This window comes from Melioribacteraceae bacterium (assembly GCA_019638015.1).
In the GTDB taxonomy this organism is placed as follows: domain Bacteria; phylum Bacteroidota; class Ignavibacteria; order Ignavibacteriales; family Melioribacteraceae; genus JAHBUP01.
In genome coordinates this window covers 2,883,573-2,998,915 of record JAHBUP010000001.1, presented here as the reverse complement: position 1 = coordinate 2,998,915, position 115,343 = coordinate 2,883,573, and the positions used below count along the sequence as shown (strand labels likewise).

The 115,343-nt window shown below is 34.9% G+C and carries 95 protein-coding genes and 1 tRNA gene (2 of these 96 cut by a window edge); 44 read left to right on the top strand and 52 right to left on the bottom strand.

Features of this window, described 5'->3' with window-relative positions:
- Positions 1 to 760: the 3' portion of a tRNA (N(6)-L-threonylcarbamoyladenosine(37)-C(2))-methylthiotransferase MtaB gene (mtaB, locus tag KF816_12885; protein ID MBX3008910.1), read on the top strand. The gene continues 563 nt to the left of window position 1, outside the view; 760 of the gene's 1,323 nt are visible here — the last part of the coding sequence; its start codon lies beyond the left edge, outside the window; the stop codon is at positions 758 to 760.
- Between the two features lie 2 nt (positions 761 to 762).
- Positions 763 to 1,509: a hypothetical protein gene (locus KF816_12880; protein MBX3008909.1), complete on the top strand. Its 747-nt coding sequence runs from the start codon at positions 763 to 765 to the stop codon at positions 1,507 to 1,509.
- A gap of 53 nt (positions 1,510 to 1,562) precedes the next feature.
- On the opposite strand, the gene KF816_12875 is transcribed toward KF816_12880, so the two are convergent.
- Together KF816_12875 and KF816_12870 are read right to left on the bottom strand one after the other, a co-directional pair.
- The gene (locus KF816_12875) at positions 1,563 to 2,774 is read right to left on the bottom strand and encodes a RagB/SusD family nutrient uptake outer membrane protein (GenBank protein MBX3008908.1); all 1,212 of its coding nucleotides are present in this window, start codon (positions 2,772 to 2,774) and stop codon (positions 1,563 to 1,565) included.
- Between the two features lie 15 nt (positions 2,775 to 2,789).
- Complete coding sequence (locus KF816_12870) at positions 2,790 to 5,723, bottom strand: TonB-dependent receptor (protein ID MBX3008907.1); 2,934 nt, start codon at positions 5,721 to 5,723, stop codon at positions 2,790 to 2,792.
- Positions 5,724 to 5,915: 192 nt separating this feature from the next.
- On the opposite strand from KF816_12870, the gene truA reads away from it, so the two are divergent.
- The 6 genes from truA to KF816_12840 all read left to right on the top strand — a co-directional run bounded on the left by truA (position 5,916) and on the right by KF816_12840 (position 10,346).
- Positions 5,916 to 6,647 (top strand): tRNA pseudouridine(38-40) synthase TruA, encoded by a 732-nt coding sequence (gene truA, locus KF816_12865; protein ID MBX3008906.1) that lies wholly within the window; start codon positions 5,916 to 5,918, stop codon positions 6,645 to 6,647.
- Between the two features lie 62 nt (positions 6,648 to 6,709).
- Complete coding sequence (locus tag KF816_12860; protein MBX3008905.1) at positions 6,710 to 7,459, top strand: SDR family oxidoreductase; 750 nt, start codon at positions 6,710 to 6,712, stop codon at positions 7,457 to 7,459.
- A gap of 97 nt (positions 7,460 to 7,556) precedes the next feature.
- Positions 7,557 to 7,943: a DUF2231 domain-containing protein gene (locus KF816_12855; protein ID MBX3008904.1), complete on the top strand. Its 387-nt coding sequence runs from the start codon at positions 7,557 to 7,559 to the stop codon at positions 7,941 to 7,943.
- On the top strand, positions 7,944 to 8,528 hold the full coding sequence (locus KF816_12850; GenBank protein ID MBX3008903.1) for a hypothetical protein: 585 nt from the start codon (positions 7,944 to 7,946) through the stop codon (positions 8,526 to 8,528). It begins immediately after the preceding gene.
- Positions 8,529 to 8,536: 8 nt separating this feature from the next.
- A complete protein-coding gene (locus tag KF816_12845) occupies positions 8,537 to 9,319 on the top strand; it encodes an enoyl-CoA hydratase/isomerase family protein (GenBank protein ID MBX3008902.1) in 783 nt (260 codons plus the stop codon).
- Between the two features lie 94 nt (positions 9,320 to 9,413).
- Entirely contained in the window at positions 9,414 to 10,346 is a 933-nt protein-coding gene (locus KF816_12840; protein ID MBX3008901.1) for a hypothetical protein, read from the top strand.
- Between the two features lie 15 nt (positions 10,347 to 10,361).
- On the opposite strand, the gene KF816_12835 is transcribed toward KF816_12840, so the two are convergent.
- From KF816_12835 to KF816_12825, 3 genes are read right to left on the bottom strand one after another with little or no spacing between them, the layout of a single operon-like run.
- Positions 10,362 to 11,723, bottom strand: a complete 1,362-nt coding sequence (locus KF816_12835) for an insulinase family protein (protein ID MBX3008900.1) — start codon at positions 11,721 to 11,723, stop codon at positions 10,362 to 10,364.
- The gene (locus KF816_12830; GenBank protein MBX3008899.1) at positions 11,713 to 12,996 is read right to left on the bottom strand and encodes an insulinase family protein; all 1,284 of its coding nucleotides are present in this window, start codon (positions 12,994 to 12,996) and stop codon (positions 11,713 to 11,715) included. The genes KF816_12835 and KF816_12830 overlap by 11 nt, the downstream gene beginning before the upstream one ends.
- Before the next feature lie 9 nt (positions 12,997 to 13,005).
- Positions 13,006 to 14,211 (bottom strand): alkaline phosphatase family protein, encoded by a 1,206-nt coding sequence (locus tag KF816_12825; protein ID MBX3008898.1) that lies wholly within the window; start codon positions 14,209 to 14,211, stop codon positions 13,006 to 13,008.
- Positions 14,212 to 14,576: 365 nt separating this feature from the next.
- Between KF816_12825 and KF816_12820 the strand changes: the two genes are divergently transcribed.
- Positions 14,577 to 17,765 carry a TonB-dependent receptor gene (locus KF816_12820; GenBank protein MBX3008897.1) on the top strand — a complete coding sequence of 1,063 codons (3,189 nt, stop codon included), beginning with the start codon at positions 14,577 to 14,579 and terminating at the stop codon, positions 17,763 to 17,765.
- A 74-nt stretch (positions 17,766 to 17,839) separates the two neighbouring features.
- Here the strand turns inward: KF816_12820 and KF816_12815 are convergent, their stop codons facing one another.
- Positions 17,840 to 18,337, bottom strand: a complete 498-nt coding sequence (locus KF816_12815; protein ID MBX3008896.1) for a YajQ family cyclic di-GMP-binding protein — start codon at positions 18,335 to 18,337, stop codon at positions 17,840 to 17,842.
- Positions 18,338 to 18,504: 167 nt separating this feature from the next.
- Between KF816_12815 and KF816_12810 the strand changes: the two genes are divergently transcribed.
- Both KF816_12810 and KF816_12805 read left to right on the top strand, forming a co-directional pair.
- Positions 18,505 to 19,779 carry a YjbH domain-containing protein gene (locus KF816_12810; GenBank protein ID MBX3008895.1) on the top strand — a complete coding sequence of 425 codons (1,275 nt, stop codon included), beginning with the start codon at positions 18,505 to 18,507 and terminating at the stop codon, positions 19,777 to 19,779.
- Between the two features lie 22 nt (positions 19,780 to 19,801).
- Positions 19,802 to 21,163, top strand: a complete 1,362-nt coding sequence (locus KF816_12805; protein MBX3008894.1) for a hypothetical protein — start codon at positions 19,802 to 19,804, stop codon at positions 21,161 to 21,163.
- Positions 21,164 to 21,184: 21 nt separating this feature from the next.
- Here the strand turns inward: KF816_12805 and KF816_12800 are convergent.
- Positions 21,185 to 21,259, bottom strand: a tRNA-Pro gene (locus tag KF816_12800).
- 91 nt (positions 21,260 to 21,350) lie between these two features.
- Between KF816_12800 and KF816_12795 the strand changes: the two genes are divergently transcribed.
- The 9 genes from KF816_12795 to KF816_12755 all read left to right on the top strand — a co-directional run bounded on the left by KF816_12795 (position 21,351) and on the right by KF816_12755 (position 35,332).
- On the top strand, positions 21,351 to 22,454 hold the full coding sequence (locus tag KF816_12795) for an OmpA family protein (GenBank protein ID MBX3008893.1): 1,104 nt from the start codon (positions 21,351 to 21,353) through the stop codon (positions 22,452 to 22,454).
- 227 nt (positions 22,455 to 22,681) lie between these two features.
- Positions 22,682 to 23,230 (top strand): bifunctional pyr operon transcriptional regulator/uracil phosphoribosyltransferase PyrR, encoded by a 549-nt coding sequence (gene pyrR, locus KF816_12790; GenBank protein MBX3008892.1) that lies wholly within the window; start codon positions 22,682 to 22,684, stop codon positions 23,228 to 23,230.
- Positions 23,231 to 23,240: 10 nt separating this feature from the next.
- Positions 23,241 to 24,161, top strand: coding sequence for an aspartate carbamoyltransferase catalytic subunit (locus KF816_12785; GenBank protein ID MBX3008891.1), 921 nt, complete (start codon positions 23,241 to 23,243; stop codon positions 24,159 to 24,161).
- A gap of 14 nt (positions 24,162 to 24,175) precedes the next feature.
- Positions 24,176 to 25,468 carry a dihydroorotase gene (locus KF816_12780; GenBank protein ID MBX3008890.1) on the top strand — a complete coding sequence of 431 codons (1,293 nt, stop codon included), beginning with the start codon at positions 24,176 to 24,178 and terminating at the stop codon, positions 25,466 to 25,468.
- Positions 25,469 to 25,658: 190 nt separating this feature from the next.
- Positions 25,659 to 26,489: a hypothetical protein gene (locus KF816_12775; GenBank protein MBX3008889.1), complete on the top strand. Its 831-nt coding sequence runs from the start codon at positions 25,659 to 25,661 to the stop codon at positions 26,487 to 26,489.
- 85 nt (positions 26,490 to 26,574) lie between these two features.
- Positions 26,575 to 27,018, top strand: a complete 444-nt coding sequence (locus tag KF816_12770; protein ID MBX3008888.1) for a DUF4783 domain-containing protein — start codon at positions 26,575 to 26,577, stop codon at positions 27,016 to 27,018.
- A gap of 1 nt (position 27,019) precedes the next feature.
- The gene (locus tag KF816_12765) at positions 27,020 to 30,790 is read left to right on the top strand and encodes a HAMP domain-containing protein (protein MBX3008887.1); all 3,771 of its coding nucleotides are present in this window, start codon (positions 27,020 to 27,022) and stop codon (positions 30,788 to 30,790) included.
- A complete protein-coding gene (locus KF816_12760) occupies positions 30,783 to 34,292 on the top strand; it encodes a UvrD-helicase domain-containing protein (GenBank protein MBX3008886.1) in 3,510 nt (1,169 codons plus the stop codon). Before KF816_12765 ends, KF816_12760 begins: the two co-directional genes overlap by 8 nt.
- Positions 34,274 to 35,332 (top strand): N-acetylmuramoyl-L-alanine amidase, encoded by a 1,059-nt coding sequence (locus KF816_12755; GenBank protein ID MBX3008885.1) that lies wholly within the window; start codon positions 34,274 to 34,276, stop codon positions 35,330 to 35,332. Before KF816_12760 ends, KF816_12755 begins: the two co-directional genes overlap by 19 nt.
- A 14-nt stretch (positions 35,333 to 35,346) precedes the next feature.
- On the opposite strand, the gene msrA is transcribed toward KF816_12755, so the two are convergent.
- A complete protein-coding gene (msrA, locus tag KF816_12750) occupies positions 35,347 to 36,000 on the bottom strand; it encodes a peptide-methionine (S)-S-oxide reductase MsrA (protein MBX3008884.1) in 654 nt (217 codons plus the stop codon).
- Positions 36,001 to 36,207: 207 nt separating this feature from the next.
- Between msrA and KF816_12745 the strand changes: the two genes are divergently transcribed.
- The 5 genes from KF816_12745 (at position 36,208) to KF816_12725 (ending at position 42,637) form a co-directional block, all read left to right on the top strand.
- Positions 36,208 to 38,766: a TonB-dependent receptor gene (locus tag KF816_12745; protein MBX3008883.1), complete on the top strand. Its 2,559-nt coding sequence runs from the start codon at positions 36,208 to 36,210 to the stop codon at positions 38,764 to 38,766.
- A 103-nt stretch (positions 38,767 to 38,869) separates the two neighbouring features.
- Positions 38,870 to 40,324 carry a hypothetical protein gene (locus KF816_12740; GenBank protein ID MBX3008882.1) on the top strand — a complete coding sequence of 485 codons (1,455 nt, stop codon included), beginning with the start codon at positions 38,870 to 38,872 and terminating at the stop codon, positions 40,322 to 40,324.
- A 21-nt stretch (positions 40,325 to 40,345) separates the two neighbouring features.
- Positions 40,346 to 40,537 carry a DUF2892 domain-containing protein gene (locus tag KF816_12735; protein ID MBX3008881.1) on the top strand — a complete coding sequence of 64 codons (192 nt, stop codon included), beginning with the start codon at positions 40,346 to 40,348 and terminating at the stop codon, positions 40,535 to 40,537.
- Positions 40,538 to 40,667: 130 nt separating this feature from the next.
- Positions 40,668 to 41,084, top strand: a complete 417-nt coding sequence (locus KF816_12730) for an ATP-binding protein (protein ID MBX3008880.1) — start codon at positions 40,668 to 40,670, stop codon at positions 41,082 to 41,084.
- Positions 41,072 to 42,637, top strand: coding sequence for a sel1 repeat family protein (locus KF816_12725; GenBank protein MBX3008879.1), 1,566 nt, complete (start codon positions 41,072 to 41,074; stop codon positions 42,635 to 42,637). Before KF816_12730 ends, KF816_12725 begins: the two co-directional genes overlap by 13 nt.
- Here KF816_12725 and KF816_12720 read toward each other — a convergent pair.
- Positions 42,628 to 43,722, bottom strand: coding sequence for a SpoIIE family protein phosphatase (locus KF816_12720; protein ID MBX3008878.1), 1,095 nt, complete (start codon positions 43,720 to 43,722; stop codon positions 42,628 to 42,630). The two genes, KF816_12725 and KF816_12720, sit on opposite strands and share 10 nt — an antisense overlap.
- A 164-nt stretch (positions 43,723 to 43,886) precedes the next feature.
- Between KF816_12720 and ccsA (KF816_12715) the strand changes: the two genes are divergently transcribed.
- From ccsA (KF816_12715) to ccsA (KF816_12700), 4 genes are read left to right on the top strand one after another with little or no spacing between them, the layout of a single operon-like run.
- Complete coding sequence (gene ccsA / locus KF816_12715; protein MBX3008877.1) at positions 43,887 to 44,588, top strand: cytochrome c biogenesis protein CcsA; 702 nt, start codon at positions 43,887 to 43,889, stop codon at positions 44,586 to 44,588.
- 3 nt (positions 44,589 to 44,591) lie between these two features.
- Positions 44,592 to 44,741, top strand: a complete 150-nt coding sequence (locus KF816_12710) for a CcmD family protein (protein ID MBX3008876.1) — start codon at positions 44,592 to 44,594, stop codon at positions 44,739 to 44,741.
- Positions 44,742 to 44,744: 3 nt separating this feature from the next.
- On the top strand, positions 44,745 to 45,134 hold the full coding sequence (locus KF816_12705) for a cytochrome c maturation protein CcmE (protein ID MBX3008875.1): 390 nt from the start codon (positions 44,745 to 44,747) through the stop codon (positions 45,132 to 45,134).
- Between the two features lie 17 nt (positions 45,135 to 45,151).
- Positions 45,152 to 47,554, top strand: a complete 2,403-nt coding sequence (gene ccsA / locus KF816_12700; GenBank protein ID MBX3008874.1) for a cytochrome c biogenesis protein CcsA — start codon at positions 45,152 to 45,154, stop codon at positions 47,552 to 47,554.
- 23 nt (positions 47,555 to 47,577) lie between these two features.
- Here the strand turns inward: ccsA (KF816_12700) and cimA are convergent, their stop codons facing one another.
- The 9 genes from cimA to ilvD are packed head-to-tail and all read right to left on the bottom strand — an operon-like array spanning position 47,578 to position 58,711.
- The gene (cimA, locus tag KF816_12695; protein ID MBX3008873.1) at positions 47,578 to 49,164 is read right to left on the bottom strand and encodes a citramalate synthase; all 1,587 of its coding nucleotides are present in this window, start codon (positions 49,162 to 49,164) and stop codon (positions 47,578 to 47,580) included.
- Positions 49,165 to 49,191: 27 nt separating this feature from the next.
- Positions 49,192 to 49,749 carry a 3-isopropylmalate dehydratase gene (locus KF816_12690; GenBank protein MBX3008872.1) on the bottom strand — a complete coding sequence of 186 codons (558 nt, stop codon included), beginning with the start codon at positions 49,747 to 49,749 and terminating at the stop codon, positions 49,192 to 49,194.
- Positions 49,750 to 49,770: 21 nt separating this feature from the next.
- The gene (locus KF816_12685) at positions 49,771 to 51,066 is read right to left on the bottom strand and encodes a 3-isopropylmalate dehydratase large subunit (GenBank protein MBX3008871.1); all 1,296 of its coding nucleotides are present in this window, start codon (positions 51,064 to 51,066) and stop codon (positions 49,771 to 49,773) included.
- A gap of 15 nt (positions 51,067 to 51,081) precedes the next feature.
- Positions 51,082 to 52,650: a 2-isopropylmalate synthase gene (locus tag KF816_12680; protein ID MBX3008870.1), complete on the bottom strand. Its 1,569-nt coding sequence runs from the start codon at positions 52,648 to 52,650 to the stop codon at positions 51,082 to 51,084.
- A 31-nt stretch (positions 52,651 to 52,681) separates the two neighbouring features.
- Positions 52,682 to 53,779, bottom strand: a complete 1,098-nt coding sequence (gene leuB, locus KF816_12675; GenBank protein ID MBX3008869.1) for a 3-isopropylmalate dehydrogenase — start codon at positions 53,777 to 53,779, stop codon at positions 52,682 to 52,684.
- The gene (gene ilvC / locus KF816_12670) at positions 53,779 to 54,786 is read right to left on the bottom strand and encodes a ketol-acid reductoisomerase (GenBank protein MBX3008868.1); all 1,008 of its coding nucleotides are present in this window, start codon (positions 54,784 to 54,786) and stop codon (positions 53,779 to 53,781) included. Before ilvC ends, leuB begins: the two co-directional genes overlap by 1 nt.
- The gene (gene ilvN / locus KF816_12665) at positions 54,783 to 55,301 is read right to left on the bottom strand and encodes an acetolactate synthase small subunit (protein MBX3008867.1); all 519 of its coding nucleotides are present in this window, start codon (positions 55,299 to 55,301) and stop codon (positions 54,783 to 54,785) included. The genes ilvC and ilvN overlap by 4 nt, the downstream gene beginning before the upstream one ends.
- On the bottom strand, positions 55,301 to 57,019 hold the full coding sequence (gene ilvB / locus KF816_12660) for a biosynthetic-type acetolactate synthase large subunit (protein MBX3008866.1): 1,719 nt from the start codon (positions 57,017 to 57,019) through the stop codon (positions 55,301 to 55,303). Before ilvB ends, ilvN begins: the two co-directional genes overlap by 1 nt.
- Positions 57,020 to 57,034: 15 nt before the next feature.
- On the bottom strand, positions 57,035 to 58,711 hold the full coding sequence (gene ilvD / locus KF816_12655; GenBank protein ID MBX3008865.1) for a dihydroxy-acid dehydratase: 1,677 nt from the start codon (positions 58,709 to 58,711) through the stop codon (positions 57,035 to 57,037).
- A gap of 508 nt (positions 58,712 to 59,219) precedes the next feature.
- On the opposite strand from ilvD, the gene KF816_12650 reads away from it, so the two are divergent.
- The 4 genes from KF816_12650 (at position 59,220) to KF816_12635 (ending at position 62,033) form a co-directional block, all read left to right on the top strand.
- Positions 59,220 to 59,858 carry a hypothetical protein gene (locus KF816_12650; GenBank protein MBX3008864.1) on the top strand — a complete coding sequence of 213 codons (639 nt, stop codon included), beginning with the start codon at positions 59,220 to 59,222 and terminating at the stop codon, positions 59,856 to 59,858.
- A gap of 81 nt (positions 59,859 to 59,939) precedes the next feature.
- Positions 59,940 to 61,139, top strand: a complete 1,200-nt coding sequence (locus tag KF816_12645) for an ATPase (GenBank protein MBX3008863.1) — start codon at positions 59,940 to 59,942, stop codon at positions 61,137 to 61,139.
- A 65-nt stretch (positions 61,140 to 61,204) separates the two neighbouring features.
- Positions 61,205 to 61,612 (top strand): bacteriohemerythrin, encoded by a 408-nt coding sequence (locus KF816_12640; GenBank protein MBX3008862.1) that lies wholly within the window; start codon positions 61,205 to 61,207, stop codon positions 61,610 to 61,612.
- Positions 61,613 to 61,625: 13 nt separating this feature from the next.
- Positions 61,626 to 62,033 (top strand): hemerythrin family protein, encoded by a 408-nt coding sequence (locus KF816_12635; GenBank protein ID MBX3008861.1) that lies wholly within the window; start codon positions 61,626 to 61,628, stop codon positions 62,031 to 62,033.
- Between the two features lie 204 nt (positions 62,034 to 62,237).
- Here the strand turns inward: KF816_12635 and hemL are convergent, their stop codons facing one another.
- Positions 62,238 to 63,524, bottom strand: a complete 1,287-nt coding sequence (hemL, locus tag KF816_12630) for a glutamate-1-semialdehyde 2,1-aminomutase (GenBank protein MBX3008860.1) — start codon at positions 63,522 to 63,524, stop codon at positions 62,238 to 62,240.
- 135 nt (positions 63,525 to 63,659) lie between these two features.
- Between hemL and KF816_12625 the strand changes: the two genes are divergently transcribed.
- A complete protein-coding gene (locus KF816_12625) occupies positions 63,660 to 63,989 on the top strand; it encodes a DHCW motif cupin fold protein (GenBank protein MBX3008859.1) in 330 nt (109 codons plus the stop codon).
- A 14-nt stretch (positions 63,990 to 64,003) separates the two neighbouring features.
- Positions 64,004 to 64,510, top strand: a complete 507-nt coding sequence (locus KF816_12620; protein ID MBX3008858.1) for a PaaI family thioesterase — start codon at positions 64,004 to 64,006, stop codon at positions 64,508 to 64,510.
- 37 nt (positions 64,511 to 64,547) lie between these two features.
- Here the strand turns inward: KF816_12620 and hemB are convergent, their stop codons facing one another.
- Genes hemB through hemH form a run of 5 tightly spaced genes read right to left on the bottom strand, consistent with a single transcriptional unit; the run spans position 64,548 to position 71,418 of the window.
- Positions 64,548 to 65,537 (bottom strand): porphobilinogen synthase, encoded by a 990-nt coding sequence (hemB, locus tag KF816_12615; GenBank protein MBX3008857.1) that lies wholly within the window; start codon positions 65,535 to 65,537, stop codon positions 64,548 to 64,550.
- Between the two features lie 48 nt (positions 65,538 to 65,585).
- Positions 65,586 to 66,962: a protoporphyrinogen oxidase gene (gene hemG, locus KF816_12610; protein ID MBX3008856.1), complete on the bottom strand. Its 1,377-nt coding sequence runs from the start codon at positions 66,960 to 66,962 to the stop codon at positions 65,586 to 65,588.
- Between the two features lie 17 nt (positions 66,963 to 66,979).
- Positions 66,980 to 68,275: a beta-lactamase family protein gene (locus KF816_12605; GenBank protein MBX3008855.1), complete on the bottom strand. Its 1,296-nt coding sequence runs from the start codon at positions 68,273 to 68,275 to the stop codon at positions 66,980 to 66,982.
- Between the two features lie 21 nt (positions 68,276 to 68,296).
- Positions 68,297 to 70,405, bottom strand: coding sequence for a M3 family metallopeptidase (locus tag KF816_12600; GenBank protein ID MBX3008854.1), 2,109 nt, complete (start codon positions 70,403 to 70,405; stop codon positions 68,297 to 68,299).
- A gap of 59 nt (positions 70,406 to 70,464) precedes the next feature.
- Positions 70,465 to 71,418: a ferrochelatase gene (gene hemH, locus KF816_12595; protein MBX3008853.1), complete on the bottom strand. Its 954-nt coding sequence runs from the start codon at positions 71,416 to 71,418 to the stop codon at positions 70,465 to 70,467.
- Positions 71,419 to 71,489: 71 nt separating this feature from the next.
- Between hemH and KF816_12590 the strand changes: the two genes are divergently transcribed.
- Positions 71,490 to 71,828: a hypothetical protein gene (locus tag KF816_12590; protein MBX3008852.1), complete on the top strand. Its 339-nt coding sequence runs from the start codon at positions 71,490 to 71,492 to the stop codon at positions 71,826 to 71,828.
- A 40-nt stretch (positions 71,829 to 71,868) separates the two neighbouring features.
- On the opposite strand, the gene hemN is transcribed toward KF816_12590, so the two are convergent.
- The 17 genes from hemN to KF816_12505 all read right to left on the bottom strand — a co-directional run bounded on the left by hemN (position 71,869) and on the right by KF816_12505 (position 92,497).
- Positions 71,869 to 73,245, bottom strand: coding sequence for an oxygen-independent coproporphyrinogen III oxidase (gene hemN / locus KF816_12585; GenBank protein MBX3008851.1), 1,377 nt, complete (start codon positions 73,243 to 73,245; stop codon positions 71,869 to 71,871).
- A gap of 23 nt (positions 73,246 to 73,268) precedes the next feature.
- Entirely contained in the window at positions 73,269 to 74,315 is a 1,047-nt protein-coding gene (gene hemE / locus KF816_12580) for a uroporphyrinogen decarboxylase (GenBank protein ID MBX3008850.1), read from the bottom strand.
- A 13-nt stretch (positions 74,316 to 74,328) separates the two neighbouring features.
- Positions 74,329 to 75,120, bottom strand: a complete 792-nt coding sequence (locus KF816_12575; protein MBX3008849.1) for a uroporphyrinogen-III synthase — start codon at positions 75,118 to 75,120, stop codon at positions 74,329 to 74,331.
- Positions 75,117 to 76,058, bottom strand: a complete 942-nt coding sequence (gene hemC / locus KF816_12570) for a hydroxymethylbilane synthase (GenBank protein MBX3008848.1) — start codon at positions 76,056 to 76,058, stop codon at positions 75,117 to 75,119. The genes KF816_12575 and hemC overlap by 4 nt, the downstream gene beginning before the upstream one ends.
- Positions 76,059 to 77,345, bottom strand: a complete 1,287-nt coding sequence (gene hemA / locus KF816_12565; protein MBX3008847.1) for a glutamyl-tRNA reductase — start codon at positions 77,343 to 77,345, stop codon at positions 76,059 to 76,061.
- Positions 77,346 to 77,370: 25 nt separating this feature from the next.
- Entirely contained in the window at positions 77,371 to 78,195 is an 825-nt protein-coding gene (gene ccsA, locus KF816_12560) for a cytochrome c biogenesis protein CcsA (GenBank protein MBX3008846.1), read from the bottom strand.
- A gap of 88 nt (positions 78,196 to 78,283) precedes the next feature.
- On the bottom strand, positions 78,284 to 78,748 hold the full coding sequence (locus KF816_12555) for a tetratricopeptide repeat protein (protein ID MBX3008845.1): 465 nt from the start codon (positions 78,746 to 78,748) through the stop codon (positions 78,284 to 78,286).
- A gap of 56 nt (positions 78,749 to 78,804) precedes the next feature.
- Positions 78,805 to 79,809, bottom strand: coding sequence for a rhodanese-like domain-containing protein (locus KF816_12550; GenBank protein ID MBX3008844.1), 1,005 nt, complete (start codon positions 79,807 to 79,809; stop codon positions 78,805 to 78,807).
- A 43-nt stretch (positions 79,810 to 79,852) separates the two neighbouring features.
- Positions 79,853 to 81,229, bottom strand: a complete 1,377-nt coding sequence (locus KF816_12545) for a hypothetical protein (protein MBX3008843.1) — start codon at positions 81,227 to 81,229, stop codon at positions 79,853 to 79,855.
- Positions 81,230 to 81,433: 204 nt separating this feature from the next.
- Complete coding sequence (locus tag KF816_12540; GenBank protein MBX3008842.1) at positions 81,434 to 82,765, bottom strand: sigma 54-interacting transcriptional regulator; 1,332 nt, start codon at positions 82,763 to 82,765, stop codon at positions 81,434 to 81,436.
- A 76-nt stretch (positions 82,766 to 82,841) separates the two neighbouring features.
- Entirely contained in the window at positions 82,842 to 83,861 is a 1,020-nt protein-coding gene (locus tag KF816_12535) for a CxxxxCH/CxxCH domain-containing protein (protein ID MBX3008841.1), read from the bottom strand.
- A 20-nt stretch (positions 83,862 to 83,881) separates the two neighbouring features.
- Complete coding sequence (locus KF816_12530; GenBank protein MBX3008840.1) at positions 83,882 to 85,090, bottom strand: cytochrome C; 1,209 nt, start codon at positions 85,088 to 85,090, stop codon at positions 83,882 to 83,884.
- Between the two features lie 6 nt (positions 85,091 to 85,096).
- Positions 85,097 to 86,359, bottom strand: coding sequence for a hypothetical protein (locus KF816_12525; protein ID MBX3008839.1), 1,263 nt, complete (start codon positions 86,357 to 86,359; stop codon positions 85,097 to 85,099).
- Positions 86,360 to 86,380: 21 nt separating this feature from the next.
- A complete protein-coding gene (locus tag KF816_12520) occupies positions 86,381 to 86,935 on the bottom strand; it encodes a cytochrome C554 (GenBank protein ID MBX3008838.1) in 555 nt (184 codons plus the stop codon).
- A gap of 127 nt (positions 86,936 to 87,062) precedes the next feature.
- Positions 87,063 to 89,477, bottom strand: coding sequence for a cytochrome c3 family protein (locus KF816_12515; GenBank protein ID MBX3008837.1), 2,415 nt, complete (start codon positions 89,475 to 89,477; stop codon positions 87,063 to 87,065).
- Between the two features lie 310 nt (positions 89,478 to 89,787).
- Entirely contained in the window at positions 89,788 to 91,041 is a 1,254-nt protein-coding gene (locus tag KF816_12510; protein ID MBX3008836.1) for an ATP-binding protein, read from the bottom strand.
- Positions 91,042 to 91,123: 82 nt separating this feature from the next.
- Positions 91,124 to 92,497, bottom strand: coding sequence for a sigma-54-dependent Fis family transcriptional regulator (locus tag KF816_12505; GenBank protein MBX3008835.1), 1,374 nt, complete (start codon positions 92,495 to 92,497; stop codon positions 91,124 to 91,126).
- A 268-nt stretch (positions 92,498 to 92,765) separates the two neighbouring features.
- Between KF816_12505 and KF816_12500 the strand changes: the two genes are divergently transcribed.
- From KF816_12500 to KF816_12480, 5 genes are all read left to right on the top strand, one after another.
- Positions 92,766 to 94,016 (top strand): HlyD family efflux transporter periplasmic adaptor subunit, encoded by a 1,251-nt coding sequence (locus tag KF816_12500; GenBank protein ID MBX3008834.1) that lies wholly within the window; start codon positions 92,766 to 92,768, stop codon positions 94,014 to 94,016.
- A 13-nt stretch (positions 94,017 to 94,029) separates the two neighbouring features.
- Positions 94,030 to 94,284, top strand: coding sequence for a hypothetical protein (locus tag KF816_12495; GenBank protein MBX3008833.1), 255 nt, complete (start codon positions 94,030 to 94,032; stop codon positions 94,282 to 94,284).
- Positions 94,275 to 96,713, top strand: coding sequence for an ABC transporter permease (locus tag KF816_12490; protein MBX3008832.1), 2,439 nt, complete (start codon positions 94,275 to 94,277; stop codon positions 96,711 to 96,713). The genes KF816_12495 and KF816_12490 overlap by 10 nt, the downstream gene beginning before the upstream one ends.
- A 100-nt stretch (positions 96,714 to 96,813) precedes the next feature.
- Positions 96,814 to 97,503 carry an ABC transporter ATP-binding protein gene (locus KF816_12485; GenBank protein ID MBX3008831.1) on the top strand — a complete coding sequence of 230 codons (690 nt, stop codon included), beginning with the start codon at positions 96,814 to 96,816 and terminating at the stop codon, positions 97,501 to 97,503.
- Between the two features lie 325 nt (positions 97,504 to 97,828).
- Positions 97,829 to 100,858, top strand: coding sequence for a prolyl oligopeptidase family serine peptidase (locus KF816_12480; GenBank protein ID MBX3008830.1), 3,030 nt, complete (start codon positions 97,829 to 97,831; stop codon positions 100,856 to 100,858).
- A gap of 267 nt (positions 100,859 to 101,125) precedes the next feature.
- On the opposite strand, the gene KF816_12475 is transcribed toward KF816_12480, so the two are convergent.
- The 6 genes from KF816_12475 to KF816_12450 are packed head-to-tail and all read right to left on the bottom strand — an operon-like array spanning position 101,126 to position 108,225.
- Positions 101,126 to 102,277 carry a response regulator gene (locus KF816_12475; protein MBX3008829.1) on the bottom strand — a complete coding sequence of 384 codons (1,152 nt, stop codon included), beginning with the start codon at positions 102,275 to 102,277 and terminating at the stop codon, positions 101,126 to 101,128.
- Positions 102,278 to 102,295: 18 nt separating this feature from the next.
- Entirely contained in the window at positions 102,296 to 103,084 is a 789-nt protein-coding gene (locus KF816_12470; protein ID MBX3008828.1) for a response regulator, read from the bottom strand.
- 1 nt (position 103,085) lies between these two features.
- Positions 103,086 to 104,939 (bottom strand): HAMP domain-containing protein, encoded by a 1,854-nt coding sequence (locus KF816_12465; protein MBX3008827.1) that lies wholly within the window; start codon positions 104,937 to 104,939, stop codon positions 103,086 to 103,088.
- Position 104,940: 1 nt separating this feature from the next.
- Positions 104,941 to 106,080 (bottom strand): cytochrome c3 family protein, encoded by a 1,140-nt coding sequence (locus KF816_12460; GenBank protein ID MBX3008826.1) that lies wholly within the window; start codon positions 106,078 to 106,080, stop codon positions 104,941 to 104,943.
- Positions 106,077 to 107,315 (bottom strand): Ni/Fe-hydrogenase cytochrome b subunit, encoded by a 1,239-nt coding sequence (gene hybB, locus KF816_12455; GenBank protein ID MBX3008825.1) that lies wholly within the window; start codon positions 107,313 to 107,315, stop codon positions 106,077 to 106,079. The genes KF816_12460 and hybB overlap by 4 nt, the downstream gene beginning before the upstream one ends.
- Before the next feature lies 1 nt (position 107,316).
- The gene (locus KF816_12450; GenBank protein ID MBX3008824.1) at positions 107,317 to 108,225 is read right to left on the bottom strand and encodes a 4Fe-4S dicluster domain-containing protein; all 909 of its coding nucleotides are present in this window, start codon (positions 108,223 to 108,225) and stop codon (positions 107,317 to 107,319) included.
- A 180-nt stretch (positions 108,226 to 108,405) separates the two neighbouring features.
- Between KF816_12450 and KF816_12445 the strand changes: the two genes are divergently transcribed.
- A complete protein-coding gene (locus tag KF816_12445) occupies positions 108,406 to 110,451 on the top strand; it encodes a bifunctional 3-deoxy-7-phosphoheptulonate synthase/chorismate mutase (GenBank protein MBX3008823.1) in 2,046 nt (681 codons plus the stop codon).
- A 1-nt stretch (position 110,452) separates the two neighbouring features.
- Here KF816_12445 and KF816_12440 read toward each other — a convergent pair whose 3' ends face one another.
- Positions 110,453 to 111,001, bottom strand: a complete 549-nt coding sequence (locus KF816_12440) for a hypothetical protein (GenBank protein MBX3008822.1) — start codon at positions 110,999 to 111,001, stop codon at positions 110,453 to 110,455.
- Between the two features lie 50 nt (positions 111,002 to 111,051).
- On the opposite strand from KF816_12440, the gene KF816_12435 reads away from it, so the two are divergent.
- Entirely contained in the window at positions 111,052 to 111,408 is a 357-nt protein-coding gene (locus KF816_12435) for a thermonuclease family protein (GenBank protein MBX3008821.1), read from the top strand.
- 56 nt (positions 111,409 to 111,464) lie between these two features.
- Here KF816_12435 and KF816_12430 read toward each other — a convergent pair whose 3' ends face one another.
- From KF816_12430 to KF816_12420, 3 genes are read right to left on the bottom strand one after another with little or no spacing between them, the layout of a single operon-like run.
- Positions 111,465 to 111,788: a cupin domain-containing protein gene (locus KF816_12430; protein MBX3008820.1), complete on the bottom strand. Its 324-nt coding sequence runs from the start codon at positions 111,786 to 111,788 to the stop codon at positions 111,465 to 111,467.
- A gap of 3 nt (positions 111,789 to 111,791) precedes the next feature.
- Positions 111,792 to 112,952 (bottom strand): hypothetical protein, encoded by a 1,161-nt coding sequence (locus KF816_12425; protein ID MBX3008819.1) that lies wholly within the window; start codon positions 112,950 to 112,952, stop codon positions 111,792 to 111,794.
- Positions 112,949 to 114,172, bottom strand: coding sequence for a mechanosensitive ion channel (locus tag KF816_12420; protein ID MBX3008818.1), 1,224 nt, complete (start codon positions 114,170 to 114,172; stop codon positions 112,949 to 112,951). The genes KF816_12425 and KF816_12420 overlap by 4 nt, the downstream gene beginning before the upstream one ends.
- A gap of 117 nt (positions 114,173 to 114,289) precedes the next feature.
- Here KF816_12420 and KF816_12415 point away from each other — a divergent pair, with 117 nt between their 5' ends.
- Complete coding sequence (locus KF816_12415) at positions 114,290 to 115,192, top strand: EamA family transporter (protein ID MBX3008817.1); 903 nt, start codon at positions 114,290 to 114,292, stop codon at positions 115,190 to 115,192.
- On the opposite strand, the gene KF816_12410 is transcribed toward KF816_12415, so the two are convergent.
- Positions 115,189 to 115,343 carry the 3' portion of an AMP nucleosidase gene (locus tag KF816_12410; protein MBX3008816.1) on the bottom strand. The gene runs 619 nt beyond the window's last position, so only the last 155 of its 774 coding nucleotides appear in the window; its start codon lies beyond the right edge, outside the window; the stop codon is at positions 115,189 to 115,191. The two genes, KF816_12415 and KF816_12410, sit on opposite strands and share 4 nt — an antisense overlap.

Here is a 115,343-nt window from a genome sequence, read left to right as displayed (position 1 = left end):
TAAGGAAATTATTTTAACCGGCGTGAATGTTGGCGATTATGGAAAATCCGTGCAGAGCAATTTTTATTCATTATTAAATTCCATAGTTCGGATAAATGGTGAATACAGAATAAGAATTAGTTCAATTGAACCTAACTTACTGACCGATGAAATAATTGATCTGGTTGCCGGGGATTCCCGTATCTGTAACCATTTCCATATTCCGCTGCAAAGCGGAAGTGATAAAGTTCTGAAATTGATGCAGAGACGATATAGGGTTGGTGATTATGAAAATCTTATCTTTAAAGTGAATGAAAAGATTGATTATGCCGGAATTGGAGTTGATGTAATTGTTGGCTCACCGGGTGAAACTGAAACCGATTTTTTGGATACTTATAATTTCTTAAATAAACTACCTGTTTCTTATTTGCATGTTTTTACATACTCGGAAAGACCAAACACAAAAGCTTTAGAAATTGAAGGCAAAGTTGATGTAGTTGAGAGAAAAAGAAGAAATAATATGCTCAGAATTTTAAGTGAGAAGAAAAGAAATTATTTTTATCAATCGATGATAAATGCTGAACTGGATGTATTGTTCGAACATGAAAATCATGACGGATGGATGAGAGGGTTTACTTCTAATTATGTTAGGATTAAATACCCCTACAATCCGGATCTGATAAATACATTTACAAAAATTAAAATAAAGGGGATTGATGATAATATTTGTACTGCTGAATTACTAAATATGAACTCATTACAAATTAAATCGGCGGGTTAATTATGCAAAAAATACTAGTTGTGTTATTGATTTTATCATCAGTCGTTTTTTCCCAAAAAGATGATCTTAAAAATCTTTTCGAGTTAAACCAAGAAATTGCTTTAAATAATCTGAATGAGGAAACTCTATCTTTTTCACATCAATTAATTGGAACAGAATTACCGGGGAAAAAGAATGCAGGATTGGCGATTCTTTATTCTTTTTTGTTACCCGGAATGGGCGAGTTATATGCCGAGAGTTACTCGAGCGGCATGCATTACACAATTGCTGATGCGGCACTCTGGGGTACATTTACTGGTTTTAATTTATACGGCGCCTGGAAAAAGGATAATTACATGTCGTTCGCTGAATCGAGAGGCGGTGTAAATTTATACAATAAAGATGAAGAGTATTACGCGAATATCAGCATTTATCAGAGCATTGAGGATTTTAATAAAGCGCAGGAATTGCAACGAAATTATAATGGGGTTTACAATCTCAATACACATTACTGGGATTGGAAAAATTCTGATACAAGAAGAGAATATCGTGAAATGTGGTCTTCGAGCGAACAAGCATATAATAATGTTCGTTTTGTTGTTGGTGCATTGGTATTAAACCGGGTTATCAGCGCAATTAACGCGGTTAGATTAGTAAGCCGTTATAATAAAAATCTTAGTTCTCAGAATGATGTTTCTTTCTTCATCGGATATTCCAGCAAACCAAATATGCCCTCCCACTACACAGTTAATTTCATCACCAATTTTTAGCAAAAAAAAAAGCTGCCCATTGAGGGCAGCTTTTAATCTTCAAAGCATATTAATTACAAAGTTGGAAGATTTGGATTTCCATTTCTTTCACTTCTTGGAATAGGCATATATCTCCAAACATCTGCTGCTATATGCCATGTACCTGTTCTGTGCTGATCAACTAATCTGTTACCTTGAACGAATAATTCTTTATCGCGTTCAACCATAATTCCAGCAAGATCAATAGTAGCTAAAGCATCAATTGAGTATGCAGCTCTAACTTCATTAACAAGAGCAAGTGCATTACCCGCACCGGCACCTCTTAAGTTACATTCAGCTATCATAAGGTTATTCTCTTGCCATGTCATAACAGGAAAATGATTACTCTTTTCAGGGTATTTGTTCTGCCAATAATAAGTTAAGTTATCAGTACCTTTTACAGTACCAAGTTTAATTCTTGCGGCTTCTTTTGGATCCGCGACAACATAATCATTAAACCGGGAATTAACAGCAATCTGTACACGTCCGGCACCGGCAAAGCCCCAGAAATAAATATTATAAACATCATTATTAAGAGCCTGGAATGGAGCATCTCCCTTTGCCATACCTGCTGCAGCATATGTAGCTGCATTAGCATAGTCTTTCTTTGCTAAATAAACTTTAGCAATCATGGAGTTAACAACTCTCTTTAGAGCTGCATTAGTTTGAACATTCAAAGCTTCCTTCATTTTAGCGACAGCTTGATCTAACAAGGCGGCTTGAGGAATGAATGGACCAGCGTCAATTACTCCACCAGGTTCATTTTTGTTTAAGCCGAATGCAACTGCCATATAGTATCTTGCAATACCACCATAGAGATATCCTACATAAAGAGGATTAACTTTCTTTGCTGGATCTGAAAAGTTAACTTTTCCAACTCTCTCTACAAGATCATCGGCATATTTTCTTAATTGACCAACGGACTGAAATACACCAGTAACTGTAGCATTATCTCCGAGTATTAAGCCTTCATCGATTTCCTGGAATGTAGGAAAGCTTGCGGTAGCAATTTTGCCTGTATAGATCATTGCGTCTGACTGAAGATCCATTAAACAAGCTAATTGACTAGCAGTTGTTGAAAATCGTTGTTGAACTCCTTTTGCGAGGAAATCCATTTGAGCTTCTGTGTTCAATAAATCATCTTGCGCTAAATCGATAACAGGATCAACTTCATTAACATAATCTTCGCAAGAGATAACGAAGAAAAAGAGTAAAGGAAGAAGTAATAATAATTTATATTTTTTCATAGTATGGTTCTCCTCTTATAATCCTAATCTAACCCAAAGGTTGACTGTTCTCGGAGTTTGTAGAGTCAAGAAGTCATTTCCTCTGGCTATTGTACGTGAACCTGTGTAGTTTAATTCAACATCCGCACCCGAATATTTGGTGAAGCGGGCAAGATTTCTTACTGAAACACCAAGAGCAATACTCTTAGTATATTTTGTGATATCGAATTCTTGGAGCATATCAGTAAAGTCGTAACTTAAACTAACTTCGCGGATAATTAGATAATCGGCATCTTCAATGTAGTTACCTGCATATCTCCAATCTAGTTTTGCAAATTTTTCAGCAACTTCTTTGTATTCTGCGGTACCAGGAGTTAATGGAGTTACATTTGGATTCGAACTTGGAAGTCCTAATGTAGCATTTGCTGAAACAATTGGATTCAAGCCAAGAAGAGCATTCATTTCATTATACTCAGTTCCGTTTCCTCTTCTATTTGCAAATAATTGAGTGTTATTAAATATTTTGTTTCCAATTGCCCATTCTGTGAAAGCATACAAGTTAAAGTTCTTCAAGAATTTGAAATTAAGTGTGAATGAACCTGTATGATTTGGGATTGGGTTACCTAAATCAACTCTTGTAGCCGATTGAGTTGATCCAATGTATTTACCATTTGCGTCGTAACGTGCGCCTGTTGAATTAAAAGTATGGAATTGGAATTTGGGCATTCCAACTTGTATAGTATTATTAACGCTATAAATTGGCTGAGCGCCTCCCATATCTTTTACTTCATTAGTTTGGTAATTCCAAATTAAACTGAGGTTAAGAGCATAATCAACAGTTCTGAATGGAGAATATTGTAATAATGTTTCAAAACCGGATGCATCAACCGCACCAACGTTAAATGGTTGTGTTGAAGCTGTTAAACCTGTTGATGGTGGATTAACTTTTCCAACAATTGAATTTGTAGCCTTCTGAATGTAATAAGTAAATTCTAATGAGAAATCGTTAAAGAATTCGGCGTCGAAACCAAGTTCAACTTCTTTAACTCTTTCAGGTTGAATTTCAGGATTACCAATTACAGATACAACTGCACCAGCTCCATATCCGCCGGCTTCAGCGGCATATAATAGTGGAATACCATCAAGCGAACCAGGAAGTACACCGCTTTCGCCATATGCAGCTCTTAATTTTAATAATTGGAAGAAAGAAGGGGTGAAATCGTATTTATCCATTCTAACAGCAATACTTGCTTTTGGATAGGTTATTGCAGGTGCATTTTTACCGAATGAACTTGCATAATCTCTTCTGATACCTAATGTTAAGAAGTATTGATCTTGATAGCTCAATGCATGCTCGGTATAAATACCGCCATCTCTTTGATGACTGAAACCTTCACCGTAACCGGAAATTTTACCTGCGGCGCCTAAAGTTGTAATTAGGTTTGAAGTAAATTGTTCACCTAAAACGTTTGTTGATTTGTTAGTACGATCAAAGAATTGAGTACCAATAGTTGATCTAACATCGATCATGTCAAATAGTTCATAATTATAAGCGGCATTAAAATCGTATGTTAATTGAGTATTGAATCTCTCATATATACTTTTTTGACCAGCTGTAATTAAACCGCCAAAATTAACACCAAAGGGAAATAACCTTACTTGACGCCAGCTGCTGTTATCAATACCAACACCGGCATTAACTTCCAAATTTTCAATTGGTCTGTAATTCATGTTTAATGAACCAACAAATTGGCTGATATCATGTTTATCACTGAACTTGTAAATATCTTCCTCTTTTACAAATCCAAAAGGTCTTAAATCAAGAATGGTATTTCCAAGTGCGCCATAGATAATGTTATCATTATTTGGTCTGTCATATTTATTTTTTACATATCCAGTACTTAATCTAAAAGTAAGGCTTTCAGAAGGAATAGAAGTCAAATTTAAACGGAGAGAACTTCTATCACCTGCGGTACCGTTCATAATTCCATCTTCCATTCTATTTTCGAAAGAGGAGAAGTATCTCAGCGTATTATTTCCACCGGCAACGTTAACATAATGTTCGCGGATTGGACCGGTTTTGAATTGACGGTTGATTACATCCGCGGTTTCAAAATTTTTCTTTTCATATTCATATAGTGCATCGTTGAAACCGTAATTAAATCTGTAATCAACAGACATACCCGAACCGGCTTGTTGGGTAAACTTTCCGGTTTTGGTAGTAATTAAAACAACACCATTAGACCCATTAGCTCCATACATTGATGCGGCCGCTGGTCCTTTCAAGAATTCAATTTTATCAATATCGTTAGTATTTAAATTGGCTAATGTACTTATTCCTTGTCCGCCTACTGCATAACCAATAACCTCCTGGTTATCCATACGTACACCATCAACATAAATAATTGGCTGGCCATCGCCGTTTAACCCGCCGCCGCCTCTAACATAGAATCTCCAACCTCCACCCACGTTTCCGGTCGCGGCTGAAAGCTGAACACCTGCTACTTTTCCGGCAACTAATTGAGAGAGACTTCCATAAGTATTGATCTGTTGAAGATCTGATGCCGAAACGCGTCCAACGGAAACTTCAGCTACCGATTTTGAAGTTTTGGAAGCGATACCGGTTACAACAACTACATCACTCTGGAAAATGTCCTCTTCCAGTTCGAAGTTTTGAGAAATAGAATTTCCCGTTAGTATAATATTGCTGCTTGCCGATTTGTATCCTACAAATGATACAGATAGAGCAACTGTTTGCCCTTTTGCAAGCTCTTTGGGAACTTCAAAAACATATTTTCCCTCGACATCTGTTGCAGAGCCCGTGTTTAACGCTTTAATATAAACGTTAGCACCAATGAGCGGTTCGCCGATTTTATCGGTTACCTTACCCATTACACGAAATGTTCCTTGAGCATTCACCACCCCAATGCTTAATACAAGAAACAAAAAAAATAGTAGAGACTTTTGCATACAACCTCACTATGATTTGATTTGGTTAAAGGATTAGTTACTAAAGACTATCCATGTATATCAACGGACAAATTGATCTACTATGTATAAATCTGGGATTCAATGTAATTTTTAGAAGAATTAAAAACAATAATCTTTTTAATTCACCATCCGATTTTTTCTCCGTAATTTTGACACGCAAAATGAGCCGATATGAACTACAAATTACTTATTCAATATGATGGAACCGAGTACTCCGGATGGCAAATTCAAAATGGAGCGGTTTCGGTTCAGCAAAAAGTTTCAGAATCTATTGACTTGCTGGTTAAGGAGAAAATTAATTTGATTGGTTCCGGCAGGACAGATACCGGTGTTCATTCGGTTGGGCAGACAGCAAATTTTAAATCAAACCAAAACCTTGATCTCGCAAAATTTCAATACTCACTCAATTCAATTCTTCCAAAGGATATTTCAGTTTCTAATATTTCTAAAGTTGATGAATCGTTCCATTCACGATTCGATGCCAAAAGCAGAGCATATTTATATCTAATCTCCACTGGTAAATCTCCTTTTTATTATAAATATTCTTATGAGTTGAGATGGTTTCAAGATGTTGATATTTCCAAGCTGAATAATCTTAGCAAAATATTAATAGGGAAACATGATTTTTCATCCTTCGCAAAAAAAAATGATGAGATAAAAAATAAATTTTGCGAAGTTTATGAAATCCATTGGCATAAGGGAAATCAAATTTCCTGGTTTTATATTAAAGCCGACCGCTACTTACATGGTATGGTGAGAGCTATTGTAGGTACATTACTTTACGCAATAAAGCATGATCTTGGTGAAAATTATATTCAATCAATTATCGATGCTAAAGATCGGGAAGTCGCGCACGAAGCCGCTCCCGCAAAGGGCTTATTCTTATTCAAAGTCCGTTATTAATAATTGTTAAATGAATTGCAGTGAAGGCAAAATTTATGTTTAATATTAGTTAGGAGAAATAAATGATTGATTTATCTGGCAAAGTTACCTTGATCACAGGTGGCTCGAGAGGGATTGGTGAAGCCTGCGTTAAATTATTTGCGCGAGCAAATTCGAAGGTTGTTTTTACTTATAAAAGCGCGGTGGAGCGAGCTCAAAAAATTGAAAATGAATTTCCGGGTAGTGTAAAATCATTTAAAGTTGATATGGAATCAGAAAGCGAAATCAATGATGTAATAATTAAAACAGAAAAATTGTTTGGAAAGATCGATGTATTAATTCATAACGCTGGAATTTGGAATGATGGCACTTTAGAAACTATGACGCTCGATCACTGGAATGAATTAATAAATATAAATCTTACTTCAACTTTTCTATTTTGTAAAGCATGTTCGCCAATAATGAAAAAAAATATGTTTGGAAGAATGATATTAATAACATCTACGGCGGGACAACGAGGAGAAGCTTTTCATTCACACTATGCCGCTTCTAAAGGAGGCATGATTTCATTTACAAAATCATTAGCGGTTGAATTAGCTCCTTTTAATATTACAGTAAATTCCGTTGCCCCCGGCTGGGTTGAAACTGAACTTAATAATGGCGTATTTACCGATGAGAAATACAAAGAAGAAATAAGAAAGGGAATACCGGTTGGTAGAATTGCCTCTTCGGAAGATATTGCCGGACCGGTATTATTTTTGGCTTCCGATTTGGCACGCCACATCAATGGCGAAATCTTAAATGTGAATGGGGGAAGTGTCCTCTGCGGATAGTTTTTATAATATTTTTAGAAAGTATAAAATGGAATTTTTGGCTCAATATCACCGATTTGTAGTTCATTTCCCGATAGCTTTTTTGAGTGTTTATTTTTTGTTTGAAGTTGCCGGACTGATTACGAAGAAAGAGTATATTCAGAAAGCATCGACCATACTGCTTGGGTTGGGGATTTTTTTTTCCTTAATCGCTGTCTTGACAGGAAATCAAGCTTTTGAAGTGTATAAAAATAATACAGAGATTCAAAACGCTGTAAGTATAATAAATGAACATGAACAATTTGCCACAATCAGCTTATTCTATTTTACAGGATTATTTTTCATAAAAATATATTTAGTTATAAAAAAGAAGTTAAAAACAAATTTTAAGTTGCTACTTATATTTTTAGGATTTGTAGGAGCCATTTTGATATTTTTGACTGGCCATTACGGAGGAGAACTTGTTTATAAATTTGGATTGGGAACAGACTTATTTGGCAAATAGATGAAAAAAATTATTCTGATCATAATATTTCTAACTGGTAATCTGGCGGCTCAATTTAAATTCGGAGAGGTTAAAGGTCTATTTATGGGAGTTGAGGTTGGTCCCCGTTTCCCAATTTTCGAAATGTCTGATAAATTAAAAATCGGTGTTGGTGCAGATATAGTAGTTTCCTATTCTGATAATGAATATATGCCATTATTCATATATGGAATGCTGGGATATCAGCATTATCCCGGTAAGCAGGGCTTCTATAAAACTTCTGCATATGCTTCTTATTCATCAGATGTTCTGATTGTTGCGGGAGGAGTAAGGTATTACTTCAAACCATTGGTTGAAAATATTATGCTCCTTATGCCCATTTTAGATTTTGGAGTAGAATATAATTACCAGGAAATGTGGAATGAATTTAAACCTGGTTCCGGAAGAAACAATTATGTAGAGAATATTTCAAAGTTCGGTTATCATGTGGGTGGCGGATTCTCAATGTTTATGTTAGATGTTATTACCTATTATCACCGACTGCCCAGAAATGAGTATATCTCTTTTAACCTCCGGGTTAATATTCCAATTTTTGTAAAATTTTAGGAATAAATATGAACTATAAAAATTTGATTGTTGAGATCGAGGATAAAATTGCGATTGTAAAAATAAATCGGCCCGATAAATTAAACGCATTAAATTATGAAACATTAAATGAGCTGGAGAGTTGTTTTAGAGAAATAAAAGAAGATGACACAATCTATTCTTCCATAATTACCGGATCTGGCGAAAAAGCATTTGTCGCCGGAGCGGATATATCAGAATTGAGTAAGCTTAATCTTAACAGTGCAAAAAAGTTCTCTGAATTTGGTCAGTCGGTTTTTAACTTAATCGAGAAAAACGGTAAACCTGTAATTGCCGCTGTTAATGGATTTGCCCTAGGGGGCGGTTGCGAATTAGCTCTCGCATGCCACATCAGAATCGCTTCTGAGAATGCAAAATTTGGTCAACCAGAAGTAAATCTTGGAATAATTCCAGGTTATGGAGGTACACAAAGATTTGCCAAACTTTGCGGTACCGGAATTGCATCCGAGTTAATTCTTACTGGAGATATTATTAGCGCGGATGAAGCACTAAAAATTAGTTTGGTAAATAAAATTTATCCGCAAAACCAGCTTCTTCAAAAGGCAAAAGAGCTTTGCCAAAAAATAAATTCTAAAGGTACCAAAGCTGTACGTATGGCATTAAACGCAATAGTGGAGAGTTCAAACCTTGGTTTAAGTGAAGGACAAAATTTGGAATCAACTTTATTTGCTATGTGTGCCGGAAGCCAAGATTTTGTTGAAGGGACAACTGCTTTTTTAGAAAAAAGAAATCCTATTTTTTTGAATAAATGATATCATTAAAATTTTCTTACTTGTGACAAATCCAAAAACAAAACTAATTATAAATTTATTTATCATTTCAACGGTTCTTTTGATTGTGAATTTGTTGGTTGATAAATTCACAACACCTTCTGAATCTGAAAAGATTAGCAGTGAAATATCGCGCGCGAAAATCGAGAATGTATTTTACAGTGTGCTCGATGACTATGGCATTAATGCTTTTTGGATTACCGCAAAAAAGAATAAATCATCACTGGAAGATAGTATCCAAAATGTCTTTGAAGTAAAAATTCCCACCGATGTACCAATTCCCATGATAATAAAGGATATTAAAAAAGTTATCGTTAATGATATCACAGCTTTTGTATGTAATGAAAAAAAGATTTTTGGATTAACTGAAATAAAAATTTACACTAATGAGATCTTAAAACTTCATGCTGTTTTTATGCCGGATGAATCTCTGAATAGAGATAAAAATAAAATTGCGTTTATTATAAGTGACGCTTTTAAACTTGGTGCATCCGATTATCAAAAATTTTTAGCTTCCCATTATCCTCTTTCCGCTATGGTGGTACCGAATGCTGAGAATAGAATTAAAGCCGATACCCTGAAAAATTATTATAAAGAGTATTGTGTGGTTTTGGATGATGATAATGATGAAAAGCAATTTCGGCTTGAAACTGGGCATCAGCCGGAATTATTAAAGCGCTCTGTATCTTCAATTTTAAGTCAGTTTAACAAGGCTAAACTTATAACTGTTGACAATGAATCGAAATTATATAATTCTGCCATCTATAATTTTGTTGAAAAACAGTTTCAAATAGGTAATAGAGAACTTGTGAGTACAAAAAAATTAATTGATTTAAGGAATGACCAGGAATCGGAACTCATCTCAAGATTTCTCTTCTTTAGCTCAGATACCAGCGGTACTAGAGAGAAAATCATTTTAACGGGATTTGAAAATTTTATCAAACTGGAACCGGAAGTAAATAAATTTCGGAAGAAAGGGGGTAAAATAATTGCAGTTCCTAGAATGTAAATTATAGTTTTAATTTTACAACAGTTCGCCTTCTTCAGTAAGCTCGATAATACTATCTGAAATGACCCCCAATTGCGGCAATACCTTTGATCGGTCACCAACAATTACAACAACAGCCTCATCCGGTTTAATATGTTTTTGTGCCGCGCTTCTTACATCATCATTTTTAGTATCAGCTATCTGATCAGGGTGTTCAAACAGATCACTGAATTGTAGCGAGTGAAGAACTACTGTTTCAATATTGCGAGCAATTTGAGAATATGTTTCGAACCGGGAGGGGAATTGTTTTATTATTGTTGATTTAGCAAATTCAATTTCCGAATCCAGTATTGACTCCCTAATTCCTTTGATTTCCTTATATATTTCAGTGATTGCCTCACCTGTGTTATCCACGTTAACCGATGTCGAAATTTCAAACCATCCTGTATTTATATAAAACTGAAATGATGACGTGGCTCCATAAGTAATCCCTCTTTTTTCTCGCAAGTTTAAATTGATACGACTCGAAAATTGCCCACCTAAAATTGTATTCATAATTTTAGAGGCGGGGTAATCAATTGAGTTTCGTTTAAATGATGAATGCCCAATTCGTATCTCACTCTGAGTTGAATCTTTCTTGTGAATCAAATAAAATTTGTTCATTGGGGAGGGGAGAAAGATATCGTTCAAAGTAGAAGAGGAAATGACGGTTTTGTATTTACCGGCGAAGTATGTATTAACTAATGACTCTAATTTCAATTTCTCAACGTTACCCACTACAATAAGAATCATCTTATTATTTATAATTCTATTTTCATAAAAATTTATTACATCTTTTCTATCTATATTCTTTACAGAATTGTAATACCCGATCTCGGGTAATTCGTAAAAGGAATCCTTGAAAATTATTTTCTCGAAAACTGTTGAAGCGGTATATGAGGGATTATCTTTTAACTGGGTAATTTTGTCAAGCACTTTTTTCTTTTCTCGATCAAAATCTTGTTGAGAAAATCTAGGTTCAAATAAAATTTTGGAGAGTAATTCTAAGGATCTTTCGTAATATTCTGAAAGTGACAGTATCGAAAAATTCATAGTATCGGTATCTGCCGAAACTTGAAACACAGTTCCCAGCTTCTCAAATTGTTCACTCATCTGAAGCGAATCATACTCTGCCGCGCCCTCATCAATTAATAATGAAGTGAGGTTCGAAGTCCCGCCAAGGTTCTTTAAATCAAATTTGCTGCCCGAGTCAATGATCAATTCAGAATATATAATTGGAAGATTATTTTTTTGAACATGCAATATCTCCAATGAATCGCCCATCTTGAAGCGTTGTATATTTGGTCTTTCAAATGGTATTGCTATACCTGAGGTCGGTGGAAATTTTCTATTTATCATTTGCTGAGTTCTTTGGGATAATTTTTAATTCAACATATTTATTTGCTAAGAATTCTTTAGCCGCATTTTTTATCTGCTCAACAGTAACATTTTCATAACGGCTGAGATCGAAGATTAGTGAATCTGGTTCACCAAGATAAAAGTTATAGTGATTGAGTTGATCGGCAATTGTATCAATTTTTTGGAGTGAATAAATAAATGAAGAGCGAAGCGAATTTTTAGCTCTGACTAATTCATCATCACTAATCCCTTTTTCAGCAATTTCATTGATTAGAATAAAAATTTCTTCACGAATTGTATCTAATTTAGTCTGAGGTTTGGCAGTAGAGTAAATAATAAATGAACCATCTAATTTCGCGGAATAATTGAATGCCGACACATCGTGAGCAATCTGTTTATCGAAAACCAAACTTTTATGTAAGCGTGAATTTTTTGTTGATGAGAGAATGTAGGCTAGTACATCGAGTGCCGCATCAGACTTATCATAAGCTTTAACACCTTTCCATACAAAATAAATACGCGATAATTGAACATTATCTTCGTGAGTTATCTGCTTCACTTTATCAAGTAAAAAGCCGGGGGTAGTTGGCTGCTGTGGAACTTGAGCAGCGGAAAACTCACCAAAATATTTCTCTACCAAAATTTTAACTTTTTCTAATTCAAAATTTCCCGCGATAACTAATGATGAATTATTTGGAGAGTAATATGTTTGAAAAAATGAACGAACCTCATTTAATTCAAAACTTTCTATATCTTTCATCCACCCAATAGTTGGCCAATGATAGGGATGATCTTCCGGAAAAAGGTTAGAAAAAAGTAATTCCCAAGCGCGGCCATATGGCTGATTATCATATCTTTGCCGCCTTTCATTCATTACTACACCTTTTTGGTTATCCAATTTTTCTTGAGTTAAGCCACCGAGCATAAATCCCATTCTATCCGATTCGAGCCATAACGCCAGTTCAAGTGAATTAGCCGGAAGTGTTTCATAATAATTTGTTCTATCAATTGAGGTGGAGCCGTTCAAATTACCGCCTGCCTCTTGAATGTAGCGGAAGTGCCCCTCCTTCGGAACATTCTCAGAACCCTGGAACATCATATGTTCGAACAAATGAGCAAAACCAGTTTTGTTTTTTTTCTCATTAGCAGATCCAACTTTGTACCAGATATTGACAGCTGCAAGGGGCTGACTTTTATCGGGATAAAGAATAACCTCTAAACCATTGGAGAGATTATATTTTTCGTAATTAATTTTTAAAATATCTTTTGCCACAAATTTCCTTTACTTTAAAATGAATTCAATGCGTTCTGCTTTTCCATCAATGTTGGAGCGGGGATAGATATCAAAAATTTTACAGAGAAGCGGATAGATGTCTACATTCCACAATGTACCGGTTTTATAACCTGACTTAAAATTGGGACCGGTTGCCAAAAATATCCCATGCATATCAATATGATTATTATCGTACCCATGATTTCCCCCCGAATCATTTTTCCATCTTGGTACCCTATTAGAATGGAGTGTCCATCCCATATCAGCTATACAAATTATTGGAGCGATCAGTCTGTGGTTTTTATAATGAAAAAACTCTGGTAAATCTTCCTTTAAATATACTTTGAAATTTTTCTCTTCAGCTTTAAGTATATCATACACACTTTCTATTTTTCCATCTGGAGGAAAAATTTGAAGAATCGGTCCCTCATCTTCAAAACGACATTTATAGTCTGGGATCAATTTTTCAATATTTATAAAACGGTCCTTGGAAACATCGGTCATGCCATGATCTGAAACAAAAATTACATTTACACTATCTTTCATCCCAATACTAGAAAGTTTTTCAAGCAGTAATCCAGCCATATCATCCAATCTTTTTATTGCCTTATTTATTTCTTCATGATTTGGCCCGAAGTGATGTCCAAAATCGTCGGTTTCATGCATATAAAGTGTAATAAAATGGGGTCTATCTTGAGCCGGTAATTGCAGCCACTCAATAACTCCATCAATTCTTTCTTCGTAGGGGTAAGTATGCTTGTAATTTTTATGATATGAAGGTCTTCTGTAACCAAGTGTAACTTCTGAACCTGGCCAATAAAAGCTTGCGGTTTTTACCCCATGGCGCTCGGCTGTTTCCCAGAATGCTTCTCCCTGATACCAGTAAGGATTTCTTACCTCATTTGAATCGCTTAATTTGTAGAGGCGATCACGATTTGAATCATAAATAGTATTTGCGATAATACCATGATTTACCGGGTACATTCCAGTTATTATAGAAAGATGATTTGGGAAAGTTTTTGAGGGGAAAGCTGGGCGTAATGAAAGTGCGGAAACCCCATCATTTCTAACTTTTTCAAGATTTGGAGTTAGATCTCTATTTAAGTAATCCCATCTAAATCCATCAAAAGAAACTAAAATTACATAGGGATTTTTTTGAGAAAAAAGGAGGATTGGCAGCAAAATCAAAAGGACTGCAACAGTTTTTATTTTCATACCTGGCTCATTTTTGAATGACAAATATAGTAAACTCGATTAACATCCTTTTTATTAAATTTGGCTCCAAAAGGGGGGGAGGAAATTGGCATTTTTTGAGCTGTTCACAAAAATTCAATTTTAAAGTAAAAGTAATATTTAATTAATGAATAAATTCTTTTGACAAAAGATAGATTTTCATATCTTCACATGGGCAAAAAATAATCTCCAAGTCCCAAACGAAAAAATTAAATTCAATAAGGATAAGAAATTGCCTTTTCGTACAAAGTTTATGGCACACAACCTCCATAAAATACCCGCAGTAAAAATTATTTGCAGAAATCTTATTTTAATTCATAATTCAATAACTTATTTAGGAGTAAAGTATGAGCAAAGTTAAACAATTGTTCTCACTACTATTGTTCTTTGCTGTTATGTTCAGCACTCAGTTAACATATTCACAGACAACGGCGTCCCTCAATGGTAAAGTATCAGATCAAAAAGGAGATGCTCTTCCAGGTGCAAACATTATAGCGGTTCATCAGCCCTCAGGAACACAATATGGTACCACATCACGTGAGGATGGTGGTTATAACCTCGTTGGTTTACGTGTAGGCGGTCCATACAAAGTAACAGTTTCATTCGTTGGTTACGTATCGCAAGTTGAGGAAGGATTCCGCCTCGAATTGAGCCAGGATTTGAGAATTAATTTTACTTTGGTTGAACAAGCGGTTCAACTTTCTGGTGTTACTGTTACAGCTGAAAAAAGTGCGGTATTAAGCGCTGGCCGTACCGGAGCCGCAACAAGTGTATCTAGTAAACAAATTGAAGAAGTTCCTACACTTAGCCGTAACTTCCAAAGTTTTGCTAAACTTTCTCCCCTATTTTCTGGTGAAGGTTTATCAGCTGCCGGAAGAAGCAATCGTTTTAATAACGTTCAAATAGATGGTACACAATACAACGATTTATTTGGTTTGGGAAGCAGTGGTACACCTGGTGGACAAACTGGAACAAACCCAATTTCTCTTGATGCTATCCGCGAATTCCAGGTAGTAATTGCACCTTACGATGTTCGCCAAAGTGGTTTTACCGGTGGCGGTATCAACGCAATTACATGGTCAGGTACTAATAAATTATCTGCCGCTGTTTATGCTTATGGCAGAAATGAAAGTTTAGTTGGAAAATTGGAAAGCCGTCCGGATGTTGCGACATTCTCAGATTATCAATTTGGTTTTAGAGTTGGCGGACCAATTATGAAGGATAAATTGTTCTTCTTCGTTAACGGTGAACAAACAATTAACGATAGACCAGTAAGAAACATATCTTTAATTGATGGCTTTGGTGGAAAGACAGGTGCTCAATTAATTAATGAAAAAGTTATTCCTTATGCTAACGCATTAAAAGCAAAAGGAATGGATGCCGGATCTTATGAAGAATTTACAAGAGAACAACCATCTACAAAATTATTCTTAAGATTTGATTATAACTTGTCACAGGATCATCAATTAACATTACGCCATAATTTTGTTGATTCATATCAAGATAATATGAATGGTCGCGGTGGTACAAATCAAATGAGTTTTGATACTTATAACTATAGAATTAAAAACAATACCCATTCAACCGTATTGCAATTAAACAGCCGTTTTGGCAATAATATGTCGAATGAATTAATTCTTGGTTATACAAGAATTCGTGACAGAAGAGCCGGTACCGCAAACCCATCTCCTGAAGTTGAAGTTCGTGATGGTGGATTTAATATGTTTGCAGGACCAGATCGTTTCTCTTCAGCAAATGAATTAGACCAGGATGTTATTGAAATAACAAATAACTTCTCATATTATGTTGGAAACCATACATTTACAATTGGAACACACAACGAATTATATTCATTTAGAAATATGTTTGTTCGTTCATTCCATGGTTACTACCAATATAATAGTCTTGCCGATTTTACTGCAGACAAAGTTGCTTTTTATCAAAGAGTTTATGGAAAGAAAGATCCTAGCATAGCTCCTTCTGCTGAATTTAGCGTAGCTCAATTGGGATTCTATATTCAAGATGAATGGGCAGTAACACCACAGTTTAAAGTTACATACGGAATGCGTGTTGATGTTCCTACATTCCCAGAAGCTCCAGAAGCGAATCCATTACTCCCAGCAAATTTCCCAGGTTACGTAACCGATAAAGCTCCGTCAGGAAATCTGTTATGGTCACCTAGAGTTGGTTTTAACTGGGATGTTAGCGGTGATAGAACAACTCAATTAAGAGGCGGACTTGGTATTTTCACGGGTCGTGTTCCTTATGTTTGGATTTCTAACAACTATGGCAACAGCGGTACTTTACTTGCCGAAGTTAGAAACCGTACATCAGGCGTAGTTCTTCCATTTATTGCTAATCCATATAATCAATATTTCGCCGGTGACAAACGTGTTGGGACTGGTATTCTGGGTGATGCAAGAACTCAATCAGAAGTTAACATTGCCGATCCAAATTTAAAGATGCCTCAAATTATGAGATTTAACCTTGGAATGGATAATGAATTACCAATGGGATTTATTGGTACAGTTGAATTTATTTATTCAAAAACTGTAAACGACATGCTCTATAGAAAAATAAATATCAATCCTCAAGTTGGAAGAATCGCTCAATTAGGTTCCGGATTTGATGGAAGACCAGTTTATGGTGGTACTAATAGTGGCGGTGGCAACTTCTTTGACATTCTTGAAATCTATAACACAAGTGGTGGCTATCAGTATAATTTAGCTTTTCAAGTTCAAAGAAATGTTGCAAGAGGATTATCTGTTAACGCTGCATATACCTTTGGCGAAGCTAAAGACAAAAACAGTGTAACATCATCTCAAGCTGTATCTCAAATGAGATTTAATCCAATTGATATAAGCGCAAATGCTCCTGCATTAACAACTTCAAATTATGAAATCCGTCATAGAGTTTTTGCATCACTATCATACTCGTATGAATTCTTTAAGAATGCAGCTACAACAGTTTCTTTATTCTATAATGGACAAACCGGAAGACCTCATTCATTCATCGTATTAGGCGACTTGAACAATGACGGTTTTGATCAGAACGACTTGTTCTACATTCCAAGAAATGAGAGTGAAATATTATTAGGTTCAATCGTTAGCAATCAATTTGTAAAAGCTACTGCTGCCGGTACAACTTATGCTGATCTTGAAAGATTCATTCAAGGCAACGAATATTTACGTGAAAACCGTGGTAAAATTGCTGAAAGAAATGCAGCAACAAATCCATGGTCAGAATATTTTGATCTTAAGATTTCACAAGATATCCCAGATTTCTGGGGCTTGGGCGCATTCCAGGTATCACTTGATGTATATAACGTTGCTAATTTGATTAACAGCGATTGGGGCAAACAAGAATCTACATCATTTGATTATCAAGCAGTTAGATTACAAGGAAGAATTACTTACGAAGGTAGAGCAAATACTCCAGTTTACAGCTTCACAAAACCAAACAACAACTCAGCTTATTCAATTAGCGATATCTCTTCACGCTGGGCAATGCAATTTGGTATCAGATATTCTTTCTAGTTTAGATTAGTTATTAAATGAAAAAGGGATTCGGATTCGAATCCCTTTTTTGTTTTAAAGAGAAATTTGATCGGTTATTTATAATTTGTAAACTGAACCGGAAATTCGAGATCTGCATCTTTCACTAATTTTATAATTGCCTGGAGATCATCAATCTTTGAGGCGGTGCACCGAATCTGTTCATCCTGGATTTGAGCGTTAACTTTTAATTTGCTTTCTTTAATCATTTTTGTCACAATTTTAGCGTTTTCTTTTGAGATACCGCTCTGCAATTCAATAACTTGTTTTAGTCTTCCTGATGCGGCTGGTTCTGGTTCCTTCATTTTCATGGCTTTTATTGATAAACCCCGCTTAATAAATTTACTTTGGAGAATATCAATAGCCTGTTTTCTGGAATAATCATCCTTTGTATTCATTGAGATAATTTTATCTTTCTTATTTAGCTCAATCTCGGTTTTAGAATCTTTCAAATCATATCGCTGCTGAATTTCCTTTATGGCTTGATTCAAAGCATTATCCACTTCTTGAAAATCAATTTCCGATACTATATCGAATGAATGATTAGATGCCATTGTGCCCTCAACTTTTTTTACAAAATTAAACTAATTTTTGGAAAACTATTAACAATAATTTAATTAATTAAATATTTTGAAATTATATGAAGTAATTCTTATATTATTTGCAGATTTATTAACAAAAGGGCAAAAAGAGATTGTCCGAGAAATGAGAATTTCTTGACATGTGGGAAAAATCACATTTAATAAAATTATGTAATTTATTGTTTGCCAAACAGATTCTCATTTTTATATTCCTATTATTGTTTTGCTATTCTGAGGGCTACCCGCAAAATGATAATAATACTTCTTCCATTTCCAAAGTATTGATCGAGAACGGATATGAAAATATTAAAATCGTCATATCCGGTGATGAACTATTGTTAACTTTTGAAAATAGAGTTCATCGTTTCGAAATTTATTCCCTGATGAACTTGATCAAGTTAATTGAGCCGTTCTTTGATAATTTGAATAATTTAGTTTTGGTTCCCCTAAATAGAAAAATTCCTATTTCCAAAATTACGATCCCGATTAAGAATTATCATGACTTCAAGACAAATTCTAATGATAAAGAATCATTTGTTAATAGTATAGTAATTGAAGAAAATACAGATGAAATAATGAAACGGTTTATTGACGTCGAATCTGAAAACTCATCCTCATTAAAACTCGATATGATCCTTAAACCATCTACACAGTTTGAGTTTGGAATCTACTCTCAACCGGTTAGGTATCAGTTAAATATAAATTCGAACTTTAGATTAAATTTGTGGAAAGGAATGAATTTGGATTATGAAATTATTATTCCGGTTCATAACGATTTTTTTGACAGAGAAGATTCTATTAGACCCGGGATAATCACTCTCAATCAAACAATTCGATTGCCAATGTCATTTTATCTTTCATCCACTGTCGGATTTTTTTCACACAATAGGTTTGGGTTTGATTTTGAGGCTCTGAAAAGTTTTGATAATGGTAATATAAATTTAGGAATTAACTTTGGCTATACAGCACTTGGTTATTTCTCAGGTTTTAAAATGCTTTATAACGATGATTTCAAGTTTACAGGAAATGTTTATTTTAATTACCGTGTTGAAACTTTAGACTTAACATTAGGGGTTATGGCTGGGAAATTTTTATATGATGATAAAACAATTAGATTTGATATAAGCAGGGAATTTGGCGAAATTGAAATCGGATTTTTTGCTTTACGCTCATCCGAGGGAATTTCTAATGGGGGAGTAAATATTACGATTCCTTTATGGCCCGGTAATTATTGGAATCCGGGTATTTTCAGAGTGAGACCTGCAGAGAATTTTGGTCTCAGTTATTTGGTAAATACTAATACTGATAAATTAATAGGATCGCGTTATAACACAGGAAACAGATTAAATAATTTCAACAAAAAAATAAATTCAAGTTTTGTAAAAAACTACTTAAATAAAAGATTTTTTAACTAACTTATCTATAATGAGGTGATATATGAAGAACAAAAGAACTACTTACTTTGGTGTAGTCTTAACCCTTCTTCTTTCAGGGTTTTTATTCTTACAGGGCTGTGAAAGCTCCAGGGTTGGTCCCGATATTCCAAGGCCAAATCCTCCGGCTCCTCCTGCGGCTCCAAGTCCAATTTTATTAACAGGACAAGTTTTAGATAGTCAAAGCGGTGCAGGAATTGGCAAGGCACAGGTTGCACTTACTACAATAGCTGGTGTTGCTATAACTTCTACTGAATCAAATAGCGCCGGAACTTATACTTTTGATGTTTCAGAAAGAACTGAAACACAGCTTAATGTAAATGTTGTTGCACCCGGGTATGGAGTTACATCAAGAGTCGCAACCATAGATAAGGCTGGTCGTTTAGCTTTTGTTGCTCCGGCAACTTTAAGTAAACTGCAGGCTATTACAGTCGCAGTTACAGCCGCTTCCGGCGGTACAGCAACTACGCCGGTTACCCAGCAATCGGAGAATAGTACACCTGTTACATTGTCTATTCCACCTGCCGCAGTTAGCGGAACCACCAATATATCGGTCGCGCCGGTTCCGGTAATTAATACTCCACCAGCCGCTAATCCTGCCACTTCTAATGATGTTTCCACTGCTTCTTTAACTCCTGCAGGTATAACTTTTTTAAAACCAGTTGATCTGAGCTTTCCATTGCCTTATCCGCTTCCTCAAGGTACCACCATTCCAGTATTAAGACTCAATACCGGTACCAACAGATGGGAAACGACTACTTTAAATGCAACAGTTAACGCATCAACTATAGCAGCAATTGTACAAATTACTCAGACTGGTGAATATGGACTTTTAGGAAGTGTAGGTTTAACTGAACAAGCCGCCGGCTCTTATGTATCAGGTGACCTTTCAATAAAAGTTGAAGAACTTCAAAAATCAACTAGTCCAGAAGCCGAAAGAATTATTACTTTTAAAGGTGCTGGTACTCAGACTATTAGTTTACCTTTTTCTGTTACGAGAACTTTAACGCAACAAACAGGTGTAAACGTTTCTGATAACTTCCTAAGAAATTTAAAGGAAAAGATTTTAAAGACTACTTTTACTCAAACTAACGTACCTTACACATTTTCATTCCCGGGATTTCCGGCTGCTTATATAAGAAATGGTGTTCAGTTTAATCCGAATAATCCAAATGAAGCTGGTGAGTGGGAATATAGAGTATATATGATTGATAGAGTTACATCTCGTATAGTCAATATTCAACATGTTGGTATTTTTACAAGAATATTTAGGGTCGAAATGAGAACCTGGGAAAGAGATGCTGCACGAACCGGCTGGTATTGGATTGCTCATAACCAGGGTGGCGTTGCTCAAGGACCATTTTAATAGAGTTTAATGAGGGAATTGTCGGGGTGGGGAGATTCGAACTCCCGACCTCTTCGTCCCGAACGAAGCGCGCTAACCGGGCTGCGCTACACCCCGAAAACAACGGGGCTAAAATAAAGCATTTGCCGGTTATATAAAAATTGAATTAATTGTTAAATAAATTCCTCACATCAAGGAGGTAGTTAATATGAAAAGAATTATCCCGATTTTATCATTACTGCTGGTTTTTGGTTTTGCTGAATTGGCAAAAGCGCAATTAGCTAAAGATAGCTGGGCAGTAGGATTTGGTTTTAATTATCCCCGTTTTGTTAATGTTAACGTTACACCTCTTAACAATAACTATGGCGGATATCTTTCACTCCAACGTAATTTTTCAGAGCATGTTGGCGCAAGGTTAGGGTTTGCCTATTCCCATTTTACAGGTGAATATACTAATGCTGCATCTATACTAACTGAATCTCCGACAAATGCTATTACCGGCGATTTGGATTTTATCTATAACTTCGTTCCATGCGAACCTGTATCACCTTATGCATTTTTTGGTGTTGGCGGTATTTACAGAATGCTTGATGCAAATAGAGCTACAGCTGTACTAGATGATAATGCTCTCGCTCTTCAAGTTGGCGCAGGTGTTGGATTAAATTGGGTTTTAGATGAAGACTGGCAGCTTACAACAGAATTCGCTTACAGATTAACTAGCAACAGTGAGTTAGATGGCGCTCTAGGGTTAAATGAATTTAATGCGAAAGATTCTTATATGACAGTTAAATTGGGACTAATGTATTTCCTAGATAAGGGAGAACCTTCAAAATACTGTCAACTTTATTCGGGTATTTCACCTGATCAGAGAGATCTAACTGATTATGATAAAATTGAAGATATGATTAAACGACATATTCCAAAAGAAGTGGTAAAGGAAGTAGTAGTTGAAAAACCTGCTAAAGCCGCGGTTGCTGATAAGTGGGTTTTAATTGGTGTAAATTTTGAATTTAACAGCGCTAAATTTAATGCTGAATCATACCCAATTTTGCTTGATGCCGCAAAAACCTTACAAATGAATCCAAGTGTTAATGTTGAAATTCAGGGACATACAGATAATATCGGCTCCGAAAGCTATAATCAAAAGCTATCTGAAAAGAGAGCTAATGCCGTTAAGAATTACTTAATTGGTAAAGGTGTAGCTGCAAGTCGTTTAACAACCGTTGGTGCCGGTGAAGGAAGTCCAATAGCAGATAATAATAGCGCTGAAGGAAGAGCCGCAAATAGAAGAATTGAGTTTAAAGTTAGATAATCTTTATTTCGAATTATTAGATAAAAGCCGCTGAACAAGCGGCTTTTTTTATAAACTCAAATTTTTTATTTACTTTAATTGAAAACCGATGTAAGTTTGTCATCAAAGTTTACCTTTAACTTTATCCAGTGAGATAAGAAGGACGATGACGGAAATAATACAATAATTTAGAATGACCTCGAAGGCTTTTGCCAACGAGGATTTTTTTTGTTTAAAATGAGGCTTAAATGGAAATTAAAGCAAAACTAGTTGATGAGGAAGGTTTACAAAGAACCATCACAAGGTTAGCACACGAGATTTTGGAAAGAAATAAAGGCTCAAAAAATGTTGTGCTTGTTGGAATGAGAACCCGTGGTGAGTTCATCGCCAGAAGAATCAAACAAAAAATTAAAGAAATAGATGGATCTGAACCCAATCTTGGTATTCTTGATATTACTCTCTACCGAGATGATTTTAGAACCCGTTTAAAACAACCTGAAATTTCTGTTACAGATATTACTTTTGATATTAATGAGAAAGATGTAATACTTATTGATGATGTTCTTTATACGGGAAGAACCGTGCGTTCGGCACTTGATGCAGTTATGGATCTTGGACGACCAAACACTATTCAACTTTGTGTGCTTATTGATAGGGGTCATCGGGAACTTCCAATTAAAGCTGATTTTGTAGGGAAGAATACTCCAACTTCGATTAATGAAGAAATTCAAGTGCATCTCACCGAACATGATAATGAAGATGCAATTTATTTAGTTAACTCACCAATTAAAAATTAGAGAGAAAAATATGTCTTTATCCAGCAGACATTTACTAGGTTTGAATGGCGTTCCAAAAGAGGATATTCAAACTATACTAGATACAGCACGCACTTTTAGGGAAGTGTTGGAAAGACCAATTAAAAAAGTGCCAACTCTTCAGGGTCAAACGATTGTTAATCTCTTCTATGAAAATTCTACCCGTACAAGAATATCATTTGAATTAGCACAAAAAAGATTATCAGCAGACACTGTTAATTTCTCCGCCTCAACCAGCAGCGCGAAAAAGGGGGAGACCTTCAAAGATACTGTGAGAAATATTGAAGCGATGAAAGTTGATATGATTGTTGTTCGGCATCAGTCTGCCGGAGTGCCTCAATATTTAACTAAAATTTCCAAAGCCAATATTATAAATGCCGGTGATGGACTTCACGAACATCCAACGCAAGGTTTGCTTGATATGTATTCCATTCGAGAGAAATTAGGAAAGTTGGAAGGACTCAATATTTGTATTATTGGCGATGTTGCACATAGCCGGGTAGCTCTTTCAAATATTTATGGATTAAAAACAATGGGGGCAAATATTTCTGTGTGCGGGCCTGCTACAATGATCCCTCATAGCATTGAAAAACTTGGCGTAAAAGTATATTCAGATGTAAATGAGGCAATTAAAAATAGCGATGTTTTAAATGTACTCCGTATTCAGCTGGAAAGAAACGCCGGCACAAGAATTCCTTCTTTGAGGGAATATCATAATTATTTTGGTATTACTAAAGAAAGGTTGGAGAAGCTAAATAAGGAAGTCGTCATTCTTCACCCCGGTCCAATTAATAGAGGAGTTGAGTTATCCTCAGAAGTGGCTGATGGTCCTTATCAGGTAATTTTAGATCAAGTAACAAACGGCGTTGCAATTAGAATGGCAGTTCTATATTTGCTCGGTAATATGCACTAATCAATAGGTGGATAATGAAGATAATACTTAAAAACGTTACAATAATTAATCCTTTTCAAAACCTAAATAAGAAAAGCGATATTCTTATTGAGAATGGAATTATTAAAAAAATTGATGAATTAAAAAAAGAAGAATTGAAATCAGCCGATAAAGTTATTGAACTTGATGGCAAATATTGTTCACCCGGATTTTTTGATATGCATGTTCATCTTCGTGAGCCGGGGAGGGAAGATGAAGAAACTGTTCAATCGGGTTGCAATGCCGCAGCAGCGGGCGGTTTTACCGGTGTTGCAAGTATGCCTAATACATCCCCCACAGCAGATTCGGCTGAAATAATCAGATATATAAAGGAAAAGGCTAAAAATCATTTGGTTGAAGTCTTCCCAGTAGCAGCCGCTACCCTTGATCGAAAAGGGGAAGCATTATCACCAATGTATGAATTATATGAAGCTGGAGCAGTTGCATTTTCGGATGATGGTGTAGCAATTAAAACCGCATCAGTTTTAAGAAATGCTCTTGAGTACTCACTTAATTTCGGTACACCAATAATTGAACATTGCGAGGATGAATCATTAGCTGACGGTGTTATGAATGAAAGTGTTGTCTCTACAATGCTGGGACTTCCGGCAATCCCGAATGTAGCCGAGGATTTAATTGTTATGAGGGATATTATGCTGGCGGAATTTACTGGTGGAAAGGTTCATATCGCTCATATAAGTTCAAAAAACGCTGTTGATTTAGTAAGACAGGCAAAAAAGAAAGGAATAAAAGTCACCGCAGAGGTTGCCCCGCATCATTTTTGTTTAACCGATGATTCATTAAAAACTTTCGATACAAATTATAAAATGAATCCGCCTCTCAGAACTGCCGAAGATGTAGAGGCGATGATTGCCGGATTAGTTGATGGTACAATTGATTGTATCGCCAGTGATCATGCTCCACACTCAATAGAAGAAAAAGAGATGGAATTTATTTATGCACCTAATGGAATTCTTGGATTAGAAACTCAAGTTGGCATTGTGTTTTCAGAATTACTGCATAAAAAGAAATTATCGCTCGAAGTAATAATTGAGAAGATGGCGATTAACCCGAGGAAAATATTAAATATTCCTGTGCCGAAAATTGAGGTTGGTGAAAGGGCAAATCTAACATTGTTTGATCCGGACTTAGTTTGGACAGTTGAAATAAATAAGTTTAAGTCAAAATCCAAAAATTCCCCTTTTGATAGAAAATTATTGACTGGAAAAGCTATAGGGGTGGTTAATCAGTCACAGATATTTTTCGAAGACCAGTTCCAAAATATTTAATTACTCATACTAAATATTATGCATGGCTGTACATTAATATGTACAGCCAATAAATAATTTGATTCCCACCAAAACTAATTCTTGCAAAATGCTCCTTAACCGAACTTTTTTGATTTAGAATTCATCTAAATCCCTAAAAATTGTGGCACCCAATTTGAAAATTGTCACTCAAACATTAACGGAGGATAACATGAAAAAGTTAAGAATTGCATTTTTGAGTATAGCGTTCTCTGCAATTTTATTATTAAGCGGATGCGATGATATTTATGACTATTACGATGATACACCACCAACAGCACCTCGTAATATCTATACAGTAACAGGTGATAATAGAATTGACATTTTTTGGGATCATAGTAGAGAGAGTGATTTAGCAGGGTATAATATCTATTATTCGTTTTCATATAGTGGGAAATATACTTTAATAGGCAGCACTCGAACAAACAGTTATATTGACGAGGGAGCAAAAAATGGCGAGACTTATTATTATGCAGTTACAGCTTATGATTACGACGGCAATGAAAGTGAATTAAGCAATGAAGTAATTTACGATACTCCTAGACCAGAAGGGTTTAACCAGTCTATCTTTGATTATTCAAGATTTCCAAATAATTCAGGTTATGATTTTAGCAAGTATTTAATTCTTCCTTATAATGATCAAAATGCGGATTTATTTTTTGAGAATTACAATGGAACCTTTTATTTGAATGTTTGGGATGATTCTGATATTCAGGATATGGGTAAAACCAATGATATTTGGGATATTGATGCTGCTCCTGCTGGAGGATGGGTTCCGCTCAAACCGAATGAAAATATAAAATATACCGAAGCCGTTGTAGGTCATACTTATGTAATTTGGACATGGGATAACCACTATGCTAAGGTAAGAATTAAAAATATAACTAATGAAAGAGTTGTATTTGATTGGGCATATCAGCTGGTTGAAGGAAATCGTGAATTAAAAAGAAAATCGGTTGAGATCCGTGAGTCGCTGCCTTCTAAAATATCACGAATTCATTAATGATTTGAACAAATGATGTTACTAAAAAGCATACCTTTAAGGTATGCTTTTTTATTTGTTTTATGATATTTTACAAATATCGAATATGGAAAAAATGAGAACAAATAGTAAAAATATTATACGCGTAATTTTAATCGCACTTCTTTTTTCGATATTCAACGAGGTAACACCTCAAGATAAAAAGATAAATGATGCCGCAAAAATATTTCTTAGAATTGAAGAAGGCATCGGTTCAGCTACTGTGGATAAATTTTCTTCCTTCTTTTCATCAAAAAACTACTTGAGTCTTTCAAATGGTACTAACGGATATTTCAGCGCAAATCAATCCTTTTATGTAATAAAAGATTTCTTAAGCGTGTATCAACCAATCAATTTTAAACTTAACCTGGTTAATAGTGACTCCAATACACCATTTGCATCGGGTACTTTAAAATATAGTTCAAATGGAATTAGAGGGATTGCATTAGTTTATATCTCTCTAACTCAAATTGATAATCATTGGAGAATTTCACAAATAACCATTAAATGAGATGCTGGAAAAATTGACCCCAAAACTTAGGATACAATTAATCTTATTAGCAGTCTTTGTATCCATGTGGATTTTAAGTGGGTTTATACTACCAAGATTAATAAGTAGCATTCAAGGCAATTGGGAAAAACGTCTATCCAATAGGATAAACGAAATTAAGCTGTCGATTCATGAGTATTTTAGCGAACAGGAAAACGAGTTATTTAAGAGTCAACAAGAATTTTTAAGCATCCTTGCAAATAAATCAGATAAAAAACTTACGATTGATGATTATTTTGAAGCGCTCGAAGAATCTAAGGAATTTAATGCTACAATACTTGTATTTGATAAATCGCAAAAATTGATCTATTGGAATAACGATAACTTCCTCGAAAATAGCATTCATAAACTAGATTTAAGTACCCTCCCACAAACAATTGTAATTGAAAATAAACTCCGAACATTTTTATGCAGTTTAAGTCAGTTTGATTTCGCAACCGATAAATATTATTTGATTGTAGGAAAATTAGTAGATGATAAATCATTTAATAGCAGTGGTAAAGCTGTTCTAGACCTATCAAGTAACTTATCAATTCAGAATAATGTAAGCATAAATATTCAATTTAATAATTCAGATGTTCCCCGAGATGGAAGAATATTTATTGTTGATATAAATAATAGTGCCAACCAAAAAATTGGGATTGCGGTATGCGATAAACCTTCTATCAATTCTGAACTGCAATTGATTTCTGAAAATTTTTATTTGGCTCAATCTGTTTTATTCATACTTGCATTATTTATTTTGATATGGATAGGGATAGGTAGAGTTAAAAGCAAAGAGTGGTTATGGCTAATTACAGTGAGTACATCATTGATCGCGATGAGAATTGTTTTGTTTTACTTCAATATACCATCAAAATACTTTAATAATTCATTAACCGATTCTGCGAATTTTTCATCAACATTCGGTTTCGGAATAGTCCGCTCTCCTTTAGAATTATTTATTACTGTGGTAACCGGATTTATAATAATCACTTTAATAAATGAAAAAACAAAGAGTATCAATTTTTCATTTAAAAGAAGAAGTCCATTTTCGGTAATACTACTATTCGTATTAGCAACTTTTCTAATCTTACTATTTTATAGAGGAATTGGGGCTTCAATCCGAAGTGTGATCTTTGATTCGAGTTTACTCTACTTCAAGGATTTCACAATTATTCCCAGCGCACCAATATTTTTGATGAGTTTAAATATCTTGCTAATTGGGAGTGCCGGAATAATTGCAGCTTTATTAATTGTGAAAGTCAACTATAGCATTCTTCCAAATTCTATAAGCCCAAAATTAAAATTATTAATCATGCTGGTTTGGTTTCAGATTGCGGGAATCTTATTTGATTATTTTCAAAGAGAACCGCAAGGGACCCCCATAATACGTGTTGTATTTCTTCTTGTAATTGTAGCAGTATTTTATTTCAATCAACAATCGAAGCTTGAGGGAATTAGGTATTATGTTCTCACCTTGCTTTGCTCATCTTTAATCACCATAAATTTATTAACCTATTACAATTCAGAATTAGAGCGGGAATCTTTAAAGACAGCCGCCCATGAAATTAAGAGAGTCAATAAAGAATTTACATTGTTCATGATTAACCAAACATTGACTTTTCTAGGTGAGGATAATGACTTAAAAATCATGTTAATTAAAAAGGAATATAATAGTGCCGCGGCATATAAATATTGGCTCGGTTCTCTTTTGTCCAAGGAAATGCTTGTATGTTCATTCAAAATTTATAACTCACAAAAGGAAGTAATTAGTCAATTTGCTACAACTAAATTTAATAATATGTCTGTAGCCAGCAATTTTGAAGATTCATTGACAGTTGCGGAATATCAAAATTTATTTAAACCAGTAACAACATTAGCCGGTAGTATCCCTTTATGGAATGGAAGCGAAATTTGTGGTTACGTGTTTATCGAAGTATTAAATCCGGAGCAGTTATTCCCCAGTCAAGTTTATGAATTTGTAGAAAAAATCAATCCGCAATTACAGCAAAATAAGTTAGAGTACTCAAAGTACAATTTATTCGAGCTTCAGAAGGAGGAGATTGTAAGAAGTTATGCTCGTATAAGTTTAAATGAAGAAATTATCAATATCCTTTCCACAATGGAATTATCGAATCTGAATGAAGGATGGTTGAATTACTTTTATGATGGCGAAAAGTATCTGGTATATGTGCTCGAAAATGAGGATGGGGGAAGAATAATAACTATTAAAGAATATGAAAATATTTCATGGAATCTTTCAAATTTCTTTAAAGTGTTCCTCACTCATGCCATAATTATTCTTTTAGTGCTTGCTGGATACATACTAATAAATTTCGGAAAGTCTAATTTATTTGCATTTTCATTTCGCACGAAAATTACAACTGTGCTCATTATTGTTTCAATTCTCCCACTTTTTGGTATAGCTCAATATTTTAGAATTCTTAGCGATGATAATAGAATTGATTCTACTAAGGAGTATTTGTCAACCATGTCGCAAAAAATCAATGATTATTATTATGATTACTATACAGATGGAATGTTAAACGATACATTTATCTTCGAAGAAATTCATAATAAATTTGGTTACAATTATTCTGTTTATTCCGGTGATAAACTAATTTATTCTTCATATAACGATCTAATTGATGCTGGACTCCAAGAAAAGTCCCTACCTTATTTAGTCAGTAAGCAATTAAGTAGTGAAGCTATTAAGAAACACTTTGTTATTGAGAATGAAGAGCAGATAGTCTTACTTTCAAATCTCGAGGCAAATCCAATTTATATATTGAAGTTGGATAATTATAACAATAAGTATAAAGCTCAGTTCGGTGCGGGTGAGTTGGACCTTTTTATTTTCGGGATGGTCTCTTTCATGTTATTAGTATTAATAATTATTAGTACTCTGTTGGCAAAGGAAATTTCGCGTCCAATCCAAAAACTTATTAAGGCAACAAAATCAGTTGGAAGCGGCGATTATAGCATGCAGATTACGAACACTTACCGGGGGGAAATAGGTGAATTGATCTACGGATTTAATTCAATGGTTAAAAAGATAAATGAGGGTCAATCTGAAATAGCTCTACTTGAGAGGGAGGCAGCCTGGAAAGAAATGGCAAAACAAGTAGCCCACGAAATAAAGAATCCTTTAACACCTATTAAGCTTTCAATACAACAACTGATAATTGCATATCGCGATAAATCACCAAAGTTCGAACTGATATTCGATAAAGTAACCACAACCGTACTTACTCAAATCGATATTCTAACTAATATCGCATCTGAATTCTCCGCCTTTGCACGAATGCCAAAGCAAGCAATTAAGAAGGTAGATATCCTAAACTCAATTAATGAGGTAATAACACTCTTCGCTGATGAAAATGTAAATATAACTGTTAATGCTAATTTAGAAACTTTATTGATAAATGCTGATAAAGACAGTATAAGCAGATTATTTATCAATCTAGTTCGTAATTCAATACAAGCGGAATCAAAAATAATTATTATAAATGTTGATGAAAATGAAGCATCATATTTTATTCGAATAATAGATGATGGTATTGGTATCCGCAAAGAAGATATTAACAAAGTATTTGATGAAAATTATACAACAAAAAATGATGGGATGGGGATAGGATTAAGTATGGTTCAGAAGATAATCGAAAGTATTAATGGTAATATTGTTGTGGAAAAATCAAGTGAATCGGGTACAACTTTTCTTATTACACTATCAAAGAATAGTAATGTCTAACCTTACCTCATATCAATTATCGGCACTTGATACAAAAAGTCACATATCACTTACCGCTAATGCCGGATCGGGAAAAACTTTAGTATTATCCAAACGCTTTATTGAAATTATACTTAATGAAGAAATTGACATAAACAAAATTGTCGCAATTACTTTTACTGAGAGAGCCGCAGGAGAATTACAACGAAAGATAGCTATTGAGGCTGAAGAAAGATTTAATAGTGAAAAAGATCAAAAGATTAAAAATAAACTCTACTTCTTAAGACAAAACCTAGTATCATCAAACATTTCAACAATCCACTCTTTTTGTGTTTCAATACTAAAAGAGTATGCAACAGAATGTGGTTTAGATGTAGGCTTTATCCCCGTTGATGAGAAAATAGCTAATGATTTGATCCACTTATCAATTGAAGAGGTATTGAATGAATCTAATTCAGACGAAGGACTGAATACTTCAATTCGCTATTTGCTGAGACTCTTTGGTTCAAAAAACCAATTAATCTTGTCGCTAATAAAAGCGATCGAAAAAAGAAAACAAATTGAACAGTTTACGTTTGAGTTATATCAGAAGACTGATGCAGAAGTTATTGAATACTATAAAATACTTTTTGAGGAGAAGTGCGGCAAGTACTTTAATAATACCTTATCGGAGTTTATTGAAGTAGTCTCAGAAATTAATTCATTTGTACTTATAGATAATCCAACGAGTGAATATGCCATTGAAATTAATCATCTGCTGAGTAATTATGAAAAGGTAACTTTATTCCTCCAAAGAATTAAAATTGCATTATCGATTTATTCAAAGATTTTTACAACAACTAACAAGTTGAGAGAAAAACAATATCTTAAAAAGAATATTGAGAAGTATGAGCACCATACAACACTATTAGGAAAGGTGTTAAATGAATTGAAATATTTTTCCGAAATTGGCGAATTTAATGATCCACAAGAGTATGAACTGATTGCTTTCGGGAAACATTTTGATAAAGTTTTTAGACGAGCCACTAAGAAGTACCAGGATAAAAAGACGAGTAAAAGATATATCGATTATGACGATATATTGATTTATGCTCTAACTGTTTTAGGGAACGATTACGTGAAAAAAGAATTGCAGAAGAAATATCAATATTTTATGATCGATGAATACCAAGATACCGATGAGACCCAGTATAATATATTTATGCCGATAGTTGAGTATCTTAAGTCTGGAAACCTATTTATAGTTGGTGATGAAAAGCAGAGCATTTATAGATTTCGAAATGCGGAAATCGAAATATTCAGCAGAACAAAATTAGATATTGCCGCTTATTCTGGTGCTGGAAAAAGCTTAAATCTACCACATAGTTTTAGAATGTATCCAAATATTGTTTTGTTTGTTAACTATCTCTTTTCAAGAATGTTGACGGAGTATAATCCTGAACTTGGTGAGCTCGAATATTCTGAATTAATTTGTGCTTCTAATTCTCAAACTCTCGGTTCTGTCGAAATATTATTGGGAGGAGAACAATTGGAAGAAGCGGAATTGATAGCGCGTAAAATTAAACAATTGACCGCCAAACGAGAGATTGATGATTACAGTGAAGTGGGGATCCTATGTAGAAAGAGGAAAATGTTCGCTGCACTTGATGCTAGATTAGCTGCACATGGAATTTCTTATTCAATTATTGGAGGTAAAGGTTTTTATCAGCAGCAAGTTATCTACGACATTTATAATTATTTGTCAGTCTTATTAAATAATGATGATGATGCGGCAATGGTTGGTGTTCTCCGGTCGCCATTCTTTAATTTGTCCGATAGTCAATTGCTAAAGCTGAATCAGTTTAACGGTAACTCAATATTCGAAAAATTAAAACTAGCAGCTGTTCAAAATTCTGATTATGAATATGCTTACAAAATCATAAGCGCGAACATTCAATTAACAAAAAGTGTTGACATACCTCAGCTAATTAGAAAAATACTAAACGAAACGAATTATTGGGCAATTATAGCTAGTAGAAAAAACGACGAACAAGATATCGCAAACATCAATAAGATTATCCGGATTGCAAGAAATTATTCAGATAAACTTTTCAGCCATCTATTTGATTTTACCCAAGAATTAAAAAAAGAAATACTGACCAATGAGGATGAAGGTCACGCTCAGCTCTCTGAAGGGAATAACAAAGTAAGAATAATGACTATTCACCAGGCGAAAGGACTTGAATTTAAAGTTGTTTTTGTTGTAGGTATTGATGTAGAAAGCAGATCCGATTCTTTAAAATCAAAAAGTATTTCTCTTGATAAAAAGTATGGATTTTTAACAAAGGTTCCAGCTGAAAATAACTATTATAAGAACTATTCAACTCCAATAATTGGGGCACTGTACAATTATATCGATCAAAAAAAAAATATGGCTGAAATTAAAAGACTGTTTTATGTCGCCGCTACAAGAGCCATTAAACACTTATATTTAACCGCTTCATCGCCAAAGGGAGATTCAACGTCATTTATAGAGTTATTGAAATCAGCGATTGCATCAGATTTGGATGTTAATTCAATTTCTTTAGAAGCTAATGTTAAAAAATTGGATTACTCCTCGCCAAATAATGAATCAATCAGCCAAATGTGTATGGAGATTCCAATTGTAAAGAATATTGATGATCAAGAAAGTATTAATATAGAGGTGGGAGTAATTGAACAAAAGAAATTTATGCTTTCTAGAATTGATGATAAATCGAAACGTGAGATTATTTCGGCTACCAAAATTAATATGTTTGAACAATGCCAACTGAAGTATCAACTGACTTATGAACTTGGGTTCAAACCTTTGATGACTCTTTATGAGAAGTATGATGAAGTGAACGAGGATGATATTGAGGATAAAGAAAGAGTTACAATCCCGCAGTTAAAAGGTGCTATTATTCATAAGATATTAAGTGAGAATGTTATGGAGGGATCAGTAGAGCAGAGTGTTAATTATCAATTACTTCAGCATAAAGCGATAATTCCGGAAGATATGTTCGAGCAATATAAAAATGAGATTTGTCGCTCAGTTTTGAGATGGATGCAATCTGATAGTTATTTTGAAATTAATGGATTCCAAAATTATTACAATGAGTATGAAGCATACTGTTTTAAATATGGGCATTATTTATTTGGCATTATTGATAAGCTAATCATTGAAAGTAATCAAGTTATAATAATCGATTATAAAACTGATAAGATTACTGAAAATCAAGTTTTAGAAAGGGCCAAAAATTATTTGACCCAGTTAAAGTATTATTCATTTATTATTTCACAATTATATCCACATATTTCTACCTTCATATTAATGTTGATATTTTTAGAATATCCTGATAAAAAAATATCGTGGGAAATAAGTAGGGAAGAAGTATTGGGATATGATTCACATTTCGACAAAATCATAAAATCTATTGAATCAGGTCCATATCCACAAAATTTGAGTCATTGCACTAAGTGCATGTATGCTGTAAAAGGAGAATTATGTATAAAAAATATTTAGTTATTACCATTTGTATTACTATGATGCTAGCATTAGCGTCATGTTCAAGTGAAAAAATTGTTTACTATTATGTACCCCCTGATCTTCAAGATCAGGAAAAATATTTGAATACGATTGAGGACTTTAAACCTCATTTTACCGGCAAAAAATTATTTATTGATCCTGGGCATGGAGGAGAAGATAGGAGAAATACAAATAAAGCCGGCAATGTTATTGAAGCGGATGTGAATCTGCGAGTTGCTCTCTTTCTCAAAAATTTTATTGAATTATCAAACGGAGAAGTAATCTTATCGAGAGATACAGATAAAACTGTTCCTTTAGCATTTCGTTCTGAACTCGCCAATAATAGCAAAGCCGATTTGTTCATAAGTATTCATCATAATGCGCCTGCTAGGTGGGAGGATGATTATACTAATTATACATCAACGTATTACCATGCTCTTGAAGAAAATTACGAGTATGAACCAATGGAGAGGGATTTGGCTAGATTTATTCAACGAGATTTATCCTATGTAATGCGTAACCCGGGTGGATTAGGTTCATTTGATGGCACTTACTCTGATTATTTTATTTATCCGGGAGATGGTTTCTCGGTGCTTCGCAGAACATTAATTCCTTCAGTGCTTGTTGAATGTGCATTTCACACTAGTAGTCACGAAGAACAACGGCTCAATATTGAAGAATTCAATAAAATTCAAGCGTGGGGAATTTACCGTGGATTGGGTAAATATTTAAAAGCAGATAAACCTGTAGTAACATATAAAGACTACGGATACTCGGTGGATAGTTTAATTATAAATATGAATTTTAAGATTGAAACAAAGACTCCGATAAATAAAAGAAAAATCGATGTCTTTATAAATAAACAGAGCAACAATTATAATTTTGATGAATCAACCGGAATGCTTGCTGTTCCAATCTCTTTAAATAGTGACCAAACTTTTTTGGTGAGGATTATAACAGCGAACAAAAATGGTGTTCACAATCTTCCATTCGAAAAAAGTTTTTCATTCAGGAATGGTGAGATTATTTATAATTAGAATAATGGTGAATCTTATTTTTTTAACTTATCACTGAATACTTTTTCGAATTTTTCAATTTTTGGAGTAATTACAAAGCTGCAGTATGGTTGATATTCATTTCGAGCATAGTAATTTTGGTGATAATCTTCTGCCTTATAAAATTTTTTGAAGGGAGAAATCTCAGTAACAATTTTAGTCTCCCAAATTTTTTCTTCGTCGAGTTGGGAAATTATTCCCTCCGCAATTTTTTTCTGTTCTTCAGAATGATATAAGATTACTGACCTGTACTGTGTGCCAACATCTGCCCCTTGTTGATTTAAGGTTGTGGGATCATGTGTATTAAAGAAAACTTGAAGTAGATCGGTAAAAGAGATTACCGAGGGGTCAAATGTAATTTGGCAAACCTCCGCATGACCGGTTTTCCCGGTGCACACTGCTTCATAAGTCGGGTTAGGAACATTTCCACCCGAATAGCCGCTTTGTACCTTCAAAACGCCGTTTACTCTCAAAAATATTGCTTCGGTACACCAAAAGCATCCACTCCCCAGAGTCGCAATCTCGGTTACTTTATTAGAATCCATTATGATCTCATCTTCGATTATTATTTGTTTACTATTTACTTTTGAATTGCATGCTATTAGACTTAAAAGGCATAAACCAATCGCATAAGAGAATAATATTTTCATTTTTATTTTCAATTGATCAAAATTTTTGTGTCTCTCTTTTCAAAACATATTGGCTGTAATTATAGTTCTCCTTGAGAGGTTCAAAATTTTTCTCTTTTTGCTATAAATTTTAATCAGACTAGATTTGAAACTTATAACTAAATTTCACATCTAAATTAAACCTTTTAGTAAAAAAGTATGTTAAAACAAAAAAAATAAGGATATGTTGTGAAAAAGTACTTTCTCTTCGTAATTCTGCTCCTCCCCATAGTTTCCATTTTCTCCCAAAACAATCAAAGAAGAATGGATGCTTCACAATTTCAACCGAATGGTAAAATAACCGGCTTATTAATTGACTCTGAAACAAACTCACCTGTAGAATATGGCAATATTATTCTGTTCCGATCGAGAGATTCGGTAATGGTGAATGGAACGGTATCTAATAAAGATGGCTCATTCACATTCGATAAAATTCTCCCCGGTAAATATCATATTAATCTTAGTTACATCGGATATTTAACAAAAAGAATTAGTGATTTAACAATTAATCCCTCTTCATGGACTATAGATTTAAAGGAGATTAAAATTGAACCAAAATCTGTCAATATGAATGAAATAGTTGTTCAATCATCAAAAGAGACAATGCAGTTCAATCTTGATAAAAAAGTTTATAATCTTGATGCAAATATGTCAAATTCAGGTGGAACAGCTGTAGATGTGCTAGAAAATATTCCATCTGTCCAGGTTGACGCTGACGGCGGTGTAGCAGTAAGAGGGAATACTAATATTACTGTATTGGTAGATGGAAGACCCGCATCTTTAGCTGGATTTAGCGGCTCGGATGTACTAGCTCAAATTCCGGCAAGTTCAATAGAGAGTATAGAGTTGGTTACCAATCCTTCGGCTAGGTATGATCCAGAAGGAACCGCTGGAATCATAAACGTTATATTAAAACGTAAATCAAATCTCGGTTATAGTGGCAATGTAATGGGTAATCTTGGTTCACAAGGCAGAGCTAATACTTCATTAAATGGTAGCATCAGAGATGATGACTATTCAATCCTTGCCGGTTATGATGGCAGATTTTTCAACACCTATAATGGTGGTACCTCATTGAGAACATCCTATTTAGGCAATTCGGCAAATATCCTCGATCAAAATACTGATGGGAATTTCAAAATGAAAAACCATAGCGTAAATTTTGGTATAGATTATTATTTGCAGGAAAGGGAATTTATTACACTTTCTTCACAATTACGATTTGGTGATTTTGATAATTCAAGTACAATAATTAACAAAAATTACACCGGTGTTAATAACCTAACTAGCTTCTTTGATAGAATAAGCACTGCGGATAGAGATAATCATTCGGGAAATTATACACTTAGTTATAAAAAGAATTTTGAAAATAGGGCGAAAGAGATTACTGCTGATATTATGTACTCAACTAGCGAGATGGATAATAACTCGTTCATTAACCAAAATTATTTTGATGTTGGTTCGGGTATGCCATTGCAAGTACCAACCAGACAAAATGCATTATCATCAAATGCTCAAAAACTTATATTGGCTCAGGCTAATTTTATTCAGCCAATGGATTCATGGGGTAGATTAGAAACAGGATTCAGAAGTCAAATTAAGGACCTCACTTCATCAAATAAATATCTTGATTACAATGCCTCTAATAATAGTTGGGGATTAAGTTCACTTGGCGATGATGAGTATGATTATAAGGAACTAGTACACGCTTTATATGCAATTTATTCAAATGGTATTGGTGATTTAACCGGACAGATAGGTTTGCGAGCTGAGCAAGTATATGTTGAAGGAAATTCTATAACTAAAAATCAAAGTTATGAGAGTGACTATTTTGATGTTTATCCTACAGCACATTTACGATATAAATTAAACGATATCGATGAAATTCAGTTAAGTTATAGTAGGCGAATCGATAGACCACAAAACAGACAGCTAAATCCCTACATAGATAGAACTGACTCTCTGAATATTTCTGCTGGAAATCCAAATTTAAAACCACAGTATCATAACTCCGTAGAATTGGGATTAACCCAAGCATTCGGAAAGACCTATTTAATTTCAAATCTGTTTTATCGTCAAAATACAAACCTTATTTCAACTATCAGCACGCTACTTTCAAATGGAGTTACATATTCAACATTTGAAAATGTCTCTAAAGGTAAATCATACGGTCTTGAGTTTATTCTAACTCAACCTGTTGCTGACTGGTTAAGATTAAATGGAACTCTTTCATATTATAACAGCAGTGTTGAAGATAAAGGAACTCTTGGCGGTACAAGATCAACAGATAGTTGGGTATCTCGACTCAATTCCTCATTTACATTTCCAAATGATTTTTCACTGCAGTTAATTTTCTCCTATTCTTCACCAACAATTTTACTATCGACTGGCGGTGGTGGTATGTTTGGCGGTGGCGGCCGGGGCGGCGGAGGTGGTATGGGTGGAGGATTTGGAGGAATGTTCTTCGGAAGTTCCGCTCAAACTAAAATGCAGGAACAGTATGCTATGGATATGATGGCTCGAAAAGAATTTTTAGATGGAAAATTAACTTTTACTTTAAGAGTTACTGATTTATTTAAGACGAGGAAATTCAATACTGAAACAATAGGTACTGGTTTTTCAATTACTAATGATAGAAGATTTGATTCGCGTATGGCATTTTTAGGAATTTCATTTCGAATTGAATCACGCCGTACTCAAGACCAGAATCGAAGAGAAAGAATCGAAGAAGGGTTAGACGAACTTTAGAGAATTGGGGTTAATCTTTTCATTTTATAAAAAGATTAACCCTATCTTCTTACCGATAAACTCTCCATAAATTTTATTATAATTCAAATGTAAATATTAAGGCATGATGGTGAAAAGATTAATTCAAATTCTTTCTGTGGTTTTCCCATTTGTAATAATTGCCGTTCCACTACAGCCCACTCACCAAGATATTAATTTACTCAAGGATATTTCTTTAGATAGCTTGATTGAACAACAAGCAAGCGAACCCAAAACAGTCTTCGGTTTCTTACCATACTGGGAATATCTTGCCGGGACTCATAAAACAATTGATTATAGCTTACTTACACATGTAGCCATTATGGCATTTGAGGCTGATAGTCTTGGCAATATTACTCCTCCAATTAATTGGCCATGGATTGATGTTATTAATTCTTCGCGAGATAATAATTGCAAAATTATTTTAACGGTTGCTAATTTCGAAGGAACTCAGATTAATAAATTAATGAACGATTCATTTATACGTGAAAACCTATTTAATAATATTGCGAAATATTTATTTCCCTACTCTTTAGATGGGATCAATTTTGATTTTGAGAATTTACTGGATTCCGATAAAGGTGAGGTCGTTATAAATTTTCTAATATTAGCCGGTAATCATTTCAAAAATATAAATCCAAGTTTGGAAATTTCATTTTCTACTCCAATTGTTAATGATGGGAAATGGGACTTTAAAAGAATGAGTGAAAAATGTGATTATTTATTTGCAATGGGTTATGATTTTTATGGTAGTTGGAGTGAAACAACAGGCCCCACTGCACCTTTCTCTGGCCCTTTTTTTAGTGTTTCTAAAGCAGTACTAAGTGATTACAAGCCGGTGATCGATTATAACCCGAAAAAATTAATTTTAGGTGTGCCATATTATGGGAATTATTGGAAAACGGATTCTGAAAGACCATACGCACCGGTTAAAAGATTTAATCCAGATTCATTAACGAACAACTGGCAAAAAATAATTCTTCACCGCGATTTATCAAACTATAAAGGTGCCGAATATTTATGGGATGAAATTTCACAAACTCCTTGGTTGCGGTGGAAAGATTCCACGTGGAATCAGATTTGGTTTGAGGATTCAAAAAGTATCGAGTTAAAGTTTGAACTTGCCCTTACACAAAAACTCAGAGGGATTGGACTATGGGCACTTGGATATGATTCGGGAAGCAGAGAATTGTGGGAATTAATTAAATTGAAATTTTTTAATACCACCTCCATAGATAGTGAAATACAAGCAAATAATAATTTTGTTTTGTATCAAAATTACCCCAATCCATTCAATCCCGAAACAACAATAAAATATTCTGTACCTAAAATATTAGGTAAGAATACCTCTAAAGTATCTTTGAAAGTTTATGATATTTTGGGAAATGAAATCGCGCTCTTGGTAAATGAGGAAAAAATTCCTGGAATCCATGAAGTGAAATTTGCATCATATCAATATGAACTGGCATCCGGTATTTATTGTTACAGATTAGTAATCGATAGTTTTGCTCAATCTAAAATCATGACATTTATAAAATAATCAATATTAATAGGAGTATGCATGAAAGAGAATGTGGGTGGTGTAGACCGTAACCTTAGAATTATTCTTGGAATATTAATCCTTGCAATTGGCATAGCGTACGAATCTTTATGGGGTTTGATAGGGTTAATACCGATCGCCACGGCATTTATGAGAAGATGCCCGGCTTACTTACCTTTTGGGATTTCAACGTGTAAGGTAAAAGAAAAATAGAGTATAGCGTATCACATGTGCTGGTTTTTTTAGGTCATCTTTGTAGGGGAAATTCAAAATATCTTTATTTGATGCTTTTGAGTTAAGCAGTACTTTTTTATATTGATGTATAAAATTCAATAGTGAAGAAGTGACTGAGAAAAAGTTCAGCCTTTTAAGTGATTATGATCAAGTAGGTCCTTGTATTGATGAAATAATTGCTCATTTATCCAACCAGGGAGTTGAACAATTTACTTGCAACGCCATAACTATCTCTTTAACCGAAGCAATAAATAACGTAATAAAACATTCGTACAAAGGGGAACCAAATCATCTCATCGAAGTTAAAGTTTCCAAAATTGATAACTTATTAAATATTGTAATCGTTGATAGCGGCAGTCCTCGCCCAAATCTTGATGTTCGTGAACTGGATTTCGATCCTTCCGATATTGATAATCTTCCTGAAGGAGGAATGGGCTTGTTCATCATAAAACAACTTATGGATGAAATGAGTTATTATTCAATTAATGGTGAAAATTACTTTGCATTAAAAAAGTGGCTCTACTAATTATTAATAATCTATCTAAACAATTATTCATCTGCCTCATCTTACTTTCAACGTTATTTGTTGAAAATAATTTTGCACAGGATTCTACAAGAAGCGAAGCGTTTCGTGAAAACTTCTCGCGCCGTCAGCCATTAATTAAGGCAAAATATCCATCCTATTCTCTTATTGCAGGCTATTTATTAGTGAGTGAAGCTAATCGTAACGACCCATTTGCACAGCATGAACTGGGTATCAGGTACCTTCTCGGCAATGGATTTAGTGCAGATACAGTTAAGGCTATTTATTGGATTCGCAAAGCAGTCGATCAAAACCTTCCAGCAGCAAGATTTAATTATGGTATAATGCTTTATAATGGAATTGGAGTTCCATGGAATCCGTTTGAGGCTTTTCAAAATTTTAAAGCAGCCGCTGTTTCAGGTTTAGCTGAAGCTCAATTAGCTCTCGGTTTAATTTATACAGATAACTTGACCGTAAGCCGTAATTTGAATGAATCTTATAGATATTTGAAACTGGCTACGCAGGCTAATAATAAAGATGCCAAATTAGCTTTAGACCAGCTCTTGAAAAGTGGGTTTATCCCTTCGCTTCAAGCCGATTCAATCGATATACAAGTTAATAAAACGGCAGATGAATCTTCCAATTTGATGAATACTAATTGGGAATTAGATTATTTTGATTTCGAGAGTGGCGATAAATCTAATGAGTTAAATAATGAAGAGTTTATTAAAAATCTTATTGAAAAAGATAAAGCAGAATTAAAGAAGTACTTGGGAATAAATGAGGTAGGTGATTCACTACATATCAAAGATACAACCTCAGTTGGACTGATTAATTATGCCGCGGAGATTGGTAGCCCGGAAGCACTTTTAATAATTGGCCGGTGTTACGAATTAGGTTATTTATTTGAAAAAGATTTGGTTAGATCATCAATTTCTTATTTACGTTCGTACAGACTTGGTTCTTTTAAAGCTGGGGAATCATTATTTAAAATGTCTCAGAATCCTTTATTTATTTCAATACTTCAGAAGGGAGTAAAAGATAATTTCTCTGAAGCGAAATTTATTTATTCGGCATTAGCGGCTCTAGGGTTTAATAATCAGATAACGAGCGAACAGGCACTTGCACTTCTTCAGTCGGCAGCGAAAGCAAATCATATTCCTTCCTTAATTGAAATGGGACTTCTTCATTCACTCGGGACCATTGTTCCAAAAGATAAAAATAAAGCAATTGAGTACTGGACAATCGCAAAAGATTTAGGTAGCCGGGAAGCGAATATTAGAATGGCATTATTGAGCCTTACTGACTCATCTGTTCAGAAAAGTGAGAATGAAATTAATACACTTATTCAATTGGCAAATGAAGGGGCGGTATTGGCCCAGACCGCTTTAGGATATTGTTTTGAAAATGGAATTGGGGTAAATGAAAATAAAGCACAGGCAGTGAAATATTATAGAAATGCCGCACAAAGAGGTAATCAAACTGCATTTTATTCATTAAAAAAGATCTACGATGATATCAGGCCAGATAATGAATTATTCCGAATTTATGAATGATGCCCAATATCTTTAAGTATTACAAAAGTTAAATCATCAAATTGAGGTGTAGTACCTCTGTATTGATTAACAGACCAGAGTAAAATATTTTTAATCTCATCAGAAGTTCTAAAGGCGTTATTTTTTATTAAAATTTTTATTCTTTCTTCACCAAATTCTTGATGTGTTTCATTCATTGTTTCATTTACACCATCGGTAAAAAAGAAGAGTATGTCATTTAGTTCTGTTCGTATCTCAATTTCCTCGAGAGTTTTCTCAAATACGCCTCTATCATTAAACCCAATACCAATGCCTGGAGGAGCAATAGATTCAATGGTTTGTGAAGAACTCTTATAGTGATATAATGGTCCATGACCGGCCCTAATTACCTTTAAAGAGCCATCCTCATTAATTAATGCGGTATTTAGAGTAATAAAATTTTCTTTTCGCAGATTTTTCGAAAAATGATACTTAAACAGAATTATCAATTCTTTAAGATCGGAGATTGAATCGAGCAATAGATGAAAAATAGATTTTACAACTACCATATATAATGCGGCTGCCATACCTTTGCCTGATATATCGCCAACAAATAAATAAGTTTTATTATTCTTCTCAACAAGATCAAAGTAATCACCGCCTACTTCTCGTGCAGGCTCATAATATGATGCTATCTCAAATTTATTAATTGTATTTCCATGTTTAGGAATAATATCTGATTGGATTTTCCTAGCCACATCCAACTCACTTCTTGCAGAAAGTTTATCTGCCAATTCAAAAGCAAGCAACAGATTAAAAATTATAAAACTTAGTATTAGGTAAAAATTGCTCGGCTGACTATAGCCTACAAAAAAGAAGAGAAGAGCAGCAAAATAAAAAATTCTTCTTGCGGGGCTCAATTTTAAGATGAATGCGTTAAACAAACTGCGGATAAATATTAGAGAGCGATAAAACTTACTTTTTGTTTGATCTGCTTTTGGAATATCTTTTGAGAAGAATTCATATACTTCTCCAGCTTCTCTTTTTACCAACCTCTCTATTTCATTATAACTGAGATCACTGGTATAAAGATCAAATATCCTTTTTATAGGGTTCGATTCTGACACTTTTCTCTCAAAATACTAAATATTGGACGTAAAACTAATCAAAAATGTTAGTAGATGATCATAGGTTATGTTAATATTTTTGACCAGGTCAGTTTTCGGAATATTTTGTATATCAAGACATAGTTTCCTATTTTTTGTCTCAAAATAAATGAAGAAATGTTTAAATGGTTTGGAAAATAATTCTGTTTGTCCTGATGTCATTTGTAATTATTGCTGGGATCTCATTCCCAATCGTTGAGCAGCCAAAAGCATGGTTTGAGTTTCCATTTATACCGGGATTGGAAGAAAAAGCTAAAATTATCTTTTTCCATGTTCCAACTGCTTGGTTATCTGTTCTTGCTTTTTTAATGGCGATGATTTATGGGGTTAAATATTTAAGAAGCAAGGACTTAGACTACGATTCCAAATCGAATGCCGCTCTTCAACTTGGTATGGTCTTTTGTGTTTTAGCTACCGTTACCGGCTCAATCTGGGCAAAATTTACATGGGGAGCTTTTTGGCATTGGGACCCACGCGAAACGAGTATTTTTATTCTACTACTTATTTACGGTTCACTATTTGCGCTTCGATCGGCTATAGAAAATGAAGATAAAAGAGCTAGTCTTTCAGCAGTTTATTCAATAATCGCTTTTTTAACTGTACCTTTTTTCATTTTTATTATGCCAAGGATTATGACCGGATTGCACCCCGGCTCGGCAAATGATGATAATGCAGGACCGGTTGTTGACTTCAAAATGAATTTAAATATGCAGGTAATATTCTATCTTTCGCTTATTGCATTTACAATGCTTTATTTATGGATTTGGAAAATTAGATACAAAACTTTGATCATGAAAGATAATCTTGTTAAACAGAATGTGAGGTAGGTCTTGGAAAACGGATTTTTAGGTTTTCTTGAAAGTAATGCAATTTATATTGTACTATTTATAGTACTTGTCGTTTGGCTTGGGATATTTTTATTTGTTCTTAATACTGACAAGCGTCTCAAAAAAATTGAAATGGAATTAAAGGAGAAATAATAAATGAATAATAAATACATTTTTGGAGGAATAATAATTGTCGTTTTTATGGCAATTATGATTTTCCTTTTTACACAAACAAACGTTTCATACGAAAATAATTTTTCAAAAGTGATTAACAGCGAAAAAACGATTAAAGCTACGGGAAGCTGGGTGAAAGAGAAAAATTATACATTCGATAAAAACAACAACATTTTTTCTTTTTACATGAAAGATGACCAAGGAAACGAGATGCGTGTTTATTATAAAGGAATGATTCCAAATAATTTTGAATCATCGACAAGTGTAGTTGTTACAGGAAAGTACATTAATGGCAATTTTCAGGCAACTGAAATTCTAACTAAATGTCCCTCAAAATATCAAGATCAGGCAACTCAAAGCGCTAATTCATAGGCAGTCAGGAGACACAAATGATAGGAAATATTATTTTAACACTCGGTTTACTAACCGCAGTGGTTGGTGTTGTGATGTATTATTTAACTTTTAAAGGGTACAATAATACTCTTTCAATTGCTAGATTGTCATTCCATGCTACTGTTATTTTAATTATTGCAGCATCTGCTTTTTTACTTCATGCAATTTTAACTCATCAGTATCAATATAAATACGTTTATAACTATAGTGGAAGTGATCTTCAAATCGGTCTCCTTATCTCTACTTTTTGGGCTGGTCAAGAGGGAAGTTTTATGCTCTGGACACTTTTCACTGCGATCGTTGGATTAATACTTCTCGACTATACTTCAAAAAGAGGAGATTTAGAACCGAGGGTAATGGTTATTTTTTCTCTGGTTTTATCTTTCCTACTAATCATGCTTAATCCACTTTTAAAGTCACCCTTTAATTATATCTGGATGGATCAAGATTTCATTAATCTAAAAAGTATCAACCCAGCATTTTTAAGTATGCCTGCATTGCAAAGTTTTATGTTCAACGATCCTCAGTCGGGTAGTTCTTTTATTCAAATGGGAAAAGAATTATATGCGACACTTACAGCCAACAATATTGCCGTTAATGATTTTATTATTGAGGGGAAAGGTCTTAATCCGCTTCTTCAAAATTTTTGGATGCAGATACACCCACCTATATTGTTTGTTGGTTTTGCAATGTCGGCAGTTCCATTTTCATTTGCTTTTGCTGCGATCTTAAAAAATGAATATAAAGATTGGGTAAAACAATCATTGCCATGGGTTTTAGCAGGCACAATGGTTCTCGGAGCTGCTATTATGCTTGGCGGATACTGGGCCTATGGTGTATTGGGTTGGGGTGGTTATTGGGGCTGGGATCCGGTTGAAAACTCTTCTCTAGTACCCTGGATCATTGGTGTTGCATCAATTCATACCTTACTTGTTCAAAAGAAAACTCAAGATAAAGGGGGAAGCGGAAGATTTGTGAAAACTAATCTTATCCTAAGTATCCTCACTTATATACTTGTTTTATACAGCACATTTTTAACGCGAAGCGGAATTCTAGGCGATGCTTCAGTTCACTCGTTTGTTGATCCTGGAATGACGGTTTATCTATTCTTGGTTATTTTTCTTGGGCTATTTACTTTACTGGGAATTGGTGGAATTGCGTATCGATGGAAATACTTAACAGAGAATTTTTCATTCGAAGAAAATGTTTTATCTCGAGAATTAGCTTTATTTACTGGTGCCGTAGCATTGATTGCTTCTGCAATTATAGTTTTTGTTGGAACAAGTGCACCAATTTTTGGGCAAACAGTTGAAATTAAATTTTATAATGAGCTCAATCTTCCAATTGCAATCATAATTGGATTTCTAAATGGCTTCAGTATTCTCCTTAAGTGGAAGCATACCGAGGGGAAAGATTTATGGAAACAATCAAGATTTGCTATTCTTTCAGCATTAATATTGACCGCCTCATTTGTAATTATTGGTGGCTTGAATGATGTAATGCTTATTATTCTTGCTTATTCATCATCTTTCGCTCTTTTTGTAAATGGTGAAATTGCCTATAAAATTTTTAAGGGGAAGAAATCTTTTCTGGGTGCATATGTCGCTCATATCGGTATAGCAATTTTCTTTATTGGTGTTCTCGCAACTGGTGGTCATTCTGAGCATAAACAAGTTGATCTTACAAAAGGTGAAAAGGTAAATGTTTATGGGCATGAACTTTCTTTCCTTGGTTATGAACCGTTTGATAATGGAAAACGATACTATTTCAATGTTGAAGTTAAAAAAGGTAGTTCAGTAAATGTTATAAAACCAGTTATGTTTGTTGCTGAGTTTAATAATAGTCTTATGCGTGAGCCCGATATATTGGTTGGCTTAACAAAAGATTTTTATATCGCGCCCGTTAGTTACTCAGACGGTACTGAAGAAGGCGATCATAATCATTCCGTCATTATGAAAAAAGGGGAGACTTTTGATTATAACGGTACTAAAATTTTATTTAACTCATTTGTTATGCCCGAGAATATGGAATCGATGATGAGCGGAGGAGGATTTAAAATAGGTATCGATCTTAAAGTAACCAGTAATGGTAAAACTGAATCATTACAACCGGTAATGCAGAATACCGGGGAGGGTCCAACATATATCCCTGCCGAATCTAAAAGTGCGAATTTGCGCGTATCAATTATCACAATGACCGCAAATGAGGGTAAAGTTGAATTAGAGTTTTCTAACTTGGACGGTACTGAATCTAAATCTCACACAGCTCAACTGAAAGAAGTATTGACAATTGAAGCCAGTATAAAACCATTTATAAGTCTAGTTTGGATCGGGGTTATTGTAATGGCATTAGGATTTATTATTGCGGCATTCAGAAGGTCTAAAGAGTCTTACGCTTAATTATTAATGAAATAAAAAGCGGCTCACTGAGCCGCTTCTAGTTTCTTTATCTTGAATAATTTATAATTTACACTATCACACAAAGCCTGCCAGCTAGCCTGTATTATATTTTGCGAAACACCTACTGTGGACCATGTTTCTTGTCCATCACTTGATTCTATTAATACTCGAACTTTTGCGCTGGTACCATGTTTTTCATTTAACACACGAACCTTATAATCAATCAGTTCAATTTGAGAAATTTCGGGATAAAACCGGGTTAATGCTTTTCGAAGAGCATTATCCAATGCGTTTACAGGTCCATCACCGTTTGCCGCAGTATGTTCAATTTCTCCATTCACATCTATTTTCAGTACAGCTTCGGCAACTGAATTTTTTTGATTATCAAAAGTGACACTTATTTTGGAGTCTAAAGTCTTAAAGTAGGGTGAAAATTCATTCGTCTCCTCTCGTAAAATTAATTCAAATGATGCTTCGGCTCCATCGAATTGGTAGCCATCATACTCAAGCGATTTAATATGATTTACTATTTTTTTACTCAGCTCATTTTCATTGGAAAGATCAACCCCAAACTCTTTTGCTTTATAACGAATATTGCTCTGCCCTGCAAGGTCTGAAACTAGCACACGTTGTTTATTGCCGATTGTTCCCGGACTAATATGTTCATACATGCGGCTGTCTTTTAATACGGCGCTTACATGTATTCCACCTTTGTGTGCGAATGCTGATTTCCCGACAAATGGCGCTCTCGTATTGGGAATTAAATTCATTATTTCAAAAATGAAGTTAGAAAGGGGAGTTAATTGTTCCAAAGCTAAATTATGCTTTGTATTCTTTCCCATCTTTAATATCAAATTAGGAATTATACTTATCAAATTTGCATTTCCGCATCTTTCACCTACCCCATTTATTGTACCTTGAACATGAACAGCACCCGCGCTTATTGCGGCAAGCGAGTTTGCTACGCCAAGTTCACCATCATTATGTGCATGAATCCCAATTGGTTTACTTAATTGTTTTTTTACATCAATAACAATATCATAAACTTCACCCGGAAGCGATCCACCATTCGTATCACAAAGTGTGATCACATCCGCTCCGCCACTCTGCGCCGCTTTCAACATTCTTATCGCGAATCCATTATTGTCTTTGTATCCATCAAAAAAATGCTCGGCATCAAAAACAACTGTTCTTCCATGATCCTTCAAAAATTTAACTGATTTAAAAATCAGCTCCTCATTTTCATCTGCTGTTAAGCCTAATCCCTTCTCTGCATGAAAGAGCCATGTTTTACCGAATATTGAAACGTAGGGACTTTCAGCTTTCAACAGCATATTTAAATTATTATCGGAATCAATCTTATCTGGAAAACGGGCGGTTGACCCAAATGCGCAAATCGACGCATGAGTCAGTTTTATTCTTTTTGCCCTCTCAAAAAATTCCTCATCTCTTGGATTGCTGCCGGGCCAACCTCCCTCAATTATATCAATCCCGAAATCGTCAAGTTTTTGAGCAATTACTAATTTATCCTGAACAGATACATTAACACCTTCTCCTTGTGTACCATCACGTAATGTTGTATCAAAAAGTTCTATCAGATTTGATTCCATATTCTACTCAATTTTGGTTTTAAAAAACTAAATCATCTTTGTAGCGCGGGCAAACTCGAATAATCCTCCGGCATCAACTATTTCGAAAACACTGCCGAGTGGTTTCAAATTATATTTTTCACCCGAAGTTTTATTAATTAATAAATTGTTCGGTAAATCAATTTCAATCTCATCACCGGTTTTAATTTTATTATTTAATTGAATCTCGCTTTCAAAAGGAATTATAAATCCACCATCGACAGAGTTACGGTAAAAAATTCGGGCATAAGATTGAGCAACAACTACTTTAACTCCAGCAACTTGAAGCGAGAGGGGAGCGTGCTCGCGCGATGAACCGCATCCAAAATTTTTTCCCCCGATAATTATTCGAAATTTTGATGAGTGATTATCACCATCAATAAAGGGAATTCCGCCATTAGGTAAGCCTGCCTTTTCAATTGGTACGCTTGATAATGCATAATGCCCATATTTTTTTAATTCTTCCGGATCACTCGTTGAATACACAAGATGCTCGGCAGGTATAATTTGATCAGTATCGATATTATCGCCGAGAACGTATGCTAATCCATTAATAACTTTTTCCATTATTTCCTCAAAATAAAAATTTTACAAAAAATCTCGCGGGTCAGTAATAACACCCGTAACCGCTGAAGCCGCGACGGTTAGCGGAGATGCCAAATAAACACCTGATGCTTTGCTTCCCATTCTGCCGGGAAAATTTCTATTGGTGGTAGAAATTACAACATCACCATCTATACTTCTTCCAATAGTATCTGATGGTCCACCCAAACATGCGGCACAGGATGATTCAGCAATTATGCATCCTGAATTTTCAAAAATCTCTTTAAGTGAAATTCCTTTGTGGGTTTCTTCCGATAGTTGTTTTGCAACTGTAGTACTTGCCGGAACAACAAAGGTTGGTACTTTTACATTGTTGCCGAATAATATTTGCGCCGCGAATTGAAAGTCGGTTATTTTACCGCCGGTGCAGGAGCCAATATAACATTTTGTCAATTTTGTACCGGCTACATTTCGAACTATATCTCTGTTATCTGGGCTATGCGGCTTTGCAACTAAAGGTTCAATCTCTTCCACGTTATAAACATATTTAGATTGATAATTGGCGTCCGCATCACTTTCAAATTCATCAAATTTAGTAATCCCAACTTCCCTTAAATATTCTCTTGTAATCTCATCAACTTTTATAATTCCATTCATACCGCCTGCTTCAATTGCCATATTTGTTAAAGTCATTCTTTCATACATTGATAGAGAAAATATTGCATCACCGTCAAATTCCATTGCGCGGTATGTGGCCCCGTCGGTTGTAATATCGCCAAGAATCTGAAGTATCAAATCCTTTGCGGTTAAATAACTCGGCATTACCCCATTAAATATGAACTTCATTGATTCGGGTACTTTTTCCCAAATTTTGCCGGTACCCAAAATAAAAGCGGCATCAGTATTGCCAACACCGGTAGCGAACATCCCAAAAGCTCCGCTTGTGCAAGTGTGAGAATCGGTACCAAATAAAACAGTACCAGGTACATTATATCCCTCTTCTGCAAGGGCTATGTGGCAAACACCCTTATATCGCTCGGTTCCAACATCATAATAATTTGGGAGATTTTGCTCAGCGGCAAATTGACGAAGAATATCAACATTTCTATTTGCATGTGCATTTTGAGTAAAAATGTAATGATCAGGAAATATGACTAATTTTTCTTTATCGAATATTTTCGCTTTTTCCCCAAATTCTTTTTTCCAGATTGCGATTGTAGGTGGTCCACAAACATCATGTGTCATTAGCACATCAACATCGAGCCAAACATTTTCACCGGGCGTAACAAAATTTTTCTTTGCCGATTTAGCTAATATTTTTTCTGTGATTGTCATTCCCATATTATATCCTTTGCTTTATACAAGACTTATTTCTTGAACTTCATATTTTGATTTAGAAAAAATTTCATAATTATTGATTGCTTGAATATATGCTTTAGCGCTGGCTTCAATAATATCGGTTGAAATGCCTCTTCCATTAAATGATTTTTCATCCTGGCGAATTCGAATTATTGCTTCACCCAATGCCTGTCTTCCCGAAGTAACAGATCTAACTTGATAAGACTCAACATTAAGTTTTATACCTAATGCCCGTTCAATAGCGTTAAAACTCGCGTCAACTGGTCCATCTCCGGTTGAAGATTCTTGATAAACTTTACCAGGAGATTTAATTTTTACTGTTGCTGTTGGTATCATATCAGAACCGGAAATAACATGAAGATATTCCAGCTCATAAAATTCTTCTCGTTTATTAATCTCGTCACCCATTAATACACGGAGATCGTCATCAAATACCTCCTTCTTTTTATCAGCAAGAAGAACAAAAGCCTCGTAAGTTTTTTGAAGATCCACTTCTGACGGATGATAGCCAAGTTCAAGTAATCTAGCTTTTAAGCCATGCCGCCCTGAATGTCTTCCCAAAACAATTTTTGTTTTATTAACGCCGACAGATTCAGGTGTCATAATTTCATATGTCTGTTTGTTCTTTAACATCCCATCTTGATGAATCCCCGATTCATGCGAAAATGCGTTTTCGCCTACAATAGCTTTATTTGGTTGAACAACAATTCCTGTAAAGCCTGAAACCATTCGGCTTGTATTAAAAATTTCAGTTTGATTTATTTCGGTGTAATAATCGTTTATATCTTTTCTTACTTGAAGTGCCATTACAATTTCTTCGAGGGAAGCATTACCGGCTCTTTCACCAATTCCATTAATAGTGCATTCAACCTGTCGGGCGCCATTTTGAATTGCCGAAAGTGAATTAGCTACAGCAAGTCCCAAATCATTATGACAATGAACACTTATTATAGCCTTATTAATATTTTTAACGCGCCGTTTTAGCTCCGCAATTTTATTGCCATATTCATGAGGGAAAGTATATCCTGTAGTATCGGGAATATTTACAGTTGTAGCACCAGCTTCAATCGCGGCTTCAATTACATCTGCTAAGTAACCAATATCGGTTCTGCCTGCATCTTCTGCGGAAAATTCAACATCGGAAGTAAAAGTTTTAGCGTACGCAACTGCGTCATAACTCATTTGAATTACAGTTTTCCTTTTCTCTTCTAATGTCGCACCATATTTTGAATCGCCGAATTTTCCAAGAATATGAATATCTGAAGTGCTCGAAAAAGTATGGATTCGCGGTTTAGAAGAATTCCTTATTGATTCAAATGCGGTTTTAATATCAATTTCCTTTGCGCGTGAAAGTGCCGCTATTATAACATCAACTTCATCCGCAATTCTTTTAACCGCTTCAAATTGCGCCGGAGAAGAAACGGGAAAGCCGGCTTCAATTACATCCACATTTAATTTTGCAAGTTGACGCGCGATCTCAAGTTTCTCATAAACATTTAATGAAGCGCCGGGAGATTGTTCTCCGTCTCTTAATGTTGTATCGAATATTATAATTTTTTCTTTCATTACTACACCTGAAAGTTATTTTGTAAAATTGTTAAAGAGTGAAAACGCCAAGAGCCTGTTCATGATAAATATTATTGAAACACTCAATTACTTTTTCAGTCATCTCTGTTGTTGAAACTAATTTCATTCCTTCTGTATAAATATCAGAAGTTCTATAACCTTGGGCTAAAGTTCTTTCAATTGATTCATCAATAAGTTCTGATGCTTTCGAAATTTGAAGAGAATGTTTGAACATCATTGCTACAGATGCAATTGCCGCTAGAGGATTTGCTTTATTTTGTCCCGCAATATCTGGTGCGCTTCCGTGAACTGGTTCGTAGAGTGCATATTTTGAACCTAAACTTGCTGAGGGTAGCATTCCTAAACTTCCGGTTATCATTCCGGCTATATCACTTAAAATATCACCAAATAAATTTGAAGTGAGTATTACATCAAATTGTTTTGGATTACGCACAATCTGCATCGCAGCATTATCAACATACATGTGATTTAGTTCTACATCTGAATATTCTTTATGAATCTCCGTAACTATGGAACGCCAGAATTGTGAGACTTCCAAAACGTTGGCTTTATCTACAGAAGTAACTTTATTATTTCTCTCTCTTGCAATCTGAAATGCAATTTTTGTAATACGTACAACTTCTTCACGAGTATATTCCATAGTATTCCATCCCCGTTTTTCATCATAACCTCTCGGCTGTCCAAAATAAATTCCACCGGTAAGTTCGCGCATTACTACAAAATCGGTTCCATCTAAATATTCTTTTTTTAATGATGAAGAATCCATGAGTGCTTTATAAATTTTTGCGGGACGTATATTCGCGAAAAGTCCCAAAGATTTTCTAAGTTTTAAAAGTGCCGCTTCCGGTTTTAAGTGATGCGGAAGAGATTCCCACTGAATTCCACCTACTGCTCCTAAAAAAACTACGTGAGAATCATAACATGCCTGTAGAGTTTCATCTGTTAGTGGATTTCCAAATTTTTCATAAGAAGAGCCACCTATTAATCTTTCATCGTATTCCAGTTCTAAATTAAATTTTTCTGCAACAGTCTGAATTACTTTTACCGCCGCTGAAGTTACTTCAATTCCAATTCCATCTCCGGGAAGGAGGGTAATTCGATATTTCATTAATGTACCTCTTTTTTCTTTTCTTTAAGCCAGCTCATCATACCTCTCAATTTAGCGCCAACAATTTCTATAGGATGTTCTCTATTTGCCTTTCTTAATTTTTCGAAGTTAGTGCCGCCAGTATTGCATTCATTTAGCCATTCTTGGGCGAACTTTCCATTCTGTACTTCTTCAAGAATTTTTTTCATTTCTTGTTTAGCCGCATCTTTTATAACTCTTGGTCCTCTTGTCATTCCGCCATATTCAGCAGTATCACTTACAGAAAAATTCATTCTTGATAGTCCACCATCATAGTAAAGATCAACGATTAATTTTAATTCGTGCATACATTCGAAGTAAGCAAGTTCGGCGGGGTAACCTGCTTCAACAAGAGTTTCAAATCCGGCTTTAATTAATTCTGCTGAACCACCGCATAATACTGCCTGTTCGCCGAATAAATCGGTTTCAGTCTCATCTTTAAAATTAGTTTCAATTACACCGGCGTGTGTACCCCCAATCCCTTTTGACCATGCAAGAGCTATATCTTTTGTATTCCCGCTCGGGTCTTGGTGAATTGCAATTAAGCAGGGTACACCTGATCCTTCAACAAATGTACGGCGAACTAAATGTCCTGGACTTTTTGGAGCAATCATCATAACATTCACATCCGAAGGAGGTACTATTTGTTTGTAATGAATATTAAATCCATGTCCAAATGCAACGGTGTCACCTGGTTTTAAATGAGGAGCAATTTCTTTATCGTAAACAGATTTTTGAGTTTGATCTGGAAGTAATATCATTATAACATCAGCCCAGTCAGAAGCGGTGGCCACTGTTTTTACGGTTAATCCATTTTCCTCAGCTTTTTTCCAGTTCTGTGATCCTTCACGCAATCCAACACATATATTCATACCATTATCTTTTAAGTTAAGTGCATGGGCATGACCTTGACTTCCAAATCCGAGTACCGCAATTTTTTTAGATTTAAGTAATTCTAAATTAGCATCGTCGTTGTAATAGACTTTCATTTTTTATCCTCACTAATTGTTTTTAATTTTTGAATTACCTGTTCTCCTCTTTTTAAGGCAACCATTCCGGAACGAGCCATCTCTTTTATTCCATAAGGCATCAAAACATTTACAGCCGCGTCAATTTTATCGGGGGGACCGGTAATTTCGAGTGTTAATGATTTTGGAGTAATATCTACGATATTACCTCTGAAGATATCGCAGATATTTTTTATTTCTTCCATAGATCCTTTATGAATACCAACTCGAATCAATGCTAATTCTCTTGATACATAATTTGTCTCTGATAAATCAACAACTTTTATAGTATCAATCAATCTGTTTAATTGCTTTACTACCTGGTCGATTATTTTATCTTCGCCCTCGGTAACAATTGTCATTCTGGAGACTTCTTCAATTTCTGTTTCTCCGATCGAAATACTTTTGATATTAAAGCCTTTGCCACTGAACATTGTTGCTACACGGTCAAATGCTCCAAATCGGTTTTCTACTAAAACTGAAATAGTATGTTTCATTACATCATCCTCACTGGGTTTAATCGTTTAACCATCATTTCAGATATTGAACCTCCTGAAGGAACCATCGGAAATACCATATCTTCTTTTACAACTTTGAATTCCACCAATACAGGTCTATCTGTTACGGCTAAGGCTTTATCTAATAAATCATCAACTTCTTTTGGATTATTTGTTGAGTAAGATTCTATTCCAAATGCCTCACCAACTTTTACAAAATCGGGGTTGCTTTGCCCTAAATCTGTAAAGCTAAATTTCTCAGCGTGGAATAATTCCTGCCATTGCCTAACCATTCCTAAAAAGCTGTTATTGATAATGAATATTTTGATAGGTCTTTTATATGCAACAGCAGTAACAAGTTCTTGTATGTTCATTTGAAAACCACCGTCACCACTAATTGAAATTATAGGTCGATCATTAACCGCGAAGGATGCACCAATTGAGGCGGGGAGTGAAAATCCCATTGTTCCTAACCCGCCGCTGGTTAAATTTGAGCGGGGATGATTATATTGATAATGCTGGGCAGTCCACATCTGATGCTGGCCAACATCAGTTACTATCACAGCATCTCCATTTGTTTTCTGAGAAATTCTATCAATAACATATTCAGTTCTTAGTTTTCCGTCACTAGTCTCGTAAGAAAGAGGGCATTCCTCTTTCCATGCATTTAATTGTTCCCACCATTCATCAATCTCGGGAACTTTACTCATCTCTGCGGCAATTTCTGCCAAGATATGTTTAACATCCCCTACAATGGGTAAGTCAACAATTACATTTTTGTCTATACATGTCGGGTCAATATCAACATGTATTTTGTATGAGCCTTTCGAGAAAGTATCAATTTTACCTGTTACTCGGTCATCAAACCGGGCGCCAAGAGAAACTAAAACATCACAATTATCAACTGCGCGATTTGCCCAATATGTGCCATGCATTCCAAGCATTCCTAAAGATAAAGGATCAGTACCTGGATAAGCTCCCAATCCTTGCAAGGTCATTGTAACTGGTAAGTTGTTCTCACGAGCGAATATCGCCAGTTCTTGAGAACCTCCCCCCATTATTACTCCACCGCCAACATAAAGTAGAGGGCGCTTTGCGTTTGCAATAACATCGGCTGCTTTTTTAATTTGATTTATATGCCCTCTATAATTTGGTTTATAACCGCGGATTTCTACCTCCTCGGGATAAACAAATTCGCATTTAGAATTAATAACATCTTTAGGAAGATCAACAACTACTGGACCTGGTCTGCCTGTTGCGGCAATGTAAAAAGCTTTTCTAATTGTTGAAGCAAGCTCTTTTACATCTCGCACTAAAAAACTGTGTTTTGTAATAGGACGGGTTATACCAACAATATCTGCCTCCTGAAATGCATCATTCCCAATTAAGTGAGATGATACTTGTCCTGTAAAAATAACAACCGGTACAGAGTCCATATACGCATCAGCAATACCAGTAACAGTATTTGTTGCTCCCGGACCTGAAGTAACAAGTACAACTCCAACTTTGCCTGATGCTTTAGCGTATCCTTCTGCCGCATGAACAGCTCCTTGCTCATGTCGTACCAATATATGCTGAAGAAAATCAACATCATAAAGGTGTTCATAAAGTTTAAGAACCGCACCTCCAGGATAACCGAAGATGTACTCAACTTTCTCTCTTTTTAAGCATTCGAAGAAAATATCTGCACCACTTAAAAGTTTTGGTTTGGGACTCATATAGTACCTTTCTATTTATTGATATTTTAAAACTGCGCCAGTATTGGCTGAGGTTACAAATTGAGAATATCTAACCAGCCAACCTTTTTTAATCTTTGGTTCGAATTGAGGTAATTGTTCTAATCTTCTCTTAATTTCTTCATCAGATAATTGAACTTCTATTTTACAATTTGGAATATCTATGGAAATGATGTCTCCACTTCGTACAGCGGCAATAGGACCTCTAACCGCAGCTTCGGGAGAAACATGACCGATGCATGCACCTCTAGTTCCGCCCGAAAAACGACCATCCGTAATTAGAGCAACCTTATTGCCCAATCCCATTCCCATTATTGCTGAAGTAGGGGAGAGCATTTCAGGCATTCCAGGACCCCCTTTAGGACCTTCATAACGAATGATAACAACATCTCCGGCTTTCACAGCACCGTTTAATATTTCTTTTAATGCTTCATCCTGCGATTCGAATATTACTGCCGGGCCGGAGAATACAAGCATTGATGGATCGACGGCAGCTGTTTTTACAATTGAACCATCAGGTGCTAAGTTTCCAAACAATACCGCCAAGCCTCCCTTTTGAGAATAGGGATTTTCAATAGTCTTAATTACTTTCTCATCCAATATTTGTGCGTCTGAAATATTTTCTCCTAAACTTTTTCCTGTAACAGTTGGGGCGTTGAGATCTAATATGCCAGTTTTGGAAATTTCATTTAGTATTGCCGAAATTCCTCCAGCTCTATCAACATCCTCAATATGAACATCTTTTGATGCCGGACTAACTTTACATATATATGGAACCTGCTGTGCCAATTCATTAAGCCATTCGAGTTTAAACTCGATGCCTGCTTCTTGAGCAATTGCTAGAGCATGCAATATTGTATTTGTACTTCCACCCATTGCCATGTCGAGAGCAAACGCATTCATCAATGAGTTCTTTGTAATAATTTTACTTGGCGTTATATTTTGTTCTACAAGTGTTAATATTTGTCTGGCGGCTTTTTTAACTAGCTCCTTTCGCGCAGGATCGATTGCGAGTATAGTACCATTCCCCGGTAGAGATATTCCTAATGCCTCACACAAACAGTTCATTGAATTAGCAGTAAACATTCCAGAACAAGAACCGCAGCTCGGGCACCCAAAATCCTCATATTCTTTCAATTGTTTTTCATTTATCTCACCGGCTTTAAATCTTCCAACTCCCTCAAATACCGAAATCAAATCAACTTTTTCTCCACTTGGTGTAAATCCAGCTTTCATTGGTCCACCCGATACAAAAATTGTTGGTACGTTTATTCTAACAGCAGCCATTAACATACCTGGCACAATTTTATCGCAATTCGGAATACATACCATTCCATCTAATCGATGAGCTTCAACAACAGATTCTATACAATCAGCAATCAATTCACGGCTTGGCAAAGAATAACGCATACCAATGTGACCCATCGCTATACCGTCATCAATTCCAATAGTATTAAACTCAAAAGGCACACCACCTGCTTCTCTAATTGCATCCTTTACAATTTTTCCAAATTCCTGTAAATGAACATGCCCAGGTACTAAATCGATATAAGAATTACACACACCTATGAATGGTTTTTTAAAATCTTCATCACCTTTGATTTGGCCAGTAGCTTTTAACAGACTTCTATGAGGAGCTTTTTCAAATCCTTTTTTGATAGTATCGGAACGCACAAATTACCTCACTAATTTGCCTTCAGATAATATACTTGGGTTTGGTCAACCCCTTATCTTCTTTTTATCTTATGTTTTTTGATTTTGGGATTGACCTATTATTTTAGCCTAGAATAATAATTCCTAGTAGGACTAGAATAATGTTGATCCCTAGTAGAATAGAAACTGAAGGAAGGTTTACAATTGAATTCGACACAATCATTATATCTCCAGCAAAGGAATTATTTTGAGAGATAATATTTTGTGTTGAGTTTTTCATTGTTAAATAATTTTGGGGCAAAGATAGGCGATGATGTCCTGTTTGTCAAGGATTTATTTAATTTCTTTTAAAATAATTATGCATATTTATGCATAGCGTGGATAATGATATTAGAGTGTCCTAATTATAATAATGGAATTCTATTTTATAAAACATTGCATCAATTAAAGCATCAAATTAATTGTAAAAATAAAATATTTCATGGCATCATGATTGCAATAATTACGGAACTAAAAATGGAACAATAAAATGAAAAAGTATTTTTTGATGTTTTTATTTATCTCAATGAATTTTTACGCACAAGAAAAAGTGGGAAGTGTTAAAGTTGGAATGTTTACTCCCCAGGCAACAGAATCCGGATTTATTCTTGGCTATGAAAGCAGTTATGTAATTGATGAGAATTTTTTTATCGGCTGGAGCGCAGATTGGTTTAATAAAAATTATGTCGATAAAAAACTTGTCTCGGAATTCAATGAATTTTATGGACCAATTCAGTATGAGTTGAATGAGCTTCGAGCAAAAACAAATTTACATTCTGTCCCTTTAATGTTTTCAGTAAATGGAAGTTGGATAATTTCTCCGAGAGCGAAAGCATTTATTACCGGTGGTGCCGGCATTGAGGCGCTGTTCATATTTTATCGTAATTATGAAAACCCGGATAACCGGGAAATTAAAGCGGCTTTCGATTTTGGATGGAGAATTGGCACTGGAATTAATTATGAACTTGGGCGATCATCGGATGTATTTGTTGAGTTAACATATCATAATTCAGAACCCAGTTGGGAATATGAGGTTCAAAGTTCTGAAACGGGTCGAAAAAAAATATTAGAGCGCAAATTTGATATGAGAGGAATCCTATTTAGAACTGGATTTAGGTTTTACTTTTAATCATTTCAGCGATGGTATAATAATTTAATTGAGTATTAATTTATATTTGATTAACATAAAGCAGTAAATGGGATGCGCTTTATGAGTGAAAATCTTAATACGATCCTTTGCATATCTAGTTACGAAAAAGGATTTGAATTCCTTAATCAGTGTAAGAAAGAGGGCTGGAGAGTTTTATTGTTAACTTCGCTTAGCCTGCAAGAAGCACCCTGGCCTAAATCATCTATTGATGAAATATTTTATATGCCCGATATTGATAAATCATGGAATATTGAGCATATGATAAATGCAGTAAGTTATTTAGCAAGAACCGAACAAATCGATCGAATTGTTGCGCTCGATGATTTTGATGTTGAGAAGGCCGCAAGGCTGAGAGAACATCTTAGAATTCCAGGGATGGGGGATACAACTGCTCGATATTTTCGTGACAAACTTGCAATGCGTGTAAGAGCAGAGGAACTAGAAATTTTAATCCCGAAATTTGTTCATATCCTTAACTACGAGAAGATTAAAACATTTCTTAAAAGTGTTAATTATCCCACTCTTCTTAAACCAAGAATGCAAGCGGGTGCTGTTGGTATAAAAAAAATTAATGGTGCTGAACAATTATGGCAAACTCTCGAACTTTTAGGAGATGAGCAGTCAAATTATTTACTTGAAGAATTTATACCGGGGGAAGTTTATCATTCGGATAGTATAATCTTCGATCGCAATTTATTATTTACCATTAATAGTAAGTATGGTTTGCCTCCATTAGATGTGGCTCACAACGGGAGGGTTTTTACAAGTTATAATATAGAGTATGGTTCCGACGATGATATTAAACTCTGCGACATAAATAAAAAAGTGGTTGAAGGATTAGGGTTAGTTCAAGGGGTTGCACATTCTGAATATATAAAAGATTACGAAGGTAATTTTTATTTTTTGGAAACATCAGCAAGGGTGGGCGGGGCAAATTTAGCAGAAATGATCGAAGCCGCTTCATCGGTCAATCTTTGGAGGGAATGGGCCAAACTTGAACTTAATTCTGATTACAAAATTCCAATAATTGAACGAAAATATGCTGCAATAATCCAATCCTTAGCGAAAGTGGAAAACCCCGATTTATCTTATTATGTTGACTCGGAAATTTGCTGGAAATTAGAAAAAAAGAATCATGCCGGTTTAATCATAAATTCAAATAATTTTAGTCGTATTCAATACTTGTTAAAAGAATATATCCCCCGATTTTATAACGATTTTTTTGCCTCTCACCCAATTTCATCTAAACCATTAAGCTAATTAATATTAAACATTTTTCTAACTCGTTCGATAATTACTATTAAAACCACTATCACGAGGTTAGTATGGCTTTAATAAGCTGGAATGAAAATTATTCCGTTAAAATAAGAGATATTGATGATCAGCATAAAAAACTGATTGACCTTATAAACGAGTTGCATGACGCAATGAAAAGCGGGCGGGGAAAAGAGGTTGTAGGTAAAACTCTATCGGAGTTGTTAAAATATACTTCAAATCATTTTGGATTTGAGGAAAAATTATTTGCACAGTATAACTACCCAGAAGGGAGAACACATTCCAAAACTCACAAAGACCTAATTGATCAACTAAAAGAGTTTATCTCAAAGTATGAGTCGGGGCAAAACACACTCTCTATTGAATTGATGAATTTTCTGAAAGATTGGTTGACCAACCATATCATGGGAACTGATAAAAAGTACACCTCATTTTTAAATTCAAAAGGAATAAAATAAATAAGGAAAAGTTATGTCATTAATAACATGGAATAGCTCGCTTCAGTTAGGGAATAAAACTGTTGATGCACAGCACCAAAAATTAGTTGATTTAATAAATGAATTGCACGATAGCATGAAAGCTGGCAAGGGTAAAGAGCAACTGGGTAAAACTTTGACCGAGCTGGTGGATTACACCGTTTATCATTTTCAAACTGAGGAAAAACTGTTTGAGCAATACAGCTATCCTGAAAAAGAGGGCCATAAAAAAATCCATACCGATTTATTACAAACCGCCGGTAAAATTAAGGAGGATTTCGACTCCGGGAAAATTGTACTAGCAATGGAAGTGTTGGAATTTCTCAAAAAATGGCTCAATGATCACATACTGGGAAGCGATAAGAAATCGGTTAATTATTTAATTTCAAAGGGTGTTAATTAAGGGGCTCTGATTTACCTTTAATAATAGGAACAAGTATCCACTTTTTTTGTTTTAGCCACTAAACTTTTGCCTGAATGGTTCGATAATACAGGTGAGATTAATTAGAACTTATTGAAGTTCTTAAAAATATAGAATTCAAATCAATACCCCTCAAAAGCCCTCAAAAGGTCTATCATTTGCCCTGGTAGACCTTTTTTTATGTTCTTAGATTTGTTTTATTGCTTTAGTGTGGGCATCAATCGTCTTTTGAATATCCTCTTCTGAATGAGCTAATGAAACAAAAAGGGCTTCAAATTGGGCAGGAGGAAGATAAATCCCACTATTCAACATTTCATGAAAATATTTAGCGTATTTGTTTGTATCTGATTTTATAGCGGTGCTAAAATTTGATACGGGACTTTCTGTAAAAAAGAGAGTTATCATTGACCCAATTCTGTTTAATTGATAATTCTTACCTGATGCTTTCATTGCATCAATAAAGCCCTTTTCAATTGTTGCAGATTTTTTTTCCAGTTGAGTATAAATTTCGGGGTGATTTTTAATATATGACAATGCCGCATATCCAGCATTCATAGCCAGCGGGTTACCGCTTAAAGTTCCAGCTTGATAAACAGGTCCAGCAGGAGATACCATTTCCATAATTTGCTTTTTACCTCCATAAGCTCCAACTGGCAGCCCTCCACCAATAATTTTTCCGAAAGTTGTTAAGTCCGGTGTAATTCCAAATATTTCTTGTGCGCCCCCTTTCGATAATCTAAACCCGGTCATCACCTCATCAAAAATTAAAACGGCATTTTCTTCTGTACATAATTTTCTAAGTTCATTCAAAAAGTACTGTGTGGGTATTACTGTTCCCATATTTCCAACCACCGGTTCAATTATCACTGCGGCAATTTCATTTTTATTCTGTTCGAATAATTTATTCACGGAATCAATATCATTAAACTGAGCAATCAAAGTATCTTTAGCATTGCCGTTGGTTACACCCGGTGAAGTTGGAACACCAAATGTTAATGCACCACTGCCAGCTTTGATTAGAAAGAAATCACCATGACCATGGTAGCATCCCTCAAACTTTATAATCTTTTCTTTATTTGTAAATCCTCTTGCGGCTCGGATCGCGCTCATTGTAGCTTCAGTTCCACTATTAACCATACGCACCATTTCGATTGAAGGGACCAGTTCAGAAATTAGTTTTGCCATTTTCATTTCAATTTCTGTTGGAGCACCAAAGCTAGTACCCTTTTCAATTGCGGCCAATAAAGCATCTTTAATGAATTGAGGATTATGACCGAATAAATGTGGTCCCCAGCTGCCGATGTAATCTATATACTCATTTCCATCTACATCCGTCATTTTGGATCCTGATCCGCTCTTCATAAATATTGGATTTCCACCGACAGATTTAAATGCTCTTACCGGGGAATTAACTCCTCCTGGAATATATTTTTTTGCTTCAGCAAAAACCTCTTCACTTTTATGGGTATTCATTTAATCTCCAAAAATTCTTAAATGTATGTTCAAAAATACAATCGCAAAATAATTATAAGTAAGCCCATTAAAAACAAGTTCTACAACTAATAAGGGGATTTTTTAATTTTACTTCGCAAATATTTTAGGACTAATATGGAAATTTTAAATGTTCCCTTTACTGTGGTTGATTGGGACAATGTAGAAGCTGAAGAACATATTGGGATTACCGGAAAAGCTGTGTGGAAAGTCTTTAAAAGTGGCAACATTCGTGTTAGAATGGTTGAATATACTCCCGGTTATTTTGCCGATCATTGGTGCAAAAAGGGGCATGTTATTTTAGTCCTTGAGGGAGAAATGACTACTGAACTAAAGGATGGCAGAAAATTTATTACCAAAAAAGGTTGCTCATATCAGGTTGATGATTACGATGGCGAACATAGAACATATACAGAATCCGGAGTAAAACTTTTTATCGTTGATTAATTAAAGGAGTAATGATGATTCATAAAATTGTGGGGAAGCAGCATAATTCCAAATTATGTTTTGTGTGCGGATTAAAAAATAAATTCGGGATTCACGCTCACTTTTATGTTACCGAAAGTCAAGAACTTGTGGCTTTATTTACCCCATCTGAGGAGCATCAAAGCTATCCGGGAAGATTGCATGGTGGAATTGCTTCAGCTATCTTGGATGAGACAATAGGCAGAGCAATATTAAACCGTTATGAGGAAGAAGTATGGGGTGTTACAATTGATCTCAGTGTAAAATTCAAAAAGCCTCTCCCTTTAAATGAGGAATTAAAAGTGATTGGAAGGATTACAAATGAGAGCAGTAGAATGTTTGAAGGTACTGGTGAAATCATCCTACAAAATGGAGATGTAGCGGTAACAGCATTTGGAAAATATATGAAAGTACCGCTCGATAAAATTACTGATTTCGATAGGGAAGAGAATGAATGGAAAATTGTTGAGCTTGAAACCGATCCAAAAGAAATAGAGATTTAATAAAAATTAATGCCGGTATTTATCCGGCATTATAAAATTATTTTGTACTAAGCCGATCAATATATTTGGCGGCTTCTTTGGCAAAGTATGTTAAAATCATATCAGCGCCGGCACGTTTTATTGCAATAAGCGATTCAATCATTACACGTTCTTCATCAATCCAATTATTAATACCAGCTGCTTTAATCATTGCGTATTCACCGCTAACTTGATAGGCGGCTGTCGGCAAACCAAACTTTTCTTTTACTCTCCAAATAATATCCAGATAAGCGCCAGCGGGTTTCACCATTATTATATCTGCGCCCTCATTAATATCACTTTCAGCTTCACGCAGAGCTTCAAGCGCATTCGAGATATCCATTTGATGCGATCTTCTATCGCCGAACGCGGGAGCCGATTCAGCGGCGTCACGGAATGGACCATAAAATCCCGAAGCATATTTTACAGCGTAACTCATAATCGGGATATTCTGAAATCCTTTGTAATCCAATGCTTTTCTAATTGCCTGAACTCTTCCGTCCATCATATCGGATGGAGCAATTATATCAGCTCCGGCTTGAGCGTGTGATACTGCTTCTTTGGCTAAAAGGGAGACAGTCTCATCATTTAATATTTCCTCCCCGTTTAGTACTCCGCAATGTCCGTGAGAAGTGTATTCGCACAAACACACATCGGTAATAACAACTAATTTTTTTGTGCCGGCTTTTATTGCCCGGACTGCTTGCTGAACAATGCCGTTGGGGTCATATGCCCCGGAACCAACTTCATCTTTATGTTCGGGAATTCCAAAAATTATAACGGCTGGAATTCCGAGAGATTCAACCTCTTTACATTCTTCAACAATAACATCAACCGACATTTGAAATACACCCGGCATCGAGCGGACTTCTTTCTTTAATTTTTCACCTGGAACAACAAATAATGGATATATCAAATCATTTTTTGAAAGTGTTGTTTCGCGAATCATATCGCGAACTATAGAATTATACCTCAATCTACGTAATCTTTGCATCGGATAGTTCTGCATTTATGCTCCTTCTCTTTTCTCTCTATTTAAATTGGCCAGAATGCCAGATTATACTGTAACAAAAGATTTAACTTTGTTAAAGACAATTTCAGAATTTTTCACACAATCGCCAACAGAAATTCCACCCCTAAAATTTCCGCTGACAAATAGTCCAGGGTGCTCTTTTTCAAATTTATCAAAATAGTTTTCGTGCTCAATGTAACCTAAGTTATATTGCGGAATAGCTTTATGCCATAAATGCTCTTTCAAGAAAATCGGATTATCACTGATCTTCATCTGTGATTTAAATTCACTAATAACTTTACCGATTAATTCATCCTTTTGCATTTCAAACAAATGAGACATTCGCGCACCACCAATAAATATAGTGAATGCCGCGTTTTCTTCACTACAACGGTTTGGAAATATGACCGAACTCCAAATAGCACCTAAATAAGTTTTCTTTTCTTTTGAAGGAATTAGATAACCAAACCCGTCGAGTGTTTGTCCGACTGCAGATTTTTTGAATCCGAGATACAATACCATTACAGGTGGATAATAAATTTGATTTAAGTGGTTCTTTAGTTCAGAATCAAGAGCGCCAAAGACGTCGGCAACATTAACTGCAGGCAATGTGGAAATTACAATATCCGCATTAATTTCTTTCACTTCATTATTATGCTCATAATTGATTATCCACTTCTCATCTCTTCGTTCTACACTCTTTACTTCACTCTCGAAATGTATTTTATCTTTCAACTTTTCTGCAATTGCCGTTGGAAAGGATTGCATTCCATCAATGAATGAAAACATTTTAGCGCTCTGCTTTGACTTTTCATTTCTTTTTTTTCTTTCCCGAGCGCCTTTAAACATTCCCTTTACTAAACCACCGTAAAGTTCCTCAAGCCGGTACAATTTCGGGAATGCAGATTTTACACTTAACTTATGTGGATCCCCAGCAAATACTCCACTTACAAATGGATCAATAGCATAATCAAAAAATTCGGTTCCTAATCTTCTTGTTACAAATTGGGCAATGCTTTGATAATAACCGTCATCCGATTTCCCAATAAATGGTTCAGCGAATAACCTCAGTTTTCCTTTCAATGAAAATAATTTTGTAGAAAGAAAAACCGGTAATGAAGTGGGAAGAGCGTGAAGTTGTCCGTTGCGTAGAATATATCTTTTATTAGATGAATCACTCGCATAAATCATCTTATCAGTGAGACCGACTTCATCAACAATTTGTTTGATGAGGGGAGTAGTTTCCAATCCGCTGTTTGGTCCCAGATCTGTGAGGAAACCCTCTTCAAATCTTGTTTGCATTGAACCGCCCGGTTCTTTACGGTCTTCGAGAATTGTTACATCAAATCCATCTTTAAAAAGCCAATATGCTGTAGTCAAACCGGAAATACCGGCACCAAGTATTACAACTTTTTTTTTCAAATTAATCTCTATTAGAATCAGTCATTTATTGCCTGGTAAACTAAAACCTTAAATTTATTATGAAGATCTCCATAACTGTTAGGATATTTTTGCAAGTATAGCTGTGCAACAATTTTTTCTTTAGGATCAACCCAGTATGAAGTACTAAAAATTCCGCCCCAATTAAAAGACCCAATTTGATTAGGAAATTTTGAGCTCCCTAATTCAGTAGTAATTTCAAAACCTAAACCAAATTTGTTTGTAGCTCTGCTAATTGACAAGTCCCCAATTTGATTCATAGTCATCATTCGCACTGTATTTCGGCTCAATATTCTTTTACCGTTGTACTCCCCATTATTCAAAAGCATTTGCAGAAATTTGGAATAATCTAAAATAGTTGATGATAAACCAGCACCACCTGATGGATAAGTCTTCTCATTATTTGGGTAATTAATATTCAAACCATTTGCTTTAGAGTTGGGATTAATTTTCTTCAATGTTTTATCTTTTTCTTCCGAGTATAATGTTGCTAATCTACTCTGCTTTTCTTTAGGAATTATAAAGTATGTATCATGCATCCCAAGTGGATTAAATATTCTTTCTGCCAAAAATTTATCTAAACTCATTCCCGAAATCACTTCTATTAAATATCCAAGTAGATCAGTATTTAATCCGTATGTAAAACGTTCCCCCGGCTGATGAAATAATGGCGCTTTAGTTAGTTTTTCCATTTGCTCGGAAAGAGTTGTATTCTCCGTACCAATCCCACCGCCAATACCCAGTTTTGCGTAAATTGCATTCATTTCAGGTGAACCGATTTGCGGATACCCAATACCTGAGGTGTGGGTTAATAAATCTCGTATTGTAACTTCCCGTTTTGGGTCAACAGTTGTGAATGAAGAGTCAGTAACATCAAATTTATCGAGCACCTTCAAATCATTGAAATCGGGGATATATTTAGAAATCTGGTCATCCAGTAAAAATTTTCCCTCTTCATAAAGTATCATTACTCCAACGCTTGTAATTGCTTTTGTTTGCGAGGCTATCCTAAAGATGGCATCTTTTTTCAACAGACTTTTTGAATCAACATCATCATAGCCAAGAGCTTTGTGGTAAACTATTTTGCCATTTCTTGCTACTAAAGCAACTGCACCAGCGCACCATTTATTGTTTACATGTTGTTGTAATACAGAATCAATTCTATTTAATCTTTCAATAGAAAAATTTTGTGAAGAGGGGGAACTATATTTTAATTGTCCGCTTTGATTTTTTTGTGCAAAGGAATTAACAAAAAGGACTATTATCATCAAAAATGAAAAGCCTAACTTTTTCATCTCAACTCCGTTGAAATAATTTTAATTTAATCCGCGACGGTTAAGAAGCGCATCAATCTTTGGTTCTCTTCCTCTAAATTTTTTATATAATTCCATTGGTTCTTCACTTCCACCTTTTTCAAGAATATACTTGCGGTATGCATATGCATTTTTTTGATCGAACAAAGATGTTTCCTTAAATGCCTCAAACGCGTCGGCATCAAGCACTGCCGCCCATATGTAGCTGTAATATCCCGAAGCATATCCATCGCTTGAAAAAATATGAAGAAAATTGGTGCTCTGATAACGTGAATTAATTTCTTTTATTATACCCATTTTACTAAGTGATTCTTTTTCAAAGTTTTCAACGTTAAATTCATTTTGAGAGGTTAATGTATGCCAATCCATATCGAGTAGAGAAGCGGCTAGATATTCTACTGTTTCAAACCCTTGATTGAACAAACCAGCATTGTTTAACTTGTCAATTAAATCCTGAGGTATTACTTCACCCGTTTGATAATGTTTGGCGTACAATTTCAACATTTCTGGTTCTGTAGCCCAGTTCTCCATGATTTGAGACGGTAGCTCAACAAAATCACGGGCTACGTTTGTTCCGGAAACACCAGGGTATGTAACATTTGAAAGCAGTCCATGTAACCCGTGCCCAAATTCATGAAATAAAGTTTTCACTTCGTCAATACTAAGTAGAGCAGGCTTATCAGTTGTTGGTTTTGAAAAATTTCCGCAATTATAAATTACCGGACTAATAAATTTCCCATCCATATTTGATTGTGATCTAAACTCCGACATCCATGCACCGCTTGATTTTGTTTCTCTTGGGAAATAATCCGTGTAAAGAATACCGATATGTTTTCCATTTGCTTCCTGTACTTCATAGACCTTCACATCCGGGTGATAAATCTGAATATCATTTCTTTCGACATATTTTAATCCAAAGAGTTTGGAAGTAAGAGTGAATACCCCCTCAACAACGTTTTCTAATTTAAAGTAGGGGCGCAGCATGGTTTCATCAAGATCATATTTTTCTTTTTTAACTTTTTCGGAATAGTACCACCAATCCCATGGCATCAATTTAAATCCGCCATTTTCATTATCAATAATCTTCTGCATATCCGTCACTTCGGCAGTTGCCCTTTTAATTGCAGGAGTCCAAAGTTGGTTCAAAAAACTGGTAACGTTTTTTGAATTTTTGGCCATTGCTCTATCGAGTGCCAGTGATGAAAAATCTTTGAAACCGAGAAGATTAGCTTTTTGAATGCGAAGATTTACAATTTTATTTATTAGTGATTTAGTATCATTTTCATTGTTATTATTACCTCTATTGATGTATGCTTTGTAGAGTTTTTCTCGTAATTCCCGTTTATCTGAATATTGAAGAAATGGAGTCCAACTCGCACGCTGTAATGTAAATGCCCACTTGCCAGTTAGGCCTTTATTATTAGCTGTTTCAGCCGCACCTTGAATAACCGATTCAGGTAATCCTTTTAAATCATCTTTATTATCAATAACCAATCCAACTGAGTTTGTTTCCTTCAGAATATTGTCGCTGAATTTTACAAACAAAATGGAAAGCTCTTCATTAATATTTCTCAATTTATCTTTTTCAGAATCGGAAAGATTAGCTCCGCCTAAAACAAAACTCTTGTACAAATCGCCTAATAACTTTTTTTGTTCCGGATTTAAATTTAGCTCATCCTTCTTCTGATTAAGTGATTTTATTCTACTGAAAAGTTTGGGATTGAGATAAATATCATCATTAATTTTTGATAACAATGGTGCGGCTTGGAGTGCAATCTTCTGCATTTCATCATTTGTGATAACAGAGTTTAGATTATCGAACACTCGTCGAACATTTGTGAGTAGCTGACCACTTTTCTCAAGAGCTTCAATTGTATTTGAAAATGTTGGAGTATTATTATTTTCTGCTACTGCCGCAATCTCCCCTAATAATTCCTTTATACCTTCATTAAAAGCAGGTAGGTAATGTTCTAGTTTAATCTCATTAAAAGGAGGTGTACCAAAAGGTGTATCCCAGTTCTTGAAAAATGGATTATTCATGTCTCTGTTTCCCTGCGCACTAATAATTGAACAAAATAAAAATATTATTAACAAAACTAATTTGGATTTCATAACTGCTCCGTGTGATTATTTATTTTTGAAATGCAGTGGATCTGACAGAACAAGATCTGCTACAATTCTTTTTCTACTAACTCAGCTAGCGCATCAATAAATAATTGTGAATCATTCAACCCTTGCATTACGATATAATTATTTATCCCACACTCATCGGCAATATGCCGGTACTCAATATCCAGCTCAAATAAAGTCTCAACATGATCCGACACAAAACTTATTGGAATAATCAGCAAATCCTTTTTGCCATGAGATGCCAGTTCCTCAATCATTTTATCTGTTGAGGGCTCAAGCCATTTCATGGGCCCAACTTTACTCTGAAAACAAAGATGATGATCGTGGGAATGATTTCGGGCTTTCATTACTTCATCTACGCATGTCATAATTTCGCATAAATATGGATCCCCCTTTTTTATGTAGCTTTGAGGAGTTCCATGAGCACTAAATACTAATTGAACATTTGTTTTTACATCTGCTGGAAATTTCTCTAAAGATTCATCAATACGCTGATTTATTGCTCCAATATATTTATCATTTTTAAAGTATGAATTAATATATCGAAGTTTTGAATCATCACCTTTGTAATATCTTTTCCATTCATTAAAAGAAGAACCGGTGGTAGAGATTGAAAATTGGGGGTACAGGGGGAGTAGTATTATTTTATCGTAATTTATCTGAGAAATCTGCTTAACTATTTCTTCAGTAAGAGGATGCCAATATCGCATAGCTGTAAAAACATGAATGTCATTATTTTTTACTCTCAACTTTTCTTCCAGCATTTTACGCTGAAGTTCAGTCCAGTGCCCAATAGGGGATTTCCCCCCAATCAGTTTATACTCTTCCGCAACTTTAGGTGCTCTTTTTTTTGAAATAAATCTTGCCAGAGATTTTTGAAATGGTAACTTGAATATATCGGGGTCGTTAAAAAGATTTTCTAAAAATGGCTGAACCGCATCAAGTGAGTCGGGACCACCCAGATTAAATAATATAACAGCCGTTTTGTTATTCAAATCACTATCCTTTCAATAAAAAAAAGCTAATTTTGTATAAAATCAATTCAATCAAAATAGGAGGTTCCCTAATGAAAAAACTATTTGGTTTACTACTATTAATAGCCGCGCTTACAACCGCTTGTTCTTCTGAACCACCAAGTGTCAGAGTTAAAAACGAAGGAGCAAATAAAGCCAATGTGCAAGTAAAACAAGCTGACGGCAATACAATAAATATAAATGATGTAAATGCCGGTAGTACTACAAGCTATAGAGAAATTGTTGAAGGCTCTATTCTTGCCACCGCAGTAATTCAAAGTCAAAGTGTTTCTCCTTCTATCCCATTTAATGCCGCAGAAGATAGAAACTATACAGTAGTTATTCTAAATACAAATCCGCCGACACTAAAAGTAGATTCAGAGAGCAAATAGTTAATTTCAAATGGAGATGCAGTAAATCTGTATCTCTAATTTATACAGTTCTTGAATATTTAGCATTATCGTTTTTTTGCTCGATATACCAATCAAAATTGATCGCGATATTTCTGATTAATAATCTTCCCATATCGGTAATTCTTATTTTATCATTTTGGTACTCAACCAATCCGTCATCAATAAATTCTTGTAATCCCTTCAGCGCAGTCGCAAAATAATCAGTGAATCTTATGTTAAATAGTTTATTAACGCCAGCTATATCCAGTTCAAAATCGCACATTAATTTTGTGATCACATGTCTGCGTATAATATCATCTTCGCTGAGATAAAAACCTCTTTCCACCGGAAAGCGTTCATTATTTAGTGCGTCAAAATATTCTTTTTCTTTTTTTACATTTTGAGAATAGCAGCGTCCAATTTGGCTAATGCTTGTTATTCCAAATCCATATAGGTCTGTTCCGGCGTGAGTGCTGTACCCTTGAAAATTTCTGTATAGTTTTTTTTCACGCAGTGCTATAGCTAATTCATCATTGGGCTTGGCAAAATGGTCCATCCCTATAAAATCGTAACCAGCAGTTGTAAGTTTTTGAATCGTCATTTTAAGGATATTTAGTTTTTCTTCCGGCGTAGGCAAATCTTCAGCCTTTATTAATTCCATGTGTTTCTTCATCCAAGGTACGTGCGCATAATTAAAAACTGCAATTCTATCGGGGGAGATATCAATTATCGCATCGACAGTTTTTGCGAAGGTTTCTTCAGTTTGAAAAGGTAAACCATAAATTAAATCAAGATTGATACTTTGAAAGCCAAGTTCTCTAACCCAGGTAACAACTTGTCTTGTCATCTCTTCAGGTTGAATTCTATTTACTGCAACTTGAACTTTTTCGTAAAAATCTTGAACTCCCATACTAATTCTATTGAATCCCGATTGACGAAGTGCTTCTAAATGCTCACGAGTTAAACCGCGCGGATCAATCTCACAGCCCTTTTCAGCGCCAGCAGTAAATGTAAAACTATGATTGATATACGTTGCAAGATTTACTATCTCATCGGGATTTAAGTGCGTTGGTGTTCCGCCTCCCCAATGTAATTGCACTGCCTGCCGACCGGTTTTTACAAGTGTACGGGTTAAATCAATCTCATTTTTTATATACTTTATATATTCACCAATTCTGTCTCTATTGCGGGTGATAATCATGTTGCATCCGCAGAAGTAGCATAAAGTATCACAATAGGGGAGATGAAAATAAAGAGATAAATCGGGAGGATTAAGATCACTATTGGTTCTGATAATTTCATCCCTAAATTTTTCTGAATCAAACTCGGCATTAAATTGGGGAGCGGTTGGATAACTTGTGTATCGTGGACCGGGACGGTCATATTTTTTAATTAAATCTAAATTTATATCAAACATTATTTTCCTTTAAAACTATAATATTATTTATGAAAAGCTTTGCTCTCCGATTTCACAATATCAACAAGAAATTTTGCTTTAGCCGGCTCAACATCTGGGAGAATTCCATGCCCAAGATTAAATATATGTCCACTTCCAATACCAAAGGATGATAATACTTTAATTGTCTCTTCCTTTATTTTATCTTCGCTGCCGTAAAGAATTGTTGGGTCAAGATTACCCTGAAGAGCAACTTTATTTCCTACAGTTTTTCTTACTTCACCGAGATTCATCGTCCAATCAAGTCCAATAACATCCGCTCCACAATTTGCCAATTTATCTAAATTATGATGAACACCTTTTGCGAATACAATTACCGGCTCATCTTTTCTTTTAATTTTTGAAATTATTCTTTCAATGTATTGAAGCGAAAATTCTAAAAATTCATGTTGTGCAAGGAGCCCACCCCACGTATCGAATATTTGAATAGCATTTGCACCGGCTTCAATTTTTGCGGATAAATAATCAGCAACATTATCTGCTATTATTTCCAATAGGTTATGAGCAGCGGCGGGCTGATTATAAATAAATTTTTTAATTTCAGAAAAACTTTTTGAACCGCCTCCTTCAACCATATAGGTCATTAAAGTCCAAGGTGAACCGGCAAAACCAATTAAAGGAACTCTGCCATTTAATTCTTTTTTCGTCAAGGAAACTGCATCCAACACATACTTTAAATCTTTGTATGGATCGATATTTCGGAGATCCTTTATTTGTGAGGCACTTCTAATCGGTTCATATAATTTTGGTCCTTTACTTTCTATCATTTCAAGTGACATACCCATAGCTTCAGGAATAACTAAAATATCGGAAAAAATAATTGCGGCATCAATCCCAATTAAATCAACAGGTTGTAATGTAACCTCTGTTGCAAGTTCGGGAGTTTTACACATTGTTATAAAATCAGATTTTTCACGCACCGCTCTATACTGAGGCAGATATCTACCGGCTTGGCGCATAATCCAAATTGGGGTTCTCTCAACCGGTTGTCTTTTGCAAGCCCTCAAGAATAAATCATTTTGAATATTTATCAAATTTCCTCCGTTATACCATATTTTGAATAGAATAAAAATATTTTATTATAGATTCCTCAACTCCGCTAAGTGTAGTAGTCTCCGGAACAATATTAACTATTAAATCAAGATTTGTGATTACACTCTCGGTAGTAGGACCAAGCGCGCAAATAACTTTTCCTTCAAAAAAGATTTCAGGTTCGTTGATATTAAATATTTTTAGAAAACAGGTAAATGATGAGGGACTCGTGAAAACAAAAATATCGGGGACAACCTGCTTTACCTTTTCAATTAAATATTGATTAGCCGAACCGCTGCCGCAAATTGTATCGTAAATATGAATAATATCAACCTGCGCTCCCATTTCGGTTAATGCCTCAGGTAATTCATCTCCCGAAAGAGCAGAGACCGGCAATAATATTTTTTTGGAAGCAATATCTATTTTCTCAAACTCTTCAATTAATCCAACAACATTAGATTTCTTCGGTATGATATCGACACGTAATCCATAATCTGCACAAGTTTTAGCTGTAGTAGTACCAACTGCCGCGATAATTATTTGTGATGAAATAAGTTTTGTTAGATTAACATGACGGAAAAAAATATCACACGCATTAGAAGAGGTGAAAACTAAATAACTGTACTGTGCTAAATTCTTCAATAAACTCGATTCATGCTCACTTAACAATTTGGGAAGAATCGAAATGGTTGGCATATAAATTACTTCTGCGCCATTTTTTTCTAATTCCGAAATGGAACTTAAACTTGCATCCTTCGCCTTTGATACAAAAACTATTTTATTTTCAAGTAGTTTTTCGGTCATGACCGCACATTGATATAAATATCATTCAATATTTTATTGGCGCCCGCCTTTAATAAATCTTTAGCCAACTGCTTTCCCAATAATTGAGGGTTATTAATTTTACCGCGAACTTTTTTCCTAAATGAGATAGAACCATCAATTGCCGCAACTACAGCTTCAAGATACAATCCATTCGATTTAACCTCGGCGAATGCGCCAATAGGAACTTGACATCCTCCTTCAAGTGTGCTTAATAGGGATCGCTCGGCAATTACCGCGGTGTAAGTATTAATATCACTAATCGATTGGAGAGTATCAAATACAAATTTGTTGTTTTCATGTATTTCAATTCCAAGGGCACCTTGACCAACGGCCGGAAGTATTTCATCAACACTAATTATTGAAGAAATGTACTTGTTGAGTTTCAACCTTTCTATTCCGGCTCGCGCAAGTATAATTGCATCCCAATTTGAATCTTCAAATTTTTTAATTCTGGTTTGAACATTACCCCGCAATTCTTCAATTTTTATATCGGGACGAATGTGAAGTAACTGAGCTCGTCTTCTCAATGAACCGGTAGCAACAGTTGCTCCTTCAGGTAAAGTATGAATTGTTATTCCTTTTTTTCTTGCAATCAAAACATCTTGCACCGGATGGCGTTTGGTAACCGCCGCAAGTTTTAAACCTTTGGGAATCTGTGTTTGTAAATCTTTGAGACTATGAACAGCCAAATCAATTGTACCATTCAATAATTCTTTCTCAAGTTCTTTTGTGAATAAACCTTTATCCCCAATTTTTGATAATGCAACATCGAGAATTTTATCCCCTTTAGTATTTATGATTTTAATTTCGACGGCTAAATTTTTGTTCTTCTTTTCCAATTCCTTTTTAACAAATTTTGCCTGCCACATTGCAAGTTCACTGCCCCGTGAGCCTATAATAATTTTTTGTTTTTTCATTTATGAATCACCATTGCGGTTATGTGTGGATTTATCCAAATTAAATAACTCGTTTAATAAAATAGTATTCGTGGTAATTTCCTGAACATTGGTACCCGATTCAGCAATTTCACGCAATCTTTTTGTTGGATTATGCAGTATTCTTCCTAGCATTCTCCGTGTCATATCCTCTACTTTCTGATAATCTTCCGGAGTAATTTTATTCTTTAATTTATCAAGTTCATCAGTCTTTATCTCATCAAAAAAATCGCGTAATGATTTTATTGTTGGAACAATCCCGAGTGAATTATACCAACTGAAAAGGGAAATCATTTCTTCCATTATTATATTTTCAACAAGTGGGATCTCACTCTTTCGCTTACTCAAATTTTGATCAACTATAATTTTCAGTGAATCCATATCGTGATAGAAAACGCTGTCAATTTTTTTTACTTTTGGTTCAATATCTCGCGGGATTGCTATATCCATAATAACCATTGGTGTCCCGCCACGTTTCTTCACCGCTTCATTAATATCGCTAAACTCCAATATATAATTCTCTGAACTAGTAGCGCTTATAATTATATCAAACTCACTTAATGATTTCTTAAAGTTATCGAATGGAAGAATTTCACCGTTCAATTTAGAAGCGAGTAAGTCGGCTTTTGATTGAGTTCGGTTAGTAATAAAAATTTTACCAATACCCTTATCTTTTAGATTTATGGCGGCAAGTTCTCCGGTTTCGCCAGCACCAATTATTAGAGCGGATTTTTTTTCAAGATTAGAGAATATTTTTTCTACTAATTGAACTGCGGCATAACTTACAGTTATTGCTCCTTCGCCGATGCTAGTTTCTTTAATTGCTCGTTTACCAACGCGGAGTGAATTTTCAAAAATTCTACGGGTAATTGGACCAATAAATTTCAGATCATCTGAAAGTTCAAAAGCTTCTTTTACCTGCCCCAATATCTGGCTGTCACCAATTAAAAGGGAATCAATTCCTGATGCCACCGAAAATAAATGTTTAACTGCTCCACACGAAAAATATTTAGTATAATGCTCGGGGTTTTCTCCTGTAATATTTTTAAAGGAGGTCAACTTTTTAATAATGAAATCGGGATGAATTAAATTATCCTTAGGCATCAAGAAGAGTTCAGTTCTATTGCAAGTAGATATTATCGCCCCTTCCGAAAATGATTCTTTCAAGCTCTCAATTAATTCGATACTTTCATTATTGCTTAGATGGAGTGCTTCTCTTAATTCTAAGGGTGCTGAGCGATGATTGATTGAAATTGCTACTAAATTCATTAAAGCGTTTCTTTTCTAATAATTTTCAATAAAAGGAATGAAATGTTTTTGCGAGACTATTGGTTACAATTAAAGATAATATTGCAATAAAATAACTTGTCAAAGTAAAGTAGATTAATTTTTTACCGAGCAAGCGCTGAGAACTTTTGAGAATAAATGACAACCCGTAAAAAAGCCAAACAATTATAGTCCCAATTAATTTTGGGTCATAATAACTGAAATCTGGAAAAGCTGAAGGAAGCCAAATAAAACCAATTCCAATCGCTACAGTTAATAAAATAAAACCTATAACCGATGAATTATATGATAACTTTTCGAGCACCTCTAAGTTTGGAAGTCTTTCGAAGAAAAATCCAAATCTGTTCGCTTTAATATTCTTATAAAGAATTAGATATAGAAGTCCATACACTGCCGAGATTGTTATACCTGAATATCCAAGTATTGCACTTATCACATGGATACCTAGAAGACGGTCCCTTAATACTTCGGGGACCAAATAGGTATCGGGGACAAATAGGGATGAAATAATCTGAAACACCAACGCAAAAAATAAAATAAAGGCTCCGGTTCCTCTTATGTCTGTAAATAATTCCAAAATAAAGTAGGAAAATGCAATTGAGCATGCGATTATAGAAAATATCTCAAATTTATTGGTTATTGGAGTGTGGTTATACTCAACAGTCCGAAAAACTAGATAAAGGGAGTGGGCAATTAGTGTCAAAAACAGAACAATTCTTTTAAAGTTTTTGAATCTCTTTTTTTCTTTAATGAAATCGAAGGCATAAAATCCAAATACTGCTGAATAGAGAAGAGGCAGTAGCAGGTTAAATATATTTATAGCTGGAAGCATTGCGTTTCTTTTTTTATGCAAAAATAAGAATAAAAAGTGGGATTTTAATGATGCAGAAAGGTATAAAATTAGTACTAATTAGAATTATTTAGCAGGCTAAATTGTCTTGATGTTCTATAATATAATTTTCAATTCTTTTCAGAATTAAATTAATTACTTTATTCTGATTATTTAAATGCTGTGCTTCCTTAAAATACTCGTAAGATTTTGAAACATCACAGTAGAGCCAAATGATACCCAGACATATTAAATTTTCAAATTCATCTTCAAAATAAGGGGTAGAGAGGGGATTGTCCAGTTCTTTAACCAATTCCGGACAAGGGCAGTCATCTTTTATCGCATCGGCTTCAATAATAAATTCAATATCTTCTTCAACGAGTTCATTAAAAAGGATTAATGCTTTTTCTAAATCATTTGTTTGAGTATAGCAGATTATAAGTTTCCTCTTTAATGATTTATTTGTAGGATTTTTTTCAAATACTTTCTCTAACTCAGAAAGTGCAGCAAAATAGTTTCTCGCCATAAAATATTGATTACCAAGCATTTCACTCATTTGATTCTCTTGATTATTGAGGAGGTTTCTTTTGAAACCTCCTCAAATATAAAAAATTATGAACCAGTTACAACAGGATATTCTTTAACTTCAGTTTGTTTCCATTGGTTTGATATTCCATTGGTTCCCATAAAATCATAGTTGAGCACATTTACACCAAACATAAGAGTTTTTGCATCGTAACCTATAAGCTTGAGTATTGTTGCAACTTGAGCAGAAGTCTGACCAGTGTAGCAGTAAAATGCAATTGGTTTGTTTGTAGGCAATGTCTTTAAAAAGGTCGAAAGTTTCAGGTCTGCCTTAGGTGTATATTGAATGGCTCCAGGGAGATGACCTTTATTATAGTCTGCTGCTGGCCAATAATTGAGAATGAAATAATTTGAAAGTCCACCTGTTACTGTACTATGTAAAACCCTAATATCGCCAAACGGATCTGCTGAAGCTAATATTTGATTAATTCTTTCTTCAAGAATTTCTTTTCCTGTTTTTTTCCCTGTATTAATTGTAGGAAGTGAACCAGCAGCAGGTTTAGGATTTGCAGTAGTTTGAAATGTTGGATAATTATTACCGACAGCCGCCATACTCCATGAAGTACATGAAGAAGAATTCCAAGAGGACATGCCCCATTTTAAAGAAAATACATTGTTATAACCCAATAATCTTAATAGGGCAACTGGTAATCCTGCTGTTTGACCTGAATAACAAGTTATGACAATTTTTTCGTAAGATGAAGCATTTATACCTTTTACATGTGCGACAACATCTTTAATCGCAACATTTTTTGCTCCTTCAATATGCCCTTTTGTTTGAAAGTCAGTAGCTGAACGCATATCTATAATATAAGCTTTACCGGCGAGTTGAGCTGTACGTAAATCTGCAGCGGTTATAACTGCTGGAGCTCCAGTATTCAAGAAATCACCATTTGCTTCAAGGTATTCAACAAGTACTTGTGCTTCATTTACAGTTGGAACTGGGTCGGTTGGGGTTCCTTCATCTTTGCTGCAGCCGACAAATATAATTGGGATGATTAATAAAAGATAAAACAATTTACGAAGGTTCATGGATATACTCCTTTTTGCTATTTGGTTTGTAATGTAGTCATTGTTATTTAACGTTCCACTTAGCTGGTAATTTGCCATCAACAGTAATAGAACTTGTTGCGGTAACTTCCCAGCTATCCAGATCTTTTTTGAATAAATAAATTTCTTTATTTCTGACTTTACCGTCGGGGTCAGTTACGATATGGCAAGCATCATAACATGGTTTGCCGGCATCTACTTTGGTGCGGGATGTCCACTTTATAATATTATGAGGTGTTGCGTACTTGTAGGTCGGACGAACACTAAAATTTGCCAAACTTGCTGTACCATACTCTTTCCAGCTGTCGGGTGCCGTTAGTGATCTTCTTAATACAGCATATTTGTATGGTTTTGTTGTTGAAATAGGATTCAATCCAATTTTAAATCCTTGGTAAGATGCTACTCTTGCACCTGCACCGCCAATATGACAGCTCCCGCAATTATTATAATCTTGAGAATGACAGGTATTACAGCTAAAACTTGAGATGTGAGCTGAATGATAGTTGTTGGATTTGCTTATGTTTGAATGACAATCAGTACATTCTGGCAGCAACTCCATTTTGTAGCGCTGATCATAAACTTTTCCATCGCCATGAATTTCATTTTTTGTGTGACAATTTAAGCATGTGAATTGACGTTTGGTTAAGTGAACATCTGGAACTGTTCCTATTGCCTGTCCAAAATAAGCATGACCACCGCGACTTACATGGCAGGCAACACAAACGTTGGTCATATCGGGGGTTTTATTGAATGAATGCCCGTTCGATAAACCACCACCGGCAGCATTTGGACGGCTCACATGGCAATCGCCGCAAGATGCATGACAAGTAGAGCAATTCTTGTTGTAGCCCTCTTTCATAAGATCAGTTAATTGGTTAAATCCTTCTGGGATATTTGGTAATCCGCTACGTAATACCACCATCGATTTTTGTCCCCAACCTTGCTCGTGAAGACTATTCTTTGTTTTTAAATATATATCAGTGTGGCATTTTGCACATTTATCGGCGGCATGCTCTGATGGTTTTGAGATGAAATTATTAGAGTGAGCTTTTAATTTATCGTCGGTTCCATCAACTCCATTATGACATGATGTACATGGCATTTTACCATGAATATCATTTTTGAAGTTTTCATAACCAGCACCTCCGAGATAGGTACGATCGTATGGTTCGTAATGTGGGGCTTCGCCGCCGCAACCGGATCCTCCTTCATGGGGTGGATCGGGTGTATAAACTGATTTTAAGTGAGCATAGTTCGTATGGCATCCTTCACATGATGCAACTGATAAAGATACTTTCTGTTCACTAAAATCTAAAGGCTGGTCGGTTCGGTCTTTACATCCAAGAATTATAATTAGAGAGAATAAAAATAAGTTTGTAATGAGATAAGTTTTCTTTAGCATTGGCAATCCTTATTAAGATTTTAGCATCTTATTTACAAATTGAGTGCCAATAAAAAATCAACTTAAATGAATATTTTAGTATAAACACTGAAACAAATTGTTTCGATAAAAATAATATGAAGAGCAAATAGTTTGTTTTTATTCTTAAAACAAAGTAAAGCGGTGGGAAGAAACGATTTGTTCCGTCGTTTCAGTTGAAACGCTTTATTTCACTAAATTCATCTCTTTGAGTTTGCGCCAAAGGGTTGTTCTACCAATTTTCAGTTCTTCAGCAACTTTAGTTTTGTTCCATCGGTGTTTTTCCAACAGGGCAATTATTTCTGTCTTTTCTCTGCTCAATGAAGAGGTTGAAAAATTTGGCATGCGTGTGTAATTGCCTTTTCGGGAAGCAATAATTGTCGGGAATTTATTAATATCTATTGTTGGGGAAGTAGTTCTTACAAAAGCATATTCAATCAAATTTTCAAGTTCTCTGATATTCCCAGGATAAGTGTAGGATAGTAGAGCATCAATTGCAGATTCAGAAAAATCATTTATTTGTTTTTTATATATATGTGAAAATTTATTTAAGAAATGTTTTGCCAGCGGAATAACATCCTCAATCCGGTTTCGTAATGGGGGCACCTCAATTGGGATAACATTCAACCTGTAATATAAATCATCTCTAAACAGACCCTTACTCAACGCTTCTTTAATGTTGATGTTTGTTGAAGCGATTACTCGCACATCAGTTTTTCTTGTGAGAGATTCACCAACTCTTTCAAACGTGCCCTCCTGCAATACCCGCAATAACTGAATTTGCATTTGCAGAGGCATCTCCGCCACTTCATCTAGAAAAATTGTTCCCTTATCAGCTAATTCAAATCTACCCGGCCTATCTTTAATTGCATCCGTAAATGCACCTTTAACATGCCCGAACAATTCACTTGCTAGTAAATTAGGAGGGAAGACTGAACAATTAATCTTAATATAAGGTTGAAATTTTCGTGAACCGGTTTGCTGTATTGCGTTAGCTACCAGTTCTTTTCCGGTTCCACTTTCACCATGAATAAAAACGGGAGCGGAGGAATCTGCTATATCTTTAATCAGATCATAAATTTCCTGCATCTGCTTGCTGTGTCCAACAATTTCATGAAACTGATATTGATCATGAAGCTTAATTCCAATTTTTTCATAAACAGAAAAATCACGAAAGGATACTATACCTCCAATTGGTTCTTCTGAATCATTATATAAAACCGCGGCATTCAATTTTATTTTCTTATCGGCACCATGACAATTTTTAATTGTCGAGTCAAAATCAAACAAATTTTGATTTGTCTTTAATACTCTTCCAAGCGGGCAATCGCTAAAGCAGTATTCAGAATTAAAAACATGTTTGCAAAATTTCCCAATTACTTCCTGCCGGGTAAAACCGGTTATTTGTTCAGCCGCTCTATTGAAAAAATTGATTCGAAAGTTTTTATCAACCGTAAAAACTCCCTCACCAATTGAATCAAGTATGTGATCCTTTAATTTATTGTTTAGCTCGTTCATTCTGTTTCAACGTTTCAAACTGTTTCATTAGAAGATAAAAAAAAGCCGCCCTTGAGCGGCTTTTCATAAAATATTTTTAATTGCCAAAGACTTGTATCTTTCCATCTATATGTTTTGATGGGTCAATTATCTTTCCATTTCTATCAACCACACCAACATGACAAGTTGAGCATGATCTTAGAGTTGATGCAATATGTCCTTTTGGAGGTAAACCATGGCATGTACCACATTTTGCTTCCGTGCCATCAACTTTATTCCAAAGAGGAGAATAATTATTACCAACCATTTTTTCTTCTTCATAAGCAAATGGGTATTGCGATGTAGCTTTTGAAAATTCAAAATTACCATGACAATAGGTATTAGAACATTTTAAAGTAGCATGATCGTATGAACCATTTGCATTTTTTAAAGTGGCTATACCGCTAAACTTAACTTCCGCTCCAGGTGAATTATCAATGTGACCGGGGGATCCATAAAAACTTGGAATTGTGTGACATTCACTGCAAGTAACGTTTCCGGGAGCAATTTTAATATTATTTAAATGAAATTGATGCGCGCCAACGGCGGCTTGTGTAGTATTAATTTCGTTATTAGTTCCTCTCGGAGGGGAAATTTTTGAAGGATCATTAAAATCACCATGACAAGTATTGCACGCTTCTGGTCCACCAGGTTTGTTGTGACATGTATTGCATGTAGGACTGGCGACACCTCCGCTATAACTTGCTCCATGGCATGATTTACATTCATCCATATCCCAATTAAGCGTATTTGCAATATATCTACCATGAAATTGCTCCGAAGCAGGATCCATTATAGTTGATTTATGGATTACTATTGAAGGATGGCAATTTGAAGTTGCGCAGCTAACTTTTGTTGTGCCTCCTTGGAAATTCCCTTCATGACATTGTTTACATGATTCGAGGCCGAATTTCTTTGTTTGTAATCCATGATATGTGTCCGACATTGGATTGAAAACATTGCTTCCATGAACACTTACTTTAAGCGGGGGAGTAATTTCATCTTGAATGTCGCTACATGCAAAAGAAAATAAACCTATTAAAGCAACCGCTACCAAATAATATTTTGAATATCTCATAATTTGCTCAAGATTAAATTTTATAGTTTATGGCAATAACTGCAAAATCCTAAACCCTTAATTCCTCCGGGGCGTGCATTTGCGTCTGTATGACATTGGTAACAAACAGAATTCATGTCTGTATGCCAATCTCCACCCGAAGCGGTAAATTTAAAACCACCACGATGAGTTTTAGGATTAGTACCCCTTATGCCATCATTATCGGAATGACACATTACACAATTTGCGTCTGCTCCTTGAACATCATGACATGATGCGCATCTTTCAATATCTCTTTTTGCAAGAATAGCATGTTGACCACCACCGGTTCCAACACCAACGGTTACAAAGTTTGGAGATTTATGTGAAGTCGGAACCATACCACCTAAAGCAAAATCTCCGCCAGTTGAACTATGGCATTCAGCACAAAATGTTTCTCGTTGATGACATGTTTGGCATTCATTCGTTTTAGCTTTTAAATCAATACCATGTGTAAATCTGTAATTAATATCATGAACCCGATTAACTTTTTGGAGTTTGGAATTGTCAGTGAACTTATACGGTGAGTAGGGGACGTAAAAATCTGAGCTTGTATTTGACTCGGTCAACATTGTTGTTCCAACATGGCAAGATTCGCATGAAGCGTTATCGTGACACATCTGACATTGTGCTTTCTCTGACATCGCATTAAATTTATGATTTTTAGCGAACGAAACTCTTCTATGATCATCTGGAATTAAATTTGCAGTAGAAACATGGCAAATCTCACAATCATTAGTTGCGACGGATTGACCATTATGACATGAATAACAAGTCATCATAGGAGGATTTGCTGCAACACTTTCAAAGCTATACGCAACTTCACTTAAACCTTTATGACAGCTTTCGCACAACATTTTCTGGTCTTCAACATGCATTTTATGATTAAACAATAATTCACTTTGCACTTTTACGAATGGTTCATATACATCTTCGTAGTGGCATGTAGAGCATTGTTGATCATCTTCAACATCATGGCATGTGGCGCAAACTGATTTTTCGGGTAATAATCTATCGGATAAAGAGAGACTTCCCGAAACATTCGTATGACATCCGGCACAGTCGGTTGCCTCAGCGTGAACCGCATGTGAAAATTTAATTACATCTTTATTGGTTTTTCCGTTTTTTACTTCTCCGTTATTACTAGCGGCAATAGATAAAACCGCGACTATTATAAGGAGAAGAGAGGCGTATAAATATTTTATTTTCATGATATTCTAAAAGTTAATATTGAACCAATGATTTATCTTGAGTAAAACTCTTAAATCGTTTTTGTAAATCTTATTGTTGAAATACTGGGTCTGCAAATCGAATGAAAACTGTTTCCATGGTCTAACATTTACTCCCGCGAGAAGAGCGGCGATACTGTTCTGTTCAGAATCTTTTGAGAGCTTATATGTTGAATATGATAAACCAACAGAAGGAGTTATAAAGCCATCGGCAAAACTTTTGGCTGTGTAAATAGAAATACCATCAAGCTCACCGGCATAACCAAGATTTTTTCTGTAAGATATGTTACCCCACGATGTGTTTAACCCAATTGTAATTCTTTGAGATGCTTCATCATTATATTCTACATAAGCAAATTTTTGAACAAGAGTTAAGTTCTCATCAATTTTGAAATCGAATCCACCTTCAAATTCTTGTGAATTGCCAAAATTGAAAACGGAGAAAATGGAATTATAGTTAATTTTAGGTTCACGCCAGTTGTAGTAAAGTTCCACGCCAAATTTTTTGGAAGCTTGAACTCGACCTGTAGCTTCAATTTTAGAAGTAACCTCATAATTCAAATCATATTCGTAGCGTGTATCAACGGTAAAAATATCATCAAAGTAAGAAAGATCACCCGACAAATATTTGAATTGATTTGATTTTTGTTCGATAAGAAGATTTGTAAGATTTGAGTTAACATCAATTCGTTCGGCCCAAAAATTAACCGGTTTGAAATTCTTATCGATGAAATTGAGACCTACTTTAAAGTGGTCAAGAAAAAATCCTTCGAACGAAGCTCCCATTACATTATCATTGGCGAAATCATCAGTCAACTCAAGTTTTTGATATGCCGGAACATTTCCTCCATAAAAACCAGAGATAGAGTAATCATCATATTTAACTTTCAAATTTACGCCATCATATAAACCGCCGGCTATAGAGTTAAATAGGGGTTGGCGACCTACCTTTATTGTAACCAGATCTAGTATTTCTCTCGCTTCAAGATATAAATTATAAAAACGCATTCGTGGATCGGCTGAAAGGGAATTACCTAAATTGGTTTCAAAGCCGAGCCGAGAGTTAACCGAAAATTTATCATAATTAAAATTGAGCGATAAACCTTCATAGTTTCTTATATAAGTTTCAGAATTACTTTTAGAATCAAATCTTTCGAATGAATAAAATGAAGAAGAAAATCTGCCATTCAGATTTTGAGCGTTGATAATGAATGGCAGAATAAAAAGTGCTAGAAAAAAATATTTTTTCATTTGAGCGCCTATTTAATAGAATTAACCTTTTGGAACTGGATGAGCAATTTTTGAATACATTTCGTCAAACTTAAATTCTTTGTAAGTAGGACTCTCAGGGTTGTGACATTTAACGCAAGAAGCCTTAATTTCTGCTTTATCTTTCCATGCAATTAAGCCATTCTTCACAGATTCTTCTCTACTTTTCATAACTTTTAATGATTTATAACCGGAACCTGCACCGTGGCAAGTTTCACACTGAACGCCATCTTCAATTTTAAATTTAGCACCGAGTAATTTGGCATCAACTCCATGCCCTGATGCATGGCATTTCAAACAACCTTCCGATTCAACTGCTTTTTTACCATACTTTGCCATTGCAATTTTGTCTGCTTCTGGTGTTTGTAATGTTTTATAAGCTCTTGCATGTAGACTTTCTTGCCAAATCTTTAATTGAAGTCCTTGTTTCTCTGTTTTATGGCAAACGCCGCAAACTGAAGTGCCTTCAAATCCATAAGGTTGTGCTTTTAAAGTATCTGTAGATATAAAAAAGCAAAACGCTACAAATAAAACGAGTGTTAATATTTTTTGTGTCATTCTTTCCTCCTGCTGAGTAATAGATTTATGTTAATCAAATAAAAGAACTTCTTAATCCTATTTTAATATATACCATTTAGTAATAATTGCAAAATTATTTTTTAGAATTTTGATCTAGAATACCTGACTACTGATTCTCCTGTTTCGGATTAATTTTATCATCGAGCCAGGCTCTCAATTCCGGATCATTATTTAGCTCGGACTGGAAGATAGCTTCAGGATCCAGCCCTTTATCAGTTAAAGTTTTAGTAAATAATAATGTTGTATTGCTAACTTTTTTAAGATCTCTATTTCCGTTTTTGTGCTCAGTCCATTCTAATAATACTCTTCTAAAATGACGCTCGTGGTGATGTCTGTAAGTTTTCAAAGACATTTGTCCATCAATCCAAGTTAAGCTCATTGGATATTCATGAGGATGAAAGATGACGAAGAACCAATGCCAAACAAGAATGGCAAGTGTAGCCAGAATTGCTTCATAGAAGTGAATTAATTCGCTCACTTTTATTAACCAGGTCGGCGCCCAATCACCAACTACAGTTGGGAACCAAAGGATAAAACCTGTAACTCCCATTACTATCGTTCCCCAAATTAATGCCCAGTATTCGGCTTTTTCTGTGTAATCATATTTATCATATTTCGGTTTATCTTTGCGCAATTTTAAATAATATAAAATGCTATAATAGGCATCGGTGGCATCGTGCAATTTGGGGAGCAAATTTAGTAAAACGTCTCTTCCCCTTGGGGTGAACATTAGATAGAAAATATGGTAAATTCCGCCGGCTATCATTACCACTGCCGCAACTCGGTGTATATATTGGCGGACCGGTTCAGACATACCCATATTTAATAAAAGATCTGCCCACCAGCTTTGATGATACTTTAATGCAAATCCGGTAATTGCCAGTGTAATAAACGATGTTAAAAGTATGAAATGTTGAATTACTTCATTCTTTGTAAAACGGGGAATTGTAATTTCGTTTGATAGATGTTTTCTTTTCTTTCTTATTTCATAAACAAAAATTAATAAGTTATGGGCAATCATCCCTCCCACAATAGCAACAATCATCCAGAAATAAATTGTTGAAACCCAATCCTCGATTGTTGCAGCTTTTTCATCAAGAGTGGTATGTGAATAACTTTTTGCAAATACTTCACCGGCTCCCTCGTGGCACTTTTGACATGTCGTGGTTACATTATTTTCGTGAACTGATGATTCAGGATGATTTTTAGGAAGTATTTTATGAACATTATGGCAATCGACGCAATATGCCGCGTCTTTATCACCACGCATTACCGCGAGACCATGATAACTATCCTCAAACTTTTTAGCTACTGATCCAGCCGCTCCAAATTTATTTGCGATAATCGGATTCTCATGACATCCAATACAAGTTCTTTGCTGTAATTGACGTTCGGCAGTTTTGTCGGTCAGTCTGTTCACAGATTGAATATCATGCTCATTATGGCAATCGGTACAAACGGGAGATTCTCTAACCCCTTTTTTTGCTCTAATCCAATGAATCGATTGTTCAAATTCCTCGGAAATTTCCTTGTGGCATTCACCACACATTGTTGGAATATTAAAAGTAGAGATTTTTGAGTTTGGTTGAACTTTATTTTTTATATCATGAGTTCCATGACAAGTGCTGCAATTTGGAGCATCAGTTCTGCCCTCTTTAACTAGTACACCATGAATAGAATGAGCGTATAATCCTCCCGGATTTTTTGAGCTAAGCCCATATTTTTCCACCATCTTTGAATCATTATGACAAGTGCCACAAGTAGTAGCAAGATTTTTAGGATGAACTCTGCTTGATTCATTTTTAACAAATTTAACTTCATGGGAACCATGACAATCCCAGCAATTCGCCGCATCGTCAATTCCTTCTAATAGTGCTATTCCATGAATACTTTCACGATGAATTTTTGCAATATCTGTATGGCAAGTTGAACAATCGGCAATTTTAGTTTTTACATTTTCTTTTTTATGTTTTTGCTGAAATCTGGAACCGGTATGACAATCGCTGCAAACCAAATTTTTGTGAACTGAAGAGGGGAGAGCAATCTTTACATTTATATTGTTATGACATGAGTAGCAACTTTTTTGATCTGCTGATACCGAATGATAATTTTTAGCTAATCCAATTGATGTATGACATTTAGAACAGTATTCTTTTATCTTTAGTGAATTTTGAGTTGGGGGTTTCTGAATTTCATGATTACCATGACATGTAACACAGTTTGGGGGATTTTTAACTTTTTGTTTTAATCTCACATGAATATCATTTTTCATTGATGAAGCAATATCTTCATGGCAAGCGGCACAACTAACTTTTGCTACTCCTTTTTCGATATGTTCTTCATCAATTACATCTTGATGACATCCCTGGCAGTCGATGGCAGTTTTGTGAACAGATTTTTCAATCGAAGTTTCATGACAATCGGCACAATTAAAGTCTTGTGCGTTGGTTCGATTTGTTGCTATCAACGAAATCAGTAGAAAAATAAAAAGTACAACTTTATATACATTACGAGAAATCAATTAAAACTCCCTATACTTGGCTAAATGCACCGCTAATTAACTGAGGTTTTGATGTTTCAATAGTAGATAAATTCACACAATAATGAGGAAAAGTGAAACTGTATGTAACCTCAATTCAATCAAATTTGAAATCCGGAGTTAGCCGGAATAAAATAATTAAAACAGATAATGGACTTAAATATCCTTTCACAAAATATTTAGATATCTCATCTTTGTCAATGAAATCTATTCATAATTAATATATAAATTATAGTAAACCCGACTCAGAGTCTTTTTCTAATTTTATAAACCTAAAATAAATAGACACATTTTATAGGATTATTGTGAAAGTAGTTTCTGAATTTGGTGTAGATTGAACTGAAATACTTCCGCCATGAGCTCTGATGATACTCTGTGAAATACTCAACCCAATACCAGAGCCTTCTTTTTTTGTGCTATAGAAGGGAACAAAAACCCGATCGATAATTTCTTCAGAAATGCCTGGACCATTATCCTCAACTTTAATTGCTGCTTTTCCTCGTTCATTAATCTCGGCAGAAACTTTTATAAAACCATTAACAGAACTGCCAAGTGCTTCAATTGAGTTTTTTATTAAATTTATTATTACATGTTCGAGCAATTCCTGGTCCACCATTATTTCTATATTTTCAGGATGGATAGATATCTCAAAATTGATATTACTACCCGTTAAAATTGACTCGACTAGCAACCTTATTCTATAAAAAAGTTCACTCAATTTAACCGATTGCAAATTAGGTTTGTAAATTTTTGAGATGTCGCGGAATTTATTTACAAAATTCACCAATCCTTCGCTTCGTTTTTGAATAGTATTTAGCGCATCATTTATATCGGAAATTGTATCGGGTTTTGTATCAAAATTGTTAGCATTATTTTTTAAGAGACTGTTGGCAGTTGCGGCTAGTGATGAAATTGGAGTAATTGAATTCATGATTTCATGTGTTAATACTCTTATTAACTTTTGCCAGGCTTCAATTTCTTTCTCTTCAAGCTCAGCTTGGATATTATATAATGAAATTAATTTTAGATCTTGATTCCTCATCCTAAACTCGGTACCATGAACCATAAGCTGTACTATCTCGCCATTGTCGGAATACTTAAATGTATTCTTGGTGCCGGGAGATAGCTGGAATAAAAATCTTCCCAGTCCGCTTCCTATTTTATCGAGTGATGATAAATTACGAAGGTGATGGATCTTTAATATTTTTTTTGCAGAACGATTTATAATTTCAACCTCACCCTTGGTATTGAATGAAATTAAACCAATTCCCACATGATCAATAACAGTCTCGAGGTATCTTAAACTCTCCTCCTTCTCCATCCGAGCATTCTTAAAATTGTTCAGAACTTTATTCATCTCATCAGAAAGTTCTCCAAAATAATTGCCGAGATTTGATATTGAAATATTTTGGGAAAAATCGGAATAATTAATTCCACGTAGAAAATTGATTAAACTTCTGTTAGAATAATCAACATATTTAATCAAATAAATAATTTGAAATACTAAGACAACACCTAAAATTGTGGTAGAGAATATTGAAGACAAAAAATAAAAATGGAAGATGAAAAAGACATTCAGAATTATTAACAGTAATCGAGAAATAATTTGTATTCTAAAGTTATTTAATTTATAACCCATGCTTTTCCATTCTTCTATATAATGATGCGCGTGTCAATCCCAATTCCTTGGCAGCCTTCGAGACATTTCCATCATACTTAATAAGAGCTTTTTGAATTATTTTCTTTTCAACTTCATCTAAGTTAAAAGTGTCAAAGGATTCACCGTTTGATTTCTGATTACCAGTATTAAAGTATATATCGGCTGGACTGATAGCATCTCCATCACAAAGTATAACGCTTCGTTCAATTAAGTGTTGTAGTTCTCTTATATTACCCGGCCACTGATAGGCCTCAAATCTATTCATTGTCTTGGAATCAATATAAAGATTTGGCTTATTGTATTTCAGCTTATAATGTGAAAGAAAATATTCAACAAGTATTGGGATATCCCCTTTCCGTTCTCTCAAAGGGGGTAAGTGAATTTCTACTGTATTAATTCTATATAATAAATCCTGCCGAAATTTATTTTCATCTACTCGATCATAAATTGGAATATTTGTTGCACAAATCAATCTTATATCAATACCAATAGATTTATTTGAACCAAGCCGTATCACTTCCTTATTTTGAATTACAGTTAACAGTTTGGATTGAAGTTCAAGAGGAATATTCCCAATTTCATCAAGAAAAAGTGTGCCTCTATCAGCGATTTCAAATCTACCCGGACGGTCCTCTTTTGCATCGGTAAATGCACCTTTAACATATCCGAATAATTCGCTCTCAAAGAGTGTTTGAGATAGAGCGCCAATATCCACATTAATAAAAACCTCACCAGCACGTTTAGAATTTTTGTGGAGCGCGCGGGCAATTAATTCTTTTCCGGTACCATTCTCTCCCAATATTAAAACATTTGCATCAGTTCCGGCTACCTTTGAAATAGTTTGAAAAACTTTTTGCATTGAATCGGATAAACCAATTATCTCTGCAAATCCATTTTCGGAAAGTTTATTTATATAATGTTGTTGTGTTTTAATTTTATTTAACTCGATACGCGAATGCCGCAATTTGCATGCTGAAGAAAAAGTAGCGATTAGTTTTTCATTTTGCCATGGTTTCAGAACAAAATCTGTTGCTCCTTCTTTAATTGCTTTTATTGCGGTATCAACATCCCCAAAAGCCGTAATTAAAATTATGACTGCCTGGGCATCAAGTTTTAAAATTTCCTTTAACCAAAAAAATCCCTCTTGCCCACTCGTGGTATCTTCAGAAAAATTCATATCAAGAAATATTACATCGTAACTATCCTCAGCTAATAATTCGGGTAATCTGGCCGGGTTTTTTTCTGTAACAATTATTGACGCGGTTCCCTTTAAGAGTAATTTAATGGAAAGGAGAATATCCTCATTGTCGTCCACTACTAAAACTTTTGGTTTGATAGTCATACATCTCTCGTTTTTCAAAAACACTATTTATACCATTATTTATGCCAATGAATATATCCCGAAATTTGAAAATAACCTTCTTCAACTTAATTAAAATAGATTATAAATGTACGATTACGTACACCTATGAACGCATCCGAACATGTTCTAAATTTAACATTGAACATCCTTTTATAATTGTTGCGAAAATATTCTGAAAACTGATTTTCATTAATCAAATCATTTTCGGCACGCTGCTTGATTAACGAGCAGAAAAAAGGAATGAATCGTGGATCGGATAATCGAAAAGAAAACTTGGACGAAAAAAAGGATAGTGATTCTATTAGCAATATTGTTCTTTGTTTTGTTTTCACTTTTCACTTTTATTCTGAGTGATAGCATTAACAAACTAAATGTTGAGAAGAGTAGAATTACAATTTCAGAAGTAAAACTTGCTCCTTTTCAAGAATACATTCCGGTAACTGGGACAATAGAGCCAATACAATCCTTTTTTCTCGATTTATCGGATGGCGGTAAAGTATTGAATAAATTTGTTGAAGAGGGCGCAATGCTAAATTCTGGAGACCCGATTATAAAACTTGATAATCCACAATTATCACTGTCGGTTTTAAGCACCCAATCTAATTTTTTGCAAGCGCAAAGTTTATCACGCCAAACCAAACTTACATTTGAACAAAATTTATTAAATCGCCAAAACCAACTATTAAATTTGAACCTCGAGTTACTCAAGCAATCTAGAATCTATAAAAACAATAAAACACTTTTTGAAAAAGGATTGATTTCTAAAATTGAATTTGAAACAAGTAAAGACAGTTACGAAACCATTATTGAGAGCAAACATTTGTTGCTTGAAGCACTCAAAAGAGATTCGCTTACCCTAATGCAACTTGTCTTACAAGGCGAATCGGATGTTGATATGTCTAAAAGATATTTATCGCTAGTTGAAGAGCAACTGGCAAACTTAACTGTTCGCGCCCCGATTAAAGGACAATTAACTTCGTTGAATTGCGAAATTGGTCAATCGGTTGGTGCAGGTTTTAGGTTGGGGCAAATAGATAATATCGATTCATTTAAAGTTAGGGTTGAAATTGATGAACACTATATCGCAAGAATTCGGGAAGGTCAGATTGGCGAATACGAATTCGACAAAAAAAACTATACATTAAAAATAAAAACGGTTTATCCTCAAGTTAATAATGGAAGATTTTATGTTGATATGGTTTTTGCTGGAAATCAACCGGCTGGAATACGAAGAGGGCAAACAGTACATATTAAATTACAACTTGGCGGATTATCCGATGCGACTTTAATAGAAAGCGGTGGATACTATTCAACAACCGGCGGGCAGTGGATATTTGTAGTTGATAAATCTGGTGGATTTGCTGAAAGGAGAAAAATAAAAATTGGAAGGCAAAATCCTCTTTATTATGAAGTTATTGAGGGATTAAATTCAGGTGAACAAGTAATCACCTCCTCATACGAAAATTACATCGAATACCAAAAGCTAGTATTAAAATAACCGGAATCAGAAAATGTTTTCTAATATAAATATTATCAATAAACTAAATAATCTTTCGTTTGGATTATTAGGATTCTTTGAATTTGATGAAAGCGTGTTTCAAATTCAAATGAGTAAAAATGCAATGCTTCTTGCTGCAATTAGTTTGCTGCTGGCCATGGCAACTATAGTTATTCGAAAAATTGTAGTTTATAAAACATTGAATGCTCAAGGAGCAAAATCAAAAAATGGAAAGCACTTAAAATCTGGAGATAGAAAATGTTTATGAATTTCGTGAAAATAATTTATAGGAATATGTTGAGGAATAAAACTTTCTCATTGATCAATCTTATTGGGTTAAGTATTGGTATTACATGCTTTTTGTTACTCTCACTTTTTGTGATTGATGAACTTGGTTTTGATCAATTCCACAAAAACGCTGATAGAATATATCGTGCATATATAAGCTCCGACATTAATGGAAATGCATCCAACAATTCTAAAACACCTGCTCCTTTTGGGAGTACTCTAAAAAATGAATTTCCTGAAGTTGAAAACTTTACAAGAATTGGATATTTCGGCCAGCATGAATTAAGGTATAATGATAAAATTTTTAGAGAAGGAGATATCTATACTGCAGATTCAACATATTTTGAAATTTTCACCCTGCCATTTGTTTATGGTAATCCTAAAACAGCTCTCATTCAGCCAAACTCTATTGTTATTACAGAAAGAGCTTCAGAAAAATATTTCGGTGATGAAAATCCAGTTGGTAAACAATTTATTGTCGATGATACAGCCACCTACAATATCACAGGTGTAATGAAAAACTTTCCAAAAAAATCACACTTTTCTTGTAACTTTTTATTGTCGATGTCAACATATCCTCAAACTCAAAATCAAAATTGGTTGAATGCCGAGTACACAACTTATATCCTCTTCAAACAGAAAATTGATTCTAAAGAATTTGAAAAAAAAATGGAAAGGCTGGTAATTGAAAAAGTAGGACCGCAGGCTATATCCATTTTGGGAATTAATCTTAAAGAGTTTTTCGAAATGGGAAACAGATACGGACATTTTTTACAGCCACTTACTTCAATTTACTTATACTCTCAATCACATTATGGCTTGGAACTGAATACTGAATGGGGAAATGTGAAACAGAGCAGTATTTACTACATCTATATTTTTATTGCAATAGGGTCATTCATACTATTGATTGCTGTTTTTAATTTTATGAATCTTACTACAGCAAAATCGGAAGGAAGAGCAAAGGAAGTCGGGATACGCAAAACACTCGGCTCAGACAGATCTAAACTCATCTGGCAATTTCTACTAGAATCAACAGTAATGTGTTTTTTTTCGGTACTAATTGCTATAGTAATAGCTCAACTCACATTACCGGTTTTCAATAGTTTCCTTGAAAGAAATATCACACTAGACTTACTTAATAATATATATACAATTCCACTTTTGCTACTTTTTGTAATAATTGTTGGATTCATATCTGGGAGTTATCCGGCTTTTTATCTTTCATCATTCCAACCTTCTCATATATTAAAACCTGGTGGAAAGAGCAAAACTACTTTAAGAAGTATACTGGTTATAATTCAATTCGCCATTGCCATAATATTGATTATCGGAATGGTGATTATTAAAAATCAACTCGATTATATATTAAATAAAGATCTCGGTTTTAATAGGGAAAGAATGGTGGTCATAAATAATGCTACGGCGCTGGGCAATCGAGTTGAGGCATTTAAGCATGAACTGTTAAAAATTCCGAATGTAGTTTTGTCAACTAATTCATCTGTAATGTTTCAATCTGGAATCCCGGGAGGCAGTTTTCAAATTGAAGGAGCTCCAACCGAAGAGTTTAAGAGTTGCCAGTTCATCGATGCTGATTACGATTTCGCAATAACTTATGGAATTAAACTTGTGAGCGGGAGATTTTTTGATGAAAGTTTTTCCATGGATACATCAGCTGTTGTAATTAATGAAGCGGCAGCAAAAATTTTTAATGTTGAAAATCCTGTAGGAAAAATACTATACAATGTGCATACAACTCAAAAGGGTAAATATCCTTACAGAATCATTGGGATCGTAAAAGATTTTCATTATGAATCTCTGCATCAAAATATTAGACCCATGGTTTTAAGAATAAGTCATGTACGACAGGCATCCTTCTTTTTTGCAATCCGTATCCAATCTCAAGAGTATGCATCAACAATCAATTTGATAAAAGAAACATGGAGAAAATTCACTGATGGTAGAGATCTCAATTGCTTTGTTTTAAATGAGAAAATTGAAAGAATGTACATAGCAGAAATTAAGATTGGGCAATTAGTAACGGTGTTTTCCGCACTAGCCATATTTATTGCGTGCTTAGGATTATTTGGCCTTGCGACATTTATAACTGAAAGAAGAATTAAAGAAATTGGAATCCGGAAAGTACTTGGAGCATCAGTTTTTGAGATAATCCTCATGCTTATGAAGCAATTTAGTATTTGGATACTGATTGCAAATTTAATAGCATGGCCAATTGCATATTATTTGATGGCAGACTGGCTTCAGGATTTTGCATACAGAATTAATATAAGCGTATTGATATTTATTATGGCTGGAATGTTGGTTCACTTTATTGCTATGCTAACGGTTGCATATCAGGCAGTGAGGGCGGCAATATCAAACCCAATTGAAAGTTTACGCTATGAATGATAAATGCTAAAAATCTAGCAGAATTTGTGACACTATTTTATTAGTGCAAAATTTTCTAAGAAATATGATAATACAATAATATTAATAAGATGGAGCTAAAATGATACGTACAAATGATCTTAAAAAAATTTTTAGAACAGATGAAGTTGAAACAACTGCTCTTGGCGGAGTAAGTATTGAAATTAATGAGGGGGAGTTTGTTTCAATTATGGGTCCCTCCGGTTGTGGAAAATCCACATTGATGAATATTCTGGGATTGCTTGATAATCCTTCTGAAGGAGAGTACTATTTTCTTGGGAACGAAGTATCAAAATATACCGAAAGACAACGCGCAATGATACGGAAAGAAAATATCGGTTTCGTTTTCCAAAGTTTTAATCTCATAGATGAATTAACAATTTATGAAAATGTTGAACTTCCTCTACTTTATTTAAAAACTTCTCCTGCTGAAAGGAAGCAAAAGGTTGAGACTGTTTTGGAAAGAATGAATATAATGCACCGCAGAAATCATTTCCCGCAACAATTATCTGGCGGACAGCAACAAAGAGTTGCGGTTGCGCGAGCTCTGGTGGCTAATCCTAAAATAATTCTAGCTGATGAACCTACAGGTAATCTTGATTCATCGCATGGTGATGAAGTAATGAAAATGTTAACTGATCTTAATGAGAATGGAACAACAGTAGTAATGGTTACTCATTCTCCCAGCTATGCTGAATATGGAAATCGTGTTATTCATTTGTTCGATGGTCAGGTGGTAACAGAGAATTTTAGGGAAGTTTTCCGGGTGTGAGGTAATTGATTTAGTAACCACAATTTTTCTCTAATCGCATATCCCCTTTATAAATCTTATAATTGAATTACATAACAGAAATGAAGGAAAAATGCCAGAATTAGACATTAGCAATTATTGTGAAGCATAAATGATGAGTCAATCTGCATAAACAAAATGCTAGAACTCGTGACAAAGTTTTACAAATTAATTACATCATCAAACAAATAATTTGGTATTTTTATTCCGGCTTAAATATTAAACTGCTTCTTAAAATTGGGTTGGTTAGTTTTAATTAACAATAAATGATTACTGCTTCTGTAATAATCCATGAGGAGATCTTCCCATGCAAAAATATTCTAGAGCTAAAGTATTATTAATTATTGCCTCGTTTTGTTTTCTTCACACAATCATAATAGCACAACCCTCACTTAAAAATGAAATGCGACTTCCCTGGGCAACCGCGACAGGAGATTATTTGAGAGATTGGTTGATAATTGGCGGATTCCCAAATCAAGATGGAAAAGGAATTGATACCGATTTTCTCCGTGAGAATGGAGGAGAAATTAGTATCGAACCGACAGAGGAGATGACGCACACTACCCCTACCGGTTCCAAATTAGTTTGGAAGAAATATAGCTCACCTTACAATTATGTTAATTTCTTTGCCGCGCTGAATGGTTTAGATTTTAATATGAAAGCGGCATACGCGTTTGCAAAAATTAGTCGACCGGTTGATGGAAAAGTAGTTATTTCATTTGGTCACAATGTGAATAATAAAGTCTGGATTAACGGTAAACTAGTTTATGAAAGTAGAAATGATTATACAGCTTCCGAGAATCGTCAAATTGAAGTTGACATGAATAAAGGTGATAACTCAATACTGTTAAAATCAGTTCATGGCGGATGGACCTGGGGTTTTGTTTTCAGAATTATTGAACCGGATAAATTCTCACTCGCTCACAATTTTAAGTTATCCCCCTCAATAATTTCCGACAATAATGATGAGCTAATTATTAAAACCGATCGATCGCTCAATCCCGAAATTCAAAAAATTAATGTGAACGTTAAGGTAGTTACGGCCGGAGGAAAAATTGTAATTGAAAAAACAGCGAGAAGAGGGGAACAAGTATCCTTCAATACTTCAAAATGGAATGATGGAGCTTATGATATTTGTTTTAGAAGTCACGACACCAAAGGAGAAATAATAACTAATTATCTCTATTGGTATAAAGGAGATGCAATTTCTGCCGCAAAAAAAATAATTGCAAGTGTACCGAATAATCCAACTTCATCCGATGAATTAATACATGTAATGCTTTCAGAGATGATATACGACAAGCTGGGTAAGGATTTAGATAAAGTTGATTCATCACTCATTTCAAGAATCTATTCACCGTTACTTGAATATGAAGAGTTAAAACTAAATACAAAAGTTAAAAATGCCAGCGTGCGTCCTAATGGGTTTGTTCGCTTAGCTTATCTTGATGAGATCGATAACACTCCCCAATTCTGTCGGGCTTATCTACCATTAGAATATGATCCAAATAAAAAATGGCCCCTTGTAATAAATCTTCATGGTTACAATGGCGCTAATCCGGTTTACGTGAAATGGTGGTCAATTGATCAAAGACATACCGATTTGGTTGATAGATATCCTGTAATTAATATTGAACCGCATGGAAGAGGAAATACAAGTTATAATGGAATCGGAGAACTGGATGTATTGAAGTGTATTGAAATGGCTAAAGAATTATTTAATGTAGATGAAGATAGAATTTATTTGAAAGGTGAATCGATGGGAGGCGGCGGAACATGGAATGTTGGAACTAGAAATCCTGAATTATTCGCGGCTATCGCACCTGTGTATGGAGGCTGGGATTATCATGTTAGCATGAATGAAAATCAAATAGCAAAATTAACTGAGAGGGAACGTTTTATAAATGAAAGGAATAGTAATTTTGCTCAAGCCGATGCGTTGTTAACAACTCCGGTCTTTGTTTCTCATGGTGATATTGATTTGGCTGTTGATGTTAGACATTCGAGGTATGCAGCTAATATGCTTCAAAGATGGGGTTATGATATTCGCTATCACGAGCTGCCTGGGTTCGGGCACGAAGGAATGCCCTATATTGATCAACTAATGCCCTGGTTTTTGAAGCATGAGAGAATTGCACATCCTAAAGTAGTCCGAGTTCGATCAGGTTATCTTAAATCTGCATCTGCCCATTGGGTAAAAGTCCTTCAACGGGAAAATCCTTATTCATTTATTGAAGTGGAAGCGGAAATTTTAATTAATAATACAATTCGTTTATCAACTAAAAATGTTTTAGATATAGAACTCTCTCCATCTTCTACTTTAATTGATCCTGAGAAACCTGTAAAAGTTATATGGAATATTAATGATATAAGAGATACTAAAATCAACAATGGCAAAATATCGCTTAGGGCAGAAAACTATAATCCATTAAAAATATTTAAAACCCCTAAAATTGAGGGACCTGTGTCAGATTTATCTACCACCCCTTTTGCGGTTATTATTGGTACTATTTCAGAAGATTCTCTAATGGTAAAGATGTGCCGACAGAAAGCGATGGATTTTGTGAGGGGGTGGAAAGAATGGCAGAAATATGAACCAAGAGTTTTTAATGATTATGAATTGAATGATGAGGATATGAAAAAGTACTCTCTAATTCTCTATGGCGATTCCAAAGCTAACTTGGTAACTAAAAAAATGGGTAATAAAATACCTTTAAAGATTTCTGAAAATATAATTAAAATTACCGGTAAATCTTTTCTTGCTGAAAACGCTTCTGTTCAAATGATTTATCCCCACCCTCTAAATTCTGAAAGATACGTAAGTGTAATTGGTGCAACATCGGGCAAGGGAATGTATTTTTATAATGGTGCGAGTAATCAATTTGATTTTGTTATTCAAGATGGAATTGTTGGCAGGGAGAAGGATAAACTTTACATCGCTAAAGGATTGTTCGATTATAATTGGCAGATAAATAGTAATTTATTAGAGCTGGGAGATCCTGAAATACGAAAGGTTTCTCCTGTAATAAAAGTATTGCCCGATTTGAAGACAACTATTGATAACCTGCCCACAATTGACCAACGTGTTTATGAATCCTATTCGGGGAAATATGAAATTCAACCAGGTATAAATATTAAAGTTTTCATAGATAATAATAAACTCATGGCCACTACTCCCGATGGGAATACAATTCAGCTACTGCCTATAAACGAGGTTGAATATTTTATTGATGGGGTAGATATTCTGATTACTTTCTTTAGAAATGAGAAGGGAGTTGTTGAGAATTTAATTGTGCATCAGGGAGTTAATGATATGTCCATTCGGAAAACTGAATAGCGGTTGGCAACAATAAATAATTATTAGGGAGAATGAATATGATTCCAACAGAAGAACATGAAGAAATTAATCCGGTATGCCCACACTGCAAAAAGCAATTACTAAGAGTATTTTTCCGTGAATTGATGACTACATTTGGTAAACGTTACATCTACTTTTGCCCTGATTGTCATTCAGTATTAGGAGTTTCGCATCGAAAAGGTTTTTGGATGGGATGATGTTGGATTGAGAATCCCCCTCGTTTAAAAGAGGGGGAGCTCAAAAAAATTATTTACTAAAAAAATCTCCGGTTACTATATACCACTCTTTTTCATCTAAATTTTCTATCTGTCCCCAATACATATCAAAAGTTTCTTTTGAATCTTCCTGTTTTACATACTCCTTAATTTTAGTAATGTATCGGTCTATTTCATCCTGATAAAACGAAACAGCATTCTTACCAATTTTTAATTGGGGTAATTCGGAATCTAGTTTGTTGGCATCAATTACACATATCCAATTTTTGTCGTACGTTGTATACTTCAAAGCCGAAACATCATCACCTAAATCGGTATTTACTTTTGATACATAACCGCTTATTGGTGAATTGAATTGAATTGATCTCTTACCCTGTTTAATCCTAAATAGCGGTTGACCTTTTTCTACTGTCATACCCAAGTTTGGAAAATCAAGATCATCAATATTACCAACAAGTTTTTGAGCGAAATCATCAATCCCAATTTTAACATCGCCATCCTGAGAAACTGCCGCCCATGTGTGTCCTTCAGAAATAAATACTCCACCGGGAATAATAAACTCTCCAATATTTACATTCTCAGATTCAATCATGTGAGTTACATGAACTCTCGGTTTCAATTGTTTCTGAATTCTATCCTGCCTTTTAACAACAATAGTTTTTACAAACTCAAGCAATTCATCTTCTGTAAATGGTTTTTGAACATAGTCCATTGCGCCAAGTTTCATACAGTCAACTGCAGTCTCAACGGTTGCGTAGCCGGTTATAATTACTACATCAATATCGGGGCGAAGATGTTTTACAGATTTAGCTACTTCAACACCACCCATTTCAGGCATTTTTAAATCGGTGAAACAGAAATCATAGTGATGTGTTTTTATTAACCCAAGAGCTTCAGCGCCAGTATTTACAGTATCAACAGAATAACCGTCGAGTACCAGAATTTTACGAAAGCTATCGAGGATCACATCTTCATCATCAACACACAATATTTTAGCTTTCGGATTTGGAACTTCAACTCTTTTTAGAGAAACTGCATCTCTTGAGGGAGCAATTGTTACACTTTCATTAAGGATTTCTTCTCTTTCTTTTCGAACTTTATTTTCGGTTATTCTTTTTATCGTATATCGAATAATGATATCAGCGATAATAAAAATAACTACTGCTAAAATTAAAAGAGGCATATCTATTCTCCTTGTGTTTTATTTTCTGTCGGAACTGCATGGTATCAACTGGTTTAGTTCGTAATCCAGTTCATTAGGTATAATCGAGTAAATCCATCCTTCGAAGTAGGGGTCTTTCTCGATAAGTAATTTATTTTGAATTAATTTTTCATTTATGGTTACTATTCTACCACTGATTGGGGATAAAATTGGATGCACAACATCTTCATTCGAATAAAAATTGGCCATCGAAATTGCCTGGACTAATAATTCTCCACTCGTCAAAAATTCAATTTTATGAATTGGATCAACTGTTTCCAAATACACGCTGGTTGCACCAACTTTGACTGTCCCATCTCCCTCGTTTTTAATCCAGCTGGTACAGCCCAATCTATAAAATGGGGCAGGGCATGTTACTAATGGGGCTCCATTTTTTGTAAAATTTTCTTTTTTAAGTCGTGAATAAATCATACCACGTTTTACCGCGCTAATAACTTCATCAATTGTAAATGGTTTAGGAATAAAATTAATAGCGCCATAGTAAATAGATTTAATGGCGTTTTCTAAAGTTGAATATCCTGTAGTCATAATTACAGGTGTTGAGATTTTGTATGCATTAAGACTCAATAGAAATTCGAAACCATCCATTGCGGGAAGCATAATATCGCAAATAATAAGATCATAATTATTTTGTGATGCAAGCTTTATTCCGGTTTCAGCATCATGAGCCGAATCGCTGGTTAGTTTTTCTAATTCCAGCACTTTTTTAATGGAATCTATTACTACATCCTCATCATCAATAATTAATATATTCTTATAATCGCTCATATTAAGCCTGCGGTAGCCGAATTGAAAAAGTTGTTCCTTTATCAATTTCACTTTCTACATTTATAGTTCCGTTATGGTTATCTATAATACCCCAAATAACAGACAAACCCAAACCTGTCCCTTTCTGTCCTTTAGTTGAGAAAAATGGATCAAAAATTTTGCTTAGGTTTTCAGCCGGTATTCCTGAGCCATTATCACTAACTTTTATTTCAATAAATTTTTTCTGTCCGCCAAATTCAACGTGTTCCCAAACTTGCCAGTTATCTTTAAATGAAGCACATCCTTCAATAAATCCTTTTTCTGGGACATGTATTTTGTAAATCGGACCGCCGCATTCGGGGCAGTTTTTGCTTTTATCAATTAGACTTGTATCGCATGTTGGACAGGAGAGCTGAATATTATTTTTATCTTTTGTAATACCAAAGTAGTGTCGTCCGCTTCCATACAGTGGATCGAGATGGGCAAATCCCTCATTACCATTAGAGCGAATTTTTAGTTTTATTGAAGACATACCACCAATTTTATAATTTGAATCCATCAAGCTATGAGTCTTTCCACAAACAGCTTTTTTAATATGAGTAATTCCTTTTGGCGATAGACTTAGTAATGATGTTTTAATTGTAATTTTACCATTACTTTTAATAGCGTCGATAGCATTTACAAGAAGATTGATAAATACTTGTTCTAATTGATTAGCATCAGCTGTGAGTTTAGGTAGTTCAGAATCCAGTTCCTTAGCTAGCTGTATGTGATTTATTTTCAGTTGGTTATTAGCTACTAATATTGATCTTTCAATAACTTCATTTAAATCAATCGGCATTTTTTTAGGAGTAGATTGACGGGCAAAGTCGAGTAAGCCCTTCACAATTTCCCTACTTCGCATAGTTTCACGAACAATAACTTTCAGGTCTTCCTGCATTTCAGGATTGTCTTTTGTTCTCTTTAATAGAAAACTGCTGTATGTTAAAACGCCTGTTAAAGGATTATTAATTTCATGAGCTACTCCAGCGGCTAATTGACCAAGTGAAGCCAACTTATCCGATTGAAATAACTGCTCTCTCATTTCACTCAGATTTTTGGTCATGTTATTAAAAGAAGTGGAAAGCCTGCCTAGCTCATCGGATCCCAAGTTTTTTATTCTATAATTCAAATTTCCTGCCGATACCTGATCGGTTGCCTTAACTAATTCTTTAACTGGATAATCAACCCATCTTTTTACAAAGAAGCCAATTATAAAACCAATACCTGTAATTGCGATAAGGGCAAATATCACTTCTCTTTTTTCATTTTCTCTAATTTGCTTGTCAACTTCATCTAAAGGAATTGTTAAATCGAGTACACCCAAAACAGTAGCGCTTTCTGGATGGGCATGACACTCCGCTTCATAACATGATTTTTCATTATAGATTGGATTAATTATACCAAGAATACGTGAAGAATCGGTGTGCATCTTAAAAATCCGAGTCCTCTCTTTTATTGTTAGTCTTTCTAATGGTTCATTTGCCGCATGACACGCGTAACAACTCTCGGCATCTTTATCAACCATTTTGCCAATATCTTCCGCATGAGGTGAGTGAATAATCTCACCAACTTTGTTAAGAATGCGGATATCTTTTATTGCGTAATTTGTACCTACCGATTTAATTGTTTCTCTTAAATGTTCTCTTTGGTTGTACATCATCTGCTGGTGAATACTTGATTTAAGTATCTCACTCAATTCATTTCCGTGTCGTTCAATTTCGGCTTGTAAAACATCACTTTGAGCTTTTACATTTATATATGAGTAAACTCCAATTATTACAATTGCTGTTAAACTCACGACTAATATTAATTTCAAGCCAATTTTTCTAAACATTTTATTTCTTTCTTAAAATTCTTCCCGGTAAATTTTTAGGGTACGAAAAATCTTCATGACAATTACTACAAACCGGTTTTTGAAAATTCTTCTCTTGATGGCAATCAGAACATTCAAGTTCGGCATGAATATCATCCAATTCCAATCCCGTCTTTTTATGGTCGAAGTTTGCGCTTGTCCAAATCCCATGGCAAGATTCGCAACTACTGTTGAGTCCGGTGAATTTTCCTTTTGTTGTGTGACATCTTAAACAAGTTAATTTATTATGATATGATGAAAGATCAAAGCCTGTTCTCGCTTTATGATTAAAATCGGTTGAAGTTTTATTATTATGGCATAAATTACAATTTGTTTTTGTATTTGTATCATGACATTTTGAACATGATAAATGTTTTGCATTCAAACTTCTTGCTTCGGAAGATTGCTTTGGTTTCTGATCATGACATTTCACACAGCTCTCATTGGAGTGACATTGCTGGCAGTCGAGCCCAAATAATCCGGTATGAGCATCGTGTGAAAAATTAACGGTTTTCGGATTGGCTTTCGGAGTTTTGAAAGTTATCACTTTGGGTTGAATAATTTGAGGATGAGTGCGCTTCGATGCGCTCTCTGCTTTCGTTACTGTAGTTGCTTTTGCCGATTTATCTGAGTTTAATCCATGGCAACTTACGCATTCAACCTTTCCACTCCATGAACGATGGCAATCCATACACTGACGGTGAAATGCACCTTTTAAATCTGGTTTGCTAACATCATTTCTTTTTCTGTTTACTTCATGGCAATCACTGCATCCAATTACTTTTCCAGGAGGATTATAATGATGACACATCTGGCATCCGCCCGACATTTCGGCCATTTCCGAATGCAAACGGTGTGTAAATCTTACCGGCTTATATAAATCATTTTTTGGTTTCAATTTATCAATAACAAGTATGTTTGGACCCTCTTCCGGTTTCTGATCAATTGTACTCATTACTTCACGAGGGCATGCTTTCAAGCATGGGTTTTCTTTTGTAGGTATTTCACATGCATGGCAAGTACTGCAATTCAATTTTTGTGAAGCATGATTTTGAAGCCCTTTTTGTTGAGCTGATAAAATTCCACAAATAAATAAAATTATAACAAATGATTTTAATCTCATTTTATGGCTCCTTTTATTGAATATTTGGCTTTCGGAGCTACAACTTCTGGTACGCTCACAATTGGGAAAATCATTACCATCCATCGGAAGAATAATATTTCTAGTGCTATAAATCCAAGTGTAACTGAAATCTCTCCAATTGATGGGAAATATGAATTAAACTGATATGGAGGTGTGTATGCTATTAAAAAGTTATTCATTCTATTAAGTAGAACTCCAATAACAATAAGGAAAGATGCTATAAAAAGACCGGTTTCCGATTTTGTTACTTTTGGAGATAACAACATTCGTAGAGGGATAATTGCCCCAAATAATAATTCAATTGTAAACATTACGCTTTCCGGAGTAATTTCGGTTAGATAAACGAATGTTTGGCGAATTACAATGTCACCAATTTTAAATGCAAGATAAATTCCGAGCAAAGGAGCAACCATATTTGCGAGATCTCTCAGAATGTGTGTCTCAGGTTTTAACCCAAACGATTTTGATGTAACAAGTGATTCCATAATTACCATTGGTAAACCAACTGCAACTGCCGACAATAAGAATAACAAAGGTAAAATTGGAGTTTGCCATAATGGGTGCATTTTAGGTCCGGCAATAACCATTAATGTACCTAATGATGATTGGTGTAAACAAGATAGTACCACACCGGCAATAATAAAAATGAACATTGTTTTTTCAAGTCCTTTATCTAACAATCTAAGCATCTTATCAACAAAACTATTGTATGATTTCAAGAACCCGGGAAGATTAACTCTTCCAATAAATCGTTCCGTTACAATCGGTAAAAATTCAATATAGAGTACGGTTAAATAAATCATTACACAGATGCCAACTTCAAAGAGAACCGAATTGCCATTCCACATTAATAATGGATGCCAAATAAAATAGGGTCTTCCTAAATCTATCATTACACTAACGGCAACAAATGTATAGCCTAGTGCGGCGGTTAATAACGCAGGGCGAATAATTGCGTGATATTGATCTTTGTGCATAATATGACCAAGCGCGGCAGTAGTAAATCCACCAGCCGCAAGGGCAACACCGGCGGCGACATCAATACCAATCCAAATTCCCCAAGGATTCTCATTAGTTAAATTGGTAACAGCGCCTATTCCAAAAACAAATCGTGCTAGTAAGAAAATTAATCCATTAAGCGCCAACGCACTAAGAAAAATAACAGTTGGTGTAAAGTATTTTCTTTTGAGGGGAGTTGCTCTCATGTGTTCCATTTTACAACTCCTTCTCTTCATCTGAGATTTTTTTGTTTTTATTAATCCACATCACCCCACCTAATAAAGCATAAAGTGCAATTGGAGGAACGAAATATGCAAAAATTCCATGTTGAATAGCTTCACTAACTCCGGGGGCTGGATCTTTTCCTAATTTTGGGAATCCTATTTTATTGAAATCTTTTGAAGCCAAATACAACCATGATGTGCCTCCCACTTCTTCTTCACCAAATACATGATTTAAATATCGATCGGGATAATTTTTAATTTTTTGATGTGCGGCATCAATTAAATCTTTTCTTCTGCCATAAGTGATAACCTCCATCGGGCAAATTTCAGAGCAGGCAGGTATTAAACCTTGCTGGGTTCTATCAAAACAGAAGTCACATTTTTTTATATCGGGTTTCAATACTTCAGAAAATTCGAAAGCAGGAATTTGGAATGGGCAGGCAACCATGCAATAACGACATCCAATACATTTATCGGTGTCCCATATTACTGCACCATTTTCCTCTTTTGTAAATGCCCCAACAATACAAGCCGAAACACACGCTGGTCTATCACAATGCATACATTGAAATTTTACGTTAATTGGGAATTGATTTGCAGCATCATTTTTATATTCATTTACTATCGTTAATGCCGTATCATCGGGTCTTCTCATCTTATTAAAGACCATTCGATCAGCATAGGTATCGATAGAAGGGGTTGGCATATCGTGAGCAGTTTTACAAGCCCATTCACATTTGCGGCACCCAATACAAGTTGTTGTATCAACTAAAGCGCCCATTCGATTATCGGCTAAAATATTTTTTGGAGCCGCTTTCACCGGTTTATCACCAGCGGCTAAAACTGTTGCAGAGCTAACTCCGGCAAACTTTAAAAAATTTCGTCGGGATATTTCTTTCATAAATCTCTCCTTAAATGGGAGTTAAATTAGATAACGGTACTTGATATCTTAGATATTAACGTCTTCTTAAAATTAATTTAAATGGGCATTCTTGTCAAATTATAAATGAAATTTTAAACTGCTTATAATTTTTAATAAAAAAGTTTATCTTTGCGCACCAAATCACGATTAGTAAATAATATGGCACAGCGCAAAAAGGATATCGCGGTTTTACGCGAAAAAATCAATAAAATTGATAGTGGATTGATAAAATTACTCGCCGAAAGGAGACTCTTGAGCAAGGATATTGGTATTGCCAAGGAGACTTCTCAAAGTCCCATCCGTGACCCAAAAAGGGAAGCCGATTTACTCGAAAGATTAATTAAGGCTGGGAAGAAAGCCGGTTTGGACACCCATTTTCTCACAAAAGTTTTTTATGAAATTATTGATGACTCGGTTAGAATTCAACAAAGCTTCGTTCAAGCAAGACTGAATCAAAAATCGGATAAGAGAAGAACTATCAAAATCGCTTTCCAGGGAATTGAAGGTTCATACAGCTATCTTGCCGCCAAAAAGTTCTTTTCACTCAATAATTATGATTTACATAGTATATATAAAAAGAGATTCGATGAAGTTGTTGAAGCCGCTGAAAAAGGGGAAGCTGATTATGCGATATTACCAATTGAAAATACGACTTCAGGGGGAATTAATGAAGTTTACGATTTACTGGTTCATACAACTCTCTCAATTGTTGGGGAAGAAAAGTTTCAGGTAAAACATTGTTTAGTTGCCCTTGATGATATACCTTATAGAAAAATTAAAAAAATATATGCTCATTATCAGGCTGCAGCTCAGTGTAGTAAATTTTTAGAAAATATACCGGGTGCAGCAATTGAATATTTTGCCGATACAGCAATGTCTGTCGTTAAAGTAAAAGAGGATGGGAATCCCGCCTATGCGGCAATAGCAAGTGAGGAAGCCGCTAAACTTTATAAGCTAAAGATTTTAGAAAGAAACATAGCCAATCAATCAGAAAATTTTACCCGCTTTTTGATTGCAGCCAGAAAGCCAATTGAAGTTGATGACAGAGTGAGATGCAAAACCTCAATTGTAATGGCAACATCACATACACCCGGTTCATTGGTAGAAGCTCTTTCCGTTTTTCGAAAGTATAATGTAAACCTTACTAAACTTGAATCGAGACCAATAATTGGTAATCCTTGGGAAGAAATGTTTTACCTGGATTTTGAGGGAAATATAAATAGTGAATTAGTTCAATCTGTTTTTGATGAACTTGGACAGCACACCCGGTTCATGAAAGTGTTGGGTACTTATCCAGCGCAATCGCTTGAAAAAACAAAATTTGATTTTCCAAAAATTATTGCAGAAGAAGATGTTAAAAATAAAAAGGGGGGAGAAAATAAAGTTGTTGCTATAAGTAAAAAATCTAAAAGCTATAAACTTGCTAGCAGAGATTATAAATCAGAAGATACAATTATCAAAGTTAGAGGTGTGGAAATTGGTGGTAATGGCTTTGTAGTCATGGCGGGTCCATGTTCGGTAGAAAATAAAGATATGATAATGAATTGCGCTCAAGAAGCAAAAGAGCATGGCGCTCAAATTTTAAGAGGCGGATGTTTTAAACCAAGAACTTCTCCGTATAGCTATCAAGGCGGCGGATTAGAAGCTCTCAATAATTTAGTTGAAGCGGGTAAATATTACGATATGCCAGTAATTACAGAGGTTATGGATACCGAACATGTTATTGAAGTCGCAAAGACTTCAGATATACTTCAGATTGGTGCTCGTAACATGCAAAATTTTGCTCTATTAAAAGAAGTTGGAAAGGTGCATAGACCGGTTCTATTAAAACGTGGATTAATGTCGTCAATAGATGAATGGCTTAATTCCGCTGAATATATTTTAGCACAAGGCAATAGACAGGTAATTCTTTGCGAGCGAGGAATAAGGACTTTTGAGACAGCAACAAGAAATACTCTTGATTTGAGCGCGGTCTTAGTTTTAAAAGAATTAAGTCATCTACCAATTATTGTTGATCCTTCACATGCTGTGGGTCAGCGAGATAAAGTTGTACCATTGGCTAAAGCCGCAAAAGTGGTTGGGGCTCATGGCGTTATGATTGAATTTCATCCGGATCCACCAAAAGCGTTGAGCGACGGTGAGCAATCTTTATACTTCGATCAATTTGAAGAGATGATGAAAGAACTTTATCAGCTACAAAAATAAATTAAAAGTAATATTGAGTTTGTAATTTCATCAATACAAAACTAGCGTTGGTTCCGGAAAAGGTAACTCCGTAATTAACCCCGGCTCCCAGAGTAAAACCAGAATCGTCACCGGCTCTGGTATCAATACCACCGATTACAGAGAATGTAATTCCTATATCCCATATGTTTGTGTCGCTAAATGTTCTATCATTTAGATAAATGAATCCGGCACTTTCCTCAATAAAAATTGATTTAGTTAAGTATTGTTGTATTACTCCTTCTATCGCAACTACTTTAATAAAAGGATAATATCTGTAAGTTCTATTTTCAGGGAAAAAATATTCTGCTTTTCTAGTGATCATGAATGATGGTCTTATAAATATTACATCGGAAAACCAGGGTAACACATCGAGCGAAACCGTCCCGCCCATACCAAATATTGAAGTTGAATTGCCCTTAAAGTTACCGGCAGTAATTCCTGCACCAATATTGCTAACCGTAAATTGGGCGTTAACTTTATAGCTTAACAATAACAACATAATTACTACTTGTATCGGGAATATTTTCATTTTATTTTGCCAATTATTTAAGCATTAAAATAAAATAAGTCGGGGTAAAAATGAAAAATTATCTTTATCACTACAAAGCAAAAGTTACTGAAGTTTATGATGGCGACACTTGTACTGTTGAAATTGATCTTGGACTCCATACATTCATTAAAGGGGAAAAGGTAAGGCTAAACCGCATCAACGCTCCCGAAGTTAAAGGTAATGAAAAAGAGAAGGGAATATTATCAAGAGATTTTTTAAGGGAAAAGATATTAGGAAAAGATGTTATCCTTGCCACGCTCAAAGATAAAAATGAAAAATATGGAAGATATCTTGGTGAAATATTTCTAAATGATGAGCATGGTGAAATGATGAACATTAATGATCTTTTGGTAGAAAAAGGATTTGCGGTTTATCAGCAGTATTAAAAATTGATAATTGACAATTTATAATTGTGAAGTTGTGGAAATCTTTTTAGAAAGTTTCATTTGAAATGAAGTGCCATCCATATGGTCGGATGAACCGGGTCTGTTTTTTCAACTCTATGTTTCTTGTGAGATGGAATTATTAAATAATCTCCTTTAACCAATTGAATTGCCGGTTCATTCTCAAATGATATTTCGGCACTGCCCGAAATCAGCATTACAAATTCATTTTTATCCTGATCATACCAAAAGTCGGGAGGAGATTTGTGCCCCTTCGAAATAATTCTCTCCAATTTGAATTGATCCCCAGAAAAGATTTCTTCAAAATATTCATCTCTTAAATTGTCGGGTATATCAAGAAATATGTTTCTTTTTGTAATCATTTTTTATTGGGGGAAATCTGCAATTACAATTCTTAACTCATCAACGGCAGATACTTCAGCCAATACCGATTGAATTTCTAATGGATTATAAGGATCGGAAATATGAACAATATTACTATCAAATCCGGCAAGCATATGGCGTAGTAATTTTTTGTTAACCGGTTGGCCCCCGGTTGATGCCGCAGCACGATTATAGAATACTAAAATTTTTATTGGAACCTCACGATTCATTGCTTCAATTAAACCAATACTCCCGACAGATAGAAAACCAAAATCCCCGGTGAATGCCCATACATTTTTATAACCTGATAAATAAGCACCTATTGCGAGAGGAATGCTTCCCCCCATGTATGTAACCATATCAACTAAATTGTATGGAGGAAACGCCAATGCACTAGCGGCGGTCGTATCGCCGGTAACAATATCACCCCTAAAATTTTTATACACCTCAGCAATCGGTAGATATTTTGTCACCGCATTTTTTGCTCTCTCCGGCAGTTGATCCGGTACGTGAGACAATTCAGTTTTAGTGATTATTGAGGTGTTTCCCCCCAATTTTTTTGCCACAAAAACTTTGTATTGATAATCGGCGAGCATCGGATGAACAACATGTTTATAGATATCTCGGGTGTATAAAACTTTATTTGTCGGCACTGTTTTTCTTTCAAAGTTTACTTCATTCTTCACATCTAATGAATTAATAATTAACGCCACCGGCAATTTCTTCATCTCGGATTCCAAAAAAGAATCAATTACATCTTCATATAAATTTTCAGTCTTAGCAATTTTAAAGGGCATTGAAATACCGGCTAATATTGGGGATGCCTCCATAATATTATCTGAATGCCGGCCACTTTTATCTTCAAAGAGAAGAGTCACGAAACCGGAATTGATTTCAGTATAGAGTGAGTCTGTAACACTATTTGCCGCCTTCGTCAATCCATGAACTTTCATTAACACTGTCGATCTTTTCCCTAGCATACTTGCCGCATGAGCAATTGTAAAAGCCGGTTCCTCATGGTAGGAATGGGGCAATCTTTTTTGTGATAAAGTATTGTAAGCTTGAAAAGTCTCACTCCCTCCATATCCAGGAACGTGGGTTACTATCTCAACCCCCAGGTCGAGTAGAGCATATGCAATTGCTTCTGCTGCGGTTGCTTTCATATTTTTTCTTTCGTTAAAATTGATGAAAAATCTTTGCCCGATGGTCGCTGGTATATTCCAAGATCAAATTGAGATACTACAGCTAGTATTTGATCAAAAATATCGGATTGAATATTCTCATATACTGCCCATTCTGTGGTGTCAACAAAAATATATAATTCAATTGGAAGACCTTCAGGTCCCGGCTCAAGTTGACGCACAATAAAAGTAAAATCTTTTCTCAAATCATTTCTTTGTTTTAAGTATTCCATCAGATATGCGCGGAATGTACCAATATTTGTTAATCTTCTTTGGTTTATAACAAGTTCTGCTGATTGTTCAATATTTTTATTGTAATCAGCCAATTCAGCTTTTTTAATTTTTATGTATTCTGAAATGAGTTTTATCTTTTCAAACTTATCGATCATCTCATCATCACAAAACTTAATTGTCGCCTGATCAATAAAAACTGATCTTTTAATTCGCCGAGCACCGGCAATTTTCATCCCCCGCCAATTCTTAAAGGAATCTTCTATTAATTTATATGTTGGGATTGATGTTATGGTTTTGTCAAAATTTTGAATTTTAACAACACTCAATGAAACATCGATGACATCGCCATCTGCATTATATTTTGGAACTTCAATCCAATCGCCAACTTTTATTAAATCGTACGAGGTAATTTGTATGCTAGCAACAAATGAAAGAATCGGGTCTTTAAAAAGTAAAGCAATTACCGCAGTAAAAACTCCCAAGCCGGTAATTATCTGCATTGGTGAACTCCCAATAGCTAACCCAAAAGTATAAACAAAGCCAACAGAATAAACAATTATGATAACTATTTGAATATATGCTTTTATAGGACGTTCTTTAAATTTTTCTAACTGCTGAAGATATTCGGAAACTGTACCGAGTATAGCTCCAATTGTAAATGTTATTACAAGGGATAATGAAATCGAAAAGAGTGTATCGAGAAAAGGTTTAAGCAAGGGGAGCAGATATGTGAAACTCTTGAGTACTATAATTGGAGCTAACAAAGAAAATCGGTGGAGTACTTTTTTTTGAAATAGAATATCATCGAATGCGGTTGTGGTTTTTTTTGCTACTTTTTTTAGTAATGGAATTAAAACTCTACGAAATAATAAATAAGCTAAAAATGCTAGTAAGATAATTGCAACATACTTTAGTTCATTATTAAAAAACTTGTTATCGTTAATAATATTTTTTAATTGCTCAATCATCCTAAGCCTTCTTGTTTCTAATATATTTCAGTGAAATGAAATTGAAAATAATGTTTTTTAAATAATTATTTATTGAAACAAATTAAGTAACTTTAGCCCCTAAATTTTTCAAATGTGATGAATAAAGATAAATCAAGTGCTTATCTCTCTCTTTTTTCTATTTATATTGTTTGGGGAACTACTTATCTGGCAATAAGAATTGGTGTTGAAGATTTGCCCCCTGTATTATTTGCAGGGCTCCGCTGGTTTATTGCTGGTCCAATTATGTTTTTATTTTTAGCTTTTAGAAAGTATAAACTTCCTACTCCAAATGATATTATTCATCTCTCAATTTCTGGAATATTAATGCTCGGTGTAGGCAATGGTTTTGTAGTATTTGCCGAACAATACATATCAAGCGGACTCGCCGCATTATTGATTACTACCACTCCATTTTGGATGGTTGGCATTGAATCACTTCTTCCCGGAAAAAGCAAACCCAATTTAATCGTAATGTTGGGAATTGTTGTTGGCTTAATTGGTGTGATTTTAATTTTTGGAAGCGATTTTAAGGAACTATTCAAACCAGAAAATATTTTGGGAGTAGTTTCAATCCTTTTAGCTGTTATTGGTTGGGCGGGCGGTACAATTTATTCTAAATACAAGAAAGTTTCGATTGCCCCATTAATGGGGGCTGCTGTTCAAATGTCTATTGCTGGAATAGTAATGACTTTGTTTGGAATTTCAATAGGTGAAATAAAAGCAATACAATTTTCGAGTGAAGGACTAATTGCATTTTTCTATTTAGTTGCTGTTGGTTCGTGGATTGGTTATGGCTCTTATATTTATGCGTTAAACCATTTACCGGTATCTCTAGTATCAACTTATGCTTATGTAAATCCTGTGATAGCTCTCTTTTTAGGCTGGCTAATTTTAGATGAACAAATAACCACATCAGTTATTGTTGCGGCTATAGTAATATTTGCCGGAGTTCTTTTAGTTAAGAAGGGAAGCGAGAATTACACTCCCCAAAAAAATTAAAAAGTAAAATGTTTTATCTTTTCTCCTTTACTTTCTAAATCGGTCATTGCCTCAATACCAATATTTAAGTGCATATCTACAAATCTCCTTGTAACTGCCTTATCCGATTCTTCTGTTTTGATTCCATCAGGAAACATCGGTAAATCAGAAA

Bases quoted from the DNA above. Each gene is read 5' to 3' on its own strand.
- KF816_12880 (MBX3008909.1), top strand. From the start codon at position 763: ATGCAAAAAATACTAGTTGTGTTATTGATTTTATCATCAGTCGTTTTT.
- KF816_12875 (MBX3008908.1), bottom strand. From the start codon at position 2,774: ATGAAAAAATATAAATTATTATTACTTCTTCCTTTACTCTTTTTCTTC.
- KF816_12870 (MBX3008907.1), bottom strand. From the start codon at position 5,723: ATGCAAAAGTCTCTACTATTTTTTTTGTTTCTTGTATTAAGCATTGGG.
- truA (MBX3008906.1), top strand. From the start codon at position 5,916: ATGAACTACAAATTACTTATTCAATATGATGGAACCGAGTACTCCGGA.
- KF816_12860 (MBX3008905.1), top strand. From the start codon at position 6,710: ATGATTGATTTATCTGGCAAAGTTACCTTGATCACAGGTGGCTCGAGA.
- KF816_12850 (MBX3008903.1), top strand. From the start codon at position 7,944: ATGAAAAAAATTATTCTGATCATAATATTTCTAACTGGTAATCTGGCG.
- KF816_12845 (MBX3008902.1), top strand. From the start codon at position 8,537: ATGAACTATAAAAATTTGATTGTTGAGATCGAGGATAAAATTGCGATT.
- KF816_12835 (MBX3008900.1), bottom strand. From the start codon at position 11,723: ATGATAAATAGAAAATTTCCACCGACCTCAGGTATAGCAATACCATTT.
- KF816_12825 (MBX3008898.1), bottom strand. From the start codon at position 14,211: ATGAAAATAAAAACTGTTGCAGTCCTTTTGATTTTGCTGCCAATCCTC.
- KF816_12820 (MBX3008897.1), top strand. From the start codon at position 14,577: ATGAGCAAAGTTAAACAATTGTTCTCACTACTATTGTTCTTTGCTGTT.
- KF816_12815 (MBX3008896.1), bottom strand. From the start codon at position 18,337: ATGGCATCTAATCATTCATTCGATATAGTATCGGAAATTGATTTTCAA.
- KF816_12810 (MBX3008895.1), top strand. From the start codon at position 18,505: ATGTGGGAAAAATCACATTTAATAAAATTATGTAATTTATTGTTTGCC.
- KF816_12805 (MBX3008894.1), top strand. From the start codon at position 19,802: ATGAAGAACAAAAGAACTACTTACTTTGGTGTAGTCTTAACCCTTCTT.
- KF816_12795 (MBX3008893.1), top strand. From the start codon at position 21,351: ATGAAAAGAATTATCCCGATTTTATCATTACTGCTGGTTTTTGGTTTT.
- pyrR (MBX3008892.1), top strand. From the start codon at position 22,682: ATGGAAATTAAAGCAAAACTAGTTGATGAGGAAGGTTTACAAAGAACC.
- KF816_12785 (MBX3008891.1), top strand. From the start codon at position 23,241: ATGTCTTTATCCAGCAGACATTTACTAGGTTTGAATGGCGTTCCAAAA.
- KF816_12780 (MBX3008890.1), top strand. From the start codon at position 24,176: ATGAAGATAATACTTAAAAACGTTACAATAATTAATCCTTTTCAAAAC.
- KF816_12775 (MBX3008889.1), top strand. From the start codon at position 25,659: ATGAAAAAGTTAAGAATTGCATTTTTGAGTATAGCGTTCTCTGCAATT.
- KF816_12770 (MBX3008888.1), top strand. From the start codon at position 26,575: ATGGAAAAAATGAGAACAAATAGTAAAAATATTATACGCGTAATTTTA.
- KF816_12765 (MBX3008887.1), top strand. From the start codon at position 27,020: ATGCTGGAAAAATTGACCCCAAAACTTAGGATACAATTAATCTTATTA.
- KF816_12760 (MBX3008886.1), top strand. From the start codon at position 30,783: ATGTCTAACCTTACCTCATATCAATTATCGGCACTTGATACAAAAAGT.
- KF816_12755 (MBX3008885.1), top strand. From the start codon at position 34,274: ATGTATAAAAAATATTTAGTTATTACCATTTGTATTACTATGATGCTA.
- msrA (MBX3008884.1), bottom strand. From the start codon at position 36,000: ATGAAAATATTATTCTCTTATGCGATTGGTTTATGCCTTTTAAGTCTA.
- KF816_12740 (MBX3008882.1), top strand. From the start codon at position 38,870: ATGATGGTGAAAAGATTAATTCAAATTCTTTCTGTGGTTTTCCCATTT.
- KF816_12735 (MBX3008881.1), top strand. From the start codon at position 40,346: ATGAAAGAGAATGTGGGTGGTGTAGACCGTAACCTTAGAATTATTCTT.
- ccsA (MBX3008877.1), top strand. From the start codon at position 43,887: ATGGTTTGGAAAATAATTCTGTTTGTCCTGATGTCATTTGTAATTATT.
- KF816_12705 (MBX3008875.1), top strand. From the start codon at position 44,745: ATGAATAATAAATACATTTTTGGAGGAATAATAATTGTCGTTTTTATG.
- ccsA (MBX3008874.1), top strand. From the start codon at position 45,152: ATGATAGGAAATATTATTTTAACACTCGGTTTACTAACCGCAGTGGTT.
- cimA (MBX3008873.1), bottom strand. From the start codon at position 49,164: ATGGAATCAAATCTGATAGAACTTTTTGATACAACATTACGTGATGGT.
- KF816_12690 (MBX3008872.1), bottom strand. From the start codon at position 49,749: ATGGAAAAAGTTATTAATGGATTAGCATACGTTCTCGGCGATAATATC.
- KF816_12685 (MBX3008871.1), bottom strand. From the start codon at position 51,066: ATGGGAATGACAATCACAGAAAAAATATTAGCTAAATCGGCAAAGAAA.
- KF816_12680 (MBX3008870.1), bottom strand. From the start codon at position 52,650: ATGAAAGAAAAAATTATAATATTCGATACAACATTAAGAGACGGAGAA.
- leuB (MBX3008869.1), bottom strand. From the start codon at position 53,779: ATGAAATATCGAATTACCCTCCTTCCCGGAGATGGAATTGGAATTGAA.
- ilvC (MBX3008868.1), bottom strand. From the start codon at position 54,786: ATGAAAGTCTATTACAACGACGATGCTAATTTAGAATTACTTAAATCT.
- ilvN (MBX3008867.1), bottom strand. From the start codon at position 55,301: ATGAAACATACTATTTCAGTTTTAGTAGAAAACCGATTTGGAGCATTT.
- ilvB (MBX3008866.1), bottom strand. From the start codon at position 57,019: ATGAGTCCCAAACCAAAACTTTTAAGTGGTGCAGATATTTTCTTCGAA.
- KF816_12650 (MBX3008864.1), top strand. From the start codon at position 59,220: ATGAAAAAGTATTTTTTGATGTTTTTATTTATCTCAATGAATTTTTAC.
- KF816_12645 (MBX3008863.1), top strand. From the start codon at position 59,940: ATGAGTGAAAATCTTAATACGATCCTTTGCATATCTAGTTACGAAAAA.
- KF816_12640 (MBX3008862.1), top strand. From the start codon at position 61,205: ATGGCTTTAATAAGCTGGAATGAAAATTATTCCGTTAAAATAAGAGAT.
- KF816_12635 (MBX3008861.1), top strand. From the start codon at position 61,626: ATGTCATTAATAACATGGAATAGCTCGCTTCAGTTAGGGAATAAAACT.
- hemL (MBX3008860.1), bottom strand. From the start codon at position 63,524: ATGAATACCCATAAAAGTGAAGAGGTTTTTGCTGAAGCAAAAAAATAT.
- KF816_12625 (MBX3008859.1), top strand. From the start codon at position 63,660: ATGGAAATTTTAAATGTTCCCTTTACTGTGGTTGATTGGGACAATGTA.
- KF816_12620 (MBX3008858.1), top strand. From the start codon at position 64,004: ATGATTCATAAAATTGTGGGGAAGCAGCATAATTCCAAATTATGTTTT.
- hemB (MBX3008857.1), bottom strand. From the start codon at position 65,537: ATGCAGAACTATCCGATGCAAAGATTACGTAGATTGAGGTATAATTCT.
- KF816_12605 (MBX3008855.1), bottom strand. From the start codon at position 68,275: ATGAAAAAGTTAGGCTTTTCATTTTTGATGATAATAGTCCTTTTTGTT.
- KF816_12600 (MBX3008854.1), bottom strand. From the start codon at position 70,405: ATGAAATCCAAATTAGTTTTGTTAATAATATTTTTATTTTGTTCAATT.
- KF816_12590 (MBX3008852.1), top strand. From the start codon at position 71,490: ATGAAAAAACTATTTGGTTTACTACTATTAATAGCCGCGCTTACAACC.
- hemN (MBX3008851.1), bottom strand. From the start codon at position 73,245: ATGTTTGATATAAATTTAGATTTAATTAAAAAATATGACCGTCCCGGT.
- KF816_12575 (MBX3008849.1), bottom strand. From the start codon at position 75,120: ATGACCGAAAAACTACTTGAAAATAAAATAGTTTTTGTATCAAAGGCG.
- hemC (MBX3008848.1), bottom strand. From the start codon at position 76,058: ATGAAAAAACAAAAAATTATTATAGGCTCACGGGGCAGTGAACTTGCA.
- hemA (MBX3008847.1), bottom strand. From the start codon at position 77,345: ATGAATTTAGTAGCAATTTCAATCAATCATCGCTCAGCACCCTTAGAA.
- ccsA (MBX3008846.1), bottom strand. From the start codon at position 78,195: ATGCTTCCAGCTATAAATATATTTAACCTGCTACTGCCTCTTCTCTAT.
- KF816_12555 (MBX3008845.1), bottom strand. From the start codon at position 78,748: ATGAGTGAAATGCTTGGTAATCAATATTTTATGGCGAGAAACTATTTT.
- KF816_12550 (MBX3008844.1), bottom strand. From the start codon at position 79,809: ATGAACCTTCGTAAATTGTTTTATCTTTTATTAATCATCCCAATTATA.
- KF816_12545 (MBX3008843.1), bottom strand. From the start codon at position 81,229: ATGCTAAAGAAAACTTATCTCATTACAAACTTATTTTTATTCTCTCTA.
- KF816_12540 (MBX3008842.1), bottom strand. From the start codon at position 82,765: ATGAACGAGCTAAACAATAAATTAAAGGATCACATACTTGATTCAATT.
- KF816_12535 (MBX3008841.1), bottom strand. From the start codon at position 83,861: ATGAGATATTCAAAATATTATTTGGTAGCGGTTGCTTTAATAGGTTTA.
- KF816_12530 (MBX3008840.1), bottom strand. From the start codon at position 85,090: ATGAAAATAAAATATTTATACGCCTCTCTTCTCCTTATAATAGTCGCG.
- KF816_12525 (MBX3008839.1), bottom strand. From the start codon at position 86,359: ATGAAAAAATATTTTTTTCTAGCACTTTTTATTCTGCCATTCATTATC.
- KF816_12520 (MBX3008838.1), bottom strand. From the start codon at position 86,935: ATGACACAAAAAATATTAACACTCGTTTTATTTGTAGCGTTTTGCTTT.
- KF816_12505 (MBX3008835.1), bottom strand. From the start codon at position 92,497: ATGACTATCAAACCAAAAGTTTTAGTAGTGGACGACAATGAGGATATT.
- KF816_12495 (MBX3008833.1), top strand. From the start codon at position 94,030: ATGTTTTCTAATATAAATATTATCAATAAACTAAATAATCTTTCGTTT.
- KF816_12490 (MBX3008832.1), top strand. From the start codon at position 94,275: ATGTTTATGAATTTCGTGAAAATAATTTATAGGAATATGTTGAGGAAT.
- KF816_12485 (MBX3008831.1), top strand. From the start codon at position 96,814: ATGATACGTACAAATGATCTTAAAAAAATTTTTAGAACAGATGAAGTT.
- KF816_12480 (MBX3008830.1), top strand. From the start codon at position 97,829: ATGCAAAAATATTCTAGAGCTAAAGTATTATTAATTATTGCCTCGTTT.
- KF816_12475 (MBX3008829.1), bottom strand. From the start codon at position 102,277: ATGCCTCTTTTAATTTTAGCAGTAGTTATTTTTATTATCGCTGATATC.
- KF816_12470 (MBX3008828.1), bottom strand. From the start codon at position 103,084: ATGAGCGATTATAAGAATATATTAATTATTGATGATGAGGATGTAGTA.
- KF816_12465 (MBX3008827.1), bottom strand. From the start codon at position 104,939: ATGTTTAGAAAAATTGGCTTGAAATTAATATTAGTCGTGAGTTTAACA.
- KF816_12460 (MBX3008826.1), bottom strand. From the start codon at position 106,080: ATGAGATTAAAATCATTTGTTATAATTTTATTTATTTGTGGAATTTTA.
- hybB (MBX3008825.1), bottom strand. From the start codon at position 107,315: ATGGAACACATGAGAGCAACTCCCCTCAAAAGAAAATACTTTACACCA.
- KF816_12450 (MBX3008824.1), bottom strand. From the start codon at position 108,225: ATGAAAGAAATATCCCGACGAAATTTTTTAAAGTTTGCCGGAGTTAGC.
- KF816_12445 (MBX3008823.1), top strand. From the start codon at position 108,406: ATGGCACAGCGCAAAAAGGATATCGCGGTTTTACGCGAAAAAATCAAT.
- KF816_12440 (MBX3008822.1), bottom strand. From the start codon at position 111,001: ATGAAAATATTCCCGATACAAGTAGTAATTATGTTGTTATTGTTAAGC.
- KF816_12435 (MBX3008821.1), top strand. From the start codon at position 111,052: ATGAAAAATTATCTTTATCACTACAAAGCAAAAGTTACTGAAGTTTAT.
- KF816_12430 (MBX3008820.1), bottom strand. From the start codon at position 111,788: ATGATTACAAAAAGAAACATATTTCTTGATATACCCGACAATTTAAGA.
- KF816_12425 (MBX3008819.1), bottom strand. From the start codon at position 112,952: ATGAAAGCAACCGCAGCAGAAGCAATTGCATATGCTCTACTCGACCTG.
- KF816_12420 (MBX3008818.1), bottom strand. From the start codon at position 114,172: ATGATTGAGCAATTAAAAAATATTATTAACGATAACAAGTTTTTTAAT.
- KF816_12415 (MBX3008817.1), top strand. From the start codon at position 114,290: ATGAATAAAGATAAATCAAGTGCTTATCTCTCTCTTTTTTCTATTTAT.